At 72.0% G+C, this 115,343-nt stretch carries 90 protein-coding genes and 2 pseudogenes (2 of these 92 running past the window's edge); 45 read left to right on the forward strand and 47 right to left on the reverse strand.

All coding sequences use genetic code 11. From position 1 onward, the window contains the following. The 3 genes in view from O7623_RS12670 to O7623_RS12680 are tightly spaced (at most 12 nt apart) and all read right to left on the reverse strand, a layout consistent with a single transcriptional unit that may run on beyond the window. Positions 1-704, reverse strand: partial view of an aldehyde dehydrogenase family protein gene (locus tag O7623_RS12670; RefSeq protein ID WP_282228817.1) — the 5' portion only. It extends 751 nt beyond the left edge of the window; only the first 704 of its 1,455 coding nucleotides appear in the window; the start codon lies at positions 702-704; its stop codon lies off the left edge, out of view. A 12-nt stretch (positions 705-716) separates the two neighbouring features. Next, the gene (locus tag O7623_RS12675) at positions 717-2,255 is read right to left on the reverse strand and encodes a glutamine synthetase family protein (protein WP_282228818.1); all 1,539 of its coding nucleotides are present in this window, start codon (positions 2,253-2,255) and stop codon (positions 717-719) included. Continuing rightward, positions 2,248-3,627 carry an aromatic ring-hydroxylating dioxygenase subunit alpha gene (locus O7623_RS12680; RefSeq protein ID WP_282228819.1) on the reverse strand — a complete coding sequence of 460 codons (1,380 nt, stop codon included), beginning with the start codon at positions 3,625-3,627 and terminating at the stop codon, positions 2,248-2,250. The genes O7623_RS12675 and O7623_RS12680 overlap by 8 nt, the downstream gene beginning before the upstream one ends. Positions 3,628-4,125: 498 nt before the next feature. On the opposite strand from O7623_RS12680, the gene O7623_RS12685 reads away from it, so the two are divergent. From O7623_RS12685 to O7623_RS12705, 5 genes are read left to right on the forward strand one after another with little or no spacing between them, the layout of a single operon-like run. Beyond that, positions 4,126-5,283, forward strand: a complete 1,158-nt coding sequence (locus tag O7623_RS12685; protein ID WP_282228820.1) for a hypothetical protein — start codon at positions 4,126-4,128, stop codon at positions 5,281-5,283. Continuing rightward, entirely contained in the window at positions 5,273-6,064 is a 792-nt protein-coding gene (locus O7623_RS12690) for an ACP S-malonyltransferase (protein ID WP_282228821.1), read from the forward strand. The genes O7623_RS12685 and O7623_RS12690 overlap by 11 nt, the downstream gene beginning before the upstream one ends. A gap of 13 nt (positions 6,065-6,077) precedes the next feature. Continuing rightward, positions 6,078-9,674 carry a type I polyketide synthase gene (locus O7623_RS12695; protein ID WP_282228822.1) on the forward strand — a complete coding sequence of 1,199 codons (3,597 nt, stop codon included), beginning with the start codon at positions 6,078-6,080 and terminating at the stop codon, positions 9,672-9,674. A gap of 25 nt (positions 9,675-9,699) precedes the next feature. Beyond that, positions 9,700-11,070 (forward strand): MATE family efflux transporter, encoded by a 1,371-nt coding sequence (locus O7623_RS12700; protein WP_282228823.1) that lies wholly within the window; start codon positions 9,700-9,702, stop codon positions 11,068-11,070. Continuing rightward, on the forward strand, positions 11,067-12,491 hold the full coding sequence (locus O7623_RS12705; RefSeq protein ID WP_282228824.1) for a condensation domain-containing protein: 1,425 nt from the start codon (positions 11,067-11,069) through the stop codon (positions 12,489-12,491). The genes O7623_RS12700 and O7623_RS12705 overlap by 4 nt, the downstream gene beginning before the upstream one ends. Before the next feature lie 14 nt (positions 12,492-12,505). On the opposite strand, the gene O7623_RS12710 is transcribed toward O7623_RS12705, so the two are convergent. The 4 genes from O7623_RS12710 to O7623_RS12725 all read right to left on the reverse strand — a co-directional run bounded on the left by O7623_RS12710 (position 12,506) and on the right by O7623_RS12725 (position 15,326). Then, entirely contained in the window at positions 12,506-13,198 is a 693-nt protein-coding gene (locus O7623_RS12710) for a DUF6226 family protein (RefSeq protein ID WP_282228825.1), read from the reverse strand. A 2-nt stretch (positions 13,199-13,200) separates the two neighbouring features. After that, the gene (locus O7623_RS12715; RefSeq protein ID WP_282228826.1) at positions 13,201-13,992 is read right to left on the reverse strand and encodes a hypothetical protein; all 792 of its coding nucleotides are present in this window, start codon (positions 13,990-13,992) and stop codon (positions 13,201-13,203) included. Positions 13,993-14,352: 360 nt separating this feature from the next. Beyond that, the gene (locus tag O7623_RS12720) at positions 14,353-14,544 is read right to left on the reverse strand and encodes a DUF397 domain-containing protein (RefSeq protein WP_282228827.1); all 192 of its coding nucleotides are present in this window, start codon (positions 14,542-14,544) and stop codon (positions 14,353-14,355) included. Then, positions 14,535-15,326 carry a helix-turn-helix transcriptional regulator gene (locus O7623_RS12725; protein WP_282228828.1) on the reverse strand — a complete coding sequence of 264 codons (792 nt, stop codon included), beginning with the start codon at positions 15,324-15,326 and terminating at the stop codon, positions 14,535-14,537. Before O7623_RS12725 ends, O7623_RS12720 begins: the two co-directional genes overlap by 10 nt. 191 nt (positions 15,327-15,517) lie before the next feature. Here O7623_RS12725 and O7623_RS12730 point away from each other — a divergent pair, with 191 nt between their 5' ends. Continuing rightward, positions 15,518-15,961 (forward strand): hypothetical protein, encoded by a 444-nt coding sequence (locus O7623_RS12730; protein WP_282228829.1) that lies wholly within the window; start codon positions 15,518-15,520, stop codon positions 15,959-15,961. Continuing rightward, on the forward strand, positions 15,961-16,245 hold the full coding sequence (locus tag O7623_RS12735) for a hypothetical protein (RefSeq protein ID WP_282228830.1): 285 nt from the start codon (positions 15,961-15,963) through the stop codon (positions 16,243-16,245). Before O7623_RS12730 ends, O7623_RS12735 begins: the two co-directional genes overlap by 1 nt. A 327-nt stretch (positions 16,246-16,572) precedes the next feature. On the opposite strand, the gene O7623_RS12740 is transcribed toward O7623_RS12735, so the two are convergent. Continuing rightward, positions 16,573-17,160, reverse strand: coding sequence for an XRE family transcriptional regulator (locus O7623_RS12740; RefSeq protein WP_282228831.1), 588 nt, complete (start codon positions 17,158-17,160; stop codon positions 16,573-16,575). 80 nt (positions 17,161-17,240) lie between these two features. On the opposite strand from O7623_RS12740, the gene O7623_RS12745 reads away from it, so the two are divergent. The 9 genes from O7623_RS12745 (at position 17,241) to atzF (ending at position 26,988) form a co-directional block, all read left to right on the forward strand. Beyond that, positions 17,241-18,335 carry an alpha/beta hydrolase gene (locus O7623_RS12745; RefSeq protein WP_282228832.1) on the forward strand — a complete coding sequence of 365 codons (1,095 nt, stop codon included), beginning with the start codon at positions 17,241-17,243 and terminating at the stop codon, positions 18,333-18,335. Next, positions 18,332-18,985 carry a class I SAM-dependent methyltransferase gene (locus O7623_RS12750; RefSeq protein ID WP_282228833.1) on the forward strand — a complete coding sequence of 218 codons (654 nt, stop codon included), beginning with the start codon at positions 18,332-18,334 and terminating at the stop codon, positions 18,983-18,985. The genes O7623_RS12745 and O7623_RS12750 overlap by 4 nt, the downstream gene beginning before the upstream one ends. Further along, a complete protein-coding gene (locus O7623_RS12755; protein WP_282228834.1) occupies positions 18,985-19,503 on the forward strand; it encodes a DinB family protein in 519 nt (172 codons plus the stop codon). The genes O7623_RS12750 and O7623_RS12755 overlap by 1 nt, the downstream gene beginning before the upstream one ends. Before the next feature lie 102 nt (positions 19,504-19,605). Continuing rightward, complete coding sequence (locus O7623_RS12760) at positions 19,606-20,328, forward strand: GntR family transcriptional regulator (RefSeq protein WP_282228835.1); 723 nt, start codon at positions 19,606-19,608, stop codon at positions 20,326-20,328. Next, positions 20,325-21,911, forward strand: coding sequence for an ABC transporter ATP-binding protein (locus tag O7623_RS12765; protein ID WP_282228836.1), 1,587 nt, complete (start codon positions 20,325-20,327; stop codon positions 21,909-21,911). The genes O7623_RS12760 and O7623_RS12765 overlap by 4 nt, the downstream gene beginning before the upstream one ends. Then, positions 21,908-22,966, forward strand: a complete 1,059-nt coding sequence (locus O7623_RS12770; RefSeq protein ID WP_282228837.1) for a hypothetical protein — start codon at positions 21,908-21,910, stop codon at positions 22,964-22,966. Before O7623_RS12765 ends, O7623_RS12770 begins: the two co-directional genes overlap by 4 nt. After that, the gene (locus O7623_RS12775; RefSeq protein WP_282228838.1) at positions 22,963-23,874 is read left to right on the forward strand and encodes an ABC transporter permease; all 912 of its coding nucleotides are present in this window, start codon (positions 22,963-22,965) and stop codon (positions 23,872-23,874) included. The genes O7623_RS12770 and O7623_RS12775 overlap by 4 nt, the downstream gene beginning before the upstream one ends. A 19-nt stretch (positions 23,875-23,893) precedes the next feature. Next, positions 23,894-25,066 carry a BMP family ABC transporter substrate-binding protein gene (locus O7623_RS12780; RefSeq protein ID WP_282228839.1) on the forward strand — a complete coding sequence of 391 codons (1,173 nt, stop codon included), beginning with the start codon at positions 23,894-23,896 and terminating at the stop codon, positions 25,064-25,066. A gap of 92 nt (positions 25,067-25,158) precedes the next feature. Continuing rightward, complete coding sequence (gene atzF, locus O7623_RS12785; protein ID WP_282228840.1) at positions 25,159-26,988, forward strand: allophanate hydrolase; 1,830 nt, start codon at positions 25,159-25,161, stop codon at positions 26,986-26,988. Here the strand turns inward: atzF and O7623_RS12790 are convergent. The 5 genes from O7623_RS12790 to O7623_RS12810 form a co-directional block, all read right to left on the reverse strand. Continuing rightward, positions 26,960-27,718, reverse strand: a complete 759-nt coding sequence (locus O7623_RS12790) for an arginase family protein (protein ID WP_282228841.1) — start codon at positions 27,716-27,718, stop codon at positions 26,960-26,962. The genes atzF and O7623_RS12790 overlap by 29 nt on opposite strands. Positions 27,719-27,767: 49 nt before the next feature. Next, positions 27,768-29,780 (reverse strand): hypothetical protein, encoded by a 2,013-nt coding sequence (locus O7623_RS12795; RefSeq protein WP_282228842.1) that lies wholly within the window; start codon positions 29,778-29,780, stop codon positions 27,768-27,770. Between the two features lie 121 nt (positions 29,781-29,901). Next, positions 29,902-30,795, reverse strand: coding sequence for a carbohydrate ABC transporter permease (locus O7623_RS12800; RefSeq protein ID WP_282228843.1), 894 nt, complete (start codon positions 30,793-30,795; stop codon positions 29,902-29,904). Next, positions 30,792-31,784, reverse strand: a complete 993-nt coding sequence (locus O7623_RS12805; RefSeq protein ID WP_282228844.1) for a sugar ABC transporter permease — start codon at positions 31,782-31,784, stop codon at positions 30,792-30,794. Before O7623_RS12805 ends, O7623_RS12800 begins: the two co-directional genes overlap by 4 nt. Positions 31,785-31,788: 4 nt before the next feature. Next, positions 31,789-33,075, reverse strand: coding sequence for an extracellular solute-binding protein (locus O7623_RS12810; RefSeq protein WP_282228845.1), 1,287 nt, complete (start codon positions 33,073-33,075; stop codon positions 31,789-31,791). 272 nt (positions 33,076-33,347) lie between these two features. Here O7623_RS12810 and O7623_RS12815 point away from each other — a divergent pair, with 272 nt between their 5' ends. Then, positions 33,348-34,973 carry a glycoside hydrolase family 43 protein gene (locus O7623_RS12815; protein ID WP_282228846.1) on the forward strand — a complete coding sequence of 542 codons (1,626 nt, stop codon included), beginning with the start codon at positions 33,348-33,350 and terminating at the stop codon, positions 34,971-34,973. Between the two features lie 42 nt (positions 34,974-35,015). On the opposite strand, the gene fabG is transcribed toward O7623_RS12815, so the two are convergent. The 5 genes from fabG to O7623_RS12840 form a co-directional block, all read right to left on the reverse strand. After that, on the reverse strand, positions 35,016-35,774 hold the full coding sequence (gene fabG, locus O7623_RS12820) for a 3-oxoacyl-ACP reductase FabG (protein WP_282228847.1): 759 nt from the start codon (positions 35,772-35,774) through the stop codon (positions 35,016-35,018). A gap of 116 nt (positions 35,775-35,890) precedes the next feature. Further along, a complete protein-coding gene (locus O7623_RS12825) occupies positions 35,891-37,165 on the reverse strand; it encodes an MFS transporter (RefSeq protein WP_282228848.1) in 1,275 nt (424 codons plus the stop codon). Positions 37,166-37,232: 67 nt separating this feature from the next. Further along, positions 37,233-37,508 carry a MoaD/ThiS family protein gene (locus O7623_RS12830; protein ID WP_282228849.1) on the reverse strand — a complete coding sequence of 92 codons (276 nt, stop codon included), beginning with the start codon at positions 37,506-37,508 and terminating at the stop codon, positions 37,233-37,235. After that, positions 37,509-38,609: an exo-alpha-sialidase gene (locus O7623_RS12835; RefSeq protein ID WP_282228850.1), complete on the reverse strand. Its 1,101-nt coding sequence runs from the start codon at positions 38,607-38,609 to the stop codon at positions 37,509-37,511. Positions 38,610-38,728: 119 nt separating this feature from the next. Further along, positions 38,729-39,259, reverse strand: a complete 531-nt coding sequence (locus O7623_RS12840; RefSeq protein WP_282228851.1) for a hypothetical protein — start codon at positions 39,257-39,259, stop codon at positions 38,729-38,731. Positions 39,260-39,521: 262 nt separating this feature from the next. Here O7623_RS12840 and metH point away from each other — a divergent pair, with 262 nt between their 5' ends. Continuing rightward, entirely contained in the window at positions 39,522-43,178 is a 3,657-nt protein-coding gene (gene metH, locus O7623_RS12845; protein ID WP_282228852.1) for a methionine synthase, read from the forward strand. Between the two features lie 111 nt (positions 43,179-43,289). Here the strand turns inward: metH and O7623_RS12850 are convergent, their stop codons facing one another. From O7623_RS12850 to O7623_RS12860, 3 genes are read right to left on the reverse strand one after another with little or no spacing between them, the layout of a single operon-like run. Beyond that, positions 43,290-44,183, reverse strand: coding sequence for a hypothetical protein (locus tag O7623_RS12850; RefSeq protein WP_282228853.1), 894 nt, complete (start codon positions 44,181-44,183; stop codon positions 43,290-43,292). A 17-nt stretch (positions 44,184-44,200) separates the two neighbouring features. Beyond that, a complete protein-coding gene (locus tag O7623_RS12855) occupies positions 44,201-45,118 on the reverse strand; it encodes a phosphatase PAP2 family protein (RefSeq protein ID WP_282228854.1) in 918 nt (305 codons plus the stop codon). Between the two features lie 37 nt (positions 45,119-45,155). Continuing rightward, positions 45,156-45,794 (reverse strand): hypothetical protein, encoded by a 639-nt coding sequence (locus O7623_RS12860; RefSeq protein WP_282228855.1) that lies wholly within the window; start codon positions 45,792-45,794, stop codon positions 45,156-45,158. A gap of 113 nt (positions 45,795-45,907) precedes the next feature. Between O7623_RS12860 and O7623_RS12865 the strand changes: the two genes are divergently transcribed. Both O7623_RS12865 and O7623_RS12870 read left to right on the forward strand, forming a co-directional pair. Further along, complete coding sequence (locus O7623_RS12865; RefSeq protein WP_282228856.1) at positions 45,908-47,134, forward strand: GNAT family N-acetyltransferase; 1,227 nt, start codon at positions 45,908-45,910, stop codon at positions 47,132-47,134. Positions 47,135-47,271: 137 nt separating this feature from the next. Then, positions 47,272-47,661, forward strand: coding sequence for a hypothetical protein (locus O7623_RS12870; RefSeq protein ID WP_348775159.1), 390 nt, complete (start codon positions 47,272-47,274; stop codon positions 47,659-47,661). Between the two features lie 110 nt (positions 47,662-47,771). Here O7623_RS12870 and O7623_RS12875 read toward each other — a convergent pair whose 3' ends face one another. The 4 genes from O7623_RS12875 to O7623_RS12890 all read right to left on the reverse strand — a co-directional run bounded on the left by O7623_RS12875 (position 47,772) and on the right by O7623_RS12890 (position 50,602). Beyond that, positions 47,772-48,239 (reverse strand): ribose-5-phosphate isomerase, encoded by a 468-nt coding sequence (locus tag O7623_RS12875; protein ID WP_282228858.1) that lies wholly within the window; start codon positions 48,237-48,239, stop codon positions 47,772-47,774. Between the two features lie 43 nt (positions 48,240-48,282). Continuing rightward, entirely contained in the window at positions 48,283-49,482 is a 1,200-nt protein-coding gene (locus tag O7623_RS12880) for a DUF1015 family protein (protein ID WP_282228859.1), read from the reverse strand. Between the two features lie 121 nt (positions 49,483-49,603). After that, complete coding sequence (locus O7623_RS12885) at positions 49,604-49,846, reverse strand: hypothetical protein (RefSeq protein WP_282228860.1); 243 nt, start codon at positions 49,844-49,846, stop codon at positions 49,604-49,606. A gap of 129 nt (positions 49,847-49,975) precedes the next feature. Then, the gene (locus tag O7623_RS12890) at positions 49,976-50,602 is read right to left on the reverse strand and encodes a DsbA family protein (RefSeq protein ID WP_282228861.1); all 627 of its coding nucleotides are present in this window, start codon (positions 50,600-50,602) and stop codon (positions 49,976-49,978) included. A gap of 217 nt (positions 50,603-50,819) precedes the next feature. Between O7623_RS12890 and pepN the strand changes: the two genes are divergently transcribed. Beyond that, positions 50,820-53,372 (forward strand): aminopeptidase N, encoded by a 2,553-nt coding sequence (pepN, locus tag O7623_RS12895; protein WP_282229394.1) that lies wholly within the window; start codon positions 50,820-50,822, stop codon positions 53,370-53,372. 305 nt (positions 53,373-53,677) lie between these two features. After that, positions 53,678-54,712 (forward strand): NAD(P)-dependent alcohol dehydrogenase, encoded by a 1,035-nt coding sequence (locus O7623_RS12900; protein ID WP_282228862.1) that lies wholly within the window; start codon positions 53,678-53,680, stop codon positions 54,710-54,712. A 54-nt stretch (positions 54,713-54,766) separates the two neighbouring features. Here O7623_RS12900 and O7623_RS12905 read toward each other — a convergent pair whose 3' ends face one another. Genes O7623_RS12905 through O7623_RS12915 form a run of 3 tightly spaced genes read right to left on the reverse strand, consistent with a single transcriptional unit; the run spans position 54,767 to position 57,040 of the window. Then, a complete protein-coding gene (locus O7623_RS12905; RefSeq protein WP_282229395.1) occupies positions 54,767-55,126 on the reverse strand; it encodes a DUF5130 family protein in 360 nt (119 codons plus the stop codon). A gap of 46 nt (positions 55,127-55,172) precedes the next feature. After that, on the reverse strand, positions 55,173-55,463 hold the full coding sequence (locus O7623_RS12910; RefSeq protein ID WP_282228863.1) for a hypothetical protein: 291 nt from the start codon (positions 55,461-55,463) through the stop codon (positions 55,173-55,175). Between the two features lie 32 nt (positions 55,464-55,495). After that, positions 55,496-57,040 carry an amidase gene (locus tag O7623_RS12915; RefSeq protein ID WP_282228864.1) on the reverse strand — a complete coding sequence of 515 codons (1,545 nt, stop codon included), beginning with the start codon at positions 57,038-57,040 and terminating at the stop codon, positions 55,496-55,498. Between the two features lie 193 nt (positions 57,041-57,233). On the opposite strand from O7623_RS12915, the gene O7623_RS12920 reads away from it, so the two are divergent. After that, a complete protein-coding gene (locus O7623_RS12920; protein WP_348775160.1) occupies positions 57,234-57,716 on the forward strand; it encodes a hypothetical protein in 483 nt (160 codons plus the stop codon). Between the two features lie 15 nt (positions 57,717-57,731). Continuing rightward, complete coding sequence (locus O7623_RS12925) at positions 57,732-58,739, forward strand: class F sortase (protein ID WP_282228866.1); 1,008 nt, start codon at positions 57,732-57,734, stop codon at positions 58,737-58,739. 72 nt (positions 58,740-58,811) lie between these two features. On the opposite strand, the gene O7623_RS12930 is transcribed toward O7623_RS12925, so the two are convergent. Next, a complete protein-coding gene (locus O7623_RS12930) occupies positions 58,812-59,348 on the reverse strand; it encodes an HNH endonuclease (RefSeq protein WP_282228867.1) in 537 nt (178 codons plus the stop codon). Positions 59,349-59,609: 261 nt separating this feature from the next. On the opposite strand from O7623_RS12930, the gene O7623_RS12935 reads away from it, so the two are divergent. From O7623_RS12935 to O7623_RS12945, 3 genes are all read left to right on the forward strand, one after another. Then, positions 59,610-60,677, forward strand: coding sequence for a mechanosensitive ion channel family protein (locus tag O7623_RS12935; protein WP_282228868.1), 1,068 nt, complete (start codon positions 59,610-59,612; stop codon positions 60,675-60,677). Positions 60,678-60,929: 252 nt separating this feature from the next. After that, a complete protein-coding gene (locus O7623_RS12940; protein ID WP_282228869.1) occupies positions 60,930-62,396 on the forward strand; it encodes an MFS transporter in 1,467 nt (488 codons plus the stop codon). Positions 62,397-62,441: 45 nt separating this feature from the next. Then, positions 62,442-62,912 carry a globin gene (locus tag O7623_RS12945; RefSeq protein WP_282228870.1) on the forward strand — a complete coding sequence of 157 codons (471 nt, stop codon included), beginning with the start codon at positions 62,442-62,444 and terminating at the stop codon, positions 62,910-62,912. A 71-nt stretch (positions 62,913-62,983) separates the two neighbouring features. Here O7623_RS12945 and O7623_RS12950 read toward each other — a convergent pair whose 3' ends face one another. The 4 genes from O7623_RS12950 to ettA all read right to left on the reverse strand — a co-directional run bounded on the left by O7623_RS12950 (position 62,984) and on the right by ettA (position 66,727). Next, positions 62,984-63,622 carry a YbjN domain-containing protein gene (locus O7623_RS12950; protein ID WP_282228871.1) on the reverse strand — a complete coding sequence of 213 codons (639 nt, stop codon included), beginning with the start codon at positions 63,620-63,622 and terminating at the stop codon, positions 62,984-62,986. A gap of 129 nt (positions 63,623-63,751) precedes the next feature. Continuing rightward, complete coding sequence (locus O7623_RS12955) at positions 63,752-64,546, reverse strand: hypothetical protein (protein WP_282228872.1); 795 nt, start codon at positions 64,544-64,546, stop codon at positions 63,752-63,754. Then, complete coding sequence (locus O7623_RS12960) at positions 64,546-64,992, reverse strand: thioesterase family protein (protein ID WP_282229396.1); 447 nt, start codon at positions 64,990-64,992, stop codon at positions 64,546-64,548. The genes O7623_RS12955 and O7623_RS12960 overlap by 1 nt, the downstream gene beginning before the upstream one ends. A gap of 58 nt (positions 64,993-65,050) precedes the next feature. Further along, entirely contained in the window at positions 65,051-66,727 is a 1,677-nt protein-coding gene (gene ettA, locus O7623_RS12965) for an energy-dependent translational throttle protein EttA (protein WP_282228873.1), read from the reverse strand. Positions 66,728-67,152: 425 nt separating this feature from the next. On the opposite strand from ettA, the gene O7623_RS12970 reads away from it, so the two are divergent. Next, on the forward strand, positions 67,153-68,550 hold the full coding sequence (locus O7623_RS12970) for a trehalose-6-phosphate synthase (protein ID WP_282228874.1): 1,398 nt from the start codon (positions 67,153-67,155) through the stop codon (positions 68,548-68,550). Continuing rightward, positions 68,551-71,160 (forward strand): trehalose-phosphatase, encoded by a 2,610-nt coding sequence (gene otsB, locus O7623_RS12975; RefSeq protein ID WP_282228875.1) that lies wholly within the window; start codon positions 68,551-68,553, stop codon positions 71,158-71,160. A gap of 135 nt (positions 71,161-71,295) precedes the next feature. Here the strand turns inward: otsB and cobA are convergent, their stop codons facing one another. Genes cobA through cobC form a run of 3 tightly spaced genes read right to left on the reverse strand, consistent with a single transcriptional unit; the run spans position 71,296 to position 74,695 of the window. Beyond that, positions 71,296-72,528, reverse strand: a complete 1,233-nt coding sequence (cobA, locus tag O7623_RS12980; protein ID WP_282228876.1) for a uroporphyrinogen-III C-methyltransferase — start codon at positions 72,526-72,528, stop codon at positions 71,296-71,298. After that, positions 72,525-73,574 carry a nicotinate-nucleotide--dimethylbenzimidazole phosphoribosyltransferase gene (gene cobT, locus O7623_RS12985; RefSeq protein ID WP_282228877.1) on the reverse strand — a complete coding sequence of 350 codons (1,050 nt, stop codon included), beginning with the start codon at positions 73,572-73,574 and terminating at the stop codon, positions 72,525-72,527. Before cobT ends, cobA begins: the two co-directional genes overlap by 4 nt. Further along, entirely contained in the window at positions 73,574-74,695 is a 1,122-nt protein-coding gene (gene cobC / locus O7623_RS12990) for an Rv2231c family pyridoxal phosphate-dependent protein CobC (RefSeq protein ID WP_348775142.1), read from the reverse strand. Before cobC ends, cobT begins: the two co-directional genes overlap by 1 nt. Positions 74,696-74,921: 226 nt before the next feature. Between cobC and O7623_RS12995 the strand changes: the two genes are divergently transcribed. Continuing rightward, positions 74,922-76,988, forward strand: coding sequence for a transglycosylase domain-containing protein (locus tag O7623_RS12995; protein ID WP_282229397.1), 2,067 nt, complete (start codon positions 74,922-74,924; stop codon positions 76,986-76,988). Here the strand turns inward: O7623_RS12995 and O7623_RS13000 are convergent. Next, complete coding sequence (locus tag O7623_RS13000; RefSeq protein ID WP_282228879.1) at positions 76,968-78,548, reverse strand: cobyrinate a,c-diamide synthase; 1,581 nt, start codon at positions 78,546-78,548, stop codon at positions 76,968-76,970. The two genes, O7623_RS12995 and O7623_RS13000, sit on opposite strands and share 21 nt — an antisense overlap. Before the next feature lie 112 nt (positions 78,549-78,660). On the opposite strand from O7623_RS13000, the gene O7623_RS13005 reads away from it, so the two are divergent. The 4 genes and pseudogenes from O7623_RS13005 to O7623_RS31360 all read left to right on the forward strand — a co-directional run bounded on the left by O7623_RS13005 (position 78,661) and on the right by O7623_RS31360 (position 82,398). After that, positions 78,661-79,494, forward strand: coding sequence for an SURF1 family protein (locus O7623_RS13005; RefSeq protein ID WP_282228880.1), 834 nt, complete (start codon positions 78,661-78,663; stop codon positions 79,492-79,494). Further along, entirely contained in the window at positions 79,491-80,744 is a 1,254-nt protein-coding gene (locus tag O7623_RS13010) for an amino acid permease (RefSeq protein ID WP_282228881.1), read from the forward strand. The genes O7623_RS13005 and O7623_RS13010 overlap by 4 nt, the downstream gene beginning before the upstream one ends. Before the next feature lie 91 nt (positions 80,745-80,835). Continuing rightward, positions 80,836-81,972: pseudogene (locus O7623_RS13015) on the forward strand (FAD-dependent oxidoreductase); the annotation flags it as partial. Continuing rightward, complete coding sequence (locus O7623_RS31360; protein WP_348775161.1) at positions 81,955-82,398, forward strand: (2Fe-2S)-binding protein; 444 nt, start codon at positions 81,955-81,957, stop codon at positions 82,396-82,398. The pseudogene O7623_RS13015 and the gene O7623_RS31360, both read left to right, overlap by 18 nt. Positions 82,399-82,461: 63 nt before the next feature. Here O7623_RS31360 and araA read toward each other — a convergent pair whose 3' ends face one another. The 7 genes from araA to O7623_RS13050 all read right to left on the reverse strand — a co-directional run bounded on the left by araA (position 82,462) and on the right by O7623_RS13050 (position 91,216). Continuing rightward, a complete protein-coding gene (gene araA, locus O7623_RS13020; RefSeq protein WP_282228883.1) occupies positions 82,462-83,970 on the reverse strand; it encodes an L-arabinose isomerase in 1,509 nt (502 codons plus the stop codon). 40 nt (positions 83,971-84,010) lie between these two features. Continuing rightward, positions 84,011-84,700 (reverse strand): L-ribulose-5-phosphate 4-epimerase, encoded by a 690-nt coding sequence (locus O7623_RS13025; protein ID WP_282228884.1) that lies wholly within the window; start codon positions 84,698-84,700, stop codon positions 84,011-84,013. Continuing rightward, the gene (araB, locus tag O7623_RS13030; RefSeq protein WP_282228885.1) at positions 84,700-86,382 is read right to left on the reverse strand and encodes a ribulokinase; all 1,683 of its coding nucleotides are present in this window, start codon (positions 86,380-86,382) and stop codon (positions 84,700-84,702) included. The genes O7623_RS13025 and araB overlap by 1 nt, the downstream gene beginning before the upstream one ends. Before the next feature lie 61 nt (positions 86,383-86,443). Beyond that, positions 86,444-87,469: a galactofuranose ABC transporter, permease protein YjfF gene (yjfF, locus tag O7623_RS13035; protein ID WP_282228886.1), complete on the reverse strand. Its 1,026-nt coding sequence runs from the start codon at positions 87,467-87,469 to the stop codon at positions 86,444-86,446. Further along, complete coding sequence (locus O7623_RS13040; protein ID WP_282228887.1) at positions 87,466-88,647, reverse strand: ABC transporter permease; 1,182 nt, start codon at positions 88,645-88,647, stop codon at positions 87,466-87,468. The genes yjfF and O7623_RS13040 overlap by 4 nt, the downstream gene beginning before the upstream one ends. Beyond that, the gene (locus O7623_RS13045; protein WP_282228888.1) at positions 88,644-90,170 is read right to left on the reverse strand and encodes a sugar ABC transporter ATP-binding protein; all 1,527 of its coding nucleotides are present in this window, start codon (positions 90,168-90,170) and stop codon (positions 88,644-88,646) included. Before O7623_RS13045 ends, O7623_RS13040 begins: the two co-directional genes overlap by 4 nt. 101 nt (positions 90,171-90,271) lie before the next feature. After that, complete coding sequence (locus O7623_RS13050; protein ID WP_282229398.1) at positions 90,272-91,216, reverse strand: ABC transporter substrate-binding protein; 945 nt, start codon at positions 91,214-91,216, stop codon at positions 90,272-90,274. Between the two features lie 726 nt (positions 91,217-91,942). Between O7623_RS13050 and O7623_RS13055 the strand changes: the two genes are divergently transcribed. From O7623_RS13055 to O7623_RS13075, 5 genes are all read left to right on the forward strand, one after another. After that, positions 91,943-92,926, forward strand: coding sequence for a LacI family DNA-binding transcriptional regulator (locus tag O7623_RS13055; protein WP_282229399.1), 984 nt, complete (start codon positions 91,943-91,945; stop codon positions 92,924-92,926). 375 nt (positions 92,927-93,301) lie between these two features. Further along, on the forward strand, positions 93,302-94,423 hold the full coding sequence (chvE, locus tag O7623_RS13060) for a multiple monosaccharide ABC transporter substrate-binding protein (protein WP_282229400.1): 1,122 nt from the start codon (positions 93,302-93,304) through the stop codon (positions 94,421-94,423). Between the two features lie 7 nt (positions 94,424-94,430). Next, positions 94,431-95,969, forward strand: coding sequence for a multiple monosaccharide ABC transporter ATP-binding protein (mmsA, locus tag O7623_RS13065; protein ID WP_282228889.1), 1,539 nt, complete (start codon positions 94,431-94,433; stop codon positions 95,967-95,969). Then, positions 95,966-97,147: a multiple monosaccharide ABC transporter permease gene (gene mmsB / locus O7623_RS13070; RefSeq protein WP_282228890.1), complete on the forward strand. Its 1,182-nt coding sequence runs from the start codon at positions 95,966-95,968 to the stop codon at positions 97,145-97,147. The genes mmsA and mmsB overlap by 4 nt, the downstream gene beginning before the upstream one ends. Positions 97,148-97,592: 445 nt before the next feature. Beyond that, the gene (locus O7623_RS13075; RefSeq protein ID WP_282228891.1) at positions 97,593-98,588 is read left to right on the forward strand and encodes a hypothetical protein; all 996 of its coding nucleotides are present in this window, start codon (positions 97,593-97,595) and stop codon (positions 98,586-98,588) included. 38 nt (positions 98,589-98,626) lie between these two features. Here the strand turns inward: O7623_RS13075 and O7623_RS13080 are convergent, their stop codons facing one another. Together O7623_RS13080 and O7623_RS13085 are read right to left on the reverse strand one after the other, a co-directional pair. Then, positions 98,627-100,006, reverse strand: a complete 1,380-nt coding sequence (locus O7623_RS13080; RefSeq protein WP_282228892.1) for a condensation domain-containing protein — start codon at positions 100,004-100,006, stop codon at positions 98,627-98,629. A gap of 8 nt (positions 100,007-100,014) precedes the next feature. Continuing rightward, complete coding sequence (locus O7623_RS13085) at positions 100,015-101,403, reverse strand: condensation domain-containing protein (RefSeq protein WP_282228893.1); 1,389 nt, start codon at positions 101,401-101,403, stop codon at positions 100,015-100,017. A 237-nt stretch (positions 101,404-101,640) separates the two neighbouring features. Here O7623_RS13085 and O7623_RS13090 point away from each other — a divergent pair, with 237 nt between their 5' ends. The 5 genes from O7623_RS13090 (at position 101,641) to O7623_RS13110 (ending at position 113,717) form a co-directional block, all read left to right on the forward strand. After that, positions 101,641-107,259, forward strand: coding sequence for a non-ribosomal peptide synthetase/MFS transporter (locus tag O7623_RS13090; RefSeq protein ID WP_282228894.1), 5,619 nt, complete (start codon positions 101,641-101,643; stop codon positions 107,257-107,259). Continuing rightward, entirely contained in the window at positions 107,256-108,827 is a 1,572-nt protein-coding gene (locus O7623_RS13095; RefSeq protein ID WP_282228895.1) for a class I adenylate-forming enzyme family protein, read from the forward strand. The genes O7623_RS13090 and O7623_RS13095 overlap by 4 nt, the downstream gene beginning before the upstream one ends. Before the next feature lie 17 nt (positions 108,828-108,844). Beyond that, entirely contained in the window at positions 108,845-112,138 is a 3,294-nt protein-coding gene (locus tag O7623_RS13100) for a non-ribosomal peptide synthetase (protein ID WP_282228896.1), read from the forward strand. A 72-nt stretch (positions 112,139-112,210) separates the two neighbouring features. Beyond that, a complete protein-coding gene (locus O7623_RS13105) occupies positions 112,211-112,456 on the forward strand; it encodes a phosphopantetheine-binding protein (RefSeq protein ID WP_282228897.1) in 246 nt (81 codons plus the stop codon). A gap of 58 nt (positions 112,457-112,514) precedes the next feature. Beyond that, positions 112,515-113,717 (forward strand): GAF domain-containing SpoIIE family protein phosphatase, encoded by a 1,203-nt coding sequence (locus O7623_RS13110; protein ID WP_282228898.1) that lies wholly within the window; start codon positions 112,515-112,517, stop codon positions 113,715-113,717. A gap of 254 nt (positions 113,718-113,971) precedes the next feature. Here O7623_RS13110 and O7623_RS31365 read toward each other — a convergent pair. Next, positions 113,972-114,478: pseudogene (locus tag O7623_RS31365) on the reverse strand (iron transporter); the annotation flags it as partial. 166 nt (positions 114,479-114,644) lie between these two features. Here O7623_RS31365 and O7623_RS13120 point away from each other — a divergent pair. Next, positions 114,645-115,343: the 5' portion of an ROK family transcriptional regulator gene (locus O7623_RS13120; RefSeq protein ID WP_282228899.1), read on the forward strand. Its footprint extends 483 nt past the window's final position; only the first 699 of its 1,182 coding nucleotides appear in the window; its start codon is at positions 114,645-114,647; the stop codon falls past the right edge of the window.

Genomic DNA, 115,343 nt, shown 5'->3' on the forward strand with positions numbered 1-115,343 from the left:
CCGGTGAACGACACCTTCGCCACGCCGGGGTGGGCCACCAGCGCGGCACCGACCTCGCCGTCGCCGGTCAGCACGTTGAACACCCCGGGCGGTACGCCGGCCTCGGCGGCCAGCGCGGCCAGCCGCAACATGGTCAGCGGGGTCTGCTCGGCCGGCTTGACCACCACCGGGCAGCCGGCGGCCAACGCCGGAGCGATCTTGAAGCTGCCGGTCATGATCGGGAAGTTCCACGGCAGGATCAGCGCCGCCACCCCGACCGGCTCCAGCACCGTGTAGACGTGGTGGGCACCGCCGTCGATCGGCACGACGGTGCCGGTCAGCCGGCTGGTGGCCCCGGCGAAGTGCCGGAAGGCGCGGGCCGCCGCGCCGGTGTCCGCCCGGGACCGCTCGATCGGCTTGCCGTTGTCCCGGGTCTCCAGCACCGCCAGCTCTTCGAGATGCGCCTCGATCAGGTCGGCGAGCCGGTGCAGCACCCGGGTGCGCTCCAGCGGGGCCAGCCCGCTCCACCGCCGGTCGGCGTACGCCCGGGTGGCGGCGGCCACGGCGGCGTCCACGTCGGCGGCGGTGGCCTGGGCGACCCGGCTGATCACCGCGCCGTCCGACGGGTCCCGCACCTCGATCAGGGTGCGCTCCCCCGGCGCGATCCACTCGCCGTCGACGTGGAACGGCTCCAGCTCGGCCAGCGGGGCGACGGGTGACGGCATCGACGGCTCCTTCTAGATCAGGTCGAAGTACTCGCGCTGCTCCCAGTCGGAGACGTACGCGAGGTAACGGGCGAACTCACGGCGCTTGAGCGTCAGGTACCAGGAGACCACCGGGTCACCGAGGGCGGCGGCGAACGCCGGATCGGCCGCCAACGCGGTCAACGCCTCGGCCAGCGAGGCCGGCAGCCGGGGCGCGTCGGCCGCGTACGGATCCTCCACCGCCGGCGGTGGGGCGAGTCGTCGCTCGATCCCGTCCAGACCGCTGATCAGCTGCGAGGCGACATAGAGGTACGGGTTGGCGGCCGGCTCACCGCAGCGGTTCTCCAGCCGTACGCCGGTGTCGGAGCCGGCACCGACGGCCCGCACCATGGCGCCCTTGTTGTCGATCCCCCACACCACCCGGTCCGGGGCGAGCGAGAACGGCAGGTAGCGCTTGTAGCCGTTGACCGTCGGGGTGGCGAACGCGGCGGCCGCCCCGGCGTGCTCCAGCAGCCCGGCCAGGTAGTGCCCGGCGACCGGGGAGAGCGCCTCGCCCGGCGCGGTCGGGTCGAACGCCGCCGCGCCGGAGTCGACCGCCCGCAGCGACTGGTGCAGGTGCCAGCCGGTGGAGGCGGTCTCGGCACCGGCCGGCCGGGACATGAACGTGGCGTGGTAGCCGTGCCGACGACACAGCTGGCGGATCGCCGAGCGGGCCAGCAGCACCTGGTCGGCGGCGTCCGCCGCGTCCCCGGCGGTGAGGGTGATCTCGAACTGGCTCGGCCCGAACTCCAACTCCAGTGACCGCAGCGGCAGGTCGAGCCGGGTCAGCCCGTGGTGCAGCAGCTGGACGAGGTCGTCGGCGCGGTCCAGGCCGTCCTCGTGCAGCAGTTGCGCGCCCCGGCTGACCGGCCGCACCACGCTGGGCCGGCCGGGCGCGCCGGGGCGGCCCACCTGGTCGGCACCCAGTCGACCGGACCCGGGCTGGTCGGGGTCGGCGGCGAAGACGTGAAACTCCAGCTCCACGCCGACGGTCATCGCGTACCCGGCGGCGGCGAGCCGGTCGAGTTGGCCGCGCAACAGGCTGCGGGTACACAGCGGCACCGGCGAGCCGTCCGGCAGCCGCAGGTCGCACAGCACCCAGCCGGTCCGCTCGGCCCACGGCAGCACCCGGAAGGTGGTCGGGTCCGGCACCAGCACGAGGTCACCGGCGCCGGCGAAGCCGGGCACGCCGACCTGCGGGTCGGCGGCGAAGACCGGGAACACCGACGCCCCGGACGGATCCTTGAGCAGCAGCGACGACGGGACGGTCACCCCGGAGCGCAGGGCCGCGCCGGCCGCCGCCCGGGTCAGCGTCTTGCCGCGCAGCACGCCGTGCTGGTCGGCGAAGGAGAACCGGATCAGCTCGATGCCCAGTTCGTCGACGACCCGGCGCAGTTGGCCGGCGGCGGCGTACTGGGCGTCGGTCCAGAGCTGGTGCCGGTCGATGAAGCCGCCCCGGTCGGCGGCGAGCATCGGCAACGCGCGGTGCCCGTCGCCGCCGTCGGCGACGGCGCGTTCGTCGACGCTACGCATCGGCGACCGCCCCGGTGCCGCCGGTCGCACCGGCCGGTCCTGCCGGGCCGGCCACCTCGGCCCGGCCGGCGGCCCACGGTGAGTCGGCCCGGCGCTGCGCCTCCCGCTCGCGCCAGGTCTGTTCCCAGCCGTCGGTCGGGGCGATGGTGTCGACGGCCAGCGGGCCGGTCAACGCGGCGGCCGCGGACTCGTCGGCGGGGCGGGCCGGTAGCGGGTTGCCTGCCTCGAAGGCGTCGATGGCGCGCAGCAGCAGCCGGCGGTTGGCGGTGACCGCCCGGTCGGAGACCCCGAGCCGCTCGACCGTGCGGTCCTGGATCGGGCCCATGCTCTCCACCGCCCACTGGTCGTGGACGTTGATGTCCAGGCCCATTCCGGTGTAGGTCAGGTCACGCTGCTCGGCCGGGTCGAAGCCCCAGTTGTTGGCCCGGTTGCGCAGCGGCCGGTAGTCCGGCAGCGAGACCTCGGCGAGCCGCTGGGCGAGCAGCGTCTCCTTGTCGGTCGGCTCGGCGAAGTCGTAGAAGATCATGTACCAGTAGTGGTGGTGGTCGTCGATCGGCACGTGCCACTGACAGAAGACCTTGTTGTTGCCGAAGGGCACCACGAACGCGTTGGGGAAGACCAGGTTGGTGATGCGTACGTGCCGGATCTCGTCGGTGAGCTGACGCAACGCGTACACCCGCAGGCCGTGCTCGGCCTGCTCGACCTCGATGTCCGGCCGGTAGGCGTCGCCGACCAGCTTGGACAGCTTCTGCCCGGTGCCGGCGACCTCCTCGCTGAACTGCTGGCCGTAGACGTCGCGCGGATCTTCGTTGATGAACCGGTGCAGGAACGAGACGTGGCTGGGGTCGATGCCGCCTTCGACGCCCTGCAGCCAGTTGCACTCCCACAGCCCTTTGAAGGCGAAGGTGTACTCGTCGGGGGCCTGGAAGCAGTCGTAGTGCGGCATCGGCGGCGGGTCGCCCTCGCCGAGGTAGGCGAAGACGATGCCGTTGCGCTCGACGCACGGGTAGCTGGGGATGCGGACCTTGCTGGCGAACGTGCTGTGCGGCGGCTCGGCGGGCTGCTCCAGGCAGCGGCCGTCCGGCCCGTACAGCCAGCCGTGGTAGAGGCAGCGCAGCCCGCCGTCCTCGTGCCGGCCGTACGCCAGGTCGACGCCCCGGTGCGCGCAGAACCGGCCGACCAGCGCCCACCCGCCGTCGGCCTGCTTGAACAGCACCAGGTCCTCGCCGAGCAGCCGGACCGGTTTGACCGGCCGCTGCGGGTCCAGCTCGGAGACCAGGGCCGCCGGCTGCCAGTACGCCCGCATCAGCCGGCCCAGCGGGGTGCCCGGCCCGGAGCGGGTGATCCGCTCGTTCTCCTCGCGGCGCAGCATCGCACCCCTCCCAGCTAGGCATCCGATCCGACATGCATTGGATCCAATCCTGGCACAGATGTGGGCAGTGCGGAAGGTGCAGCATCCCTTCGATCCAGGGCCCACCACGCACCCTCGCGACCTTCCACCAGTCGACCACGACCAGGCGGCCGGCGGCGGTGCGACCACTCGGCAACCGCCTGAGACTCCGGCCGGCCCGCCGGTCGGAGTCCGTTCACAGGCCCGAAACAGGCATCACGCCGGGGAGCCGTCGCGAACCATCCGAGTTCCCGGAAAATGCGACAAAAAGAAGGTCGACCTGACGCCGGACCGACCCAATTCTGATCCATTGAACCGCAGTCGTCGATAAAACTTGAACATCGAGGTAGATCTTTTGGTATTGCCGGCCGTACAGCGCGCTGCTAGCCTGATCCATGGGTCGGGCAGGGGTAGCTCAAAAAGCATGGATCCCCGGCATAGGTCAAGTCAGTCACTGCGGCCCGACAGCAAAGGTTGGCTGTGCGCACGCTACTACTCTTCGATGGCCTGGGAAGCACCCATGAGGGTCTCGTTCCGGAACTGCGCAGGATGTACGCAAGCCCGGAGAATGCGACCTTCTTTCAAAGCTTCCTCGATACCGTGGACAACGTTTCCGATTATCTCGGTACGACGGCATCCGCCGATCGACTAAGTTTCCGTGCCGTGCTGGAACAGCGCCGTCCCGGACAAGGCGAACCGCCGGTGGATTCGGTCGCCGCCGGATTGTGCGTGTACGCCTACCAGACCTGTCACCTGCAACCGACCGCGCGCCACGCCGACGGCGCGGTCGCAGCGCTGGGCCACAGCATCGGCATGCTCGCGGCGGTCATCGCCGGCCTGCGACTGCGCAGGATGGACGACTTCATCGAGACCGTGACCGCCTTTCTACGGTTGATGGCGGTCAGCCTGGCCCGAGCCCAGGAGCTGGTCGCCACGGCGAACCCGGAGAAGAGTGCGGTCGACCGATACCGGGCGATGGTCCACCGGGGCGCGGACCCCGGGCCCATGGCGGCGCTGTCCGGCCTGCCCCGCCACGAGCTGGCCGAGATGGTCGACGAGTTCACTCGAAACGGCGGCTCTCTTTCGATGAGTTTGGCAAACTCTCCGCGCTCCCATGTCCTGAGCGGCCCGCCCACCGAACTCCTTGAATTCTATCTCCAGCACGCGGCGACCTTCGAGCGGGCCGGCGCCATCTGGACGTTCCTCAGCAACACCATCCCATTCCACAGCCGACATCTGGCATCGACCGTGGACCGGGTCGGCCAGGACCGCCGGTTCATCGGCAAGCTTCCCGGCGGGGGGCAACTTCAGCTGGCGGTGTACGCCACCGACGTGCCCCGCAACCTGCAGAGCTCATCCGACTTCGTGGACGAGTTTCTCCAGCAGGTCTTCCTGCATCCGATCGATTGGGAAGCGGTGACGGGCCACGCTGTCGCCGATGCCGCGATCGACCGGATCGTGGACTACGGACCCGGGGCGGCAGCTCGGCGATTCACCAAGGAATGCTTGGGCACAGCCGCCCGAAGTGTGCAGTTCGCACCGATTCGACCATCCGTCGCGTCTCGGGCACCAGGAGGCCACCATGCGATGTCTACTCTTTCCCGGCCAGGGCGTCCAACGCCGAGGAATGGGCGCTGAGCTGTTCGCCCAGTTCCCGGAGACCACCGCCCTGACGGACGCGATTCTCGGTTACTCGATCGAAGAGCTGTGCACGGCTGACCCGGATCGTAGGCTCCGGGACACCCGGTACGCCCAGCCGGCCGTCTTCGTCGTCAACGCGCTCATGGGGATGCGGCAGATCGCAGACGACACCGACGGCTACCGGTTCTTCGCCGGGCACAGCCTCGGCGAGTACAACGCACTCGTCGCCGCAGGGGTGCTCGACTTCCCGACCGCGCTACGAGTCGTCGCCCATCGCGGCGAGTTGATGGCCCGCATCACCGGTGGCGGAATGTCGGCGGTCCAGGGCGTACCGGCGGCGTTCGTCCGACGCACCCTCCAGGAGACCGGTCTCGCCAGGGTGCACATCGCCAACTACAACGCCGACACCCAGACGACGATCGCCGGCGAACGGACCGAGGTGACCGTCGCCGCGAAGGCGATCAGCGCGCTCCCCGGCGCCCGGGTCGTCCCGATCAACGTCAGCGGACCGTTCCACACTCCGCTGATGGCCCCGGTGGAGCCGGCACTGCGTGCCGTCCTGGCCGACTGCGTCTTCGGCACCGCGACCGCAACGGTCGTCTCGAGCGTCACCGGCGAGGTCTTCGACCCGCAGGTCGGCGCCGACCTGCTGGCCCGCCAGGTCGGCTCCCCCGTGCAATGGGTACGGGCGGTCACCACCCTGCGGGCGTTGGGAGTCACCAGGTTCGACGAAGTCAACGGCAGCACCTTGAGTGCGCTGGTGAGCCGGATCCGCTGAAGGGATTGAACGGATGAGCATTGCCATCGTCGGCGCCTCGGTCAACCTGCCCGGAGTGGAGGGTCTGGACGACCTCTGGCGGGTCGTCAGCACCGGTACGAGCCTGACCAGGCCTTTTCCGCAGCACCGTCGGGAGACGTTGAGCGAGTACATCCACTACCTGCGGGCCACCACGGTCGAGCCGGTGGACGACGACAGCCTCGACTTCCACAACGGCTGCTATCTCGACGCGGTCGACGCGTTCGATTACGCGGCGTTCGGGATGACACCACGGCAGGCTGCGCTGACCGACCCGCACCACCGCATGGTTCTTCGCGCGATGTTCCTCGCCCTGGAGGACGCCGGGTACTCGGCCGACCGGCTGCGGGGCAGCCGAACCGGGGTGTTCGTCGGCTTCGCGACGAACCCCGGGTCGACCTACATGGACTACATTTCCCGGGTCGAGCCCTCCCTGAGCCAGCAGGCGATCACCGGCAACATCCCGGCGATGCTCGCCAACCGGCTGTCCCACCTGCTCGACCTGCGTGGCCCGAGCCTTGTCGTGGACACCGCCTGCTCGGCGACCCTGGTCGCGGTGCACCAGGCGAAGAACGCCCTGCTGGTCGGCGACTGCGACATGGCGGTGGTCGGTGGAGCCCGGATCGTCTTCGCCCCGGTCAAGCACCCACACTCGGCGATCGGCATCGAGTCGTCCGACGGCGTCACCCGCACCTTCGACGAAGCCGCCGACGGCACCGGATTCGGGGAAGGCTCGGGGGCGGTCGTCCTCAAACGAACCGAGCAGGCGCTCGCCGACGGCGACGAGATCTACGGGATCATCAAGGGCAGCGCGGTCAACCACGACGGCCACACCGACGGCATCACCAGCCCGAGTGCCCAGGCACAGGCGGAGCTGCTCCTCGCGGCCTGGGCCAACGCCGGCATCGACCCACGGACCATCGGCTATTTCGAGGCGCACGGCACCGCCACCCGGGTCGGTGATCCGATCGAGCACGAGGGGATGAAGCGGGCCTTCGCCCGACACACCACCGACCGCGCCTTCTGCGCCGTCGGCACGGTCAAGGCGAACGTGGGGCACCTGTTCGAAGGCTCCGGAGTGATCGGTCTACTCAAGGCCGTGGCGGTGCTGCGGCACCGGCAACTGCCGCCGCAGGCCAACTTCGTCAACCCCAATCCGCAGCTCGACTTCGCCTCGGGCCCGTTCTTCGTGCCCACGAGCCTGCAACCCTGGGAGTCGTCCGGGCACCCCCGGCGCTGCGGCGTCAGCGCATTCGGCCTCGGCGGCACCAACGCCCACGTCGTCGTGGAGGAGTACGTCGCACCACCGCGCGAGCGCGGCCCGGCCGGACCGTACCTGTTCACGCTCAGCGCGGCCACGATCCACTCGCTCACCGGGCTGCTGCGCAGCTACCTGCGGTTCATCGACGACGGCGGTCTGGTCGGCGTCGACATCGGCGACGTCTGCCACACCACTCAGGTCTCGCGGTCGGCGCACCGGTACCGGATCGCGCTGGCCGTGACCGACGCCGACGACATCCGCCGAGGCATCGCCGAGATCCTCGCCGACCGCCGACCGTCGATCACCGGTGCGCTCGCCGACACCGCGCAGGCGTACCTACGCGGCGAGCCGGTCGATTGGCGGACGCTGTCGGCGGGCCGCACGCACCGCATCGTCCGGCTGCCCCACTACGTCTTCGACGAAACGACCGCCTGGCTGGACTTCCCGCAGGACTGGCGCCAGACGATGTCCCTGGAGCGGGCCACCACGCGGCATCCGGTCACCCACGACGTAGCGCTGCGGCCGGTGCCGGTGCCGCAGCCGGCCCCCACCGGCACCGGCACGGTCCTCGCCCTGGTCGACCCGTCGACCGACGCCGAGGCGCTGCTGGCCGCCGCGTTGTCCGACGACAGCCGGATCATCCGGCTCGGCGAACCGGTCGCCCCGGACGGTCCGACGTTCGCCGCCGACAGCCCCGCCTCGTACGAGCACCTCGTCCGGCTCGCCGACGAACACGGGGTCACCCATCTCGTGTACGCGCTGGCGTTCGAGTCGACGCCGGCGGCCGACATCGAAGAGGTCGAACGCCGGTCCGCAAAGAACCTGCACGGGCTGTTCCACCTGTCGAAGGCGTTGATGGCGGCCGGCGCCAAACTCGACCTCATCGTGCTCACCCGCACCGCCGTCAGCGCGGACGAGGGTGACGTCACGGCGGTCACCGACAACGCGGCGCTGGTCGGCTTCGGCAAGGTCCTCGTCCGCGAATACCCGTACGTCCAGATCAAACACGTCGACGTCGACATGGCCGTACCGGCCGGCGCGGTCCGCGCCGAGATCTTCGGCGACGGGTACGGGCTGTCCGTGCTGCGCGGCGAGCAGCGGTTGCGGGAGGTCTTCGTCGAGGTCGACGACATCGAACTCACCACCGCCGACCCCGGCCCCCGGCCGTACCTGCGGTCCGGCGGCACGTACCTGATCACCGGCGGCACTGGTGCCCTCGGCCTCGCCGTCGCCCGTGACTTCGCCACCGCGCAGCCGGACATCACGGTCGTGCTGCTCAGCCGGTCCGGGCTACCGCCACGCGAGCAGTGGGACGAGCTGCTGGCGGCGGCGGCCGACCGTGCCGTGACGACCCGGATCCAGACGGTACGCGACATCGAGTCACTGGGTGCGAGGGTGCTCGCGATGGCGGTCGACGCCGGGGACAGCAAGGCGCTCGCCGAGGCGGTGGCGCAGCTGCGCGCCGACCACGGCCGGATCGACGGCATCGTGCACGCGGCCGGGCTCCCCGGCGGCAGCACCGTCATGTTCCGCCAGCTCGACGAGTTCGACGCCGTCGTACGCGCCAAACTGCACTCCGCCTTCGTGCTGGAGGAGTCGACCCGGAGCGACCCGCCGGACTTCATCGCCCACTTCTCGTCGGTCGCGTCGGTGTTTCCCGCGCCCGGGCAGGCCGACTACGCGGCGGCCAACTACTACCTCGACAACCTCGCCCGGTCGCGGGCGGGTGGCCGCTGTCACGTGCTCGCGGTGGACTGGGTGGCCTGGAAGGAGATCGGCATGGCCGTGGACTACGGCACCAACGGGGACACCATGTTCAAGGCGCTGCCGACCGCCGTCGGACTGGCCGTGCTCGACGCGGGTCTGCGCTCGCAGCGGTCCCGGCTGTTCGCCGGCGAACTCCACTACGGCGGCGAGCTCATCCACCTGCTGCGCTCGTACGACGTCACGCTCTCCGACGACATCGAGGCGACCGTGCACCAGCAGATGCAGGCGTTGGAGGAGCGGCTCGCCAAGGCCACCGACAAGATCCGTACGACGATCGAGGCGGTGACGGTACAGCTCGACGGCCGGCCCGACGGGACGTACACCGACGTCGAACTGTCCGTGGCGAGGTGCCTGGCGCTCGCGTTCGGCTACGACCGGCTCGACGTACAGGCCGACTTCTTCGACCTGGGCGGCGACTCGCTGATGGCGACGACGGTGGCCAACCACATCGCGGTCTACCACGGGGTGTCGTACGACGTCGCGGACCTGCTCGCGGACCGGACCACCGCCGAGATCGCGTACCACATCGAGGACCTGCAGGACTTCGCGGCGAGTTCGATGTGATCGCGACCCGGGAGCTGAGGACGTCATGACCGACATGACCCGCGGGCCGGCCCTCCGGCAGATCGTCGGTTTCGCCCTGCCGCTGACCGCGGCGAGTCTGTTCATGCAGACCTATCTGCTGGTCGACGGTATCGTCGTCGGCCGCTACGTGGGCGTCGACGGGCTCGCCGCGGTCGGGGCGAGTGGCCCGCTGTTCTACCTGCTGAACGCGATGTTCATCGGGCTCGGTACCGCGTTCACCATCCGGCTGGCGCATCTGCGCGGCGGCCGGCAGGACGAGCAACGACGCGATGTGGTGGTGGCGTTGGCCACGGTGACCGTCGGCTGGACGATCGGATCCATCGTGCTGGTCACCGTGCTGGCCAGGCCGGTCCTGGCGTTGATGGGGATCACCGGGGCACTGGCTGAGCAGTGTGCCCACTTCATCGGGATGCTCTCGATCGGGTTTCCCGGCATCTTCGGTTCGGCGGCGGTCAGCGCCTACCTGCGTGGTCTGGGCAACTCGCGGGCGGCGATGTGGGTGCAGGCCATCGGCAACGTGGTCAACATCGGGTTGGCCTGGCTGTTCGTCGGTGGGCTGGGGCTCGGTGTCGGCGGTGCCGCGCTGGCGACGGCGGTGTCCGCCACCGTCGCGGCGGTGGTCGGCGTCGTCGCCTCGGGCCGGCTCTACCCGCTGCCGGCGGGCCGGCCCACCCCGGACGCCGTACGCCGTGAGCTGGTCGACGCCACCCGCCTCGGCTTTCCGCTGGCGACGCAGCACATCATCCTGGCCCTCGGCATCATGGTGCTGGTCTGGATCATCGAACGGTACGGCGAGGCGGTGATGGCCAGCTTCACCATCGTCTCGCGGATCGAAGCGTTCACCGCGATCCTGTTCCTGTCCTTCTCCGGTGCGATGACCACGTTCGCGGCGCAGAACCTCGGTGCGGGCGACACCGGCCGGGCGCGACGGGCACTGCTGCAGACACTCGGACTCACCGTCGGTCTGACCGTACTGTTCTCCGCCGTGGTCCTGGCCGCGCACCGGCCGATCGTCGCGGTCTTCACCGACGACCCGGCGGCCCGCGAGATCGCCGAACGGTACCTGTTGATCATCTATCCGTTCTTCGCGCTCTACACCGTGATGGTGGTGCTGCACGGCTACCTCAACGGCGCCCGCCGGACCACGGTGCCGCTGATCTGCACGATTCTCGCTTTCGGCCTGGTGCAGTTGCCCTTCGCGTACCTGCTCAGTCGACCGTTCGGGGTCCAGGCGGTGATGTGGGCCGTGGTGGTGAGTTGGACCACCGGGCTGACGTACTCGTTGTTCTGCCTGCGACACGTCCTGCTGCCGCCGCGCCGCACCTCGGCCGGTGACACCATTCCCACCCCCGTCGAGGTGCGAGGATCATCATGATCACTGCTTACACGACCGACGTCGAGTTCCACAGCGGACGCACCCGTAGCGCACCGCTGACCTGGGGTCAGGAAATGATCTGGGACCTGATCCGCGATCGCGACGACACCCGGACGTATGCGGTGCTCACCCGGTGGATGCCGATCCCGCTGCTGTTGAGCGTGGGCGACGTGCTGGAGAGCCTCGGCGAACTGCTCCGCCGCCACGAAGCGCTCCGCACGATGTACCACCCGACGGCCACCGGCGACGGCGTCCAGGAGGTCCTCGGCTCAGGGACGCTGCCGGTCGAGATGTTCGACCGGCCGGCCGACGATCCGACGGATTACACCAGCATCATCACGGACTGCCTGGTACGCGCCTCCGAGGCCGGATTCGACCACGAGAAGGAACTCCCGATCCGGTTCTCGGTCATCCTGCAGGACGGGATTCCGATCCTGCTGGCCTTCGCCGTCTCCCACCTGTCCGCCGACTTCACCAGCGCCGAGCTGCTGGTCGCCGAGCTCGGCGCGATGCTGCAGGCCCGCGCGGACGGTCGAGGGTGGCCACCGCCCCGGCAGGCCCGGCAGCCCGCCGACCTGGCAGCGATGGAGGCACGGCCCGAGGGACAGCTGCGCAACGTCGAGGCGGCCCGGTTCATTCGCCAGCAACTCGCCCGCGCCCACCCGGACATGCTGCCCGCACGGGCCACACCGGCCACTCCCCGGTTCTTTCGCGGGCAGTTGGAGTCGTCCGCCGTCGCCGTGGCCGTCGGTCCGGCCGCCCGCCGCTACCGGACGAGCACCTCAGTGCTGCTGCTGGCGGTCACCAGCGCGCTGATGCGCTGTGTGACCCGCGCACGGGCCTGTCCGATCGACCTGATGCTGAGCAATCGCGCCGATCCGGCGCTCGCCGGCACGGTGTGCAATCTGAGCCAGGGCATCCTGACCGTCATCGACCTGACCCCGGACTCGTTCGCCGGGCTCGTCGCGCGCTGCGCGGAGATCACGGCGGAGGCGAGAAAGTACGGGTGGCACCGCAAGCGGGTCGTCCAGGGCATCCTTGACACCGCCGGAGCCGATCGGGGCTGCCAGTTCAACGACATCTGGTCGCAGCTGCCCGGTCGGCCGAGCCGGCCGTCCGCGACCGTGACCGAGTTGCGGGCGATGACCGGGTCCACCTCGTTCTCCTGGCCGGAGCAGGCACCGGAGAAGGGCAAGGACGTGTTCATGGGCGTCCGGGGCACCGCCGAACGGATGCACCTGTCGCTGTTCGCCGACACCGCGCTGCTGCCGCCCGGCGACATCCGGGCCTTCCTCGACACGTTCGAACGGACCGCCATCGAGCTGGCCTACGCCGACGTCCCGCTGGAGCAGATCGCCGGCTGGTTCGCCGAGGCCAGCGCCCGGTACGCCCACCTCAACGACGGTGCTGACCCCCGGTAGCCGTCGGAAGCGACTCAGTCGAACCAGGGACCGCCCACGAAGGCCTCGGCGTCGGCGGGCAGCCGGACGTCCTGCCCACCGGCCAGCCGCCGACACAGGTCCATCAACCGGGAATGGTCCGGACCCCGGCCCGCGCCGCCCGATTCGCCGCCGTCGGGATGCCACCGCGCGTACCAGCCCGCACCACGCAGCAGCACCAGCGGGCCGGCGACGACCTGACCCACCCACCTGTCGATCGCCTCGAGCAGGTCGTCCGAGCCGTGGTCGCAGGCGTCGCAGCCGCAGTCCGGGAGCATGCCGACCGCCGTCCCGGGCCGCTCGACGTCGACGTGCAGCACCGGAAGTGACCCCTCGGCCCGGTCGAGGGCCCGGTCGAGTGGGGCGTCGCGCTCCAACAGCAGCAGCGGCAGGGTGCCGGAGCGGGCCGGGGTGATCCGCGCCCCACGGTCGAACGTACCGAAGTGTCCCTCGACGTCACGCGACCCCGACCCGAGCACTTCGACGGTCACGCCGGGCCGGTCACCGAGCACGTCGGCCCACACCCGGGCACGGGCGTGCACGATCGCATACCGGCCCGGGTCGGTGACCCGCGAATACTCCGCCTCGGGTGGCGAGTCCATCCCGACGTGCGGATTCGGCCAGGACGGCAGGCCGAGCCGGTCGTACGCGACCGCCACCCGCGCCCGCAGCTCGTCGAGGTTCGTCACGGCTACGACGATAGGTCGCCGGGGCGCGGCACCCACCAGTCCCCGAGAATCCTGTGCAGGACCACTGTCAGCAGGCTGGCCAGGATCGCGGCGAGCAGACCGACCCCGAAGCCGAAGAATCCGGGATGCCGACGGGGCGTACCGCCGTCAAGCAGGCCGAGGGGCGCGGCCGCCGGACCCGTCCAGGGTCGGTCCCGTGCCAGCCAGAACAACACCCCGAGCCCGTACGGGACGAGGTAGACCAGCCAGAACCAGTACCACCGGGTTCCTCGGGCCGGGGCCGGACCGCCGACGATGACGGCGAGAAAGACGACGCCGAGAACGACGCCGGCCCCGAGGCCGATCGAACCGGCCGGCTGGACGCCGCCCACCCGTTGCTCCAGACCGGCGGAGCGCAGATCGCGCGCGAGGGCGGCAGCACCCGGGCCACTGAAACCCTCGTCGTCGACGGCGGTCCCCGCCAGGGCGACCTGGCCGAAGACGTCCGCGTCGGTCCAATGCGTGCGACCATCTGCGGTACGCCAGACGAACAGTGGGCCGAGGTTGCCGGACGAGCGCAGCGGTGCCTGACCGAACCAGGTGCCGGGCCGGCGGTCCCAGTTGTCACCCCACTGATACGCCACGATCCGACCGGCCGCTACGTCGGCCCTCGCCTGCTCATAGCTCTGCTGTCGGGGTGTCGTCCACCAAGCGGTCCCCGCCGCGACCAGCCAGAGCAGGACCAGGGCGAGCCGCAGCAGGTCCCACCAGCGCAGCCTCACCATGACCGGTGTGCCGAGTAGACCGTCGCCCATGGACGCATTGTCCCAGTGCCGCCCTACGGGCGAGGCGGGACGCGTTGCTGGCCGCGCTGCGCCGGCACCTGCCCGACCTCGTCCCCGCCATGGTCCCGCGTGGCGGGCTGCACCTGTGGGTGGCACTGCCCGACGGCACCGACGATGTCGCACTGGCTACCGCAGCAGCGGCCGAGGGCGTGGTCGTCTTCCCCGGCCGTCCCTGGTACACGGCCGAACCACCGGCACCGCACCTGCGGCTGACCTATCCGCCGCCCCACCCGACCAGATGGACGAGGCCGTCCGTCGCCTCGCCACGGCAGCCAGGTAAGCAGCCCCCGCACCACGTCCGGTACGGGGGCCGTCGCCGTGCTGGTCGCGTCAGCGGGCCTTCGCCAGCTCGACGAACGCCGACCACGCCGCCGAACCGAACATCAACGTCCCACCGTCGCGGTCCTTCGTGTCCCGGACCAGGACCCGCCCCGGCAGGTTGTCCGCCACCTCGACGCAGGTAGACCCACCGTTGCCGGATCGACTTGACTTCCGCCAGCTCGGCTCCCGGGTCATGTCCATGTCTTCGCCACTTCCTTGATCATCCTCACCGCCGCCGAGTGCGGCAGCGCCTCGCTCCGCATAGCGTCCCATCGGGCGTGAAGGGCCGCAATGTCGTTCGGTCGATCGGTGATCCCTGCCTCCAGGGCCGCATCAATATGGGCGGCCTCAGTGCCCTCCGTGCTACGGGCCAGGATGTACGCGCCAGCCAGCCCGGCATGCGGTCCGGCTTCGGAGGGGATCACCTGTAGGTGTACATGGGGCATCTCTGATACCTCCAACAAACGCTCGTACTGCTCGCCCATCACCGTGGAGTCCCCTACGGTTCGCCGGAGCGCCTGCTCATCGACTACGAAGAACGCCATGGGAGGCGTCGGTTCACGGCACAACACCGCCTGCCTGTCCATCCGCGACGACAGTCGCTGCTCGATTTCCACCGCCGTCAGCAGTCCACCCCATGATAGAACCGCACGCGCGTACGCCTCGGTCTGCAGCAACCCGGGGATGAGACTCGGCTCGAACCAGCGCAGCACCGCAGCCTCGCGCTCGATCTCGATCCATTCACGGAGCCAAACGGGGGCGGATTCACTGACCACGAAATTCTGATAGAAGTGCACGAAGGTTGTCCCGTAACGTCCATCGACCCTAGCTAGGTAGTCCGGCAGTGCCGCACGGTTGCCGCGCTCAATAGCACTGACATGCTGGGCCGAGTATCCGATGCTGGCACCCCACTGCTCCTGCGTCAGCCCTGCCGACTCCCGGAAGCGCCGAAGACTCATGATCAAATACTCGCTCGGGCTCATCGGTTTCATGTTCTCCAGGCTCTCCTCAGGACCATGGGGCGATTCTTCAGACAGGACGCTCTTCTCTCCGTGACAGCTGCCGCACTGACTCGCCCTATCCGATCTGTCGCCCAATCTTCCGCCAGCAAGGCTTGGCAGTCCAGGGTGGAGTTCGACGAACACTAGACCGTTCTCCATTCGAGGGGGGATCAATGATCAGGAACGACGGAATCGGCGGGACACCTCGCCTTGCCCGCTACACGTCGATCGGCACACCGCGAAACGTCGACCCGACGCCGAACCGTCCGCCGCTACCACGGCGGACGCCCGGCGAGACGGACATCGACCAGGATCCGCGGTTCCGGCTGGCCAGCGCCCGCAGCGTCGCCCCGGCCCCCGCAGCCGCACGGCGTTCCCTCGCCGACTCGGTAGCGGCTGCCCGCGCCACCGAGCAGGCCCGGGAGGACGCGCAGACCCACCTGCCGTCGCGGCACGGAGACTGTCCGAAGTGCGAGGAGACCGCGCCGTGTCGGCCGTTCCGGCGGGCGCTGACCATTCTGGACACCCACGATCCGGGCAGGGCCCGCCGGGTCCGCGCGGTGCTTGCGGTTCTCGCGCTGCCGGCACCGCCCCCGCCGGGCGCCGGAGCCGCGTGATGGCCGCCGACGACCCGCTGCTGTGCGTCGGAGACGTGCTGCACCTGGCCAAGGCCGACTGGGTGTACGGCGACCGGGACCTGACCGTGCGGGTCTCCGACATCCGGTACGGGATCGACAAGCCGGACTGCCTGGTGATCGCGATCCTCGGCACGGTGATGGAGTTCGGCCGGGACGGGCGCATGTTGATGCTCAACGTCTACAAGTCCGCCCTGAGCCGCCCCGGCGTACGTGAGCACCGCCGCGCGGTCAACGGAGTCGACCCGCCGCTGGAGACCCCTTGAGCCCCCGGGGCGCGGACCTGTACCCGGCCGGGTCCGCGCCCCGGGCAGCAGTCAAGCCGGGCAGCGCAAACGACGTACGACAACTGGAGGTGCCACGAATGTGCACCCGCAGCGGGCACGGGCCAAAGCCGTCATACGAAAGCGCGACTACGACGCCTGGCGCGAAACGGAATACCTCTCCCTGGCGCCAATGGCGGCAGGCGCGGACCCTGCCGCCGTGCAGGCAGGTGCAGCCGTGATCCACAGCGTCTCTTCGACCCGACACGCCGAGGCCCGGTCAGCTGGAGCGCTGTGGATCATGGGGGGCAGTCACGAGCGCGTTCGGCGTCAGTAGGTCGGTGTCGGCACCGGCGACAGGTGGGCGCGTTCGCCCTGGGCGCCGAAGAGGGTGAGCGTCTCCGCTGGTTGGGCGTCGGCGCTGCCGAGCCAGTGAGGCGTACGGGTGTCGAACTCGGCGGCCTCGCCGGGGCCGAGTTCGAACTCCTGGTCGCCGAGGACGAACCGGATCCGCCCGTTGAGCACGTAGAACCATTCGTACCCGTCGTGGGTCTGCAGTTTCATCGTGGGTGACCGGCCGGCCGGCGGGTAGATCACCTTGTAGGCCTGGACGCCGCCGGCCCGCCGGGTCAACGGCACGATCGTCAGCCCGGAGCGGCGGATGGGCCGCAGGTGGATCCGTGGGTCGCCGGTGGGTGGGGCCGCGACCAGGTCGTCGAGCGGTACGCCGTGTGCTCGTGCCAGCGGCAGCAGCTGCTCCAGCGTCGGGCGGAGCTTGCCGTTCTCCAAGCGGGACAGCGTGCTCGTGGTCAGACTGGTCTCGGCGGCCAGGCCGGCCAGGGTGACGCCGCGTGCCCGGCGCAGGGCGCGCAGGCGTGGGCCGACTCCGGCGAGGACGTCCGCTGCGGTGACACTCATGGCACCCATGATGCGGATCGGCAACTTTTCTTGCAACCTCGTCCCGGCGATCCGGATGCTGGCGGCGGAGGTAACGACACATGATCACCACGACAGCACCACCGACGACCGCCGTACGGTGGTCACGCCGCCTGGCCGCGCTCGCAGCCGCGCTCGTCCTGACCGCCGGCTGCACCACGGCAGGCGAATCGACGCCGGACGGATCGGCACCGGACACGGCCCCGGGTTCGTCGGCGACCGGCACGGCGGCAGCGGGCGGCGCGGGCCCCGTCGACGCGGCCACCCACGACGACGCCGAGTTCAACCGGCTGTTCCGGCACGAGAGCGCCGACGTCGACGGCGTACGGATGCACTACGTCACCGGCGGGACCGGCGAGCCGCTGGTGCTGCTGCACGGCTGGCCGCAGTCCTGGTACCAGTGGCGCCCGATCATGCCGGCGCTCGCCGAGCGGTTCACGGTGTACGCGCTCGACCTGCCGGGTCTGGGCGACAGCGAGGGCGCGCCGCCGAGCTACGACAAGGCCACCCTGGCCCGGTACGTCCACACGCTGCTCGCCGACGAACTGGGGCTGCGCCGGGTCAACCTGGTCGGGCACGATCTGGGGGCCGGGGTCGGTTTCCAGTACGCCGCCCAGTTCCCCGACGAGGTGGTCAGGTACGCCCACCTGGACTACCCGCTGCCCGGTCCGGCGCTCGACGCCGCGACGTACCGGACGTTGAGCTGGCATCTCGCCTTCCACGACCAGGACACGTTCCCGGAGACGATCGTCGCCGACGACGTCCGCGAGTACCTCGACCTGTTCTTCGGCTACGTCGCCTACGGCGGGACGAGCTTCGGTGGGCCCGGCGCGGAGTCGCCGTACAGCGACGCGCAGATCGACGAGTTCGCCCGCACCTACCGTCGCCCGCAGGTGTTGACCGGCGGGTTCGAGCTGTACCGGACGTTGGAGCAGGACGAACGGGACAACACGGCGGCGGCGCCGGTCGACGTACCGACGATGGTGATGACCGCCGAGGGGCTGCTGGCGTTCACCCGGTCGACGGTGGAGCCCCGGCTGACCGCCGTCACCCACGCGGTCGAGGTGCCGGCCGCCGGTCACTGGCTGCCACAGGAGAACCCGGACTTCGTCACCACCGAACTGCTGGCGTTCTTCACCGAGGGAGCAGACCAGTGACCACTCCGACCGGCCCGCAGCCGGACACCGACCCCGCGTCGTTCTGGGACAAGCTCTACCGGGGTCGGCGGGCTTCGGTCGGGCGGGCCAACCCGCTGCTCGTCGAAACAGTCGAAGCGCTGGACCCGGGCACCGCCCTCGACCTGGGCTGCGGTGGCGGCGGGGACACCATCTGGCTCGCCCAGCGTGGCTGGCGGGTCACCGCTGTGGACATCTCCGGTACGGCGGTGGAGCGCGTCGTGGCGGCCGCCCATGAACGCGGGGTGGGCGACCGGGTCACCGGTGAACGGCACGACCTGGCGTACAGCTTCCCGGCCGGGACGTTCGACCTGGTCAACGCGCAGTACTTCCACACGCCGTTCGCGTTGGACCGTGCCCGGGTGCTGCGTACCGCCGCGCAGGCCCTGCGGCCCGGCGGCCGGCTGCTGATCGTCGACCACGGCTCCACCGCGCCCTGGTCGTGGAACCAGGACCCGGACGCCCGCTTCCCCACGCCGGACGAGGTGGCCGCCGACCTCGATCTGGATCCGCGACGCTGGCGGGTGCTGCGTGCGGACATGCCGCAGCGGCGGGCCAGCGGGCCGGGCGGTCAGACCGCGACGGTCACCGACAACGTGCTGCTCATCCACCGTCACGAAGGGATCGGCTGATGTCGGCATCGGAGCGGCCGACGTCGCCGAGGCCGCGGCGCAGGCGCAAGGACACCGGGCCGGCGTGGACCGCGCCGGGCGAGCGGGCCACCCTGGTGGGTTTCCTCGACTACCTGCGCGACTCGATCGCGGGCAAGGTCGCCGACGTGCCGGAGCCGCAGGTCCGCACCGCCGGGGTGCCCTCCGGCACCAGCCTGCTGGGGCTGATCAAGCACTTGGCGCACGTGGAGCGGTTCTACTTCCTCGGTGAGCCGATCGTCGACCTGCGCCGCACCCTGCGGCCCGACCCGCAGGAGACGGTCGACGGGCTGCTCGCCGGCTACCGGGAGACGATCGCGCGGGCGAACGAGGTCGTCGACGGCTGGACCGACCTGGCGGGTCCCGCGCCCCGGCCGCCGGGGCGGGGCCTGCCGCCGACCCGGCGGTGGGTGCTGGTGCACATGATCGAGGAGACCGCGCGGCACGCCGGTCACGCCGACATCCTGCGGGAGCAGATCGACGGCTCGACCGGCCGGTGACCCACCGGACATGCCCGGGATCGGTCTGTTTTGCCCGCTGTCGCGTCGGGCTGCTTACCGTCAGGAAACACCGGCGAAGCACGACGCCCCTACGGTCCGTTCATGGATCCGGCGTTGGATACAAGACTGGACACACCTCCGCGAGCACAGGCCGGTGAGCACGCCTACACCGAGCTGAAGCGGCGGCTGCTGGTCGGTGACTTCCCGCTGCGGATCCGGCTCGGCGAGGAACGGCTGGCCACCCTGCTGTCGGTGTCGCGTACCCCGGTCCGACAGGCCCTGGCCCGGTTGCACGCCGAGCGTCTCGTCGAACGCCTGCCGGACGGGGGTTACGTACCGGCGGCGTCCAACCTGGTCGAGGTCCGGCAGCTGTACGAGGTACGCCGCGCGTTGGAGCTGGCCGCGCTGCACCGGCCGGCCGAGACCGGTGAGCCGCACGACCCGGCCGTCGTCGAGCCGCTGCGCGACGACTGGCTGGTGCTGCGCCGCGACACCCCGGAGCCGGATCCCGGATTCGTGCTGCTCGACGAGAGCTTCCACGTCCGGCTGGCCGAGGCCACCGGCAACAACGCCCTCGCCGGGATGCTCGGCGTGGTCAACGAACGCATCCGGGTGGTCCGGATGCACGACTTCCTCTCCGCCGAGCGGATCGACCGGACGATCACACAGCACCTCGGCATCCTGGAGGCCGTCCTCGGTGGCGACCTCGACACCGCACACCGGAGGTTCACGATGCATCTGGGGGAATCCGTCGCCGTCGTCGAGCAACGGGCCGCGCAGGCCCTGACCCGGATGATGGCCGTCGAGACAAGGCCGCTGCAATGACCGCCGTGGCCACGCCGGTGGACAGTGCCACCGCGCTGCTGTCGGTCCGCAACCTGACCTGCCGGTTCGGCACGGTCGTCGCCAACGACGGCGTCGACTTCGACGTCGCGCCCGGCGAGGTGCACGCCGTACTCGGCGAGAACGGCGCCGGCAAGAGCACACTGATGAAGCTGATCTACGGCGTGTACCGGCCGGACGCCGGTGAGCTGCGGGTGGACGGCGTACCGGCGGCGATCGACTCGCCGGCGGCGGCCCGCGCGGCCGGGATCGGCATGGTCTTCCAGGACCTGCGGCTGATCCCGGCGTTCACCGTCACCGAGAACATCGCCCTGGCCCTGCCCGGTCGCGGGCTGCGGTTCCACCGGCGGGCACTGTCCGCGCGCATCGCCGAACAGGCCCGGCGGTACGGCCTGCCGGTGCACCCGGACGCGTTGGTGGCGCACCTGTCCATCGGGGAACGCCAGCGGGTGGAGATCCTCAAGGTGCTGATGGCCGGGGCGCGGCTGCTGATCCTGGACGAGCCGACCAGCGTGCTGGCCCCGCAGGAGGTCGACGCGCTGTTCGCCGCGGTGCGGGCGCTGCGGGCCAACGGGCTGTCGATCGTCATCATCACCCACAAGCTGGCCGAGGCGCGGGCGATCGCCGACCGGGTGACCGTGCTGCGCGGCGGCCGGGTGGTGCTGCGCAACGCCGACCCGTCCGCGCACACCGACGCCGAACTGGTCGAGGCGATGGTGGGCCGGTCGGTGCCGGGCCTGGCCAGTCACCGTCAGCCGCCGGGCCCGCAGGTGGCGCCGGTGGTGCGGCTGCGCGGTGTCGACGTCACCGGGGACCGGGGTGCCCCGGCGTTGCGCGCGGTGGACCTGGACCTGCGCCCGGGTGAGCTGGTCGGGGTGGCCGGGGTGGCCGGCAGCGGGCAGCGTGAGCTCTGCGAGGTGATCCTCGGCGAGCGCCGGGTGGCCGCCGGTTCGGTCCACATCGGGGACGTCGCGGTGCACGGCCGGCCCCGGCAGGCCCTCGCCGCCGGGGCGGTCGGGGTGCCGGAGGATCCGCTCACCGACGCGGTGGTGCCCGGGTTGACCGTCACCGAGCACATGGCGTTGGCCGATCTCGGCGCGGTTCGCCGGGGTCTGGGCATCGACTGGCGGGCGGTGGCGGCCGGCGCGGAGCGGCGGGCGGAACGGGCCGGGCTGCGGATGGCGGCCGGTGACCGGGTGGTGGCCGAGCTGTCCGGCGGCAACGTGCAGCGGGTGCTGCTGACCCGGGCGTTGGGGGTGCCGGCGACGGTGGTGGTGGCCGCGTACCCGAGTCGCGGGCTGGACATCGCCACCACCCGGCGGACCCAGGAGCTGCTGCTGGAGCAGCGCGACGCGGGGGCGGCGGTGCTGGTGGTCTCGGAGGACCTGGACGAGCTGCTGGCGATCAGCGACCGGATCGCGGTGCTGCACAACGGGGAGTTGGCCGGGATCGTGACACCGGCGAGCACCGACCGGTACGCGATCGGTCAACTGATGCTGGGCGGCAACCACGCCAGCGGAGGCAGCGGAAACGACGACACCGCTGGTGGGAGTGATCTGAGGTGACCGACACGTTGGTGCGCCCCGCCCCCGAACAGGTAAAAACTGTCGACAATCGAGCGAAATTGTGGCTGAGGGTCGTCGTCGCCGTACTCGCCGCTCCGGTGATCTTCGGTGCCTTCGCCGCCGCCAAGGGCGTGGACCCGATCGCCATGTACGCCGACATGGTGACGTCGCTGGTCGACCCGGCCCAGGCGCAGACCGTACTGGTGCGGGCCTCGGTGCTGGTGCTGGCCGCGCTCGCGGTCGCCGTACCGGCCCGGGCCGGCCTGCTCAACGTCGGCGGCGAAGGTCAGATCGTGATCGGCGCGGTCTGCGCCGCCGGCGTCGGCCTGGTCACCGATCAACGCCTGCCCGGCCCGCTGGTGCTCGCCCTGATGATCGTCGCGGCGATGGTCGGCGGCGCGGCGTGGGCCGGCATCGCCGCCGGCCTGCGGCTCGCCGTCAAGGTCAACGAGGCGATCACCACGCTGCTGATGAACTTCATCGCCATCGACATCATGCTGCTGCTGATCTACGACCCGTGGAAGGACGCCTCCGGCTTCGGCCAACCCGCCAGCCGGCCCCTTGCGGACACCGCCCGGCTGCCGCTGTTCGTGCCCGGCGGCACCCTCAACACCGGCATCGTCGTCGCCGGAATCGCGCTGGTCGCCATCTGGTGGCTGATGGCGCGCACCGGCTGGGGATTCCGGCTGCGGGTCGTCGGCGGCAACCCGGAAGCGGCCCGCCGCGCCGGCCTGCGGGTCGGCACCCTGCTGGTCACCTCGATGCTCGTCGGCGGCGCACTCGCCGGCCTGGCCGGGCTGGTCCACTTCGCCGGTACGGAGTTCAAGTTGCGCCCCGGCATGACCGCCAACTTCGGCTACGTCGGCTTCCTGGCCAGCTGGCTGGCGCTGCACCGGCCGTTGCGGGTCGCGTTGGCCGCATTGCTGCTGGCCGCGATCGCGATGGCCGGCGACAGCCTGCAGATCGACGCCAACCTGCCGGCCGCCTCGGTCAACGTACTGATGGCCATCGTGCTGCTGGTCGTGCTCGGCTTCACCCGAAGGAGCAAGAAGTGATCGTCGACGTCCTCACCGGCGGGGTGCGCGGCGGCACCGCCATCCTCTACGCCGCCCTCGGCGAGACCATCGCCGAACGCGCCGGAGTGATCAACCTCGGCACCGAGGGAAGCATGCTCACCGGCGCGCTCGCCGCGTACGCCGTCACCGCCGAGACCGGCAGCCCGTGGGCCGGAGTGGTGGCCGGCGCCGCCGCCGGCGGCCTGCTCGCCCTGGTCCACGCGGTGATGGTGCTCGGCCGGGCCGCCAACCAGCTCGCCACCGGTCTCGTCGTGCTCTTCCTCGGCCTCGGGCTGACCTCGATGTTCGGGGCCGCGTACGTCGGCCGGGCGATCAGCCCGTTCCAGCCGTACCCGATCCCGCTGCTGGCCGACATCCCGTGGCTGGGGCCGATCTTCTTCCAGCACGACCCGCTCGTGTACGGCTCCTACCTGCTCGCCCCGGCGCTGTGGTGGCTGCTGTACCGCAGCCGGGTCGGCCTGACCATCCGCGGTGCCGGCGAACGCGGCGAGGTGCTCACCGCGTACGGGCACTCGCCGCAGCTGGTGCGGTACCTGGCCGTGGTGACCGGTGGCCTGCTCGCCGGGATCGGCGGCGCGCACCTGTCCACCGCGTACGCCACCGCCTGGTTCGAGAACATGACCGCCGGCCGGGGCTTCATCGCCGTCGCCCTGGTCATCTTCGCCGCCTGGCATCCGCTGCGCGCCGTCGGTGGGGCCTACCTGTTCGGTGCCGCCCTTGCCCTCTCCCCCGCGCTGCAGGCCCGGGGCCTGGGCTTCAACCAGTTCGCCCTGGACGCACTGCCGTACCTGGTGACCATCGCCGCGCTGGTGCTGCTCGGCCGGCGGCGCAGCAACGCCGCCCCGGAAGGACTTTCCCGGGTCTTCGAGTTGACCCCCGCCAAATAGATCACCGGAGGAAACCCAGATGAGCATGCGAAGACTGACCCGTCGCGGCGCGCTGGCCGCCACGGCCGCCAGCACGCTGGCAGCCGTACTGCTGGCCGGCTGCGCCACCAACACCACCACCGCCGCGTCGACCGGCGACAGCGCCGGGGCGCCGGGCACCGGCGGCACCGCAATCGGTTTCATCTTCGTCGGTCCCAAGGACGACTACGGCTACAACCAGGCCGCGTACGCCGGTAGCCAGGCCGTCGCCGCCGCGTACCCGGACCTGGAGGTGCTGACCGCCGAGAACGTCCCGGAGGACGACAACGCCACCCGGGTGATGGAGAGCATGATCCGCAAGGGGGCGAAGATCATCTTCGCCACCTCGTACGGCCACAAGGACCCGGCGCTCAAGGTCGCCGCCGCCAACCCCGACGTCGTGGTGCTGCAGCAGGGCAACCTCGTCGACGGCGACGTGCCGCCGAACTTCGGCACCTACTTCGGCACCGTCTACGAACCGGTCTACCTGGCCGGCATCGTCGCCGGAAAGACCACCAAGACCAACAAACTGGGGTACGTGTACGCGTTCCCGATCTCGCAGACCCTGGACAACATCAACGCGTTCCAGCTCGGTGCCGCCTCGGTCAACCCGGCCGCACAGACCTACGTGGTGAACACCTCCAGCTGGTGCGACCCGGCCAAGCAGGCCGAAGCCACCAACAGCCTGCTCTCCCAGGGCGTCGACGTGATCAGCCAGCACCAGGACTGCACCGCCACCATCATCCGCACCACCGAGGCGGCCGGTGCCTACACCGTCGGCTACCACGCCGACGCCAGCGAGCTCGCGCCGACCGGCTGGCTCACCGGCTCCGAATGGGACTGGGGGCCGCTGTACACGAAAATGGTCAAGACCATCCTGGACGGTGAGTTCACCGGCAGCGAGTACAACGCCAACTTCCGGGTCGGCCTCAAGACCGGCGACAACCCGTTCGTGCAGTCGGCGTACGGGCCGGCGGTCGACGACGCGACCAAGGCCCTCGTCGAGCAGGCAAAGGCCAAGATCAGCGCCGAGGACGGGTCGCCGTTCGCCGGGCCGGTCGTCGACCAGGCCGGCACCGTACGGGTGCCCGCCGGCACCATCCCCGACTACCAGACGATCGAGTCGATCGACTACTTCGTCGACGGCGTCGTCGGCCAGATCCCGTCGTCCTGACCGACCCGCCAGGGGTACGGCCGGTGTGCGCGCCTCGCCGCGCGCCCGGTCCCGCACCGGCCGTACCCCTGGCGCCACCGGAGGTATCACCCGTGACATCGACCGCACCGGACGACGTGACCGCCGCCACCCGCACCGCGCGGTCGGCCGCCGCCACCCCCACCGCGCAGCTGGCCGCCGTTACCCGCACCGCCCACCTGGCCGCCGACCCCGACCAGCCGATCTGGATCACCCTGCTCGACCCGGCCGAGACCGCCGACGCCGCCGCCCGCGTCGACCCGCAGGCCCCGTTGGCCGGCACCGCCATCGCGGTGAAGGACAACCTCGACCTGGCCGGGCACCCCACCACCGCCGGCTGCCCCGCCCTGGCCGACCGGCCGGCCGCCGCGTCGGCCACCGCGGTACGCCGGCTCACCGACGCCGGTGCCGTGGTCATCGGCAAGACCAACCTGGACCAGTTCGCCACCGGGCTGGTCGGCACCCGCAGCCCGTACGGCGCCTGTCACAGCGCCGCCAGCGCCGCCCACGTCAGCGGCGGCAGCAGCTCCGGCAGCGCCCTCGCCGTCGCCACCGGGCTGGTGCCGCTGGCATTGGGCACCGACACCGCCGGATCCGGCCGGGTACCGGCCGCCTTCAACGGCGTCGTCGGGGTGAAACCGACCCGGGGGCTGGTCTCCACCGCCGGCGTGCTGCCCGCCTGCGCCGGGCTGGACTGCGTCACCACCTTCACCCGGACCGTCGCCGACGCCCGGCCGGCGCTGGCCGCGCTCGCCTGGGCAGACCCCGACGACCCGTGGTCCCGGCCGATGCCCACCCAGCCGCCGACCGGGATCGCCACCCGGATGCGGGTGGTCGCCGTACCGGACCGTCCGTTGGACCTCGACCCGGCACACGAGACCGCCTGGCGGGCCGCGCTGCGGCGGCTGCGGACGGTCGTCGCGCACGTGGTCGAGGTCGACGTCACCGCGTTCCTGGCCGCCGCCCGACTGCTCTACGACGGGCCGTGGCTGGCCGCCCGCTGGGCCGCGCTCGGGCATCTGCTGGAACCCGACGGCCCCCATCTCGACCCGACGGTACGGGCCATCGTCTCGCGGGGCCGCGACATCGCCGGGCCCGACGTCTTCGCCGGACTGGACCGCCTGGCGGCGCTGCGCCGGAGCACCGAGGGCCTCTGGTCCGACGTGGACGCGCTGCTGCTGCCGGTCACCCCCGGCCACCCGACCCTGGCCGAGGTCGCCGCCGACCCGGTCGGGGTCAACGCCCGGCTGGGCCGGTTCACCAACTTCGTCAACCTGCTCGACCTGTGCGCGGTCGCCGTACCGGCCGGGGCCCGCCCCGACGGGCTGCCGTTCGGCGTCCAGTTCATCGCCCCGGCCTTCGCCGACGCGCCGCTGCTCGACCTGGCCGCGCGGTGGTGCGGCGAACCGGTGGCCGCCCCGGCCGACGCACCGACCGGGACGACCACCCTGGCGGTGGCCGGCGCGCACCTGACCGGGCTGCCACTCAACCCGCAACTGGTCGAGCTGGGCGCACGGCTGGCGTACCGGGCCCGGACCGCACCCGGCTACCGGCTCTACCGGCTGACCGGACCGGGCCTGCCCCGCCCCGGACTGGTCCGCACCGGCGACGGCCCACCCGGCGGCATCGCCGTCGAGGTGTGGCGGCTGCCGCACCAGGCGGTCGGTGCGCTGCTGGGCACCGTACCGGCGCCGCTCGGGCTCGGCTCGGTCGAACTCGACGACGGCAGCCGGGTCATCGGTTTCCTCGCCGAGGAACACGGCGTCCGCGACGCCGTCGACGTCACCGCCGCCGGTGGCTGGCGGGCCGCCCTCGCCGGCCGCCCGCCGGTGCCGCCGGCCGACTCGCAGGTGCCGCCGGCCGACTCGCTGTCGGTCAGGCCAGCCGGCGCAGGAGCTCCCTGACCAGCGGGCCGAACCGGGCGGCGGCGCCGTGGCCCGGCTCCCAGGTGCAGGCGACGCCGACGGCGGCGACCCGGCCGGTGTCCAGCAGGGTCGTCACCGCGTCGGCCACCTCGCTCAGCTGTGGTCCGCCCGGTGCCGGGAACCGCAGCCCGGGCAGGTCCACCGGGTCCACGACGTCGGCGTCCAGGTGCAGGTAGATCGGCTGGTCCGGCAGGTGCGCGACGGTGTCGGCGAGATCGGTGACCCCGCAGCGGCGGATCGCCGACCCCCGCAGGTGGTCGACCTCCGGCGGGTCGAGGTCCCGGCCGTCGACGAGGACGACCCGGTCCGGCGCCACCGGGGTCAGGTCGAGCGCCGTCGCGATCAACTCGGGGTGGTGGCCGGTCAGCAGCCGCAGCGGCATCCCACCCAGATAGCCGCTGCTGGTCGTCTCCGGGGTCTGCAGGTCGCCGTGCGCGTCGCACCAGACGACCGCCGGGTCGACCCCGGCGCGTTGCAGGCCGGCGAGCACACCGAGGGAGGTGGTGCAGTCGCCGGACAACACCAGCGGACGGTGGCCGGCGGAGACCGCACCGGCGACGGTCACCGCGACCGCCCCGTACAGCCAGGCCAGCCGTGCCCACGGGGTACCGTCGGGTAGCGCCGGCAGCACGGTGGTCTCCGCTGTCCCCGGCACGTCCAGCTCGGGCAGATACTCGTCGAGATGGTAGGGCACCAGGATGCTCGTCACCCGGCAGAGACTACCGTGGACACCTCTTCTCCACAGGGGACCGGGATGCTCAGGACGCCGGCGCCAGCCCGGTCCCGAGCATCGCCTCGGCGCGTTTCACCAGGTAGTACCAGGCGGTCTCGCTGTGCTCGGTCACCTCACCGATCGACATCTCGGGATTGTCGAACGGCTGGGTCTGCAACTTGAGCAGATAGCCGGTACGCGGGTCGAAGCCCCACCAGATGCTGCCGGCCGCCTGGTAGTCCGGGGTCTGTTCCAGGGCGTTCCAGACCAGGGTGACCGCCGGATAGTCCCGGGCGGTCACCACCGGGCCGTAGTCGGTGTAGGCGGCGGCGGTCCGCTCGGCGCGGCACTGGACGGAACCCAACTGCCGCAGATACTCCTCGACGGCGGCCCGCTGCCCGGCCGGTACGTGTGACACCTGCACCTGAGCGCTGATCAGGTCACTGGCCCCACCCAGATAGAGGTAGCCGGTGCCGTGCGGGGTCGAACTCCAGCCCAGTTGCCACTCCGGGTCACCCGGGCAGCCCCGGAACGGGCCGAACGGGGCGAACTGGCTCTCCTGCGTCACCACGAAGTCGGTCGGGCCGGTGCCGGTGACGAAGTTGCCGTCACCGGGGCGGGGTACCACCTCAGCCAACCGGTCCAGCGGCGGATCGGTGACGGTCAGCCGCACCGACCGTCGGCCGCTGTCGCCGGTGAATGCCTGCCGGGCCAGCTCCACCGTCCCGGAGAGCAGTTCCCGGATCGCCCCGGAGTTGCGCCAGACGGCGAGCACCGCGTCGAAGCGTCGCTTCAGCAGGCCGCTCAGGCTGTTGCTGATCCCGTTGAAGATCCCCTCGACGTAGGTCTCCGCTGGCTTCTCCATGAACTTGAGCACGAAGTCGACGAACGGCTCGGCGCACCGCAGCACGCCCTCGTAGTAGGCGTTCGCGGCCGACAACACCCAGCCGGTGAGGTCGGCACCGTTCGGGTTGCCGACGATCCGACCCAGCTTGATGCTCTCGGTCAGGATGCACTCTGCGGCCTGCAGGTACTTCTCGGACTGCCGCCACAGCTGCAGCGCCCTGCTGTCCGGGCTCAGCGGCAGCAGCAGTTGCAGCAGCAGGCCGGAGGCGTCCAGCAGAACGTGTCCGTAGTCCAGCCGAGCGCTGAGGGTGACCGTACCGGATTCGGGCAGCTTCGCCGGGTCGAGCCGGAAGGTGACCCGGGTGCCGGAGCTGAGCACCACGGCGGTATCGCCCATCAGCGTCCGGACGTCCTCGACGAGCGCCGTGTAGATGTTGTCCCGGCCGGTCGGCCCGGTGTCGGAGTCGGGCGCCGACTCGACCGTCAACGCCGGCGGGAACTCCAGCAGCAGCGGGTAGCCGACGGTGTTGCCGACGCTGAACTGGTACGTGCCGTCCCGGTCCGGGTGGAACCTGGCGCAGGTGTCCATGCCCGGGATGAATGCGCCCAGGTCGACCCGGACCGGCAGGGCCTGGTAGCGGCACTCCAGCGGCGGCGGTACGGACAGGATTCCGGCGACGCCACGTGCGTACCGGTTGGCGTTGATCTCCCGTTGCAGCACCAGCGCCGCCTGCGCGGCGGTCTCCTCCTGGTCCCAGGCGGCGACGACCCAGTAGGAGAAGTGCCGGGTCTGGGTGCTGATGGTGCCGGCGTCGGCGTCGATGTCGCCACCGAGCGGCAGCCACTGCTCCCAGTCGGCGACGTAGGTGGCAATGAACATGTCGTCGACCGGTGCGTCCGGCGGGTAGTCGAACGTGATGGTGGCGGCGCCGGTGAGCTCGCCGCCGTCGAGTTCGACCCGCGCGACGTCGCCGAGCGGGGTGATCATGCCCTGCGACGGGAACGCCGGCGGGTCGTCGGCCACCCCGACCCGCAGGCTGGCGCCCCGGCCGGCGACGGCCGAGCCGTCCACCCGTACGGAGATCCCGGCGTCCGGGTCACTCGCGGTCAGCGGCGGACCGTCACGGTCGAGCACCACGAGGGTGACGGTGACGGCCAGGGCGAGGACGACGACCACGACGGCCGAGACGGTCACGAGGCTGCGGCGGCTCATGATCACGCAGTCTCGCCAGCTGCCGACGGCCGGACAACCACCCCCGGGGCCGGCATGTCCGGCCGACCGGCCGGCTCGGCGGGACTATCGTCAACCCGCCACGATCGTCCGGGTCACCAGGTCAGCCCTTGGTCGCGCCGATGGTCAGACCGCCGATCAGCTGGCGCTCGGCGACCGCGTAGAAGGCCAGCGCCGGCACCATCGCCAGCACCACGTACGCCAGCACCTTGGCGCTGTCGTCGGCGTACTGACCCTGGAACTCCTGCACGCCGACCGGGATGGTCCACCAGTTCGGGTCGTTGAACACCACCAGCGGGAGCATGAAGTTGTTCCAGCTGGCGACGATGGCCAGCACCGAGACGGTGGCGATCGCCGGCCGGGCCATCGGCAGCAGGACCCGCCAGAAGAAGCCGAACGGCGTACAGCCGTCCAGGATCGCCGCCTCCTCCAGCTCGGCCGGGATGGCCCGGAAGAACGACCGCAGGATGATGATCGTCACCGGCAGGCCGAAGGCCGCCTGCGGCAGGATCACCCCGAGCGGGTTGTCCAGCAGCCCCATCGTGCGCAGCAGGATGAACAGCGGCAGAATCGCCACCGCGAACGGGAACATCAGCCCGATGGTGAAGAACAGGAACACCAGTTCCCGGCCACGGAAGGCGTAGCGGGCGAAGATGAACGACGCCAGCGCCGCGACCGCGACGACGAGTACGGCGGTACTGACCGCGATCAGGGTGCTGTTGAACAGCTGCCGCCAGAAGGAGTCCGAGCCGAGGATCTCCAGGTAGTTGGCCGGAATCCACGGCGCCGGCAGGCCGAACGGGTTGGTGGACAGCTGGGAGTTGTCCTTGAACCCGCCGAGCACAGCGAAGACGATCGGGACGATGATCAGCAGCCCGACGAGGGCCGAGACGGCATGCAGCGACAGGTCCCGCAGGGTCCGGCGGCGGCGGCCGGCCACGGCGGCGCTGGTGGCCCGACCCGCCGGGGCGGCCGGAGGACGTGCCGATCTGCTCATCTGCGGCCCCGCATGGTGGTGATGGCTCCTTCGAGGTCGCGGCGCAGGACGAAGCGCTGGTAGAGCACCGCGAAGAGCAGACTGATCAGGAACATGGCGATGCTGATCGCGCTGGCGTAGCCGACCTCGAAGCGACGGAAGCCGTACTGGAACATGGTCACCGCCATCGTCTCCGAGGCGTTCAGCGGACCACCGCCGGTCAGCACCCAGACCAGGTCGAACAGCTGGATGGTGCCGATCACCGCCAGGAACAGCGATATCCGGATCGTCGGGGCGAGCAGCGGCAGCGTGATGTGGCGGAAGGTCTGCCAGCCGCCGGCACCGTCGGTCGCCGCGGCCTCGTGCAGTTCGGCCGGGATGTTCTGCCGCCCGGCCAGCAGCAGGATCATGTGGAAGCCGAAGTACTTCCAGGTCATCACCAGGAAGACCGAATAGAGCACGGTGGACGGGTCGGAGAGCCAGGTCGAGCTCAGCGCCTCCAGGCCCACCAGACCGAGCAGGTGGTTGGCCAGCCCTCGGTTCGGGGAGAAGACCATGGTGAACAGGACCGCCGTGATGACCTCGGACAACACGTACGGTGCGAAGAACAGTGTCCGGTACACCGCCCGGCCGCGCAGCCTCTGGTTGAGCAGCAGCGCCAGCCCGAGGGCCAGTGGCAGCTGGACGGTCACCGACAGCACCAGCAGCAGCGACCCTCGCCGCAGGTCGCCGAGGAAGACCGGGTCGGCCAGCAGCCGGATGAAGTTGTCCAGACCGATGAAGTCCGTCGGCACGCCGCCGAATCCGTTCCACCGGAAGAAGCTGGTGTAGCCGGCCACCAGGATCGGGACGACCACCAGCAGGGCGAACAACACCAGCGCGGGCAGCAGGAACGCGACGATGGTGATCCGGTCGCTGATCCGACGGCGACGCAGGGCGCGGTCGACGCCCGGGGGTGGCGGCCGGCCCGGGGCGCGCGACGGGCCGGCTACGGTGGACACGATCGACATCGCCTCAGCGCTGCGCCACGGTGGTGACCGCCTCGGCCACCTGTGTCGGGGACATCTGCCCGGCGATCAGCTCGGCGACCCGGTCGTTGACCTCCTGGCCGACCGCCGGGGCGTAGGCCTGGTCCAGGTAGAGCTGGAAGCCGGTCGCCGCAGCGAGGGTCTCGGCGACCAGCGCGAGGTTCGGGTCGGTGATGGCGTCCTCGGCACCGATGGTCACCGGCAGGAACGCACCCGTGGCGACCGCCCGACGCTGGTTGTCGACCTGGCTGATGAACTCCAGGAACCGCAGCGCGTCGTCGGGTGCGTCCCGGCCGACGGCGAAACCGCCACCACCGCCGAACGCGTCCGACGCCGAACCCGCGCCGCCGTCGACCGCCGGGAACGGGAAGAAGCCCAGATCCTCGCCGATGCCGCCCTCGACACCGGACGCCTCCTCCTGGACCGCCGGCGCCCACTGCCCCATCAGCTCCATCGCCGCCTGGCCGTTGCCCATCGCGGCGGCCTGGCCGTCGGGATCACCGTACGACGCGCCCAGGAAGCCCTGTTGGAACGGCTCGAGGGCGACCAGTTCGGCCAGCCGTTCGCCGGCGCCGATGAACGCCGGGGTGGTGAAGTCGTTGTCCTGCGCCGCCTGGTCGAGCGCGTCGAGGCCGCCGATGCGCATCGCCAGGTAGGCCCAGTAGTAGTGGCCCGGCCACTTCTCGCCCCCGGCCAGCGCGATCGGAGTGATCCCGGCGGACTTGAGCGCGCGCACGACGTCCAGGTACTCGGCCCAGGTCTGCGGCGGCGCGTCCACTCCGGCGTCGGCGAACAGCGCCTTGTTGTACCAGAAGCCGACCATGCCGATGTCGAACGGAACGCCGTACAGTCGGCCGTCGACCTCGTACGGCAGGGTCGACGCCGGGGCGAGAATGTCCCGCCAGGGTGCGACGGCGTCGGTGATGTCCTTGCACAGTCCTGCTTCGACCTGCTGGCGCAGCACCCCGCCGCCCCAGGTGTGGTACAGGTCCGGTGGGTTGCCGGCCTGGGTGACGGTGGTCAGGCGGGCCTTGAACGCCTCGTTCTCCAACGGCGTGACGGTGATCGTGACGCCGGTGTTCTGCGCCTGGAACTCCTCGGCCATCGCCGCCCAGACCGGCAGCATCGGGTCGGTGTTCTGGATGTGCCACCAGTCGAAGCCGGGACCGCCGTCACCGTCGTCGCCGCCGCAGGCACCGAGCGCGAGCACGCCGGCGCCGAGGCCGGCCAGGCCCAGCAACGACCGGCGGGACAGGTGGATCGGACTCGCCATGCGCCGTCCCCTCACATGGGCGGGCGCGTCGCGGAGGACACGCACCGCCGTCGGATACCAAATACGATCGATCGTGGTCACCGAGAATTTTCGCCGCTAGATCGACATCTAGCAATGGCTGCGGTCACGCTACGACGGCATCACGCCAGGGTCAAGACCGAAATCCCGCTGCCATGAGCAGGAATCAATGCCTCCCGCAACGCCGATCCTGGTGGCATACTTTCCGGAAAACTATCGAAATGGCGCCGCAGCTCGAGCCCGGAGGACCACTCATGCCGACCGACACGACCGAAGTAGCCACCTCGGCCCGGGTCATCACCAATCCCGTGCTGCGCGGGTTCTACCCTGACCCGTCGGTGCTGCGCGTCGGCGACGACTACTACCTCGCCACCTCGACGTTCGAGTGGTACCCCGGCGTTACCCTGCACCACTCGCGGGACCTCGTGCACTGGCGCCCGATCGGCGGGGTGCTCACCGAACGCCGACTACTGGACCTGACCGGAGCGGGCGACTCCTGCGGTGTCTGGGCGCCCGACCTGACGTACGCACACGGGCTGTTCCACCTCGTCTACAGTGATGTGTCCAGCTTCGCCAGCGGCTACTGGGACCCGCAGAACTACCTGATCACCGCGCCGTCGATCGACGGACCCTGGTCCGACCCGGTGCGGCTGCACGCCCACGGGTTCGACGCCTCGCTGTTCCACGACGACGACGGCAGCACCTGGCTGCTGGCGATGACCGCCGACTGGCGGCCCGGCCGGGACCGCTTCGGCGGCATCGAGATCCAGCGCTACGACCGGGAAACCCAGCGACTAGTCGGCGCGCCGACCACCATCTTCACCGGTACGTCGGCCGGGCTCACCGAGGGACCGCACGTCTACCGGCACGACGGCTGGTACTACCTGGTCACCGCCGAAGGCGGCACCAGCTGGGAGCATCGGGTCACCGTCGCCCGGTCCCGGTCGTTGCACGGGCCCTACGAAGCCGACCCGCAGGGTGCGATGCTCACCTCGGTCGGGCGTCCCGAGCTGCCTCTGCAGAAGGCCGGGCACGGCAGTCTGGTGCGCACGCCGGGCGGCGAGTGGTACCTCGCCTACCTGGTCGCCCGGCCGTACACCCCGCTCGGTCGCTGCGTCCTCGGCCGGGAGACCGCCATCGCGCGGGTCGACTGGTCCGCCGACGGCTGGCCACGGGTCGCCGGGCAGCTCCCGGCCGAGCAGGTCCCCGCCCCCGACCTGCCGGCACACCCCTGGCCCGCCGAGCCGGAGACCGACCACTTCGACAGCCCGCAGCTCGGTCCACGCTGGGCCACGTTGCGCCGGCCGGCTACGCCGGACTGGCTCGACCTGACCAGCCGCCCGTCGCACCTGCGCGTCGTCGGTGGCCAGTCACCGGTCGGTCGACAGCGCCCCAGCCTGGTGGCCCGCCGGGTGGGCGCGTCGCGCTGCGTGTTCGACACCGTCGTCGAGTTCCGCGCGGACACCCCGCGCCAGCTGGCCGGGGTCACCGGCTACTACAACACCGAGAACTGGCACTACGCGTACATCACCCGTACCGACGACGGACGCCAGGAGTTGCAGCTGCTCAGCTGTGACAGCGGGCGCCGCCGGGCCTACCCGCAGGTCAGCGTCGACGTCACCGACGTCGACCGGCTCGGCCTGCGGGTGGTGTTCGACGGCCCGGTGCTGCGGTTCGGCTACCACCGCGGCGACCAGTGGCGGGAGATTCCGGTGGAGCTCGACGCGACGATCCTGTCCGACGAGTACGCCGCCCGGATGACCGACGGCGAGCCGGAGGCGTGGGGGTTCACCGGCGCGTTCGTCGGCCTCTGGGTGCAGGACATCGGCAACGACGGCGGCTACGCCGACTTCGACCACGCCAGCTACCGGGAGCAGTGAGCCCGGCCGCACGGCCGGGCACCGCCCGACACAGCCGCCGCCTCAGCGGGCCCCACCGTTGACGTACAGTGTCTGTCCGCTGACGTAGGACGCGTCGTCACTGGCGAGGAAGGCGATGACCGCCGCGATCTCCGCTGGCTGACCGACCCGGCGCAACGGTGTCTGCTCGGCCACCTGTCGGCGGTGCTCCTCGGGGTCCACGCCGATGCGGTCGGCGACCGCCGCGGTCATCGCCGTGGCCACGTAGCCGGGGGCGACGGCGTTCACGTTGATGTTGTACGGCCCCAGCTCGATCGCCAGGGTCGCGGTGAGACCCTGCACCCCGGCCTTCGCCGCCGCGTAGTTGACCTGGCCACGGTTGCCCAGCGCGGACCGGCTGCTCAGGTTGACGATCTTGCCGTACCGGGCCGGGACCATGTGCCGCTGCGCCGCCCGGCAGCAGTGGAACATGCTCGACAGGTTGGTCCGCAGCACGGCGTCCCAGTCGTCGACCGGCATCTTGAACAGCATGTTGTCCCGGGTGATCCCGGCGTTGTTGACCAGGATGTCGATCCGACCATGGTCGGCCGCCAAGCGGTCGATCATGGCGTCGACGGCCACCGGGTCGGTCACGTCGCAGCCGACAGCGACCGCCGCACCACCAGCGGCGACGATCTCGTCGACCACCGGCTGGGCCCGCTGTGCGCTCAGGTCGACCAGCACCACGGTGGCACCCTCGTCGGCCAACCGCGTGGCGGTGGCGGCCCCGATCCCCTGGGCGGCTCCGGTGACCACGGCGACCCGGCCGGTGAACCTGTCCATCGAGCGACTCCTTCGGCGCACGTCGGTACCGGCGGGAGAACGCGCCGGCGCAGACCGTCGTAGTCGGCGCCGACCGATGTGCCGGCGCAGACCATTGTGCCGGTGCCGGCGGGCGCTCAGGGAGTGGGATCCCGGGCGTCGTAACGGGCGAACCCCGGCTGGTAGCGGGCCAGCGCCACCAGCACCAGCAGACAGGCCGTGCCACCGGCGATCGCGGCCAGCGCCTCCCCGGTCAGTTGCGCGGTCGTGCCCAGCACCAGCTGGCCCAGTTGCGGGCCACCGGCGACCACCACGATGAAGACCCCCTGCAGCCGGCCGCGCAGGGCGTCCGGCGTCGCCGCCTGCAGGATCGTCATCCGGAACACGGAACTGACCGCATCGGCCGCGCCCGCCAGCACCAGCACCGCCACCGCGAGCCAAAGTGACGAACCCGCGCCGCCGCCGGGTACCGGGCCGGGCGACGCGGCGACGACCAGTCCGAACGCGACGATCGTCGCACCCCAGGCCGCCACCGACAGCAGCACCGCCAGACCCTGCCGACGGACCGCGCCCAGCGGACCGGAGAACAGGTTGGCCGTGACGGTACCGGCAGCGATGGCGGCGCTGAGCAGACCGACGGTGGTCGCCCCGCCGCCCAGCGCGGTCGCCCCGATCGCCGGGAACAGCACCCGTGGCATGGCGAACACCATCGCGGCCAGGTCGACCAGAAACGTCATCCGTACGTTGGGTCGGGTGCCGAGGAATCGCAGGCCCTCCCAGACCGACGCCAACCCGGCCCGGCGGACCTCACCCTCCGGCGGCACCGGCGGCAACGCCACCAGGGTCGCCAACGCCACCGCCACCAACGCCACTTCGACGGCGTACGTCGCCGAGTAGCCCCACCAGCCGACCAGGGCCCCGGCGACCAGCGGACCGACCGTGTACGACAGGCCCATCGACAGGCCGGTGAGGGCGTTCGCCGCCGGCAGCAGGCCGACCGGCAGCAGCCGGGGCACGATCGCCGTACGGGCCGGATTGTTGACCGCGAACAGCGCGTTCTGTACCGCCACCAGGCCGTAGAGCAGTCCGACGCTGCCGACGTCGAACCATGCCTGGGCGGTGAAGCCCACTCCGACCAGCAGCAGGCCGGTCGAGGTGGTCACCACCACCCGACGCCGGTCGTAGGCGTCGACGATCGCACCGCCGTACAGGCCGAACGCCACCAGCGGCACCAGCGCGAACAGCCCCACCAGGCCGACGTTGAAGGTCGAACCGGTGATGTCGTAGATCTGCAGGCTCACCGCGACAGTGGTCAGGCCGGTGCCGATCGCCGACAGCGAGGTGCCGAGCCACATCCGGCGGTACGGGACACTGGACCGCAGCGGACTGAGGTCGATCAGAAGGCGAGGCACGCCCGGCATCATGCCGGTCCAGCTCACGACGGTCGCGGCCGCCTCGGCGGATCGCCGGCGGACCGGGTCAGCCGCCGGCGACCGACGGGATCACCTGCACCTGGGCGCCGTCCGGGACCGGGGTGTCCAGACCGCCACTGTGCCGGTGGTCGGCGCCGTCGACGTAGACGTTGACGTACCGGCGGATCTGGCCCTGCTCGTCGCGGATCCGGCGGGCCAGGCGCGGCCAGCGCTCGGTCACCTCGTCGAGGACCGCGCGCAGGGTGCCGCAGGCCGCTACGGCCAGCCGCGCCTGGCCGTCGCTGTCGGCCCGCAGCGCCCCCGGCAGCAGCAGGGTAACCACTCAGACCACCGCCGCGCGGACGCAGAGCACGTCGGGCAGGGCGGTGGCGACGGCCCGCCACGAGTCGCCCTCGTCCCGGCTGGCGAAGACGTCGCCGCTGCGGGAGCCGAAGTAGACCCCGGCGGTCGGCGCGTCGTCAGTGGTCAACGCGTCCCGCAGCACCACCGGGTAGTAGGGATGCTCCGGCAGGCCCGCCGTCAACGGTTGCCAACTCGCGCCGGCGTCGGCGGACCGGAACACCCGACAGCGGTGGTCGACCGGGAACCGCTGCGCGTCGGCGGTCAACGGGAAGGTGTAGATCACCCCGGACCGGTGCGGGTGTGCGGCGATCGGGAAGCCGAAGTCGCTGGGCAGCCCGTCGGCGATCGACGACCAGGTGGCCCCGGCGTCGTCCGAGCGGTAGACGCCGTGGTGGTTCTGCGCGTACAGCCGGTCCGGGTCGACGGCGTCGCGGGCCACCTTGTGCACGCACTGACCGAACTCGGGCCACTCGTCGGGCAGGAAGTAGGCCCGGATGCCGGTGTTGCCCGGTGCCCAGCTCGCCCCAGCGTCGCCGGTGCGGTAGACACCGCCGGTCGACATGGCGACCAGCACGGTGGCCGGGTCGCGGGGGTCGGGCAGGACCGTGTGGATCGCCTGACCACCGAACCCGGCACCCCACTGGGACCGGTGCGGGTGGTCCCACAGCTGTCGGACCAGCTCGAAGGTGACCCCGCCGTCGGTCGACCGGAACAGCGCCGACGGCTGGCTGCCGGCGTACACCACGTCGGGCTCGGCCGGTGACGCCGGCACCAGCTGCCAGACCCGGTCCAGGGCGGTCGCGGTGTCGGCGGGGAACGCCACCGGCGGCTGCGGAGGCTCCGACCAGGTGCGCCCCAGGTCGTCGCTGACGCTCACGCTCGGCCCGAAATGGGAGTTGGTGACCGAGGCGAGCAGCCGGGGCACCGCCCGACGGGTGTCGACCGCGACGGCGTACACGGCGGTCATCGGCAGGTGCGGGCCGGTCACCTGCCAACTACGCCGGTCGTCGTCGCTGGTGGCGAGGAACAGGCCCTTCGCCGTGCCGACGGCGAGCAGCACTCGCGTACCTGGTGTCCCCATTGATCACCCTCCGGTCGCTGACGCCGACGGCCGTCGTCGGCCCGACCGGAGTATGCCGAACCCGACCGACAGTTTCCGGCCGGCCGATCCGAGCTGGTCAGGCCGGATCGGCCGGGGGCTCAGGCCGGCTCGGCAGGGGTGGCGAAGCCGTACCGCTCGGCGTGGTCGGGATCGGCCGGGTCGATCTGGCGCAGCCCCTCGTCGGCCAACCGCTTGTTGATCTCGTCGAGGTGGTCGCGAACCAGCCGGGCCTCCTCCTCGGTGGTCCGACCACGGTGCGGCTTGCCCGCGTGCTCCAGGGTCGCGTAGTCGATCCGCTCGGCCGACTTGCGGGTGGTCCTGGCCGGCTTGACCCGCTCGGCGGTACGCAGCAACTGGGCCATGGGCACGTCGGTGGCGAGCGAGTCGAACTCGCTGGCGGTCAGCGTCACCCGGCGTGGCTCGCCGTCGCCCTGCCCGTCGTGGATCTCCACCACGGCGACGTCGAGCGCCGCGTCGTCGATGCTGTCCACCTCGTCGGGCCGCGCCTCCAGCCGCACCGGGCCGGCGACCAGGTCCGGGTGCTCCAGCACGACCACCCGTACCACCTCGTCGCCCGGCTCCAGAACTGCACCGCTGAAATCGGAGACGTACACCGTCTTCCTGCCCATGTCGTTACATCTCCCGTCGGTCCGGTGGCCGCCCTGACGCGGTGGGCGGCCCAGCCGGTGAACGAAGCTACCCGACAGGTGTGCGAAGGGCACGGCAGCCGTGCTGCGGGTGTGTCCGGGCCCGCAGGGGTAGACTCGACGCGAGGTCGAGAGGCGCTGCGACGGGCGTGGAGCGCCCGCCACGCTCGGCCGCGATCACGACCCGCCAGCGGGGGCGTGACCAGTGAACAAGGGCGCCTCCGGACTGTACGGAGGTAGCCAGGTGGTCCAGTTGTCACACGTCAGCGACAGTGAGCGGGCGCTCCGGGAGTTGCTCAGCCAGCGGATCGCGGTGCTCGACGGGGCGTGGGGCACCATGCTGCAGGGTGCCCGGCTCACCCCGGAGGACTACCGCGGGGACCGGTTCACCGATCATCCGCGCGACGTCACCGGTGACCCGGACCTGCTGAACCTGACCCGGCCGGACGTGATCCTCGACGTGCACCGGCAGTACCTGGCCGCCGGGGCGGACATCACCACCACCAACACGTTCACCGCGACGAGCATCGCCCAGGCCGACTACGGCCTGGAGGCGTACGTGCCGGAGATGAACCTGCGCGGCGCGCAGCTGGCCCGCCAGGCCGCCGACGAGTTCGGCGGCCGGTTCGTGGCCGGCTCGGTCGGCCCGCTCAACGTCACCCTGTCGCTGTCGCCCCGGGTGGAGGATCCGGCCTACCGGGCGGTCACCTTCGACCAGGTGAAGGCGACGTACGCCGAGCAGATGGTGGCGCTCGCCGAGGGCGGCGTCGACCTGCTGCTGATCGAGACGATCTTCGACACGCTCAATGCCAAGGCGGCGATCGCGGCGGCCCGCGAGGCCGTCCCGCAGCTGCCGCTGTGGATCTCCGTCACCATCGTCGACCTTTCCGGACGGACCCTGTCCGGGCAGACCGTCGAGGCGTTCTGGCGCTCGGTCGAGCACGCCCGGCCGTTGGTCGTCGGGGTGAACTGCTCGCTCGGTGCGGAGGAGATGCGCCCGCACGTCGCCGAGCTGACCCGGCTGGCCGGCACCTTCACCGCCTGCCACCCCAACGCGGGGCTGCCGAACGCCTTCGGCGGATACGACCAGACGCCGACCGAGACCGGCGCGCTGCTGGCGGACTTCGCCGGCGCCGGCATGGTCAACCTCGTCGGCGGCTGCTGCGGCACCACTCCGGAGCACATCGCGCAGATCGCCAAGGCCGTCGCCGGGGCACCGCCCCGGGTCGTGCCGCAGCCGGAGCGGACCAGCCGGTTCAGCGGTCTGGAGCCGTTCGAGATCGGACCGGACACCGGGTTCGTGATGATCGGCGAGCGGACCAACGTGACCGGGTCGGCGAAGTTCCGCCGGCTGATCGAGGCCGGCGACTTCCAGGCCGCCGTGGACGTGGCGCTCGACCAGGTCCGGGGCGGGGCGAACCTGCTCGACGTGAACATGGACGCCGACCTGCTCGACAGTGAGCAGGCGATGGTCACCTTCCTCAACCTGATCGCCACCGAGCCGGAGGTGGCCCGGATCCCGATCATGATCGACAGCTCGCGGTGGAGCGTGCTGGAGGCCGGCCTCAAGTGCGTACAGGGCAAGGCCGTGGTCAACTCGATCAGCCTCAAGGAGGGCGAGGAGGTCTTCCTCGACCAGGCCCGCAAGATCCGCGGGTACGGGGCCGGCGTGGTGGTGATGGCCTTCGACGAGCAGGGCCAGGCCGACACCACGCAGCGCAAGGTCGACATCTGCGCCCGCGCGTACGACCTGCTGACCGGAGAGGCCGGTTTCGACCCGACCGACATCATCTTCGACCCGAACGTGCTGGCCGTCGCCACCGGGATCAGCGAACACAACGGGTACGCCAAGGCGTTCATCGACGCGCTGCCGCTGATCAAGCAGCGCTGCCCGGGTGCCCGCACCAGCGGCGGCATCTCCAACCTGTCGTTCTCGTTCCGGGGCAACGACGTGGTCCGCGAGGCGATGCACTCGGCGTTCCTGCTGCACGCGGTGCGGGCGGGGCTGGACATGGGCATCGTCAACGCCGGCCAGCTCGCCGTCTACCAGGACATCCCGGCCGACCTGCTGGAGCTGGTCGAGGACGTACTGTTCGACCGGCGACCCGACGCCACCGACCGGCTGGTCTCCTTCGCCGGCACGGTATCCGGCTCCGGCACGAAACGCGCCGTGGACTTGTCCTGGCGCGACGCGCCGGTCGCCGCCCGGCTGTCGCACGCTCTGGTCCACGGCATCGTCGACTTCATCGAGTCCGACACCGAGGAGGCCCGCCAACAGGCGGCCCGGCCGCTCGACGTGATCGAGGGGCCGTTGATGGACGGTATGAAGGTCGTCGGCGACCTGTTCGGCTCCGGCAAGATGTTCCTGCCGCAGGTGGTCAAGAGCGCCCGGGTGATGAAGCGGTCGGTCGCCTACCTGGAGCCGTACCTGGAGGCGGAGAAGGAGCAGGCCCGCCAGGACGCCACCGCCGCCGGCACCGAGTTCGACCCCAGCGGTGAGCGCGGGCCGGGCACGGTGGTGCTGGCCACCGTCAAGGGCGACGTGCACGACATCGGCAAGAACATCGTCGGGGTGGTGCTGGGCTGCAACAACTATCGGGTGATCGACCTCGGGGTGATGGTGCCGGCCGCGAAGATCCTGGACACCGCGATCGCCGAGAACGCCGATGCGATCGGGCTGTCCGGGCTGATCACCCCGTCGCTGGACGAGATGGTCACCGTCGCCGGTGAGATGCAGCGCCGAGGGCTGAAGCTGCCGCTGCTGATCGGCGGGGCCACCACGTCCCGTCAGCACACGGCGGTCCGCATCGCGCCGGCCTACGAGGGCGTCACCGTGCACGTCCTCGACGCTTCCCGGGTCGTCGGGGTGGTCTCCGACCTGCTCAGCGCCGACCGGGCGGAGCAGTTCGACACGGACAACCGGGCCGAGCAGGAGCGGCTGCGCGAGCAGCACACCAACCGGCGCCAGCCGCTGCTCACGCTGGCCCAGGCAAGGGCCAACCGGGAGACGGTCTCCTTCACCGACCTGCCGGTGCCGGCGTTCACCGGGGTGCGCTACGTCGAGCCCACCCTCGACGAGCTCCGGCCGATGATCGACTGGCAGTTCCTCTTCCTGGCCTGGGAGCTCAAGGGCAAGTACCCGGCGATCCTGGAGCAGCCGGTGGCCCGGGAGTTGTTCGACGACGCCAACACGATGCTCGATCAGATCATCGCCGACGGCTCGTTGCGGGCGCACGGCGCGTACGGGTTCTGGCCGGCCCACTCCGACGGTGACGACCTGGTGCTCGCCGCCGACTCCGGCCAGTCGGTACGGCTGCCGATGCTGCGCCAGCAGACCACCAAGCCGGCCGGCAGGCCCAACCGGTGCCTCGCCGACTACGTGGCGCCGGCCGGTGACCATCTCGGCGGCTTCGCGGTCGCCGTACACGGCGCGGAGGAGCTGGCCGCCGGTTACGAGGCCGCCCAGGACGACTACCGGGCGATCATGGTGAAGGCGCTGGCCGACCGGTTGGCCGAGGCGTTCGCCGAACACCTGCACCTGCGGGCCCGGCGGGACTGGTACGAGCCGGACGCCGACCCGGACGTGGCGGATCTGCACGCCGAACGGTTCCGGGGCATCCGCCCGGCGCTCGGTTACCCGGCCAGCCCCGACCACAGCGAGAAGTGGCAGCTGTTCGACCTGTTGGACGCCGGTCGGGCCGGGATCGCGTTGACCGAGTCGGGGGCGATGACCCCGGCGGCGGCCGTCAGCGGGCTGCTGTTCGCCCACCCGGCGTCGCGCTACTTCACGGTAGGACGCATCGGCCGGGACCAGGCCGAGGACTACGCCACCCGGCGGGGTGTGCCGCTGGCCGAGGTGGAGCGCTGGTTGCGACCGAATCTCGGGTACGAGACCGACTGAGCCTGCACCGGCCGCACTCTCGACGGCCGGCACCGGACGCAGAGCCGGTCGGGGTGTCCGCGACCCGTCGTCGCGGACACCCCGACCGGGATCGCCGGTGGCTGGGGAGGGTCAGCGCGACGCGGCGATGTCGGCGCAGTCCGACTCGTCGGGCAGCAGCGGCCGCAGGGTGACGGTCCACCGCTTGCCGTCGGAGGTCCACGGGGTGGCGGTGGTGGCATCCTCCGCCAGCGTCCGCAGCTTCTCCAGCTCGGCGCCGGTGACCGTCACGCAGCCGAGCTCCAGGTTCGGCGACAGCGCCGTACCGGGCAGTTGCGGGCCGGGCCAGGCCACCTCCGGCTGGCTGGCGTCGACCGATTCGTCGACCGCCACCCACGGCTCGGCGACGGCGGCGATCGCCTCCGCGACGTACGGCGCGGAATCCTCCGCCGAGCCGCCGATCGTGCCCGGCAGGTCGGTCAGCGAGTCGGCGAACGCCCGCAGCTTCTCCCGGGCCGAGACCTGCTCGTCGGTCAGCCCCGACTGGCCGGCGTCGGCGGCCTCGGCCAGCGCGTAGACCTCCAACTGCTCGACGCCGTCGGCGGTCTGCACGGTGAACCGGGTGGACGCGGCGTCGGCCACCGGCGGAGTGCCGAGGTCCGACACGGTCCCGACGCCAGCGGCCAGCGCCTGCTTGACCAGGTCGTCGACCTGCTCGGCGCTGATCGTCTGGACCTGCAGGTTGGGCATCGCCGGCCCGGGATAGACCAGGATCGTGGGACCCTGGGTGATCACCCGGCCGTCCGCGTACACACTGATCATCGGCAGCCGGGTCGCCAGCATCGCCGGGGTGGTGAACCCGCCGGTGTAGTCCACCCGCAGCACCAGCGCGTCGCCGGACAGCGCCGAGCCGCCAGCGGCGGCGTCCTCGGCGGCGTCGGCCCCGCCCGTCTGGGCGCATGCGGTGGTCAGCAGCAACAGGGAGGCGGCGGTCGCCGCCACCCGTACGCCTCGATAAATCGTCATGATGGCTGAGACGTGGCTCAATCCCGAACGGTTCCCACCGTCGCGCCGGCCGCCGCGGCAGCCGGTGCGGCCACCACGTGACGGGCGGTGGCCAGGACCATCGCCAGCACCAACGCGGCGGTGCCGGCGATCCCCGCAGCGCTGCCGGCGTACGCCACGAACAGCCGGCGCCGGCTCACCACCTCCAGCGGCGTCGCGGTCACCGGTTCGGTCGACACCAACGCCAGCCCGGCCACGACCAGCAGCGCCAGCCCGGCCGTGACGAGCAGGGTCAACGCGGCCGGGTGCCGGCCGGTGGCGCGCGGCTCGGTACCGGCCGGCCCGGCCAGCGCGAGCACCAGCATCCCGGCCGCCGCCCAGGCCCCCACCACCAGGATCGCCGCCACCGCGTCGCTGGGCCGGTGCCAGCCGGCGGACAACGTCGCCACCCCGGCGGCCGCCGCGTACGTCGCACCGGCCAACGCACCGACGCCCCGTAACGCCGCCGGTAGCACCAGCACCAACGCCACCGCCACCGAGACGGCGACCGTGGTGTGCCCGCTGGGCAGGCTGTTGGCGGCGTACGCGTCGATCGGGTCGACGCCCAGGTCCGGCCGGCCGACCCGGTACTTGAACAGCTGGGTGGTCAGGTTCGACCCGGCGATCACCGCCATCGCCACCACGGCGAGCAGCACCCGGCCGCGCAGCAGGGCGATGAAGCCGATGACCCCGGTCGCCAACGCCAGCGACGCCACCGACACCACGCCGAGGACCGTGCTCGCCGGCCCGTACGCCTCGTCCTGGCCGATCGAGTTGCCGGTCAACGCGATCGTGTCGAGCGACTGCCCCCGCCAGGTCCGGACGAAGGCCCACCAGACGAGCGCGAACGCCACGGTCTGCCCGACGGCCAGCAGAAGGCACCAGGCCGCCAGGAGGGTCGCGCCGCGACTGCGCATGTCGTCACGGTAGCGCCGGGCGGGCGGCACCGCCGGATCAGAACCAACCGGCCAGCCAGTTCCAGGCGCTGACCACCCATTCGGTCTGCCGCAGGTACGCGAATCCGACGACGATCAGGTACGCCCCGGTCACCATGTGCGAGGCACGGGCGCCCCGGCGTACCCGGCCGAACTGGCGCTCCAGCACCACCCGGCCGACCACCCGGCAGAGCGCGAACAGACCGACGCCGACCAGCAGGGTCAGCACGAAGGTGAGCACCGGGCTGCCCAGGTTGCCGCGCGCCGAGATCGCCCAGACCCCCCAGCAGACGAAGGCGAACAGCCCGCCGAGCACGCTCCACTCGCCGCCCCGGCGCAACTGGGCCAGGTGGTGACTCATCGGCGGGCGCGGCTGGCGCACCGGGCCGTCCGCCCAGCCGGGTCCGCCGGCCTCCGGCGGCCAGCCGGTGCCGGTCGGTTCGTGCGGCGCGGTGAACTCGGCGGTGCGGGGCGCGGCCCGGCCGACCTGCGCGACCCCGCGTTGGAACACCCCGGCACCGTCGGCGCCGGGGCCGCCCGCGGCGTCGGCACCGCCCGGCGCACCGGCCGGTAGGGTCGCGGTCTCCCCGTCGACCGCCGTCCGCTGCGGCGGCACCTCGACGGTCCGCTCGGCCCATGGCGTGTGCTGATCCGGCATGTTTCCTCCCCACGGGTGCGGGCGGACCCCCGTACCGCTAGATGCTCCTTTTCGAGAGTAGCGAGCCGACAAATAGGTCGCCGACCCCGCCACCGATCAGCTAGACAGGTGCAGTGACCGACAATTCGCCGCCGGTGCGGGCCGCCGTACCAGCGGATTTCGATCCTGTCCTGGAGCTGCTGCTGGCGGCGTTCCACCAGAATCCGGACCCCGACGTCGTCGACGTGGAGCGCGGCGTCTTCGAGCCCGACCGGTGCCTGGTCGTCACCGACGACGACCGGATCGTCGGCCACGTTGGCGCGTACACCCGGCAGTTGACCGTTCCCGGCAACGTGGTGGCGGCCGCGCACGTGACGATGGTGGTGGTGGCACCGACCCACCGACGGCGTGGGCTGCTCACCCGGCTGATGCACCGTCAGCTGCGCGAGGTCCGCGACGGCGGCGAGGCCGTGGCGGTGCTCTGGGCCAGCGAGGGTCGTATCTATCCCCGGTACGGCTACGGCATGGCGGCGCAGCGCCTCGAACTCGACATCGACCTGCGGGAGACCCGGGTCGTCGGTTCGGGCCCGACCACCGGCCTGCGCACCGGTGACCCAGGCGGGCTGGCATCGGCGCTGGCGGCGGTCTACGACCGGGTCCGGGTCGGTCGGCCCGGCTGGTCGAGCCGCGACGACCGCTGGTGGCGGTACGTGCTGGCCGACACGCCCGCCCGACAGTCCGGGCAGACGGCGCTGCGCGCGGTGGTCCACGACGGGCCGGGTGGGCCGGACGGCTACGCCTTGTGGCGCACGACGAGCGACTGGTCCGGCCGGGGCCCGCAGGCCCGGGTCCAGGTCGTCGAGGCGGTGGCCGACGACCCGACCGCGTACGCCGAGCTGTGGCGGTTCCTGACCGGCATCGACCTGAGCCGCAGTGTCTCGCTGCGGTACGCGGCGACCGACGAACCGCTGCTGCATCTGGTCGACGAGCCCCGGCAGCTCGGCGCGACCCTGGCCGACAGCCTCTGGGTCCGGCTGGTCGACGTCGGCGCGGCACTGGCCGCCCGCCGGTACGCCGCCGGGGTGGACGTGGTCGTCGAGGTCACCGACGGGCTGCTGCCGGACAACGCCGGCCGCTGGCGGCTCACCGGCGACCGGGAGCGGGCCCGCTGCGTACCGAGCACCGAGCCGGCCGATCTGGCATGCGACGTGCGTGATCTCGGCGCGGCGTACCTGGGTGGGGTGTCGCTGCGGGCGCTGGCCGCCGCCGGCCGGGTCCGCGAGCTGCGCCACGGCGCGGTGGCCGAGGCGGCGACCGCGTTCGGTTGGGACCGCGCCCCGGCCGGCATCGAAGTGTTCTGAGCCGCCGGCGGGCGCGGTACGGTCGGCGCATGGCGGACAACGAACGGCGACGGCGACGGCACCGGCACGGCACGCCGACGGAGCCGGGCGCACCGACATCGGACCGGCCCGCACCGACGTCAGGGCGGCCCGCACCGGTGGCGGACCGGCCCACGCCGGCGGCCGCGACGGGCCCCGATCCGGTCCCGGCCCGCCCGCCGGCACCGGGACCCCGGCCGCCCTCCCCCGTACCGCGTGGTCCGGAGCCGGCCGGGCACCGGCCGGAGCCCGGCGGGCACCGGCAGCGCCGGCAGACCATCGGGCGCTCCGGCAGCGGTGGCGGCAGCGGCTACGGCTCCGACGACCGGGACACCGACCGGGGCCTGCGCGGCCTCGTCGGCTCCGGCACGTCGCAGGTCAACCCGGCCACCGCGCTGCGGGCCCGGGACGCCTCACGGCCCGGCGAGGACGACCTCGCCGCCGCCGAGGCGACCCTGACGATCGTCCGCCGGCACTGGGTGCCCCGGGAAGATCTGCCCCGCCGCTGACGACGCGATCCGACGGTCCGGGACACCAGACGCGACCCGAGGGTCCGGGACACCAGCGGTGTCCCGGTGGCGGGCCGCCGATGGCCACCGCTGGCTTGCCGGCGACGCCGTCACGGCAGCGGTGGCAACTCCCGGTCGACCTCGTACGCGGCGACCTGGGAGATCCGGCGGGCGTGCCGGTCGTTGCCGGAGAACCCGGTCGCCAGGAACGCCTCCACCAGGGTGGTCGCCTCGTCGAGGGTGTGCTGACGGGCACCGATCGCGACGATGTTGGCGTCGTTGTGGGTACGCGCCAGCTGCGCGGTCTCCAGGTTCCAGGCCAGGGCCGCCCGGACCCCGGCGACCTTGTTGGCGGCGATCTGCTCGCCGTTGCCGGAACCGCCGATCACCACCCCGAGGCTGCCCGGGTCGGCGACCACCCGGGCGCCTGCGTGCAGGCAGAACGCCGGGTAGTCGTCGTCCGGGTCGAACTCGTGGGGTCCGACGTCGGTCACTTCGTACCCCTGCTTGGCCAGGTGGTTGGCCAGGTGCACCTTCAGCTCGTAGCCGGCGTGGTCGGCTGCCAGGTAGACGCGCATACCCGCAGTCTGTCAGCGCCGGCCGGGCACCGGCACACCCGGGTCAGCCGATTTCGGCCACCACCAGGCCGCCCCGGGCCTTCGGGGTGAACCAGGTGCTCTTGCGGGGCAGCTTCTGCCGGGCCAGGTTCACCGCGACGAAGTCGTCGACGGTCACCGGGGCGATCAGGACAGCCAGTTCGGCGCGGCCCGCGTCCACCTCACCGGTCAGCCAGCCGGCCGGATAGTCACCGCCGACGTAGGTGATCCGCTTGTCACCGGGGTCGAGGCCGAGGACGCCCCGCAGCAGCACCCGCTCGACCAGGGCGTGGTCCAGGTTGTCGACCCGGTCACCGGCGCCGGCCGGCAGGGTCACCGCGTAGCCGCGACCGGCCAGGTAGAGCTGCACGGTGCCGCCGACGGACGGCACCGTCGGCGCACCGTCGACCGCCGTCACCGTGGCGCCGGCGGCCCGCAGCCCGGCCAGCAACTCGTCCGGGGTCGACGGCAACTCGCTGACCAGCCGGTTGTACGGCTGGATGGCGACCGAGGCCGGCGTGGTGACGACCGCCAGGAAGCGGGTCAGCCCGCCGGTCTGGGCGGCGAGACTCCGGTGGTTGCCGTCGGCCACGACGAGTTCCCCGCCACCGGCCAGGGCACAGAGCCGGTCCTGCAGCGGGCCCGGCCCGACCGGCCAGATCGCGTGGGTACGGCCGGCCTGGTCCAGGTCGGTCGCGGCCGGCGCGCCGGCGGCGTCGCAGGCCGCGGCCAGCGCGGTGTGCAGCTCGTCGCCGACGCCGGTCTGCAGCAGCAGCACCGGGGAGAGCAGGTGCCCGACGGCCTCGGCGAGCGCGACCCGTTCGCGGACCTTGGCGATGAACACGTCCTCGTTGCGGATCACCAGGCCCGGTTCGTCGGCGCTGGTCGAGATCTGGTCGGTGTCGACCATCACGAACAGGCCGTACGCGGCCGCGTCGCTGGCCGGCTCGGTGATCCGGTAGAGAACCGCCACCTGGTCGGCCGGGGTATAGCTGCCGTCGGCGCGGGCCCGGGCGAACCGCTGCGCGGCGACCGGCAGGCAGTCGAGGAAGGACTGGCCCAGGCTCTCCGGGGCCCGGTGCGGCATCTCCACCGCCAACGCGCTACGGGGATTCGTCTCGATGATCGCGGTGATCTCGGCGTCGGAGGCGAACTCGTCGTAATTCTGGGCGCCGGTGTCGCCGGTGGTGATCCAGGCGCGGGGAATCGGGTGTGCGACCGTCATGGCGCGGACGCTACCGGCGGTGCCTGCTGTGACGCCCGATACATCCGCCCTGTCCACCCGATGGACAGCGGCCCGGTTCCACCGGGCCGCTGTCCATCGCAGGCGCGGCGGGTGCGGCGGATCATCCCACCGGGGTGGCGCGTCGGTGCCGGCCACCGCCGGACCGGGCGGCCGGCACCACCACCGTCGGGTACGACGACCCGACCGCCATCGGGTACGACGGCGTCACGGCCGCCATCGGGTACGACGGCGCCTGCCCGTACGGGTCGTCCTCGGTCGCCGCGCCCCAGACCCGGGCCGCGATCGCCTCGCGCAGCACGGGCAGATCCCAGTAGTCGGAGTCGATGTCGATGTCGACCAGCATGTTGACCTCCGATGCGTCGGGTGGACCCGGCTACCTGCCGGGCCGGCGGGGTGAACATCCTGGGAAACGACCCGCGTCGCCGACGCGTCACGTGGCGCGTGCAGCGACACGCCGGGGATTTGCCGCCCGTCAGTCGAACGTGGGATCCACGTCCCGAGACCGCTTCAGCTCGTAGAATCCCGGGGTCGCGGCGACCAGCAGGACTCCGTCCCAGAGTCGCCCGGCTGCCTCGCCACGCGGCGTCGGGGTGACCACCGGGCCGAAGAAGGCGACCTGGCCGGTGCCGTCCGGGCCGGGGGCGTGGATCACCGGAGTGCCGACGTCCATGCCGACCGGGGCCATCCCGGCGGCGTGACTGGTCCGCAGCGGCACGTCCCAGGTCGCGTCGGTGGCCGCGGCGGCGAACTCCGGATCCAGGCCGGCGTCGTCGAGCGCTCCGGCGTACAGCTGCTCGTCGATGCTCTCCCGCCGCAGGTGGATCCGCTCGCCCAGCGCGGTGTAGATCGCCCGTACCGCCGCCTGGTCGTGCTTCTCCTGGACCGCGACGGCGACCCGGACCGGTCCCCAGGCCTGGTCCAGCAGTCTGCGGTACTCCTCCGGCAGATCACGCCCCTCGTTGAGCACGGCCAGGCTCATCACCCGGAACCGCACGTCCACCGGCCGGACCTGCTCCACCTCCAGCAACCACCGTGACGTGATCCAGGCCCACGGGCACATCGGGTCGAAGTACATGTCCACGGTCTGACGGTCGGACATCAGACTCCCTCTCTTTTCTCCGGCGGCGTTGGGCCGCCCCGGTCCGGTTTACCTCGCTGGACACCGGTCAACCCACCCCGCGTCCATGATGTGGGCCGGCCTCGCCACCGGCCCATGACGTGAAAGACTTGGCCGAACGGGGCCATTCCCAGCAGGTCCCCGTGCCGTCGACGAAGACGGCAGGACGATTTCGGACGGAGGCACCACGGTGGCTGGAGTGCGCAACCTGACCCAGGTCGAGGCGGCTGAACGTGCCCGCCTGCTCGATGTGACCGGGTATGACATCCACCTGGACCTGTCCGCCGCCGGCAATGCCACGGACAACCGGGTGTTCCGCTCGACGACGACGGTCACGTTCCGCTGCACCGAGCCGGGCGCGAGCACCTTCATCGAAGTGGCGGCCGACCGGCTGCACACCGCGACGCTCAACGGACGCCCGCTCGACGCAGCCGGCTGGTCGGCCGAGACCGGGCTGACCCTGCCGGACCTGGCTGCCGAGAACACGCTGGTCGTCGAGGCCGACTTCGGCTACTCGGCCAGCGGCCAGGGCCTGCACCGCAGCGTCGACCCGGTCGACGGAGAGACGTACCTCTACAGCCAGTTCGAGACCGCCGACGCCCAGCGGGTGTACGCCTGTTTCGACCAGCCCGACCTCAAGAGCGTCTACACCTGGCACGCGGTCGTGCCGGCGCACTGGCGGGTCATCTCGAACATGCCGGTCGCCAGCGAGGAGCCCGCCGGCACCGACGCCAAGACCGTCCACTTCGTCGAGTCGGCGCGGATGAGCACGTACATCACCGCGCTGTGCGCCGGTCCGTACCACGAGGTACGACGCAGCCACGACGGCGTCGACCTGGGCTACTTCTGCCGGGCCAGCATGGCCGACCACCTCGACGTAGACGACCTGCACCTGATCACCGCGCAGGGCTTCGACTTCTTCCAGACCCAGTTCGGGGTCCGGTACCCGCTGCCCAAGTACGACCAGATCTGGGTGCCGGACTTCAACGCCGGCGCGATGGAGAACTTCGGTGCGGTCACCCACGCCGAGGCGCACTACCTCTTCCGCTCCCAGGTCACCGACTTCGAGTACGAGCAGCGGGCCAACACCGTGCTGCACGAGCTGGCCCACATGTGGTTCGGCAACCTGGTCACCATGCGCTGGTGGAACGATCTGTGGCTCAACGAGTCGTTCGCCGAGTGGGCCAGCCACTGGTGCAACTCGGAGGCGACCCGGTTCACCGACGCCTGGACCACGTTCCTGTCGGTCCGCAAGAACTGGGGCTACCGGCAGGACCAGCTCTCCTCCACCCACCCGGTCTACTGCGAGATGCCGGACCTGGAGGCGGTCGAGGTCAACTTCGACGGCATCACGTACGCCAAAGGCGCCAGCGTGCTCAAGCAGCTCGTCGCGTACGTGGGTCTGGAATCGTTCCTGGCCGGCCTGCGCAGCTACTTCCAGCGGCACGCCTGGGGCAACGCCACCTTCGACGACCTGCTCACCGAGCTGGAGACCGCCTCCGGTCGGGAGCTGCGCAAGTTCGCCGCCCAGTGGCTGGAGACCGCCCAGGTCAACACGTTGCGGCCGGAGCTGGCGGTCGGTGCCGACGGCACCTACCAGCAGGTGACGGTGCTGCAGGAGGCCCCCACCGGGTACCCGACGCTGCGTACCCACCGGATCGGGGTCGGCCTCTACGACCTGGTCGACGGGCGGCTGGTGCGCCGGCACCGGGCCGAGGTCGACATCAGCGGCGAGCGGACCGCGCTGCCCGAGCTGGTCGGGCAGCGTGCCGCCGACGTGCTGCTGCTCAACGACGACGACCTGAGTTACACGAAGCTGCGACTCGACCCGGACTCGATGTCCAACGTGGTGCAGCACATCAGCGCGTTCGATTCGTCGCTGGCGCGGGCGCTGTGCTGGGCGGCGGCCTGGGACATGGTGCGCGACGGCGAACTCGCCGCCCGCGACTACGTCGCCCTCGTCCTCGCCGGGCTGCCCACCGAGACCGACATCAACCTGGTGACCGCGACCCTGCGGCAGGCGACCAGCACGCTGACGTTCTACGCCGAGCCGGGCTGGGCGCCGCAGGGTTGGGCCGACCTGGCCCGTACCGCCCGGACGGCGTTGCGGGCCGCCGAGCCGGGCAGCGGTTTCCAGCTGGCCTGGGCGCGGAGTTTCGCCACCGCGGCCCGCTCCGACGACGACCTGGCGGTGCTGCGTGGCTGGCTCGACGGCGCTGACGTGGTACCGGGGCTGACCATCGACACCGAGTTGCGCTGGACGGTGCTGCAGTCGTTGGCCGCCAACGGTGCCGCCACCGGCGAACAGATCGACGCCGAGCTGGCCCGGGACCGTACCGCCAGCGGCGAGCGGGAGGCCGCACTGGCCCGCGCCCTGTTGCCGGACGCCGCCAACAAGGCTGCCGTCTGGGCCCAGCTGACCGGACCCGACAGCCTGCCGAACTGGCAGCACCGGGCGTTGCTGCAGGGCTTCCAGCACCCGACGCAGGTGGAGCTGACCGCGCCGTACCGGCAGAAGTACTTCGAGGTGGCCGGCCGGATCTGGGCGACCCGCGACAGCGAGCCGGCGCAGGAGTTCGTCATGCTCGCCTACCCGGCGTACCTGGTCTCGCAGGAGACGGTCGACGCGACCGACGAATGGCTGGCCGGCGAGGGACACCCGGCACCGCTGCGCCGGCTGGTCGCCGAGGGCCGCGACGGCGTGGTCCGGGCGTTGACCGCGCGGGCCACCGACACGGCCGCCGCCGGCTGAGCGACTCAGCCGCCGCCGGCTGACCGGCTCGGCGTACCGGCCGCCATCGAGGTGAGGCTGAGACACCCTTCGACGCAGTTGTCAGGTTTCTCAGCCTCACCCAATCTTCGAGGTGAACCTCTTCGGCCGACCGGGTGCTCGACCGGATGACGACCTCCGACCTGCGCAGGCACTACCCGGCCAGGACCCGTGGCCGGACGAGGGCGGCACCCGCTTCGGCACGCGGGACGGGAGGGCTCAGCCGCAGCGGGTGATCCGGGACGGTTCGCCGGACGGGGCCGCCGGGCAGGGCCGACGCTGAGGGCATGCGTGCCATCCAACTCACCGCGCCCGGCACTCTCGAACTGGTCGAGGTGCCCACCCCGACGCCCGGTCCGGGCGAGGTGCTGCTGGCCATGGCGGCCGTCGGTGCCTGCCACTCGGACCTGCACATCCTCGACGCGCCCGCCGGGGTCTTCCCCACCCCGATGACCCTCGGCCACGAGATCGCCGGCCGGGTCGCCCAGCTCGGCCCAGGGGTGAGCGGATGGTCCGACGGGGAGGCCGTGGCGGTGTACGGAATCCTCGGCTGCGGGCGCTGCCGGGCCTGCCTGCGCGGACGGGAGAACCAGTGCCGCACCGTACCGGTCGGCGGCATCGGCCTCAGCCGCGACGGCGGGCTCGCCGACCACGTGGTGGTGCCGGCGGACCGGTTGCTGCCGCTGGGCGGGCTGGACCCGGTGCAGGCGGCACCACTGACCGACGCCGGACTCACCCCGTACCACGCGATCTCGCTGAGCCGGGACGCGCTGCGGCCCGGCACCTGCTGTGTGGTGATCGGCATCGGTGGTCTCGGTCACATGGCCGTGCAGATCCTGGCGGCGACCACCGCCACGACGATCATCGCGGTGGACACCAGCGACGCCGCGCTGCGGCTGGCCAAACGGATGGGCGCGCACCACACCGTGCAGGCCGGGCCGGCGGCGGTCGAGCAGATCCGCGAACTGACCGGTCCAGCGCCGGACGGCGCCGAGGTGGTCCTCGACTTCGTCTGCGTCGACGCCACCCTGGCGACGGCCCGTCAGGTGGTCTCCACCGGCGGGCAGCTCACACTGGTCGGCCTCGGCGGCGGTACGTTACCGATGACGCCGACCGCAGAGGGACCGCCACCGGTGCCGCTGGAGACCGGCGCGGTCATCCCGTTCTGGGGCACCCGGGCCGAGCTGGCCGAGGTGATCGCACTCGCCCGGCAGGGCCTGCTCCGCGCCGAGGTGCAGACGTTCCCGCTGAGCGAGACGGTGCAGGCGTACCAGCAGTTGCGCGACGGTCAGATCCACGGTCGGGCCGTGCTGGTCCCCTGACCAGCACGGGCGAAGTCCACCGCCGGTGCCGAGCGGCGGCCCGGCCGGTCCCGGTCAGACCTTGCCGGCGCGGGACGCCAACTGGTCGATGCCGCTGACCAGGCCTCCGGCCAGGTCACCGCCGCCGAACGAGGCCACCATGGACAGCGCGGCGAGCTTGGCGTCGCGGTCCGGGATCCGCCGGCGCGCCTGCGCCCCGGTCACGATCTCCAGCAGCCGCTGGTTCGGCGACACGGCGATGAGCACCGAAGAGTCCGGGTCGGTGAGCTGCCGGTGCAGGGTCACCGCGTACTCCCGGGACGGCTCGACGAGATCGCCGACGTAGATGCTGAACGCCAGACCGGTCGCCGAGTCCGCCAGCCGCAATGCCTCGTCGAGGCGGAGCAGCTGCCGGGTGTTGAACGGCCCCGGCATGGTCGCGGCCCGACGGGTGGCGTCACTCGACTGCTCGTGCACCTGCTCACCAACGGTCACTTGCGCCTCCCGTCGCACCCGGCCGGGACTGCCCGGAACCGGCCTCAGCGGACTCGATCGCCGCCGGCTCCGTACCGGCGGGCAGCTCCGCCGCCTGGACCCCTGCGGACCTGTCGCCGGCGGCGACGAACCAGACCGGGCTGAACTCGAACGGTCGGCCCGGGCGGTAGCGGCGGTCCGCCCCGCCGCGCCCGCCGACCAGCGCCAGAGCGGCCACCACGAGCACGACGGCCGCCGGGATGACGACGAAGTACAGCACCGTGTGGGTTACAGACAATCTCAACGCCCCCCGGCATCGGTTCAAGGGACTCAGCGGATGTCAGAAGTCCTGGACGTGGCCGCGCCGCCAGCCCGTTGCGGCTCAGACGCCTTCACGGTAGCGGAGCCGTCGGCCCACCAGATCTCCGGGTGCCGCCCGGTTCGGCCGGCCCGCTGCTCAAGTTGGGCGGCGGCGGCCAGCACCGTGGCGTCCGCACCGGCCTGCCCGGTCAGCAGGACGCCGACCGGCTGACCGGCAGCACTGTCCGCCACCGGAACGGACACCGACGGTTGCCCGGTGACGTTGAACACCGCACAGTACGGCGAGAAGCGCCGCTGCCGGTCGAAATCCTCTGCCGGGTCACCCGTTTCGGTGAACCAGCCGACCGGTGCCTGTGGCCGGCTCAGCGTCGGGCACAGCAGCAGGTCCAGCCCGGCGACTGCGTGCATCGCCCGGCGTACCTGGACCTGCAGCTCGCTCAGCGTGGTGACCAGCGTCGCCGCGCTGATCGCCTGACCCCGTTCGCGTAGCAGCCGGGTCAGTGGCAGCAGCTGGGCCTGCCGCTGCGGCGGCACCGGGGACAGCGCCAGGACGTACCAGATGGTCTCGAACAGCGGCCACAGTTGCGGCCCGAGCGGTGCCGGGACCTCGACCACGTCGTGGCCGGCGTCGGCGAGCAGCGCCGCCGCCGTGTCCACCGCCGCCAGACAGTCGGGGTGCACCGGTTCGTCGGCGAGCATCGGGGTGGTGAACCGGCCGATCCGCAGCCGGCCGGGATCGGCGGCCCGGGCCGCCGCAAGGTAGCCACCTGCGGCCAGATGGTCACCCGCCGCCAGCGGGGTACCCGGCGGCGCGGCGGGTGGCAGGTACGGCTCGCCGGGCACCGGCACCGCCATGGCGTCGAGCAGCGCGGCGGCGTCGGTCACGGTCCGGGCGATCGGCCCGTGGCTGGGCAGTCCGAACCCGCCGGCGCCGAGCGGCCCGCCGGAGACCAGCCCCCGGGTGGGTTTGTAGCCGACCAGGCCGCAGAGCGCGGCCGGGATCCGGTTGGAGCCGCCGCCGTCGGAGCCCTGCGCGAACGGCACCAGCCCAGCGGCGACCGCGGCTGCGGCGCCTCCGCTGGAGCCGCCGGCGGTGCAGGTCAGATCCCACGGGTTACGCGCGGGCGGGGCCACCTCGCCTTCGGTGTAGAGCGCGCAGCCCAGCTCGGCGGCGGTGGTCTTGCCGAGGCTGACGGTGCCGGCGGCACGCAGCAGCCGCACCACGTCGGCGTCGACGCTCGGTACGTGGTCGACGAACGCGGCCGAGCCGAAGGTGGTCCGCACCCCGGCGGTCAGCGTGAGGTCCTTGATCGCCACCGGTACGCCGTACAGGGGGCCGGGGTGCCGCCGCTCGCGGCTGGCGAACGGCACCTCGTCGAGCACCCTGGCCTGCTCGCGGGCGGCGTCCGGGGTGACCGTGACGAAGGCGCCGACGGTGTCGGAGTGCGCGGCGATCCGGGTCAGGTAGTGCTCGACGAGGTCGATGCTGCGCAGTTCGCCCCGGCGGACCGCGGCCGCCTGCTCCACCCCACTCAGCTCATGGATCTGCGGCATGGGTCGATCCTGGCAGGCCGCCGGCACACCGGCTCCACCCGGGTGGTGCGGCGTGACCCACCCGGGTGGTGCGGCGTGATTCACCCGGTCGGTGCGGCGTGCCGGTGGCCGTGGCGGGAAGTCCGACCGGTGAGCTCGGGAGGGGATCATGCGGAAATCGAGGCAACCGGTCCGGACGCTCGCCGGCCTGGCCATGGCCGTGCTGATCGGCATCGCGACGGTCCTGGCGGCGGCGACACCGGCCTACGCCGGCAGCACGTACGTGGAGGCCGAGCCGAGCACGGTGCAGGCCGGTGAACGGTTGACGATCCGGGCCAGCTGCGGCGACGACAACAACAGCCAGGCGACCGTCGAGTCGGACGCATTCGGCCGGGTGATCGTCACGCCCGACCAGGGCCTGCTCACCGGTCAGGTGACGGTACCCGGCAGCAAACGGCCGGGGCGCTACCCGGTCGACCTGCAGTGCCAGAACGGCAACACGGCGACCACCACGCTCACCGTGACCGGCACCGCCCATCCGACCCGGGGGCCGGACGCCGGCGGGGGCGGGACCGCCTCGGCCGGCACCGGAGCCGGCGGCTCGGCCCTGCTCGCCGGGGGGATCGCCGCAGTCGGGCTGGGGGTGGGCATCGGGCTGCTCGCCATGCGCCGCCGCCGCGCCGACTCCGGCGCCTGACCTGCCGACGGCCAGATGGCCGCCCGTCGCACACCGTCGCAGGACCGGCTGTACGGCGCTCTGGTGTCGGTACTGGCCCAGATCGGCACAGCCGGGACCACCGCGCACACGGTCACGCCACGGGTGAGCACCTACGGCCGGCCCAGGCCGGCCCTGGACGCCGACTGCCCGGCGCCACTGCCGGCCGTCCCGGGTACCGCCCGGGGCATCGCCCGGGCCCCGGTGCGCGGGGTGGCCGCCGTACCCGCCTCGCAGCCCACCGGGCTGCCGGGCCGCTCCCGGGCGGCCGACCGGTCCGCACCGGCCCGGCGGCGCGGCTCCGGCGGGCACCGGGGCTGGCCGTGGGGCCGCCGGCGTGATCGGTCCGGTGTCGGACAGGTCGCGGGTGCCGCCGGGCGGGCCCGAGCGGGTACGCCCCGGTTCAGCCCGGTGGCCCTGGCGCTGATCGTCGTCGGCGTGTTCGTCGCCGGGTTCGGCTTCGAACGGGTCACCGGCACCCCGCTGGCGCGGTGGCTGCCGGGCGCGGACCGCCACGTCAGCCCGGAACACCCGCCGATGGCGGCCAGTGACCCGGTCAGCCTGACCATTCCGTCGCTGCGGCTGCAGGCGGCGGTGCACGACGTCGGGTTGGCCGACGACGGCACGATCGCCGTACCGGAGCTGAACCGGCACAACGAGGCCGGCTGGTACGTGGCGAGCCCGACCCCGGGCGAGAACGGCCCGGCGGTGATCGTCGGGCACGTGGACACCACCACCGGGCCGTCGGTGTTCTACCAGGCGAGCACGCTGCAGCCGGGTGCGAAGATCCAGATCCGGCGGATGGACGGCTCGGTGGCGGTCTTCGAGGTCAACTCGGTGGAACGGTTCGACAAGTCGTCGCTTCCGGCCGAACGGGTGTACGCCGACTACAGCCGCCCCGGCCTGCGCCTGATCACCTGCGGCGGCCAGTGGGTGGGCGGCTCCACCGGATACGCGGACAACGTGGTCGTCTTCGCCTCCCTGGTCGATGCCGAGGGCGGTTGAACCGGCCCGGCGGGCCGACACTTTCGCCTCCGTCGGCCCGGTTCAGGCGGCACTCGTTTCCGTCGGCCCGGTTCAGGCGGCGGCTTCGGCCTCGGGCAGGTCCAGCCAGTCGGCCCAGCGTGGATCGGGTGCCCGGTGTCCGAGCACCCGCCAGGCCGTACCCTTCGGCGCCGCCGGCGCGGTCTGCAGCCGCCAGCCCAGCTCCGCTGGCGTCCGGTCACCCTTGGTGTGGTTGCAGCGGGCACAGGCGGCGACGACGTTCTCCCAGACGTGCCGACCGCCGCGACTGCGCGGAAAGACGTGGTCGATGGTCTCGGCCGGGCCCCGGCAGTAGCCGCAGCGCCCGCCGTCGCGGGCGAAGATGGCCCGCCGGGAGAGGCCGACATGCGTGCGGTACGGCACCCGGACGTAGCGGGTCAGGCGCACCACGGAGGGCACCGGCAGACGCTGCCGGGCGCTGTGCAGCATGCCCTCGCCATCGGCGACGCAGACCGCCTTCGCGGAGAGCACGAGAATGGCGGCCCGACGCACCGATACGACACACAGCGGCTCGTACGTGGCATTGAGCACCAACGAACCGGAGCCCACCGTGGGTCGTATGTCAGGCATCCCGCTCACCCTCTCGGTTGTGTTCCCACCCGCTCCTGGCACCTGACGTGAATCGACACGATCCGACCATCGGACCGTGACCTGCGTCGGCGTGGCGCCGACACCTGTGCGCCAATAGTCCCCGATAGATGACCCGAATGCACGTACTATTCGGCCGCTACCCCGTGGGCGGTCGGCGGATGGTGCGCCGATGACCCGTTGCGTCCGGTTCCGCCGCTCGGGTGGGCCGCCCGCCGACCGGCCGGCGACGTACGGTACGAAATGACCGTGCAGCTGCTACCACCCGCTGACGTCGCCGGGCCACTGGCCTGGTCGGCGCAGGAGTCACCCGCTCCGACCGTGAGCCCGGAGTGCCCGCAGGACGATCCGGTCTGCAACCAGGTGTTCGACTGGACCGGCCTGCCCTGGCTGGCCGAGGGCAGTTTCTGGCTGCTGGTCAAGCCGATCCGGATCCTGTTGATCGTGATCGCCGCCGTGGTGCTGCGGTACCTGCTGCACCGGGCCATCCAGCGGTTGGTGACGAGCACCTCGACCGTGTCCGGCCCGGCGATCCTGCGGCCGCTGCGCGAGCGGGTACCACCGGTCGGGCCGGTGGCGATGCCGGAGCGACGGCGCCAGCGGGCCGAGGCGATCGGGTCGGTGCTGCGCAGCATGGTCAGCGCGGTGGTGTTCTCCCTCGCTGTCCTGCTGATCCTCGGCGAGCTGAGCTTCAACCTCGCCCCGCTACTGGCCAGCGCCGGCATCGCCGGCATCGCGTTGGGCTTCGGGGCGCAGGCGCTGGTGAAGGATCTGCTCTCCGGCCTGTTCATGCTGTTGGAGGATCAGTACGGCGTGGGTGACACGGTCGACCTCGGCGAGGCGACCGGCGTGGTGGAGGCGGTCGGCCTGCGGATCACCACGGTTCGCGACGCCCGTGGTGTCCTCTGGTACATCCGCAACGGGGAGATCATCCGGGTCGGCAACAAGAGCCAGGGCTGGGCGATGGTCGTGGTCGACATGCCGATCGGCTTCGCCGACCCGGAGCAGGCCACCGCGGTACTGCGTACCGCCGCTCTGGGGGTGGCCGCCGACGGCGAGTTCGCCGACCATTTCGTGGAGCCGCCCGACGTACTCGGCGTGGAACAGATCACGATCGACGGCGCGGTGATCCGTACGGTCGCCAAGACCACGGCGGAGGGTCAGTTCACTGTGGGTAGGCAGTTGCGCCGCCAGCTGGCCGCCGCGTTGCAGACCTCCGGGATCTCGGCGCAGATCGCCGCCGGGCGGATGTTCGTCGCCCGGGGGTCGGCCGGTGAGCAGGAGGGCGGAATCGCGGGCACGGCGACCTGAGTCCGCCCGACGGCGCGGCCGGCGGGGTAGCCGCCATCAGCCGATGAGCAGGGCGGAGGCGCCGGATGGCGGTCTGGTTGTCATCCGTACGTTTAGTCAGAGTGACGACAAACCAGCCGTTCACACTAGCCAGATGTCACCCGATCGGGCATGATCCGGGACGAGTGTCATCGGAGTGTCACCGCCACTTCGCTCAGCCGTACGTCCGGGACGTTCCCCGGCGCACCTGCCACGAGCGGGCCGCCGAGAACGATGGAGGCGCCGTCCGTGTCCGACGAGACACACCACGCCGGGAAACCGGCCACCTTCCGCGATGTCTTCGCGGTCGGGGAGTTTCGTTTCCTGTTCGCCTCGGTGACGCTGTCCTGGGCCGGCGACTACATCGCGAAGGCCGCCGTCACGGTGCTGGTCTACCGGCAGACCCAGTCGGTCGCGCTGTCGGCGGCCGCCTTCGCGGTCAGTTTCCTGCCCTGGCTGATCGGTGGGCCGTTGCTGACCACGGTCGCCGAGCGGTACCCGTACCACCGGGTGATGATCACCACCGACCTCATCCGGATGGTGCTCATCGCGCTGGTGGCGATCCCCGGACTGCCGGTGTGGGCGATGCTGGGGCTGCTCTTCTGCGCCACCCTGGCGAGCCCACCGAACCAGGCGGCCCGCTCCGCGCTGATCCCGACGATCCTCACCGGTGACCGGCTCATCGTCGGGCTGTCGGTCAACGCCAGCACCAGCCAGCTCGTCCAGGTCGGCGGGTACGTCGCCGGCGCGGCCGTCGCCGCTGTCAACCCCCGTGCCGCGCTGCTGCTCAACGCCGCGACGTTCGCGTTGTCGGCGCTGGTGGTCCGGCTGGGGATCCGGGCGCGACCAGCGACGACCAGCGTCGACGACCGGCAGCATCTGCTGCGTGAGACGGCGGAAGGGTTCCGGCTGGTGTGGGGCACCGACGTCCTGCGCGCCATCGCGGTACTGGTGTGGACGGTCCCGTTGTTCGCGATCGTCCCCGAAGGGCTGGCGGCGGCATGGGCGGCCGAGTGGGCGGCCCAACCGGGCGTCGACGACGCCGACCGTGGTCTCGCCCAGGCCATGATCATGGCGGCCAGTCCGACCGGTTACATCCTCGGTGGCCTGCTCATCGGCCGGTTCGTCCGCCCGGACCGACGCAGCCAACTGATCCGTCCGTTCGCGGTGCTCGCCCCACTCGTGCTGGCCCCGGTGATGTTCGACCCCAGTCCCGTCGTGGTGGCGGCGCTGGCCGCCGTCTGCGGCTTCGCGGTGGCCGGGCTGCTGCCGGTGACCAACGGGCTGTTCGTCCGGGCTCTGCCCCAGGGCTACCGCGCCCGTGCGTTCGGAGTGGTGGCGACCGGAATGCAGGTCAGCCAGGGGACGGCGGTGCTGCTCACCGGGGTGCTCGCCGACCGCTTCGACATCCCCACGGTGGTCGGGTTGTGGAGCCTGGCCGGGGCGATGGTGGTCTCGCTGGCGCTGCTGCGGTGGCCTGACGCGGAGCGCTTCGACGCCGCTGCCGCCGCGGTCGCGGTCACCGAGGCGACGACGCCGCCGACCGCCGGCGCGACGGGGTCGGCGGGCAGCGGGCCGACGGGGTCGACGGTCGGGCGGCTGGTGCCACAGAGTCGACCCGACCCACGCGCCGGTAGCGCCGGTCAGGACCGGGCCGGCGGCGCTGGCGACCAGCCGCCGAGCCAGGTCGGCAGCGCCTGACGGACCCGGGCCGGCCGCCCGCGCCCCGGCTGGCAGGATGGATGCGTGACAGCGTCCGATCCCGCCACCGGTGCCTCCGGCACGACGCCCGCCGCCGGCGACCCGGCGGCGACCTTCTTCGCCGCCGTCGGCGGCGAGCCGACCTTCCGTCGCCTTGTCGACGAGTTCTACGCCGGCGTCGCCGACGATCCCCTGCTGCGGCCGATGTACCCGGAGGCGGACCTGGGGCCGGCTGCGGAGCGGCTGACGCTGTTCCTGATGCAGTACTGGGGCGGTCCGGGGACCTACTCGCAGCAGCGTGGCCATCCGAGGCTGCGGATGCGCCATGCGCCGTACCGGATCGGAGCCGCGGAACGGGACGCGTGGCTGCGGCACATGCGCCGGGCGGTCGACCGGCTGCAACTGCACCCTGAGCTCGCCGGTCTGCTCTGGGACTATCTTGAGCGGGCGGCGTACTTCATGGTGAACGAGATGGAGCCGACCCAGCCGCCTGGGCGTGATCTCTCCGCCGGCTGACCGGGCGATCTCGCTGCGGCTACCGACGGGCGGGGCGGGTTGCGCCGGACCCGCCACCCGCGCGACGGCCGCTAGAGCAGCGCCCCCTCGTCGTGCAGCCAGTCCACGAAGGTGGTCGCCACCGCGGCACCGCAGTCGAGCACCTCGACCAGTAACGCGTCGTGCGCGCCGGCGGCCAACGGGACCTGCAACTCGGCGTAGATCGGCAGCTGACCCCGGTCGGTGGGGTCGCCGACGTAGGCCTTGCAGAAGCGTCGGGTGTGGTTCCACTCGTTGACCACCCGGTAGGCGCGGTCGGCCCAGTCCGGTGGCACCGTCGAGTGCGGACGGGCCCGTACCACCAGGATCTCGTCGTCCGGTCCCTCGAGGGTGAACAGCACCGCGTGCCGTTCCCACATCGCCAACAGGCTGCCGTCACCGTCGGCGAGATACCGGATGTCGAGCAGGTCGAGCGCGTCCCCGACGCGGCGCAAGGTCACTGGCGCGACCTGCGACGACATCTCCTTGCCTGATGCCGCTGCGGGCACCGGAACCGGGCAGGGCAGCCCGGCTGGTCTGGTCGGCCCGAGTTCAGCCGCAGGCCGGACGGTCTGTTCCGGCACTCGTGGCGCGGGCGGCCCCAGCCGCACACCGCTGTCCACTCCCGACCTGCTTCGGGTACTTGTCTCTTCGGCATTCGCGTGACCGGAGCGCCACGACCACCACGGCATTATGCGCACCTCACTCCCCAGCGGATCCGAGCGCCTACATTGCGTCGGATCCGAGGCACGACGGTACCCGGATAGCCGGGCCGAGGCACCCCCCCACCGGCCCCCCCGAACCAGAGGGATGATGAGGCATCAGCCGTTCGGATGATTGGCTATCGGCGCTAGCGTCAAAATGTTAACTCTTTGTGTCCAAGCGACGCCGTACGGCGCATCAAGTCCTACCCAGTTGCCTACTGTCCGGACCCGTACCACTGACGTACCACCGCCAGTCGGCCCGCCCGACACCGGCCCCGGCCCCGGTTCCCGGCGCCCGACCAGGTGCCAAGATCCAACTGGCTGGCGATGGCGGGCCGGCCCGACCGTTGCCCCGAGGAAACCCATCCGGACCACCGCCTGCACCAGCGACTGACGGACCTCGACCCGCAGGGTGGGCGCGTCGTCGCCGGTCACCACGATGGCGACGTGGTCGAGCAGGGCGTCGCGCAGCGCCCGCGCGCCGACCGCCCGACCACCGACGCCCTCCCGCTGGGCGGCCCGCAGGGTGCCAGCTGCGGCGGCGGCCACCCGACGGACCTCGTCGGCCGGGACGGTCTCCACCGTCCGGACCGTTCCGGACGGCACCGGCCACCGCCAGGCGTCGTCGCGACGCGGCGGCAGGACGTCGTCGGCACCGGAGAGCCGGGTCAGCAGGTCCCCGGCGGCGACGGTCACGTCGCCGGGCCCTGGCCCGGCGACCGTCCGTTGGACCAGCACCGACCAGGGCAGCCGGGCCCAGAGCTCGGTCCGGCCCGGTCCGACCGACCGCAGCCGCACGACGGCGGCGGGATCCAGCCGGGTCAGCCGGGCGAGGAAGGCACCGGCGTCGGCGAGCCCGGTGATCCCGTGACCGCCTGACGACCCCGGGCCCGCCGGAGACGCACCGGCCATCAGTCGGCGGGCCGCACGTACGGCAGCAGGAAGGCCCGCTCCGCGTCGGTCAGCCGACGCGGTCGCCCCTGGCCGAGGTCGAACGGCACCAGGACCGACCGGGCCCGGCTGACCACCTGGTCACCGTCGAACATCTCGTACGCCACGGTGAACCGCGACGGCCGGACCTGCTCGATCCAGAGCTCGATCCGTACGCTGGGTGCCTGCTCGGCGGTGGCCCGACCCAACCGGTAGTCGACCGGGCGCAGGTAGTCGACCTCGTGTCGGTGGATGAGCACCCCGTCGGCGAACGAGTCGACGCCCCAGGCCCGCCCACCGGAGAACATCAACGCGACCCGCGCCTCCTCGTAGAGGGTCAGGAACCGGGCGTTGTTCAGGTGCCCGTACGCGTCAAGGTCCGACCAGCGCAGCGCGGCGTGGAACGTGTAGCGCTGCCCGCCGGGCACGGCGGGCGGCACACCGGTCGGTGCACTGCCCGCCGGTACGCTGCCCGCCGAGGCCAGGTCAGTCACGGGTGAGCTTGCGGTAGGTCACCCGGTGCGGCCGGGCCGCCTCGGCGCCCAGCCGGTCGATCTTGTTCTTCTCGTACGACTCGAAGTTGCCCTCGAACCAGAACCACTTCGCCGGGTCGGTGTCGTCACCTTCCCAGGCGAGGATGTGCGTGGCGACCCGGTCCAGGAACATCCGGTCGTGCGAGATGACCACCGCACAGCCGGGGAACTCCAGCAGGGCGTTCTCGAGACTGGACAGGGTCTCCACGTCCAGGTCGTTGGTCGGCTCGTCGAGCAGGATGACGTTGCCGCCGATCTTCAGAGTGAGCGCGAGGTTGAGCCGGTTGCGTTCACCACCGGAGAGCACCCTCGTCGGCTTCTGCTGGTCCGGGCCCTTGAACCCGAACGCGGCGACGTAGGCCCGCGACGGCATCTCGACCTTGCCGACCATGAGGTGGTCCAGCCCGTCGGAGACGACCTCCCAGACCGTCTTGCTACCGTCCAGACCGGAACGGTTCTGGTCGACATAGGACAACTGTACGGTCTCACCGACGCGCACCTGGCCGCTGTCCGGCTGTTCCAGCCCGACGATGGTCTTGAACAGGGTGGTCTTACCGACCCCGTTCGGCCCGATGATGCCGACGATGCCGTTGCGCGGCAGCGAGAAGCTCAGGTTGTCGATCAGGACCCGCTCGCCGAAGCCCTTCTTCAGGTTCACCGCCTCGATGACGGTGTTGCCCAGTCGCGGGCCCGGCGGGATCTGGATCTCCTCGAAGTCCAGCTTGCGGGTCTTCTCCGCCTCGCTGGCCATCTCCTCGTAGCGGTCGAGCCGGGCCTTCGACTTGGTCTGACGGGCCTTGGCGTTGGAGCGGACCCACTCCAGCTCCTCGGTGAGCCGCTTCTTCATCTTGGCGTCGCGGCGGCCCTCGACCGCCAGCCGGGCGGCCTTCTTCTCCAGGTACGTGGAGTAGTTGCCCTCGTAGCCGACGGCCCGGCCCCGGTCGAGTTCGAGAATCCAGCCGGCCACGTTGTCCAGGAAGTAGCGGTCGTGGGTGATCGCGATCACGGTGCCCGCGTACTTGGCCAGGTGCTGCTCCAGCCAGCTGACGCTCTCGGCGTCCAGATGGTTGGTGGGCTCGTCGAGCAACAGCAGGTCCGGAGCCTCCAGCAGCAGCTTGCACAGCGCGACCCGGCGCCGCTCACCACCGGACAGCTGCGTCACGTCGGCGTCCGGCGGCGGGCAGCGCAGCGCGTCCATGGCCAGTTCGAGCTTCGAGTCGACGTCCCAGGCGTCGGCGTGGTCCAGCTCCTCCTGCAGCCGGCCCATCTCGTCCATCAGCTCGTCGGAGTAGTCGGTCGCCATCTGCTCGGCGATCTTGTTGAACCGCTCCAGCTTCGCCTTTGTCTCGGCGACGGCCTCCTCGATGTTGCCGAGCACCGTCTTCGCGTCGTTGAGCGGCGGCTCCTGGGACAGCAAACCGACGGTGTAGCCGGGCATCAGCCGCGCCTCACCGTTGCTGGGTCGGTCCAGGCCAGCCATGATCTTGAGCAGGCTGGACTTACCGGCGCCGTTCGGGCCCACCACGCCGATCTTGGCGCCGGGCAGGAAGCTGAGCGTCACGTTGTCCAGCACGACCTTGTCGCCGTGCGCCTTGCGCGCCCTCTCGAGGACGTAGATGTACTGGGCCACGGTGCGGCCTACCTCCAGAACTCTCGTGGAACCCGCCGGACGCGGGCGTCTCGCGGCTCTCGCCGACCCACCCCCGCTGCGGGCAGGCTGGTGCTGCGTGCCGGCCCGCCCGCAAGCGGACGGACTGATGCTCGTGCAGGCCCGCCCGCAAGCGGGACGGACCGGTGCTACGTCGGTACGCCGTCGTCAATCCTGACAGGTCCGGCCCCCCGACCGCATGTCACCCCACGGTGCGACCGCCGGTGAACCCGTCGCACCAGGCGGGGTGTCGCAGACCACACCACCCCCACTGGTTTCGGCGGCCGGCCCGGCTGGGCACCAGGGGCGGGGAACAACTGGGATGCCAAGAGGGGGACGGGGGTCCAACCGCCTGACCCGCACAGTACGCTCATGGCGGTCCCGTAATCACCGGAGGTGTACGGAACGTGACGGTTCGGAGCTCGTTCGTAGTGGTCGCCAACCGCCTACCGGTGGACGAGGTGACCACGCCCGAAGGACGCCAGTGGCGTCGCAGCCCCGGCGGGCTGGTGACCGCCCTGCATCCGGTGCTCGCCCAGCATCATGGCACCTGGGTGGGCTGGGCCGGCGGCGCGGGAGCCGCGCCGGATCCCTTCGATTTGGAGGGTATCCGGCTGCACCCGGTGCCGTTGAGCGCCGAGGAGTTGGAACGCTACTACGAAGGCCAGTCCAACGCCACCATCTGGCCGCTGTACCACGACGCGGTGGAGACACCCGCGTTCAAACGCCGCTGGCGGGAGGCGTACCGGGTGGTCAACGCCCGGTTCGCCGAGGCGGCCGCCGAGGTCGCCGACGAAGGTGCCACCGTCTGGGTGCAGGACTATCAGTTGCAGCTGGTGCCGGCGATGCTCCGAGAGATCCGGCCCGACCTACGCATCGGGTTCTTCCTGCACATCCCGTTTCCGCCGATCGAGCTGTTCATGCAGATGCCGCAGCGGGCCGAGATCCTGCGTGGCCTGCTCGGCGCCGACCTGGTCGGCTTCCAGCAGCGGCTGGCCGCGCAGAACTTCGTCCGGCTGGCCCGGCACCTGCTGGGGCTGCGCTACGAGGGCCAGATGATCCAGGTCGACGGACGCAAGGTGAAGGCCGGCGCGTTCCCCATCTCGATCGACGTACCCGAGATGGAGCGGATGGCCCACGACCCGTCGGTACAGGCGCGGGCCAAGCAGATCCGGGCCGAGCTGGGGGATCCGAAGACCGTCATCCTCGGGGTGGACCGGCTGGACTACACCAAGGGCATCGAACTGAGGCTGAAGGCCTTCCGCGAACTTCTTGCTGACGGAAAGCTGACAGTTCCGGACGCGGTTATGGTGCAGGTCGCCACGCCCAGTCGCGAGCGGGTCGAGCACTACCAGGCACTTCGGGTCAAGGTGGAGCGCGAAGTTGGTCGGATTAATGGTGAATTCGGCCGGGTGGGTGTGCCCGCCGTGCACTACCTGCACCAGTCGTACAGTCGCAGTGAACTCGCCGCGCTCTACCGCGCGGCCGATGTGATGATGGTGACACCACTGCGAGACGGAATGAACCTGGTGGCCAAGGAGTACGTCGCGGCTCGCGCCGACACCGGCGGGGCACTCGTGCTCAGCGAGTTCGCCGGTGCCGCGACGGAGCTGCGGCAAGCGTTCCTGTGCAACCCGCACGACCCGGACGGCGTCAAGGACGCGTTGCTGCGGGCGGTGCACGTCGACAGTTCCGAGGCCCGGCGGCGGATGCGGATCATGCAACGCCACCTGCGGACCCATGACGTCGGCCACTGGGCCCGCTCCTTCCTCACAGAACTCGGTGTGCCCGAGACGGAGGAATGAATGAAAACGTCCGTCCTTGACGGGGACGTACGCGCGGCCGCGGACCGGATCGATCCCGAGCTGCGCGCGGCGATCGGGCGGATCGCCCGGATGCCGATACTCCTGGTTGCCTGCGACTACGACGGCACACTCGCGCCGATCGTCGAGGACCCGGCCAAGGCCGTGCCGCTGCCGGAGTCGGTCGCGGCGGTACGCGCGTTGGCCGCCCTGCCGCAGACCACCGTCGCGGTGGTCTCCAGCCGGGCGCTGCGTGACCTGGCCGCACTGTCGCGGCTGCCCAGCGAGGTCCACCTGGTCGGCAGCCACGGTTCCGAATTCGACATCGGCTTCGTCGAACGGCTCGCCCCCGAGCAGTTGCAGGTGCACTCCCAGCTCAAGCGGGAGCTGCGGCAGCTGATCAAGGACCGGCCGGGAATCCGGCTGGAGGTCAAACCGGCCAGCGTCGCGGTGCACACCCGGGGCGCAGACCCGCAGGTCGCCGCCGAGGTGGTCGACGCGGTCCGGGCCGGGCCGGCCAGCTGGCCCGACGTCACCGTGACCCAGGGCAAGGAGGTGGTCGAGCTGTCGGTGGTCGCCACCGACAAGGGCACCGCCCTGGACCAGATCCGGACCCAGACCTCCGCCAGCGCGGTGCTGTTCATCGGCGACTCGATCACCGACGAGAGCGCCTTCGCCAACCTGCACGGCCCGGACGTCGGGGTCAAGATCGGCGACGGCGAGACCCGGGCCGACTTCCGGGTGGCCGAACCGATCGACGCCGCCCGGCTGCTCGGCGTACTGCTGGAGACCCGGCGCAACTGGCTCTACGGCGAGCACGCCGTACCGATCGAGCGGCACTCGATGCTCGCCAACGGGCGCACCATCGCCCTGCTCACCCCGGACGCCCGGGTCACCTGGCTGTGCCACCCCCGGCCGGACTCTTCGGCGATCTTCGCCGACCTGCTCGGCGGGGCACCGGCCGGCCACTTCACCGTCGCCCCGGCCCGGGGCGGACTGCCGCTGGGGCAGCGCTACCGGCCCGGCACGATGACCGTGGAGACCCGCTGGTCAGGATTGACCGTCACGGACTGGCTCGACCTGCCCACCGCCGAGCCGGCCGTCGACGACACCGTCGTCCCCGGCGCCGACTCCACCCTGGTACGGGTGCTCACCGGCACCGGCCAGGCCCAGTTGGAGTTCGCGCCCCGGCCCGAGTTCGGTCAGGTCGCCGTCCAGTTGCAGCCGCTCGGCGACGGGCTGCTGGTGCTCGGCTCCAACGAGCCGGTCGCGCTCTACTCCCCCGGCGTGGAGTGGAAGGTCGTGGACGACGGCGGCCGGGAGACCGCCCGGGCCCTGGTCGACCTGGCCGCGCTCGGCGGGATGCTCACCATGGAGCTGCGGTTCGGCTCGCACAGCCTGGAGCACCACACCGTACCGGTCCAGCAGCGGCAGTCCGCCGCCGAGCAGCCCTGGCGGGACTGGGTCCGTGACCTGAAGCTGCCCAGCACCGGCCGGGAGCTGGTCACCCGCAGCGCGTTGACGCTGCGCGGGTTGTGCCACGAGGCGACCGGGTCGATCCTCGCCGCCGCGACCACCTCCCTTCCGGAGGAGCTCGGTGGGGTCCGCAACTGGGACTACCGCTACTGCTGGCTGCGCGACGCGGCGATGAGCGCCCGCGCGCTGGTCGACCTCGGCTCGCTGACCGAGGCCGAGGCGTTCCTGCGCTGGGTGGACGGCTGCGTGGAACGCACCGGCGGGCACCCGGAGCGGCTGCACCCGCTCTACACGGTCGAGGGTTTCGAGCTGGGTGCCGAGGCCGTCATCGACACCCTGCCCGGCTACGCCGGTTCCCGCCCGGTCCGGGTCGGCAACCTGGCCAACCACCAGCTGCAGCTCGACGTGTTCGGTCCGATCGCCGACCTGCTCGCGGTGGTCGCCGACGCGCGCGGTTCCGTGCGCGACGACGAGTGGCGGGTGCTGGAGGCGATGGTGCAGGCGGTGGAGCGCCGCTGGCACGAGCCCGACCACGGCCTGTGGGAGGCGCGACTCGCCCCCCGGCACCACGTCTTCTCCAAGGTGATGTGCTGGATGACGGTGGACCGGGCGCTGCACATGGTGCGCCGCCACGGCGGTGGCGAACGGCCGGAGTGGGTCGAGCTGCGCGACCGGATCGGCCACAACGTGCTGGAGTACGGCTGGCACGAGAAGGCCGGCGCGTACACGGTCGCCTACGGCGACGAGGAGATGGACGCCTCGTCGCTGTGGATCGGGCTGTCCGGGCTGCTGCCCGACGACGACCCCCGGTTCCTGGCCACCGTCCTCAAGGTCGAGGCCGACCTGCGCAGCGGCCCGGTCGTCTACCGCTACCGCTGGGACGACGGCCTGCCCGGCCGGGAGGGTGGATTCCACATCTGCACCGCCTGGCTGATCGAGGCCTACCTGCGGACCGGGCGGCGCAGCGACGCCGAGGAACTGTTCGAGCAGATGATCGACACCGCCGGTCCGACCGGCCTGCTGCCCGAGCAGTACGACCCGATGGCCGAGCGCGGACTGGGCAACCATCCGCAGGCGTACAGCCATCTGGGTCTGATCCGGTGCGCCCTGCTGCTGGACGACATGCTCAAGCTCTGACCAGTCCAGGTCCGGCGCGTCCGCCGTCGCGGCGCGCCGGACCTGTCCCAGCACCGCACCTGTCCCAGCACCGCACCTGTCCCAGGGCCGGACCTGTTTCCCAGGGCCGAACTAGTCTTCGGCGCAGGACCGGCTTCAGCCGGCGTCCGGGCGCAGCGCGTGCACCACGTCGCCGACCACCACCACCGCCGGCGGCCGCAGCCCGGCGGCCGCGACGTCGCCGGCCACGCCGGCCAACGTGGACGTCAACGCCCGCTCGGCGCCGGTGGTCGCCTCCTGCACCACCGCCACCGGGGTGTCCCCGTCCCGACCGTTGGTCAGCAACGTGTCGGCGATCACCGCCAGGTTCTTCAGCCCCATCAGGACCACCAGGGTGCCGCGCAGCCGGGCCAGTGCCGGCCAGTCCACCAGGGACAGCCGGTGCCCCGGCGGCAGGTGCCCGGAGACCACGGTGAACTCGTGGGCGACGCCGCGATGGGTCACCGGCACGCCGGCCGCGGCGGGCGCGGCGATCGAACTGGTCACCCCCGGCACCACGCAGACCGGCACGCCGGCCTCGACGCAGGCGAGCAGCTCCTCCCCGCCGCGACCGAAGACGTACGGGTCACCGCCCTTGAGTCGCACCACGGTCGCCCCGGTGCGGGCCCGGTCGACCAGGATCCGGTTGATCTCCTCCTGGGCGGCGGCCGGACCGTACGGGATCTTCGCCGCGTCGATCAGCTCGACCCGGGCCGGCAACTCGTCGAGCAGCAGTCCGGGGACCAGCCGGTCGGCGACGACGACATCGGCCTCGGCGAGCAGCCGACGGCCCTTCACGGTGATCAGCTCGGGGTCGCCGGGGCCGGCACCGATCAGCACCACCCGGCCGGTGGCCGGCCCGGCGGTCGCCGGGGCCGGTGCCGGGTCGGCGACCGGGATACTGCCGTCGGCAAGCCGCTGAGCGATGGCGTCGCGGACCCGGACCGCCCGCTGCGGGTCGCCGCCACCGAGCACCGCGACGGTCACCGGGCCGTGCCGGGTGACCGCCGGGGTCCAGGCAGTGGCCTCGGTGCGGTCGTCGGCGCGTACGCAGAACACCCGGCGTGGCTCGGCGGCGGCGCTCACCTCGGCGGCGGCCGCCGCGTCGTCCACGGCGACCTGGGCCAGCCAGACCCCGTCGAGGTCGGCCGGCTCGAACCGGCGCGGCCGCCAGTCCACCCGGCCGGCGGTCACCAGGCCGTGCAGCGTCGGGGTCAGTTCCGGTGACACCACGAGTACGTCGGCTCCGGCGTCCAGCAGCGCCGGGACCCGTCGGGTGGCGACGGTGCCGCCGCCGACCACCAGCACCCGGCGGCCGGCCAGGCGCAGCCCCAGGGGGTACAGGTTCACTTCTCGGAGACTCCCGCCGCGTCGAAGGTGGCCACCTCGTGCAGGACCCGGACCGCGCTGGCCACGATCGGCCAGGCGAGCAGGGCGCCGGTGCCCTCCCCCAGGCGCAGCCCCAGGTCGACCAGTGGCTGCAGGCCGAGGTGCCGCAGCCCTACCGTAGCGCCCGGCTCCACCGAACGATGCCCGGCGACCATCGCACCGGTGGCCGCGGGGGCGAGCGCCGCCGCCGCGAGCGCCGCCGCGACCGCGCTGACCCCGTCGACGATCACCGGGATCCGGCGGGCGGCGGCACCGAGGACGAAGCCGCTGAGCGCGGCGTGCTCCAGCCCGCCGATCGAGGCCAGGACGCCGATCGGGTCGGCCGGGTCGGGCCGGTGCCGGCGCAGCGCCGCCGCGACGACGGCGACCTTGTGCCGGTACGTCTCGTCGTCGACCCCGGTACCCCGGCCGGTGACCTCGGTGGCGTCGGCACCGGTGAACCCGGCGACCAGCGCGGCGGCGGCGGTGGTGTTGGCGATGCCCATGTCGCCGGTGAGCAGCACCCGCGCACCGGCGGCGTGCAGGTCCGCCGCGACGCCCAGGCCGACGTCGATGGCGGCCCGGGCCTCGTCGACGGTCATCGCGGCACCGGCGGACAGGTCCGCCGTACCGGGCCGGATCCGGGCCTGGACCAGGCCGGGCGCCGACTCCAGCGCGGTGGCGACCCCGACGTCGACCACCGTCACGCTCGCCCCGACCTGCCGGGCGAACGCGTTGACGACCGCGCCGCCGGCCAGGAAGTTGGCCACCATCTGGGCGGTGACCTCCTGCGGCCAGCCGGTGACCCGCTGGCGGTGCACACCGTGGTCGGCGGCGAAGATCGCCACCGCGCCCGGTTCGGGCAGCGGCGGTGGACAGGCACCGGCGAGCCCGGCCAGGCGCACCGACAGCTCCTCCAGTACGCCGAGTGAGCCGGCGGGTTTGGTCAGCCGGGCGTGCAGCGCCCGGGCCTGCGCCATCGCGTCGTCGTCGAGTGGTCGGATCGCGGCCAGGGCCGTGTCGAGCATCAGTCCTCCAGGGTCGCGCGCAGCACGCGGACGAACGCGTCGGTGGTGGCAGTGTCCCGTACCGCCACCCGCAGCCAGTCGGGGCCCAGTCCGGGGAAGGTGTCGCCCCGGCGTACCGCCCAGCCCTGCTGGCGCAACCGGCGGCGGACCTGGTCGGCGCCGACGAGATGGAGCAGGACGAAGGCGCTGGCCGGGGTGCCGGCGACGGTGACGCCGGGCAGTTCCCGCAGCCGGCGGAGCAGATGGCCGCGGTCGGCGGCGAGCGCGGCGGCGTACCGGCGTTCGGCCCCGACCGCCCGGCGGCTGGCGCAGATCTCGGCGGCGACCAGGGCCGGGGTGGCGACCGGCCACAGCGGCGCGACCGCCGCCAGCCGGGCCAGCAGCCCGGCCGGGCCGAGCAGGTAGCCGATGCGCAGCCCGGCCAGCGCCCAGGTCTTGGTGAGGCTGCGGACCACCACCAGGCCGGGCAGGTCGCGGCGGTCGGCCAGCGACTGTGGTTCGCCCGGTACGCCGGCCGCGCAGGTGGTGTCGGCGAAGGCCTCGTCGACGACGACGGTCCGGCCGGGCCGGGTGAGGGCGGCGATCGTGTCGGCGGGGTGCAGCACCGACGTCGGGTTGGTCGGGTTGCCGATGAAGACCAGGTCGGCGTCGGCAGGGATCTGCCTCGGGTCGAGGGTGAAGCCGGTGTCGGCGCGTAGCAGCACCCGGTCGACCCGGTGTCCGGCGGCGCGCAGGGCGGCCTCCGGTTCGGTGAACTGCGGGTGCACGACCACCGGACGGCGGGCGTCGCGCAGTGCCTGGGCGAGCAGCACGAAGCCCTGGGCGGCGCCGGCGGTGAGCAGGACCTCGTCGGGCGGGCGGGCGTGCCGGGCGGCGACGGCGGCGCGGGCGGGGCGTTGGTCGGGGTAGCGGGCCAGGTCGTCGAGGCTGGCCCGGACCGGTTCGAGCAGCCAGTGGGGTGCCTCGCCGACGCGGACGTTGACCGCGAGGTCGACCAGGCCGGGGGTGGCGTCGACGTCGCCGTGGTGCCCCAGGTCGTACTCGGGTGGTTGGCCGGACCCGGTCGGCTGGTCGCGCTCGGGTGGCTGGCCGTCCCCCGATGTCCGATCCGACTGCTGCATGACGGGGATCATGCCCGCCCGGAGGGGGTGAAATCGACGAAGGGTGACGCTTGTGACACGATTCGTCTTATGGTTTTAATCCTTTTAGACATGTTTTGCGGCTGTCCGGCCTACGTTTGAGTTCGTGAGCAAGCGCAGCCGAAACCCCGCCCGCCGTGGCCGCCTCGTCCAGTTGCTCCGCGCCGGTCTGATCGCCGGCGTCGTGGTCGCCGCCGCCGCCTACCCGATGGCCGCAGTCGCCGGCCTCACCGTCATCGCCAGCACCAGGGCCATCGAACAGGTCCCGGAGAAGCTGCGCGACATCGATCCGGCCCAGACCTCCTACGTGTACGCGGCGGACGGCCGGACCCTGGTGACGATGTTCTACGAGGAGCACCGCAAGTACGTCCCGCTGACCGAGATGTCGCCCTTCATCCAGCAGGCGATCGTCGCCTCCGAGGACGTCCGGTTCTACCAGCACAACGGCGTCGACCCCAAGGGTGTCGCCCGCGCGTTCGTGGCCAACTCCCAGGCCGGCGGGGTGTCCCAGGGCGGCTCCACGCTGACCATGCAGTACGTCCGGCTCGCCCTGCAGGAGACCGCGGAGACACCGCTGGAACTGCAGGCGGCGACCGCCCAGACCCCGGGCCGCAAGATCCGCGAGATCCGGATCGCGATGGAGCTGGAGAAGCAGCTGTCCAAGCCGGAGATCCTGGAGCGTTACCTCAACGCCGCCTACTTCGGCCACCGGGCGTACGGCATCTACGCGGCCGCGGAGATCTTCTTCTCCAAACACCCCCGGGAACTCAGCGCCAGCGAGGCGGCGCTCATCGCAGGCCTGGTCAAGGCGCCGTCGGAGTACGACCCGGCCACCTCGGACCAGGCCGCCGCGACTGAACGCCGCAACTACGTCATCGACCGGATGGCGGCGCTGGGCTATCTGGCCCCCGCCGCCGCCGCGCGGTCCAAGGCCGAACCCATCCAGCTCAACCTGAGTACGCCACCCAACGAGTGTGTCTCGGTGCCGGCCGAGCACAACGACTGGGGCTTCTTCTGCGACTACCTGAAGTCCTGGTGGATGGGGCAGAAGGCGTTCGGCGACAGCCCGTCGGAGCGGCTGTCCAACCTGCGCACCGGCGGGTACCGGATCGTCACCAGCCTCGACCCGACCACCCAGAAGGCCGCCCAGGACCAGGTGACGTCCCGGGAGTCGATCGGCAGCCCGTTCGCCCACGGGCTGGTCGCCGTCGAGCCCGGCACCGGCCACGTCAAGGCGATGGCGATCAACCGGGTCTACTCGCTCGACCAGACCGACAACGGCGGGCACTCCAACCCCACCCTGCGCAGCAAAGGGGTCAAGGGCAACTATCCGAACACGGTGACCCCGCTGCTCGGCGGCGGCGACCTGCCCGGGTACCAGGCCGGGTCGACGTTCAAGATGTTCACCATGCTGGCCGCGCTGGACGCCGGCATGCCGCTGCGCTCCGGGTTCAACGCCCCGCACCGGATCAACTCCATCTACGACGGCGGCGAAGGCACCAGCAGCTGCGGCGGCCGGTGGTGCCCGAGCAACGCCTCCGGCGCGATGGCCGGCTACCACTACATGTGGTCCGCCTTCGGCAAGTCGGTCAACACCTACTTCGTGTGGCTGCTGCAGCAGGTCGGCGCCGAGAAGGCGGTACAGATGGCCGAACGGCTCGGGCTGCGCTGGCGCACCGACGTCGACAAGCGCAACGCCTCCCCCGAGCACGCCAGCAAATGGGGCGCGTTCACCCTCGGCGTGTCCGACGTGACGCCGCTGGAGATGGCGAACGCCTACGCCACCATCGCCGCCGACGGCAGTCACTGCGAGGACTCCCCGGTGCTGTCGGTGGAGAACCCGGACGGCAGCCCGGTCACCTACCGGACGTTGACCGGGGTCGAGGTCGAGGTGGCCACCCCGCGCTGCCACGCGGCGTTCTCACCGGACGTGGCCCGGGCCGCCACCGACGCCGCCCGATGCCCGGTCGGCGACCGGCCCGCCGCCGGCGGCTGCGGCGGCTGGTCCACCGCCGACGGCGTGGCCAAGGCGGTCGGCCGGCCGGTCGCCGGCAAGACGGGCACCACCGACAGCACCCGGTCGGCCTGGTTCACCGGCTACACCCCGGACCTCGCGGTGGCCAGCTTCATCGCCGATCCGGACAACCCGTTCAACGCCGTCGGCGACTGGCAGTCCCAGAAGCCGGTGGACACGGCGGCCGGCACCCTGAAGAACGCGCTCAAGGACCGACCGGTACGCCAGTTCGCGCCACCGTCAGCCGAGATCATCGGCTGAGTGCACCAGCAGCGGATCGGTGTCCTCCTCGGCCAGCGGCGTCGGACGCGGCATCGGCGGCATCGGGCCCATCGGCGGCATCGGCGGCTCCTCCGGCACCGGACCGTCCCCACCCCGATGGTCCGGTCCGGGGACGCGCCCGTCGCCAGCCGGGCCCCGGGCGTCGGCACCGGCCAACCGGCCATCGGCGGCGGCCAGGACCAGCCGCCGGGCGATGTCCGGCGCCCCGGCCCAGTGCAACGTCAACTGGGAGGCGTGCACCCGACGCCACACGAACCCCTCCGGCACACCGTTGCCCCACGTCCACGCCGGGGTGTGCCCGGCGCGCGGAGCGACCACCACCTGGTGCTGCTTGTAGCCGATCATCCGACCACCCAGCGGAGCGACCGGGGTCGCCGCCCGCGACGTCGCCTCCCGGTAGCCGACGACCATCCGGTCGGAGGTCATCGCGGCCGCGTCGAACACCTCCCCCATCGGCCGGCCGTCGCACTCGCGGACCAGCCACAGCAGGCCACTGCCCTCGGCCAGCACCGGCCGGCCGGCCCGGGCCAGATCCGCCACGGCCGTGGTCAACGCCCGGTTCGCCGACAACTCCGGCAGGTACGCCTCCGGCAACCCGCCGGGCAGGACCAGCGCGGCGGTCGCCTCCGGCAGCAGTTCGTCGCGCAGCGGGTCGAACGGCACCACCGCCCCACCGGCGGCGGTGATCAGCTCCACCGTCTCGGTGTAGCCGTAGACCAGTTCCGGCGTACCGGCGACGGCGATCACCGGTCGCCGTACCGGCGGCGCCACCGGCGGGGCGCCGGCCGCCTCCGCCTCGGCGGCCAGGGCGTCGGCGGCCGACCAGGCCGGCACCGGCAGCGGCGGCGCCGACCGGGCCAGGGCCAGCACCCGGTCGAGGTCCACGGCGGCGTCCACCGCCTCACCGAGACGACGGATCAGCCGTACGGTGTCGATACTGTGATGCGCCACCGGTACCACCCCGGCGGCGCGGGGAATACCGGCGGGCAGCTCACCCCGGTGCAGTGCGCCCAGCACCGGCACCCCGATGTCGTCGAGTGCCTCTCGCAGCACCTGCTCGTGGCGGGCCGAACTGACCCGGTTGAGGATCACCCCACCGAGCCACAGCAGATCGTCGTAGGCCCGGAAGCCGTGCACCAACGCACCGATCGACTGGCCCATCGCCGCCGCGTCGACCACCATCAGCACCGGGGCCCGCAGCGCGGTGGCCACCGTCGCGGTCGACGCGCTGTCCGCCCGGGTGCCCAGGCTGTCGTACAGGCCCATCGCCCCACCGAGCACCGCGACGTCCGCCCCGGCCGCGCCGTGGGCCAGCAGCGGACCGATCCGGCCGGTGCCGACCAGCATCGGGTCCAGGTTGCGGCCGGGTCGGCCGGCGGCGGCACCGAGGTACGCCGCATCGGTGTGGTCCGGTCCGATCTTCGCCCCGGCGGTGCTCAGACCGAGCTCGCGCAACGCGGCGAGCAGCCCGATCGCCACCGAGGTCTTACCGTGTCCGGAGGCGGGGGCACTCACCACCAGGCGGGGCACGGACGGCATCTGCGACTCCTCTGTGCTGATCTGCGGGTCCGGCGGTCGGGCTGAGCGGGCCCCGCCACCCCGGACGGAGTGGAGGGACAGCCGCAAGACGTTACCGGGTAGCCTCCGACATGTGTACCGGTTCCTGCTGACGCCCCGCTGGTTGGGTCACCTCGCGCTGGCGGTGGTGGCCGCCGCGGTGATGGTGCAGCTGGGCAACTGGCAGCTCGACCGCTACCACCAGCGCAGCGAGGTCAACGACCGGATCGACGCCGCCGCCGACCAGACCCCGGTGGCGGTGACGCAGGTCGTCGGCCCCCCGGGGGCAGCGGCCGGACAGGCCGGTGCGCCGCCGCCGCAGTCGGTGACCTGGACCCGGGTCACCGCGACCGGGCGCTACGACAGCGACAACCAGGTCCTGGTCCGCAGCCGGACGGCGAACAGCCGGGTCGGTTTCGAGATCGTCACCCCGCTGGTGCTGGCCGACGGCTCCGCCGTCCTGGTCGACCGGGGCTGGATCCCGCCGGCCGACAGCGGTGCCGGCGCGCAGCCGCAACTGCCGGCCACTCCGGCCGGTGAGGTGACGGTGATCGGGCTGGTCCGCCAGCCGGAGCCGATGTCCGGCGCGGTCACCCGCCGCGACGGCAAGTTGGAAACCCGCCGGATCGCCACCGAAGCCCTCGCCGCCGAGTTGCCCTATCCGGTACGCGGCGGCTACCTGCTGCTGCAGGAGCAGACCCCGGCGCCGGACCCGGCGTTCGTCGCGGTCGCCATCCGGCACGAGAACAGCTGGCAGAACGGCGGGTACGTGGTCCAGTGGTGGGTCTTCGCCGCGATGACCCTGGTCGGGTACGGCTGGCTGGCGCGCCGGGAGGCGCAGAACCGCCGGGCCGCCGTACCGTCGGGCCCCACCGACCGGGCCGCCGCGCCCGACTCGACCGACCGGGCCGCCGTACCGCCGGCATGACCGCCGCCGTACCGCCGCTGGCCCGCCGGCTCGGCACCCGCGACGCCGTCGTCATCGGGCTCGGGGCGATGATCGGCGCCGGGGTCTTCGCGGCGTTCGCCCCGGCGACGGCCGCCGCTGGCGGCTGGCTGCTGGCCGCCCTCGCGATCGCCGCCGTGGTGGCGTACTGCAACGCGATGTCGTCGGCCCGGCTGGCCGCCCGCTACCCGGAGTCCGGCGGCACCTACGTCTACGGCCGGCAGCGGCTCGGCGACCTCTGGGGCCACCTCGCCGGCTGGGGCTTCGTGGTCGGCAAGACCGCCTCCTGCGCGGCGATGGCGCTCACCGTCGGCAGCTACCTGGCGCCGGCGTACGCCCGGCCGGTCGCGGTCGCGGCGGTGGTCGCGCTCACCGTACTGAACCTGTTCGGCGTGCACCGGTCGGCATGGGCGACCCGGGTGATCGTCACCGTCGTGCTGACGGTGCTGGCCGCCGTGGTCGTCGTCGGGCTGCTCGGCGGTGCCCGACCGGTCGTCGGCGCGACGGGCGGCGGGCCGGTCGACGGGTGGGGGGTGCTGCAGGGTGCCGGCCTGCTCTTCTTCGCGTTCGCCGGCTACGCCCGGATCGCCACCCTCGGCGAGGAGGTCCGCGACCCGCAGCGCACCATCCCCCGGGCGATCCCGATCGCGTTGGGCATCACCCTGGCCGTGTACGCGCTGGTCGCGGTCGCCGCGCTGCGGGCGCTGGGCCCGGCCGGGCTGGCCGACACGCCGGCACCGCTGGCCGCCGCCGTGTCCCAGGCCGGTGCCGGCTGGTTGACCCCGGTGGTACGCATCGGCGCGGCCACGGCGGCGCTCGGCGCGCTGCTGGCGTTGATCCTCGGGGTGTCCCGGACCGTGTTCGCGATGTCCCGGGGCCGGCACCTGCCCGCCGGGCTGGACGCCGTGCATCCGCGCCGGCAGGTGCCGCACCGGGCGGAGATCGCGGTCGGGGTCGCGGTGGTGGCCCTGGTCTGCGTCGCCGACCTGCGCGAGGCGATCGGCTTCTCGTCGTTCGGCGTACTGATCTACTACGCGGTGGCCAACGCAGCCGCGTCGACCCTGCACCGCGACGAGGGCGCGTTGCCGAGGGCCGTACCGCTCGTCGGGATCGTCGGCTGCCTGCTGCTGGCCGCCACCCTGCCCGGTGCGGCGGTGCTCACCGGGCTGGCCGTGTTCGCCGTCGGCGTCGTCGTCTGGTGGGCCGGTCGCGGCGTACGCGCCCGAGGCTGAACCCGGCTGCCGGGCCGGCTGGACCGGCCGCCGGACCATCCGATCGGCCACGGGAGCTTTCCGGTCCGCCCGACCGGGTACAGGGCCCGGTATGCAGACACACCATGGCACCGGCCGGCCGTCCACTGGCCGCGACGCCTCGTACTGGATCGAGTCGACGCCGTCGACGACGTACCCCGCCGTGACCGACGACCTGCGGGCGGACGTCGCGGTGGTCGGCGCCGGCATCGCCGGCGTCTGTACGGCGTGGGAGATCGCCCGCACCGGCCGCAGCGTGGTGCTGCTGGAGGCGGACCGGGTGGTCGCCGGCACCACCGGCAACACCACCGCGAAGCTCACCGCGCTGCACACGTTGATCTACCACCGGCTGGCGTCGGCCTTCGGCGACGACACCGCCCGGCAGTACGCGCAGGCCCAGATCGACGCGATCGAGCACGTGTCCCGGGTCAGTGTCGAACTGGGCGTGGACTGTGAGCTGGAGCGGCTGCCGGCGTACACCTATGTCACCGAAGCGGACCAGGTCGGCCGGATCGAGGCCGAGGTGACCGCCGCCCGACAGGCCGGGCTACCGGCGTCGCTGGTCACCGAGACCGGACTGCCGTTTCCGGTGGCCGCCGCGGTCCGGGTGGAGAACCAGGCGCAGTTCCACCCGCGTCGCTATCTGCTGGCGCTCGTCGCCGACCTGGTCCGCGCCGGCGGTCAGGTCTTCGAACGCGCCCGGGTGGTCGACCTGACCGAAGGCGATCCGCACCGGCTGGCACTGGAGTCCGGGCACACGGTGACCGCCGATCACGTGGTGGTCGCCACCCACTACCCGATCTTCGACCGGGCCGGGCTGTTCACCCGGTTGACCCCGCACCGCGAACTCGTCGTGGCGGCGGCGATCCCGGCCGGGCAGGATCCGCACGGCATGTACCTGACGCCGCAGGAGAACACCCGGTCGGTCCGGACTGCGCCCTACGGCGACGGTCAGCGGCTGCTGATCGTCACCGGCGAGAGCTTCACCCCGGGTACGGGTTCCACCGCCGACCGGTGGCGCCGACTCGACCGGTGGGTGGGTGAGCGGTTCGGCGTCGGGTCGCTGACGTACCACTGGGCGGCGCAGGACAACGACACCACCGACGGGTTGCCGTACATCGGTCGGCTGCACCCGCGCGCCCGGCAGGTCTGGGTGGCGACCGGATTCGGCGGCTGGGGCATGAGCAACGGAGTGCTGGCCGGCAAGTTGATCGCCGCCCGGATCGCGGGCGAGGCACCATCGTGGAGCGACCTGTTCGACCCGGTCCGGCTGCACCCGGGTGTCGAGGCCGGCGGGTTGCTGCACAACACCGCCCAGGTCACCCGGCACTTCGTCGGCGACCGGCTGCGCCGCCCGGCGCACGCGGACAGCGTCGACGAACTCCCGCCGGGCAGCGGCGCGGTCGTGCGCCTCGGCGGCGAACGGTGCGCGGTGTACCGGGCACCGGACGGCCGGCTGCAGGCGGTGTCGGCGACCTGTACCCACATGGGCTGCCTGGTGGCGTTCAACGACGCCGAGCAGACCTGGGACTGCCCCTGCCACGGATCCCGGTTCGCCCCGGACGGCAGCGTCCTGCACGGCCCGGCGACCCGTCCGCTGGAGCCGCACGACGTGCCCGACGACGATCGCCGCTGATCCGGGCACCGGCCCGTCCCGCTGCCCGGGGCGCCAGCACCCGGGCAGCGGGACAGGGCAATGTCAGAAGCCCCGGGCCAGCCGGTGGTACGCCTGGCTCCAGCGCAGCTCGGCGGCGAACCGGCGGGTCGTCGTGTCGGCGTCGATGACCGCCAGTTCGGTGCCGGTCATCTCGGCCAGATCGTGCAACTCGTCCACCCCGACGGCCTGGGAGAGGACGGTGTGATGCGGGCCGCCGGCGGTCAGCCACGCCTCCGCCGACGTCGGCAGGTCCGGCTCGGGGCGCCACACCGCCCGGGCCACCGGCAACTTCGGCAACGGCTGTGCCGGCGGCACGACCTCAATTTCGTTGGCCACCAGGCGGAACCGTTCGCCCAGGTCGACCATGCCGAGCACGACGGCCCGGCCGGGTGCGGCGTCGAAGACCAGCCGTACGGGGTCCTCCCGGCCGCCGATGCTCAGCGGATGGATCTCGCACGACGGGGTGTCGGCGGCGATGCTCGGGCAGACCTCCAACATGTGCGCGCCGAGGATCCGCTCCTGACCGGGGGTCAGATCGTAGGTGTAGTCCTCCATGAACGACGTGCCGCCGGCAAGCCCCGTCGACATCGCCTTCAGGGTCCGGACCAGTACGGCGGTCTTCCAGTCGCCCTCGCCGCCGAAGCCGTAGCCGTCGGCCATCAGCCGCTGCACCGCCAGGCCGGGCAGTTGCCGCAGCCCGCCGAGGTCCTCGAAGTTCGTGGTGAAGGCCCGGAAGCCGCCGTCGGTGAGGAAGCCGCGCAGGCCCAGCTCGATGCGGGCGGCGTAGCGCAGCGAGTCGTGCCGGTCGCCGCCGGCCCGCAGCGCCGCGTCGACCCGGTAGCGCTGCTCGTACTCGTCGACGAGGACCTTGACGTCGGTGTCCGGCACCGCGTCGACCGCCTCGACCAGTTCGTTCACCCCGTACGTGTTGACCGAGACGCCGAACCGGACCTGCGCCTCGACCTTGTCACCTTCAGTGACCGCGACGTTGCGCATGTTGTCGCCGAACCGGGCCAGCTTCAGCGACCGCAGTTCGCTGTGGCCGATCGCGGCCCGCGCCCAACCGGCGATCCGGCCGACGACCCGGGGGTCGCTGACGTGGCCGGCGACGGTCTTGCGGGCCACCCCGAGCCGGGTCTGCACGTAGCCGAACTCGCGGTCGCCGTGCGCGGCCTGGTTCAGGTTCATGAAGTCCATGTCGATCTCGGCCCAGGGCAGTTCGACGTTGGCCTGGGTGTGCAGGTGCAGCAGCGGCTTGCGCAGCGCGTCCAGCCCGGCGATCCACATCTTGGCCGGCGAGAAGGTGTGCATCCAGGCGATCACGCCGACCACGTCGGGTTCGGTGTTGGCCGCCAGGCAGACCCGGACGATCTCCTCCGGACTGGTCAGCACCGGGCGCCAGACGATCTCGACCGGCAGCCCGTCGGCGGCACCGAGCCGACCGGCGATCTCCTGGGACTGCTCGGCCACCTGACGCAGCGTGTCGTCGCCGTACAGCCCCTGGCTGCCGGTGAGGAACCACACCTGCGCGGACCGTTTCCCTGCCTCCATCACAGATCCCCCTTTAGTACAACAATCCGCCGGTCGCAGCTCACCGCTGGCCGTACACGTTCTGGTAGCGCTCGTACAGCGCGTCGACCGCGGCCTGCGGCAGCGGCTCGACCGGGCCGAGCTGACGGGCCAGATGGATCGTGCGGGCGACGTCCTCGCACATCACCGCCGCCTTCACCGCCGCCTTGGCGCTCGCGCCGATGGTGAACGGACCGTGCTGGCGCATCAGCACGGCGGGCGAGCGGTGACCGGACAGGGTGGCGACGATGCCCCGGCCGATCGCGTCGGAACCGATCAACGCGAACGGCCCGACCGGAATCTCGCCGCCGAACTCGTCGGCCATCGCGGTCACCGCGCACGGGATCGGTTCGCCGCGCGCGGCCCAGGCGGTGGCGTACGGGCTGTGCGTGTGCACCACCCCGCCGACGGACGGCATGTGCCGGTAGACGTACGCGTGCGCCTCGGTGTCGCTCGACGGCGCGTAGTCGCCCTCGACGAGAGTGCCGTCCAGGTCGGTGACGACCATGTGCGCCGGGGTGAGCTCGTCGTAGCTGACCCCGGACGGCTTGATCACCAGCAGGTCGGCACCGGGCACCCGGGCCGAGACGTTGCCGCTGGTCCAGGTGACCAGACCCCAGCGGGTCAGGTGCTCGTGCAGCCGGCACACCTCGTCGCGCAGCCGGGTGATCTCGGCGGCCACGTCGGCGCTGGGCTGGGCGGTGGTGGTCATCAGACGGAAGCCTCCCGGTCGGAGCGGGCGAGAGCGGCGTTACGGATGTCCCGTAGCCGGTGCATCGCCTTGTCTGCGCCGGTGCCGAAGTGGTCGTGCAGCAGCTGGTACTCGGCGTACAGCAGGTCGTAGCCGGCGGCCCGGTCGGCGTCGGGCCGGTAGACGGCGGTCTCCACCGCGCCCATCGCGCCGGCCGCGGTGACCACGTCCGGGTACGCCCCGGCGGCGACCGCCGCGTGGATCGCCGAACCGAGCGCCGGCGCCTGGTCGGAGCTGGCCACGCTGACCGGCCGGCGCAGCACGTCGGCGTAGATCTGCATGATCAGCTTGTTGCGCTTGAGGCCACCGGCGACGACGAACTCGGTCACCGGCAGCCCGGCCCGTTCGAACGTCTCCACGATGGTCCGGGTGCCGAAGGCGGTCGCCTCGATCAGTGCCCGGTAGATCTCGTCCGGCCGGGTGGCCAGGGTGAGCCCGACGATCAGCCCGGACAGGTGGTGGTCGACCAGGACCGACCGGTTGCCGCTGTGCCAGTCCAGGGCGACCAGCCCGTGCCCGCCGACCGGCTGCTCGGCGGCCTGCCGGGTGAGCAGCTCGTGCACGCTGAGCCCGAGGCGTGCCGCCTCGTCGTGCACCGCCGGCGGTACGGCGTGGTCGACGAACCAGGCGAAGATGTCGCCGACGCCGGACTGGCCGGCCTCGTAGCCGTACGCCCCGGCGGTGATGCCGCCGTCGACGACGCCGCAGATGCCGGGGACCTCGACCAGGTCGGTGCCGTTCATCACGTGGCAGGTGGAGGTGCCCATCACGGCGAGCAGCTGGCCGGGGGCGACCGCGCCGGCGGCCGGCGGGGTGACGTGGGCGTCGACGTTGCCGACGGCGACCGCGATACCGGCCGGCAGCCCGGTCCAGCCGGCGGCCTCGGCGCTCAGCCCGCCGGCCCGCGCACCCAGCGGCAGGATCGGATGCTCCAGCCGGGTCGCCGCGAAGTCGGCGAAGTCGGGGTGCAGCGCCGCCAGGTACGCCGGGTCCGGGTACCGGCCGTCCTGGTGGATGCCCTTGTAGCCGGCCGTGCAGGCGTTGCGGGTCTCGGTGCCGCACAACTGCCAGACGATCCAGTCGGCGGCCTCGATCCACCGCTCGGTACGGGCGTAGACCTGCGGATCCTCCTCCAGCACCTGCAGCGCCTTGGCGAACTGCCACTCGGCGGAGATCCGGCCGCCGTACCGGCCGATCCACGGTTCACCGCGCTCGTGGGCCAGCGCGTTGATCCGGTCGGCCTGCGGCTGCGCCGAGTGGTGCTTCCACAGTTTCGGCCAGGCGTGCGGCCGGTCGGCAAGCTCCGGCAGCTGGCACAGCGGGGTGCCGTCGGTGAGGGTCGGCAGCACGGTGCAGGCGGTGAAGTCGGTGGCGATGCCGATCACCTGCGCCGGGTCGACACCGGCGTCGGCCACGGCGGCCGGTACGGCGTGCCGCAGCACCTCGCGGTAGTCCTCGGGGTCCTGCAGCGCCCAGTCCGGCGGCAGCGGTTTGCCGCTGGTGGGCAGGGCCCGGTCGATGACGGCGTTGCGGTACTCGTGCACCGCCGAGCCGAGCTCCGCGCCGTCGGCGACCCGGACCACGACCGCCCGTCCGGACAGGGTGCCGAAGTCGATGCCGATGGTGTACTGGTCGGTGTTCACCCGTTCTCCCTGTGGTGGAGTCCTGTCTGACCACTATGGCGGATCTGACCGCTGTGGCGAGTCATCTGCGCCGCCGGGTCACCAGGCGTTGCAGGATGATGAAGGCGAACAGCAGAGCGCCGATGACGATTTTCGTCCACCAGGAACTCAGGTCGCCCTGGAAGGCGATGATCGTCTGGATGAGACCGAGCACACCGACGCCGAGTACGGTGCCGAGCAGGTAGCCGGATCCGCCGGTGAGCAGCGTGCCGCCGATCACCACGGCGGCGATGGCGTCGAGTTCCATGCCCTGGGCGTGCAGGCTGTAGCCGGAGAGCATGTAGAAGCTGAGCAGCACCCCGCCGAGCGCGGCGCAGAAGCCGCTGATGGTGTAGACGGCGATCCGGGTCCGGGCGACCGGCAGTCCCATCAGCAACGCCGACTGGGGGTTGCCGCCGACCGCGTACACGTTGCGGCCGAACGGGGTGTAGGACAGCACGTACGCCGCGATCAGGACGACGATGAGCGCGATGACCACGCTGATCGAGATGAACAGACCGTCGCCGAACCGGATCCGGTGCTGCGCCATCGTGGTCCAGAACCCGTCGGTGATCGTGATCGAGTCCCGGGTGATCAGGTGGCACAGGCCGCGGGCGAAGAACATGCCGGCGAGGGTGGCGATGAATGGTTGGATGTCGAAGAAGTGGATGACCAGGCCCATCAGCAGCCCGATCGTGGTGCCGATCAGCAGCACCACCGGGAGCACCACTCCGGCCGGCCAGCCCTCGCGCAGCAGTACGGCGGCGCAGACCGTGGTCAACGCGACCACCGCGCCGACGGACAGGTCGATCCCGCCGGTGAGGATGACGAAGGTCATGCCGACCGCCACGACCAGCAGGAAGGCGTTGTCGACGAAGATGTTCAGCGCGACCTGTGGCCGGGAGAACCGGGGGTAGTTGAGCGCGCCGAGCCCGTACATGGTGGCCAGCAGGGTGAGCGTGGCCACCACCGGCAGGTGCCGCGACTGCGGCAGGTACCAGCGGTGCCGGGGGGCGCTCACCGTCGCAGCGGCGGCGGCGCGCTGCTGGGGGTCGCTGATGTCGATCATGCCTGTACCTCCGCCGCTGCCTGTCCGGCCGGGGTCGTTGCCGTCGGTGTGGCCGCTCGTGGTGCGTCGTCACCGGTGCCGCCGGACCGGGGGGCGGGTGGGCCACCTGGGCCACCCGGACCGCCGGGACCGCCGGGACCGCCCGGCCTGGTCTGGCCGCCACGGCGACCGAGGCCGGTGACCCGGGCCCGGAACGCCGGCGACTGCGCCAGGCAGAGCACGATCACCACGACCGCCTTGAACAGCAGGTTCGCTTCGCTGGGAATGCCGATGGTGTAGATGGTGATGTCGAGGGACTTGATGATCACCGCGCCGAGGACGCTGCCGGCCAGGGAGAACCGGCCGCCGGTCAGGGCGGTGCCGCCGATCACGACCGCGAGGATCGCGTCGAGTTCGATCAGGTTGCCGGCGTTGTTGCCGTCGGCGCTGGAGACGTTGGAGCTGAAGATCAGCCCGGCGATGCCGGCGCAGAGCCCGGCGAAGACGTACGCCAGGACGATCAGCTGCCGGGACCGTATGCCGGCCAGCCGGCTGGCGGTCGGATTGCCGCCGACCGATTCCACCAGCATGCCGAGCGCGCTGCGGCGGATCAGCAGCGCGGCGGCGGTGACCACGGCGGTCACTATCAGGACCGACACCGGCAGGGTCAGCGCGTAGCCGGCGCCGATCACCTTGTACGGCGCGGAGTTGACGTTGATGATCTGCCCGTCGGTGATCAGCTGCGCCAGCCCTCGACCGGCGACCATCAGGATCAGCGTGGCGATGATGGGTTGGATGCCGATCAGCGACACGAGGGTGCCGTTCCAGAGGCCGAGCAGCAGCGACAGGCCCAGCGCCATGGCGACCGCGAGCAGCACCCCGGAGACGCTGTTCTGGTCGGTCAGGCCGCTGATGTGCAGGCAGGCGATCGCGCCGGAGATGGCCATGACGGAGCCGACCGACAGGTCGATGCCGCCGGTGGCGATGACCACGGTCATCCCGACCGCGACCAGGATCAGCGGGGTGCTGGCCCGCAGGATGTCGATCAACGAGCCGTACAGATGCCCATCGCGCATCGTGATCGAGAAGAAGCTCGGGGTGAAGAACAGGTTGCTGACCAGCAGCACCACCAGAATCAGCACCGGCCAGAACAGTCGCTGCCGGCCGAGTCCGATCAGTCGTCGGCGTGCCTCGCTCATGCCGCCACCTCCCCGGCGATGGTGCGCATGATCCGGTCGGCGTCGACTCCCTCGCCGTTGGCCAACTGGTCGATCATCTGCCGGTCCCGCAGGACGGCGATCTTGTGGCTGAGCCGGAGGACCTCCTCCAGCTCGGCGCTGATGAACAGCACCGCCATGCCGCCGCTGGCCAACTCGACCACCAGGCGTTGGATCTCCGCCTTGGCGCCGACGTCGATGCCCCGGGTCGGCTCGTCGACGATCAGCAACCGGGGCTCGGTGATCAGCCACCGGGCCAGCAGGACCTTCTGCTGGTTGCCGCCGGACAGGTTGCGGATCGGCAGGTCCGGGTCGGCCGGCCGGATCTGCAGCGCGGCGATGTACTTGGCCACCAGCTCGTCCTGGCGGCGGCGGGGAATCGGCCGCGCCCAGCCGCGGGCCGCCTGGAGGGCGAGGATCAGGTTCTCCCGGACCGACAGCTCCTCGATGACGCCCTCGGCGCGCCGGTTCTCCGAGCAGAAGGCGATCCCGTTGGCCATCCCGGCCCGGGGGCCCCGCATCGTCGTCGGCCGGCCGTCGATGGCGATCCGGCCCCGGTCGGCGCGGTCGGCACCGAACAGCAGCCGGGCCGCTTCGGTCCGGCCGGATCCGAGCAGGCCGGCGAAGCCGACCACCTCTCCGGCGTGGATGGTGAGGTCGAACGGGGCGATCGCCCCGGTGCGGCCGAGCCCGGCGGCGTCGAGTACGGGTTCGCCGCCCTCGATGACCGACAGGTCGGGCTTGGACTGACCGTCGAGCTGCTCCAGGACGCTGAGCTCCTTGCCGATCATCTTGCCGACCAGTTCCAGCTGGCTCAGCTCGGCGACCGGCCACTCCCCGATCAGGCGGCCGTTGCGCAGCACCGTCATCCGGTCGGCGATCTCGTAGACCTGGTCGAGGAAGTGCGACACGAACAGGATCGCCACCCCCTCGTCCTTGAGCTGGCGGATCACCGCGAACAGCTCGGCGACCTCGGAGGCGTCCAGACTGGAGGTCGGCTCGTCGAGGATGAGCACCTTGGCGGAGATGTCGACCGCGCGGGCGATGGCGACCATCTGCTGTACGGCGAGCGAGTAGCTGGCCAACGGTGCGCTGACGTCGATGTCGAGGTGCAGCCGGCGCAGCAGTTCGGTCGAGTGCCGGCGCATCGTCGCCCACCGGATCGCGCCGAAGCGACGGGGTTCCCGGCCGATGAAGATGTTCTCGGCCACCGAGAGGTTGGGGCAGAGGTTCACTTCCTGGTAAACGGTGCTGACCCCGGCCTGCTGGGCCTGCAGCGGCCCGGTGAACCGCACCTGGCCGCCGGCGAGCCTGATCTCACCCCGGTCGATCCCGTAGACCCCGGTGAGCACCTTGATCAAGGTCGACTTGCCGGCACCGTTCTCGCCCATCAGGGCGTGCACCTCGCCGGGGAACATCCGGAAGTCGACGTCGTCGAGTGCGACGACGCCGGGGAAGGTCTTGCCGATTCCCGTCATCTCCAGGATCGGCACCACGTCGGTCATCCGTACCTCTCACTGCTGTCGCTGCCGCCGGGCTCGGGCGTCGGGGAGACCGCCACCGGCGGCCCTGCCCGGGTGTTCCGGTCAGGGCCGCCGGTCGTGGCTCAGTACTCCCGGGTGGGCAGGGCTTCCTTCGCCTGCTCCTGGGTGAAGGTGGTCTCCTCGGTGACCACCCGCTTCGGAACGGTCTCGCCGGCGTGCACCTGCTTGACCAGCTCCATCAGCTGTGGCCCGAGCAGCGGGCTGCACTCCGCGATGAAGTTGATCTTGCCGTCGGCCAGGGCCTGCATGCCGTCGCGGACCGCGTCGATCGTGATGATCGTGATGTCCTGACCCGGCACCAGACCCGCCGCCTCGATCGCCTCGATGGCGCCCAGGCCCATGTCGTCGTTGTGCGCGAAGAGCACGTCGATGTCCTTGTGCGCCTGCAGGAAGGCCTCCATGACCTCCTTGCCCTTGGCGCGGGTGAACTCGCCGGTCTGCGACGCGATGATCTCGAACTTCGGGTCGGCGGCGATCGCCTCACCGAAGCCCTGCTTGCGGTCGTTGGCCGGCGCCGAGCCGGTGGTGCCCTCCAGCTCGACGATCTTGACCGGGCCCGGGTTGTCGGCGAACTCCTGGACCAGCCACTCACCGGAGAGGCGGCCCTCCTTGACGAAGTCCGAGCCGATGAAGGTCTCGTAGAGCGTCTCGTCGGCGGAGTCGACGGCCCGGTCGGTCAGGATCACCGGGATGTCGGCGTCCTTGGCCTCCTTGAGCACCGTGTCCCAGCCGGACTCGACGACCGGAGAGAACGCGATCACGTCGACCTGCTGGGCGATGAAGTTGCGGATCGCCTTGATCTGGTTTTCCTGCTTCTGCTGCGCGTCAGCGAACTGCAGGGTGATCCCGGCCTCCTTGGCGGAGTCCTGGACCGACTTGGTGTTCGCCGTACGCCAGCCGCTCTCGGCGCCGACCTGGGAGAAGCCGAGGACGATCGCGTCGTCCCCGCCACCTGCGGCACCGTCGCCGCCGGAGTCACCGCACGCGGCGGCGGTCGCCACCATCATCGCCGCGATCGCGACGGCGGAAAAACGTCTGAGCACTGCCTACCTCCCGCTGAGGCTGATGCCGTCCGCCAGGGGGACGGACGGCCGGCGGTCGAAACGGCCCACGGGGCCGGTGGACCGATTGTTAGCGTTAACGTTGTCGCGAGTCGAAGCCCTCGTGGTACGTCGTGGCCTTCGACCCATTTGAGCCCCCTCCAGGTGGCCAGACTGGAGCGGAGCCGTGCGGCAGCTGGGGGCCAACCGCCGCGTTTCAGGAGTGTTACCGTTCTCATCGAGCGCGTCAAGGGGGTGAATCGGGGCCGTTACCGGTCCGTTGCGAGGGAACGCCCGTGAATCCCCCGGCGAGCGCCGATCCCGCAGATGAGCGATAACATAGACAGCTGTCGTCCACCAGAGTATCCGCTCCGTCGCCCACCGTGTGCCGCCTGCCCGGCGTACGGTCGGTCGCGGCAGTCACCTACACGCCGCCGGGCGTGATGGCGCGCCACCGTAGGTGACCGCTAACCTCGCTGGTGACGGAGCCGCCGCCGGTGGTGACCGTGCCGGTCCGGCGTACCCGGCCCGGCACGCCCGACCGCCGCGCGGACCGGCACCGACGCCGGCCCGCCACGCACACGGGCCGGCACCGACGTCGGACCCGTCAGATCATCGGCACAGCGCCGGCTCGACCCGGCAGGACTTCGAGGGTGGGCAACGGTGAGCAGCAGAGGCGTCCGGGAACCGGCGATGACGGATGTGGCCCGACTGGCGGGGGTCAGCCACCAGACGGTGTCCCGGGTGCTCAACGGCCATCCGAACGTACGGGAACAGACCCGGCTGCGGGTACGGGCCGCCATCGCCGAGCTCGGCTACCGGCCGAACCGCGCCGCACGGGCGCTGGTGACCGGGCGGTCCCAGGTGATCGGCGTGGTGGCCCAGAACTCCACTCTCTACGGTCCGGCGTCACTGCTGGCCGCCTTCGAGCAGGCCGCCGGCGCGGCCGGGTTCGCGGTGAACGTCGGCAGCGTCCGCAGCCTGGACCGGCAGTCCATCGCCGGCGTGGTGGACCGCCACCTGGACCAGCGGGTCGCCGGGCTGGTGGTGATCGCCCCCGTGGTGAGCGCCGGCGAGGCCGTCGAGCAGGTGCCCGACGGCGTACCGCTGGTCACCATCGACGGCGACCCGCAGCGCAACACCGCGCTGGTCACCGTCGACCAGGCCGCCGGTGCCCGGGCCGCCACCCGCTGCCTGCTGGAGGCCGGTCACTCCACCGTCTGGCACGTCTCCGGCCCGGCGGACTGGTTCGACAGCGCCGGACGGATCGCCGGCTGGGAGGAAACCCTGCGGGAGGCGGGCGCGGAGGTGCCACCACTGGTGCCCGCCGACTGGAGTGCCGCGTCCGGCTACCGGGCCGGGCAGATGCTGGCCCGGATGCGCGACGCCACCGCGGTCTTCGCCGCCAACGACCACCTCGCGCTCGGCATCCTGCGCGCCCTGAGCGAGCGGGGCCGCCGGGTCCCCGACGAGGTCAGCATCGTCGGCTTCGACGACGTGCCCGAGGCCGCCTACTTCACTCCCCCGTTGACCACCGTACGGCCGGACTTCGACGCGGTGGCCAAGGCCAGCCTGGCGTTGCTGCTGCGGCAGATCGAGTCCGGCGCCCGCAGCGACGAGCGACTCACCATCGAGCCGACCCTGGTCAGCCGCGACAGCGTGGCTCCGCCCCGCTGACCCGCTGACCCGCCGACTCACCGGCCGCTGACCCGCCGACCGACTCGGGCCGACCGCTCACCGGTGCGGATCGACCGCCGACCGGCACCGGTCGAAGATGTTTCGCACCGATTTCATCAACCTTGCACAGACTCTTGACAGCGATCTTGTTAGCGATAACACTGCTGACTCACACGGCCAACGAGCAGGCAACATATCCCTAATGTGGACGGCTGCGTCAGCCGCGCCGCCGCCCTGTCCCCGACCTCGGTCGGCGTACCTGCGGTCATGCCGTCCGGCCCGATCGCCGGTACCGCACCCGGCACTCCCACCCGTGGCGACCGCCGCGGGCATCCCACCCGAGGGGAGACGTTCGTGTACCCACGCACCATCACCATGAGTCGACGCGCGGTCGCGGTCGGCGCGGCAGCCGTCCTGGCCGCCGCGCTGACCGCCTGCGGATCCAGTGAGAAGACCGTCGGCCAGCAGGGCAACGACGGCGACAACACCGGAGCCCTGGTCGGTGTCACCATGCCGACCCGGGTCTCCGAGCGCTGGATCAGCGACGGCGACAACGTCAAGGCCGCCCTGGAGGAGCTCGGCTACCAGGTCGATCTGCAGTACGCCGAGAACGACATCCCCACCCAGGCCAACCAGATCGAGAACCAGATCACCCGGGGCGCCCGGCTGCTGATCGTCGCCTCGATCGACGGCACCGCGCTCACCACCCAGCTGCAGCAGGCCGCCGAGCAGGGCATCCCGGTCATCGCCTACGACCGACTGATCCGCAACAGCCCCAACGTGGACTACTACGCCACCTTCGACAACTTCAAGGTCGGCGTCCAGCAGGCCACGTCGCTGCTGGTCGGACTCGGCATGCTCAACGCGGACGGATCCGCCGGCGATGCCGCCGGGCCGTTCAACATCGAACTGTTCGCCGGCTCCCCCGACGACAACAACGCCACCTTCTTCTTCGACGGCGCCATGTCGGTGCTGCAGCCGCACATCGACTCCGGCAAGCTGGTGGTCCGCAGCGGCCAGACCGACTTCGACAAGGTCGCCATCCTGCGCTGGGATCCGGCCACCGCGCAGCGCCGGATGGAGGACCTACTCACCCGGACCTACCAGGGCGGCGTCACCGTCGACGGGGTGCTCTCGCCGTACGACGGCCTCTCCATCGGCATCCTGTCCGCGCTCAAGAGCAACGGGTACGGCACCGCCGGCCAGCCCTACCCGGTGGTGACCGGGCAGGACGCCGAGCTGGGCTCGGTCAAGTCGATCCTGGCTGACGAGCAGTACTCGACGATCTTCAAGGACACCCGGGAGCTGGCGAAGAAGACCGTCGAGATGGCGCACGCCATCCTCAGCGGCGGTGAGCCGGAGGTCAACAACACCACCGACTACGACAACGGGGAGAAGGTCGTCCCGTCCTACCTGCTCGAACCGGTGATCGTCGACAAGGGCAACTACGAGGTGCTGATCGAGAGCGGCTACTACTCCGCGGATCAGCTGGGCTGATCCGACGATGACCGCCGACGCCATCCTGCAGATGCGGGGAATCACCAAGACCTTCCCCGGCGTACGCGCTCTGCACGACGTGAACCTGAGCGTACGCCGGGGCGAGATCCATGCCATCTGCGGCGAGAACGGCGCCGGCAAGTCGACCCTGATGAAGGTGCTCTCCGGCGTCTACCCGCACGGGTCGTACGCCGGGGAGGTCACCTTCGACGGCCGGCCGTGCCACTTCGCCGGCATCCGCGACAGCGAACACCGGGGCATCGTCATCATCCATCAGGAGCTGGCGCTGTGCCCGCAGCTGTCCATCGCCGAGAACATCTTCCTCGGCAACGAGCAGACCCGCCGTGGGCTGATCGACTGGAACCACACCAACCATCAGGCGGCCCGGCTGCTGGCCACGGTGGGCCTGGCCGAGAACCCGACCACGATCGTGTCCGAGATCGGCGTCGGCAAGCAGCAGCTCGTGGAGATCGCCAAGGCACTGTCCAAGCAGGTCAAGCTGCTGATCCTGGACGAGCCGACGGCGGCGCTCAACGACGAGGACTCCGCGCACCTGTTGGACCTGCTGCGCGGGCTGCGGGACACCGGGATCACCTGCGTGATCATCTCGCACAAGCTCGACGAGATCCTCGCCGTCGCCGACACGATCAGCATCCTGCGTGACGGTGAACTGATCGAGACCCTCGACGTCAGCCACGACGAGGTCACCGAGGACCGGCTGATCTCCGGCATGGTCGGCCGGTCGATGGAGCACCGGTTCCCGCCCCGGACCCCGACGATCGGCGCCGAGGCGCTGCGGATCGAGGACTGGACGGTGCACTCCCCGGACCGCGACCGGGTGGTGATCGACGGCGCGAACCTGACCCTGCACCGGGGTGAGATCGTCGGCCTTGCCGGGCTGATGGGTGCCGGGCGGACCGAGCTGGCGATGAGCGTCTTCGGGCGGGCGTACGGCCGCGACATCAGCGGCCGGCTGCTCAAGGACGGCCGGCCGGTCGAGCTGCGCTCGGTCCGCGAGGCGATCGACCATGGGCTGGCGTACGCCACCGAGGACCGCAAGCGGTACGGCCTGAACCTGATCGAGGACATCCAGCGCAACGTGTCGGCGGCCGGACTGAGCCGGCTCGCCCGACGCGGCTGGGTCGACGAGGGCGCGGAGCACCGGGTGGCCCAGGAGTTCCGCGCCAGCATGAACATCAAGGCGCCGAGTGTGGCCAGCATCGTCGGCAAGCTCAGCGGCGGCAACCAGCAGAAGGTCGTCCTCTCGAAGTGGATCTTCACCGAGCCGGACGTGCTGATCCTCGACGAGCCGACCCGGGGCATCGACATCGGCGCCAAGTACGAGATCTACTCGATCATCAACCAGATCGCCGACAACGGTACGGCGGTCCTGGTCATCTCCTCGGAGCTGCCGGAGCTGATCGGGCTCTGCGATCGGATCTACACGCTGTCGGCCGGCCGGATCACCGGTGAGGTCGAGCGGGCCGAGGCCACCCAGGAACGACTCATGCAGTACATGGTGCAGGGACAGGAGGCCGGTCGGTGAACGCCGCCCGAATCAACATCCGCGAGAGCGGCATCTACATCGCGTTCGGGCTGATCGTCGCACTGTTCGCGGTGTTGACCGACGGCGCGCTGCTGCAGCCGCAGAACATCTCGAACATCATCGTGCAGAACTCGTACGTACTGATCCTGGCGATCGGGATGATCCTGATCATCATCGCCGGGCACATCGACCTGTCGGTCGGCTCGGTGGTCGGGGTGACCGGGGCGATCGCCGCCGTCCTGATGGTCGAGCACGACGTGCCCTGGCCGCTGGCGCTGCTGATCACCGTCATCGCCGGAGCCGCGATCGGCGCGTGGCAGGGCTTCTGGATCGCGTACTTCGGTATCCCCGCCTTCATCGTCACCCTCGCCGGCATGCTGCTGTTCCGGGCGCTGACCCTGACGGTGCTCGGCAACCAGGGCATCGGGCCGTTCCCGGACCCGGTCCGTACCCTCGCCAACGGCTTCACCGAGGGCTATCTGGGCAACATCGGGCTCGGTCCACTTGGCGGCGCGGACCTGACGAGTCTGTTGATCGGTCTGTTCGCCGTCGGCGGGATCGCGGTCAGCCAGTGGCGGGCCCGGGTCGCCCGGCTCGGCTACGACCAGGCGGTCGAGCCGCTGCCGCTGTTCCTGCTGAAGATTCTCGGTGCGTCGGCGGTGGTGCTGTTCGTCGTCGTGCAGTTGGCCCGGTTCAAGAACCTGCCGTGGGTGCTGGTGCTGCTGGCGGTGCTGGTGCTCGGCTACTCGCTGCTGACCAAGCGGGCCGTCTTCGGGCGGCAGATCTACGCCATCGGCGGCAACCTGCAGGCCGCGGTGCTGTCCGGGGTGAAGGCCCGCTCGGTGGTCTTCTGGATCTTCGTCAACATGGGTGTGCTCGCCTCGGTCGCCGGGATCATCTTCGCCGGCCGGCTCAACCTGGCCGGGCCGACCGCCGGTAACACCTTCGAACTGGACGCGATCGCCGCCGCCTTCATCGGCGGCGCGGCCGTCCAGGGCGGTGTCGGCAAGGTCGTCGGCGCGGTCACCGGTGGCCTGATCATGGGCGTGATCAACAACGGCATGTCGCTGATCGGCGCACCCAGCGAGAACGTCATGCTGGTCAAGGGCGCGGTGCTGCTCGCCGCGGTCGCCTTCGACGTGTGGACCAAGCGCCGGGCCGGAGCCAGCGCCCGCTGACCCGCCCGGCGACCCCCGTCGCCCGCCCCGGCTGCCCGGCGTCCCGCCGCCCCGCTGCCCGGCGCGCCGAACCGGCCGGAAAGCGCTGGAAACGGTCGGCGGTGCGGCGCAGCTCACCATCGCCCAGCGCCGCCGCACCCGCGGAGATCACCGTCGCTACCCTGCTGGGGCTCAGTGGCTCTGCCAGCGCCGGCCAACCCGGTGACGGTGGCCCGATCCGGCCACCTGCGGAGGTCACCTCGCGTTCCGTAGGCAACCACGCCTACCGCGACCTGCCCCGCCCCCACACGACGGGGGCGGGGCAGGACACTTTCGCGGGCGCAACGGCCAGAGTGCGCCGCACAACTGCGCATTGTGGAAGAAGGCAGTTCCCGTCGACGCGGTCATCATGAGTGCATAGCCGACTACCTCAAGTAGCGGACATCAGCAACTCTCAGGGAGCGCCATGTCGACACCGCACCCGCCGACCTCCACCACCACAACCACCGGGGCGTCTTCCGCGCCTTCCACCCGCGCGACGTCACTGTTCGTCAACGGCCACTTTCCCCGCCGCCGGGGCCTGATCGCGGCGCTCGCCGTCCTCGGTGGCTTCCTGCTGACGGTCGTCTGGTCGGCGGAGTTCGTCGATCGGACCATCGGCGACAACGTGGCAAACACCCTTCTCGGCCACGACGCCAAGGAGACCGCGATCGCCGGCGTCGCGGCCGGCATCATCTTCGCCTTCGTGTCCGGCCTGGCCGGTACCTTCACCGCCTGCAACGTCGCGGTCTTCGGCACCATGGCACCGCTGTTGGGCAAGGGTGGCAGCCGATGGGACGCACTACGGCAGACGCTGCGCCCACTCGGCTGGCTCGCCGTCGGCATGGTCGGGGTGTCCGCCGCGTACGGCGCTGTCGTCGGGCTGGTCGGCACCAGCATGCCGCAGTTCTCCACCGCCGCGAACACCCCCGGCACGCTGTCGCCCCGGTCGATCCAGTCCATGGTGGTCTACGGCATCATCGGCCTGGTCATGGTCTACCTCGGACTGGCGGCTCTGGGCATCGTGCCCGACCCGCTGGCCGGCGTCGCCGCCCGATTCCCGAACGCTGCGATGGTGCTGATGGGTGCCCTGGTCGGCGGGTTCCTGATCGGCCGGCCGTTCGCCCTGTTCCGGCAGTTGTTCCGGGACGCCGCCGAAAGCGGCAACCCGCTGTACGGAGCCGGGGCGTTCGTGCTCCAGTCGCTCGGCAACATCGTGGTGATGGCGGTCCTGCTGCTGGCGATGACGTTCCTGCTCGGCGGGCGCCTGCAGCGTTGGTTCGCCGCCGACCCGCGACGGATCACGGTGGTCACCGCGGTGGCCCTGATCGCCGCCGGGGCGTTCATGTTCCTCTACTGGGACGTCCGGCTGCTGGCCCGCCGCGAGATCCTCCCCTGGTATCCGACGGCGCCCTGGGCCTGACCCGTAGGCGGTGCCGCAGGCGGGTGCCGCTGGCGGCGTCAGCCGCCGGCGGCCCGCACCAGGCTCGCCTCGACGGAGACCAGCAGGTCCTCGACGTCGCCGGGCGGCAGGTACGCGGTGTCCGCCGTGACCACCAGCGCGACCCCGCCCGGGTCGTCCATCACCTGCCACCGGCACCGCCAGGCGAACCGGTCCGGTGCCGGCAGCCAGGTCAGCACGCTGCGGTCGGTCGCGGCCCACAGTGCCGCCCGGTCGGCGACCGGTGCCGGCCCGCTCTCCCGGGGCAGCCGCAGGTCGTTGACGTAGCAGTGTGGTGCCAACGCGGAGGCGAGGTGGTGCCCCCGTGCGGCGAACGCCGCCGCCAGCGTCGCCGGGTCGTAGTAGGCGTGCCGGTACGCCGCCAGTGCCGCCTGCCAGGTCGGGCCGAGCAGGTCGGTGAGGCGGCGCCGGCCGGTCAGGTCGAGGTGACACAGCCCGATCTGGTTGAGGCTGGCGACGGCGGTGCGGTGGTGCACCCGGAACCGGTTGCTGGACATGGTGGCCAGCCCACAGCCGTCGGTGCCGGCCCGGTCGGCGACCGCCAACGCGATCGCGGCCAGCAGCACCGTCGCGGTGCTCACCCCGTACCGGGCGGCGACCACCCGGGCGGCCAGGTCCACCGCGCCGGAGACCAATCGGGCGACCCGGTGCCGGGGCCCGGCACCGACCGGATCATGCGGTCCGCCGCTGACCGGCTGGCGCGGCCCTGGGCCGGCCCCGGCCGGGAACATCTCGGCGGGCAGGCGCTCGAACTGCGCGAGCCAGTGCCGCGCCGCCCGCTGCGACCGGGGGCCGCCGTGGCACGCCTCGTCGGCGGCGACGTCCGCCGGTTGCCAGCCGGCCGGTCCGGGTACGGCGCCGCGCAGCACCGCCAGCCGCAGGTCCCGCAGCAGGATCTCCGCGGCGTGGAAGTCGACCACGGCGTGACTGAAGGCGAGCGCCACCTGACGTACCCGGTCACCGCAGCGGACCAGGCCGACCCGCAGGGCGAACTCGCCACGGTGGTCCACCGGGTCGGCGGCCAGTTCCGCGGCGAGCTCCGTCGCGGCCCGCGCACCGTCGGGGTCGGCCCGCGACGGCGGTACGGTGAGCAGGCGTACCGGCAGCGTGCCGGTGGCCGCGACCACCTGGCGCAGGTCGTCGCCGGCCGGCTGGAAGCCGGTCCGTAGCGCCGCGTGACGCTCGACGAGCAGCCCGACGGCCCGGCTCAGCCGCTCGACGTCGGCGTCGGCCCGGTCCGGCACCCGCAGGGTGCGGGGCAGGTGGGGCACCGCCGGGGCGGCGTCGAAGGCCGCCCGGTCCGGCCAGGTCGCACGCTGGCTCCAGGTCAGCGGTGCCACGGCGGCGGCGGACGACGCGGCGACCCGGATGGAGGGCACCGGTCGGCTCAGCCGCGCCCGCCGGGCTGCCAGGGCCAGCCGACGTCACGGTGGGCGGCCTCGATCAGCAGTCGCTCCAGGTCGCGAAGGTAGGGCTCGACCGTCTCCGGTGGCAGGAACCGGCTGTCCGCGCTCAGGGTGAGCCCGACGGCGTCCGGGGCGTCCACGACGTGGACCAGCCGGTGCCAGGAGGCGACGTCGAGCCCGTCGGTCCAGCTGAAGGTGCTGCGCTCGGCGGCGGCCCGCAACTGGGACCCGGACCGCTCGGCGACATCGTCGACCGCGTTGCCGGCCGGCAGCCGTACGTCGTTGAAATAGTAGTGCGGAAGAAATGCCGTGGTGTAGTCGTACCCCATCGTCTCGAAATTCTTTCGCATGGCAGCGGTGTCGTAGTAGGCGTGCGAATAGCCGTCTAGCGCGACCCGGTAGATCCGTGGTAGCAGCTCGAAGAAACTCGGTCGGTCGGCGATGTCCAGGACGCAGAAGCCGATCTGTCCAAGATTGGCCACGGCGTCGACGTACTCGGGTCGGAATCGGTTGTGCGCCATGTTGAACAGACCGCAGATCTGCCGCCCGGTCGCGCCGGCGGCGAGCGCCGTGGACGCGGCGAGCAGCACCGTGGAGACGCTGGTGCGGTGCCGTGCGGCGATCATCCGGGCGGCGGTGGCGACGGCCGACGAGACCAGGGTGCCCCGGCGCAGCCGCGGGGTGAGCTCGGGTGCCACCTGCTCGAACGGGGTGCCGGCGAGGCGCTCGTACTGTCGGGCCCAGTACGCCACCGCCCGGTCCGACCGGGGCTGGTCGGGGCCGTGCTGACGGCGCGCCACGTCCAGCGACTGCAGCCCAGCGGGGGTACGCAGGTCGCCCCTGAGCAGGATCAACCGCAGGTCGCGCAGGACCACGTCGACCGCGTACGCATCCACCGTGGAGTGACTGAAGATCAGCACCAGCTGGCGTACCCGATCGTCGACCTGCACCACGGCGAACCGCACCGGCCACTCCCGAGCGTGGTCGAACGCGACGTCACCGAGGCGGCGCATCAATCCGGCGGCGACCTCGCTGCCGTCGCCGTCACCGGCCACGACCAGGATCGGCACCTGCCCGGCGGCGGCGACCTCCTGGCGGTTGGCGCCCTCCGGCGTCGGACAGACCCGGGTCCGCAGCCCGGCGTGCCGACCGACCAGGGCACCGATCGCCCGCGCCACGCTGGCCAGGTCGTCGGGTGCCCGACGGGGCACCGCGAGCACCCGGCGCAGGTTGAGGAACAGATGCTGGGTCTTCGACAAGGTGGCGGCCCGCCACATCACCTGCTGGGCCCAGGTCATCGGGCCGCTGTCGGTGCGGCCGGCGTGGAACTCGGCGTGGACCAGATCGTCCATGGCCCACTCGGTGGGCACGACAGCATCCGCGAATCGCATTCCTGACGGTACGACGGCACGACGTGCAGCGAATCGATCGTTCGTCTGCACCACCGTGCACCAAAAGTTGATTCCCATGTCTCGATGATGCGAGTCAGGCTGATGGTTCACGCCGAGAGATTGAGAGCGGCCTGGGTGACGAATCTCGACCTACCAGCGCAGGACATCCCGATTCAATCACACGTGATTCAGCACCGAAAAGGGCAAAGTCCGACTTTGTCGTTCGGCCAGGAGCGGATCTGGTTCACCGAGCAGCTGACCCCGGGCACCGCCGGCTACGTGGTGCACAGCACCGTACGGGTGCGCGGGTCGCTCGACGCCGGGCTGCTGCGCGCCGCGCTGGACACCGTCGCCGCCCGCCACGACAGCCTGCGCATGCGGTTCACCGAGAGCCCCGACGGCGAGCCGCAGGTCGAGGTGGTGCCGGAGGTCGCGGTGCCGTTCACGGTGACCGACGCCGTCGACGAGGCACACGCCCGGCGGCTGGTCGACGACGCCGTGCGGTCGCCGTTCGACCTGGCGTCCGCCCCGCTGCTGCGGGCGCTGCTGGTCCGCCTCGGCGAGGCCGACCAGGTGCTGCACGTCGGGATGCACCACATCGTCAGCGACGGCTGGTCGCTGAACCTGCTGCTCGCCGAGGTCGCCACCCTCTACGGAGCGCTCACCGACGGCCGGCCGGTGCCGCCACCGCCGGCCATCGACTACGTCGACTACGCCCGCTGGCAGCGCGACGGCGCCGACGGTCCGGCCGCCGAGCGGGAACTGGCGTACTGGACGACGACGCTGGCCGGGGTGCCGGCGCTGGACCTGCCGGGCGACCGGCCCCGGCCGGCGGTGCAGTCGTACGCCGGTGACGTGCACCGGTTCACCGTCGACGCCGAACTGACCGCCGGGCTGCGCCGGCTCGGCCGCACCCACCGCAGCACCCTCTACATGATCCTGCTCGCCGGCTGGCAGTCCGTGCTGTTCCGCTACAGCGGGCAGCGGGACTTCGCCGTCGGCTCCCCGGTCGCCGGCCGGGTGGTCCCGGAGGTGGAGAACCTGGTCGGGCTCTTCGTCAACACGGTCGCGATCCGCGCCGATCTGTCGCGCACCGACGCTGCGAGCGACAGCGGCACCGGTCAGCGGCGCGGTGCCGACAGCGGGCAGCACGGCGCCGACGCCGAGGAGCCGAGCTTCGCCGAGGTGCTGCGGCGCACCCGCAGCCGGGTGCTCGGGGCGCTCAGCCACCAGCAGGTGCCGTTCGAACGGCTGGTCAAGGAGTTGAACGTCAGCCGCGACGTCAGCCGGGCACCGGTGTTCCAGGTGCTGTTCACGTTGCAGAACTACGGGCGGGCGCAGAGCCGGTGGCCGGCGGGGATCGAGACCGCGGCGTTCGGCAGCGACGCCGCCGCCGCCCGGTTCGACCTGTCGCTGTACGTCAGCGAGACCGACGACGGGCTGCTGCGGGCCATGCTGGTCTACGACACCGACCTGTTCGACGCCGCGACAGTGGCCCGGCTCGCCGGGCACTACCAGGCGCTGCTGCGGGCCGCCGTGGCCGCACCCGAACGACCGGTGGTGGACCTGCCGCTGCTCGACGCCGGGCAGCGGCGGGAGCTGGACGGGTACGCGACCGGGCCGCTGCCGCCGGCCGACCGGCCCCGCCCGGTGACCGCCGGGGCGGCCACCCTGGCCGACCTGGTCACCCGGCACGCGGTGGCTGCCGGCCAGGCGACGGCGGTGGTCTGCGGCGACGACCGGATCAGCTACGCCGACCTGGACCGGCAGGCCAACCAGCTGGCCCACCACCTGCGCGAACACGGGGTACGCCCCGGCCGGGTGGTCGGCGTCTGCCTGGAGCAGTCGGTGCAGCTGGCCGTCGCCCTGCTCGGGGTGCTGCGCGCCGGTGGCGCGTACCTGCCGCTGGATCCGGAGCAGCCGCCCGCCCGGCTGGCGTTGATGCTCGCCGACGCCGCGCCGGCCGCCGTACTGACCAGCACCGCCGTACGCGCCGCGCTGGGTGGCGACACGGCACCACCGCCGGTGGCGGCCGCGACCTGCCTGGACCGCATCGGCCCGGAGCTGGCGCGTCGACCGACGCACCCGCCGGACGGCGGTGCCGGCGGCGACGACCTGGCGTACGTCATCTACACCTCCGGCTCCACCGGGGTGCCCAAGGGGGTCGCGGTCGCCCACCGGCCGGTGCTGAACTACCTCGACGGCGTCGCCGAACGGTTCGCCGTGGTGCCGGCCGCCCGGTACGCGCTGCTGCAGTCGCTGTCGTTCGACTTCAGCGTGACGGTCTTCTACCTGGCGCTGGCGACCGGCGGCTGCGTGCACCTGGTGCCCCGCCGGTGCACCGGTGACGAACTCGCCGAGGTGCTGCGGGCCGAGGCCATCGACTACCTGAAGATGACCCCGTCGCATCTGCGGGCGTTGGCCGCCGAGGCGGGCACCGCCCGGCTGCTGCCCCGGCGGGCCCTGATCCTCGGCGGTGAGGCGGCCGACCTGGCCTGGGCCGCCGAGCTGGCCGGGCACGGGGTGCCGGTGTTCAACCACTACGGCCCCACCGAGGCGACGGTCGGCGTCACCACGTACCGGGTGCAGGCCGACGAGCGGGGGCCTGGCAGCGTCCCCATCGGACGGCCGCTGCCGTACGCCCGGGTGTCCGTGCTCGACGCCCGGATGCAGCCGGTGCCGGTCGGGGTGCCCGGCGAGATCTACCTCGGCGGCGACCGGCTCGCCGAGGGCTACCTGCACCGGCCGGAACTGACCGCGCAACGGTTCGTCGCCGACCCGTTCGGCGCCCCCGGCGACCGGCTGTACCGCACCGGCGACCTCGGCAAATGGCGCGCCGACGGCAACCTGGTCTTCCTCGGCCGCACCGACCACCAGGTCAAGATCCGCGGCTACCGGGTGGAGCTGGGTGAGGTCGAGACGGCCCTGCGGGAACTGCCCGGGGTCCGGCAGGCCGTCGCGCTGTTGCGCGACGACCGGCTCGTCGGCTACCTGGAACGGGCGGACCCGCGGGCAGCGCCGGGAGCCGACCCGCAGGCAGCGCTGCCGGCCGCGCCGGAGCCCGCCGAGCTGCGTCGGCTGCTCGCCGACCGGCTCCCGGACCACATGATCCCCGCCCGGTTCTGCTGGCTGGACCGGCTCCCGCTGCAGGACCACGGCAAGGTCGACCGGGCGGCGCTGCCGGAGGAGTCCGACGGCCCACCCACCGGCGCGTACGTCGCGCCGCACGGCCCGGTGCAGACGATGATCGCCGAGATCTGGCAGGCCGTCCTGCAGGTGCCCCGGGTCGGTGCCACCGACGACTTCTTCGACCTGGGCGGACACTCCCTGCTGGCCACCCAGGTGATCGCCCGGCTGCGCCGGCAACTGCCGCAGGTCTCCCACGACGTCGAACGGCCGTCGGTCACCGTGATGGACCTGTTCCGGCACCGGACCGTACGTGACCTCGCGGCGCTGCTCACCGACGGCGCCGAGCGGGCCGGCGGCCTGCTGCACGAGCTGACCGCCCCGGTGACCACCGGCCAGCCGGTCGCGACCCTGGTCTGCGTCCCGTACGGCGGTGGCAGCGCCGTCGTCTACCAGCCGCTGGCCGACGCCCTGCCGCCCGGCTACCGGCTGCTGTCGGTCGCGATGCCCGGTCACGACATCGGCCTGGCCGACGAGCCGGCACCGATCGAGGAGATCGCCGACGGGGTGGTCACCGAGATCCTCGACCGGGTCGACGGGCCGGTGATCCTGTACGGGCACTGTGGGCCGGGCGGCGCGGTCACCACCGAGGTGGCCCGCCGGCTGGAGGCGGCCGGTCGGGACCTGACGGCGGTCTACCTCGGCGCGGTCTTCCCGTTCGGCCGCCCGACCGGCGGCCTCCTCGGGCCGCTGCTACGGATGCGCCTGGTGGACCGGATTCGCAGTGACCGGATCTACCGGACCTGGTTGCAGGCGCAGGGCACCGCGGTCGGGTCCCTCGACCCGGACGAGATGGCGTTCCTGATCCGGGCGATGCGGCACGACGCGCAGGTCTCCGAGGAGTACTTCACCGCGCTGCTGCGTGACCGGGTCGCCCCGCTACGGGCCCCGGTGATCTCGGTCGTCGGCGAGCAGGACCGCAGCACCGACTTCCATCAGGAACGGTTCCAGGAGTGGCACTTTCTGACCGACCGCACCGCGCTGGCGGTGATCGACGAGGCGGGGCACTACTTCCTCAAGTACCGGGCGACGGAGTTGGCGGCGATCGTCACCGGTAGCCACCAGCGCCTCTCCGAGGCCGCAGCCGACGGACCACCGGCGGCCGACGCGGTGCCAGCGGCCGACGCGGCGCCGGCGGACAGCTCATCGGCCGACGACTCCCCGGATCCGGGGTGGCGGCTGGTGGCGGTCTCCGACCGGGGGCCGGCGGCCGCCACCGGTACGGCCGCCACCGCTCCCGCTACCGGCGATGCCGCCGTCGTCTCGCGTACCGCCGCCGGGCCGACCACCGACCGGCGGGCCGGGCCGCCGCCCAGCCTGCGCCGGTTCGGCCTGGTCGCGGCCGGCCAGATCGTCACCACCACCGGTACGGCGCTGACCAACTTCGCCGTACCACTGTGGATCTATCTGGAGACCGGCTCGCTGGCCCGGTTCGCGCTCTTCTCGATCGTCAGCCTGCTGCCCGGTCTGCTGCTCGCGCCGCTGGCCGGTGCGGTGATCGACCGGACGAGCCGCCGGCGGGTGCTGCTGGCCGCGAGCGTCGCCGCCGGTGGGGCCAAGGCGGTGATGGCCGGGCTGCTGCTCACCGACCGGGTCGAGATCTGGCACTTCTACCTGCTGGTCGGCTGGCTGTCGGTGGTGCTGGCGTTCCAGCGGCTGGCGTTCGTGTCGGCGGTACCGCAACTGGTGCCCAAGCGGTTCCTCGGCCACGCCAACGGGGTGACCCAGACCGCGCTCGGGCTGACCCAGTTCATGGTGCCGCTGCTCGCGGTCGGCGCGCTCGAGGCGGTCGGCCTGGCCGGCATCATGGTCATCGACGTGACCGCGTACCTGTTCGCCATCGCGGTGCTGATCGCCATCCGGTTCCCCCGCACGTTGGCGCTGCAGCGGCGGGAGAGCCTCGGGCAGGAGATCCTCGGCGGGTTGCGGTACTCGCTGCGCCGCCGCGAGTTCCGCGGCATGCTCGCCTTCTTCGCCGCGCTGAACCTCTTCCTGTTCCCGGTGCTGTTCCTGCTCTCGCCGCTGGTGCTCGGCTTCGCCGACCTCGCCGAAGTGGCGCGGATCGCGCTCACCGGCGGCGTCGGCGCGGCCCTCGGCGGCCTGGTGATGCTGGTCTGGGGCGGGCCGCGCCGGTACCGGATGCGGGCCGTGCTGATCGGCACCCTCGGCATCGCGGTGGCCTGCGTGGTGACCGGGCTACGCCCGAGCCTGCTGGTCATCGGCGCCGGAGCGTTCGGCATGTACTGCGCGCTGGGCCTGGTCAACGGCATCTACAACACCATCGTCCAGATCAAGGTGCCGGCCCGGTTCCACGGCCGGGTGTTCGCCCTCAACCAGATGGTCGCCTGGTCGACGATGCCGCTCGGCTGGGGGGTGATCGCGCCGCTGGCGACCGCCGTACTGGAGCCGCTGCTGATGCCCGACGGCGCGTTGGCGGCGTCGGTGGGCGCGGTGATCGGCGTCGGTCCGGGCCGGGGCATCGCCCTGCTGTACGTCGTGTTCGGACTGTGCATCGGGCTGACCGCCGTCGTGTCGCTACGGACCCGGGTGTTGTCCCGCTTCGACGACGAGGTCCCCGACGCGCCACCGGACGACCTGGTCGGCATCGAGGTCCGGCAGGCCCGGCTGGCGGCCCGGAGCGCCCGGTGACCACGCCCGTGCGGACCGTACCGGAGCTGCTCGACTGGCGATGCTCCGTGCACCCCGACCGGGTCGCGGTCGAGGTGCCCGGCGTCGACCAGCTGACCTTCGCGGACTGGCGAAGCGACGCCGGTCGGATCGCCCGGGCGCTGCGCGCCGCCGGGGTCGGTGCCGGCGACCGGGTCGGGCTGGTCTTCGGCGCCCGCGACTGGACCGGGTACGCGGTGGCGTACTGCGGCGTGCTGCGCGCCGGGGCGGTGGCGGTGCCGCTGTCCGACCGGCTCGCGCCGGGCCAGTTGGCGTACGCGCTAAGGCACTGCGACGCCCGTTGGGTGATCCACGGGCCACGCCCCGGCGGCGGATCCGGACCCGGGTCCCGCTCCGGATCCGCCGCCACGCCGGTGGTGCCGGCCGGGGTCGACGTCTGGTCCGTCGCCGAGCTGCTCACCACCGACGGTACGGAACCGCCCGGTGCCGGCGGGGGTACGGAACCGCCCGGTGCCGCCGACGAGGGCGGCGTGGGTCTGCCGCGCCCCGGTGACCTGGCGCAGATCCTCTACACCTCCGGCACCACCGGCCGGCCCAAAGGGGTCGGCGCCAGCCACGCGAACCTGGTCGCCGGGGCGCCGACCCACCCCCGCAGGCTGGCGCTGGCGCACTCGCAGCGGTTCCTGCACGCGTTCCCGATCGGCACCAACGCCGGGCAGACGATGCTGTTCAACGCGCTGACCGCGAAGGCGGCGGCGCTGACCCTGCCCCGGTTCACCCCGCTGCGGTTCGCCCGGCTGATCCCCACCGCCGGCACCCTGTTCCTGGTGCCGTCGATGGCGATCGAACTGCTGGAGTCCGGCGTACTGGACGACTGCGACACCTCCGCAGTTGCGCTGGTCGGCTCGACCGCGGCGGCGCTGGCCCCGGCGGTGGCCGCCCGGCTCGCCGCGGCGTTCCCGGCCGCGACGATCGTCAACTACTACTCGTCGACCGAGGCGGCACCCGCGCAGACAGTGATGATCTACGACCCGGCGCGGCACGGCGCGGTCGGCCGGCCGGTCGACGGCGCGCTACGGATCGTCGACGAGCAGGGCCACCCGCTGCCGCCCGGCACCGTCGGCGAGGTCTGGCTGCGGTGCGCCCATCCACGCGCCTACTTTCGCGACGACGAGGCCAACCGGGCCACCTTCCGGGCCGGCTGGGTACGGATGGGCGACCTCGGCCGGCTCGACGACGACGGCTACCTCTACCTGACCGACCGCCACCAGGACGTGATCAAGTCGGGTGCGTTCAAGATCTCCACTCTGGAGGTGGAGGCGGCGCTGCACGAGCATCCCGCCGTCGGGCAGGCGGCGGTCGTCGCCGTACCGCACCCGGTGCTCGGGTCGGCGGTCGCCGCCGTGCTGGTGGCCCGCCCCGGCAGCGATCCCGCCGCGCTGCGGCTACCGGCGGTACGGCAGTTCCTCGCCGGCCGGCTCGCCGACCACCAACTGCCGGCCCGACTGGTGGTGACCGACACGTTGCCCCGCAACGAGGCCGGCAAGGTCCTCAAACGACAACTGACCGATCTGTTCGATCTGACGTGACCACCAGGAGGAGTTCCGTGGGCATCGCCGACGCCACGTACGCACAGCACGCTGTCTGGTTCACCGAACAGGCCGGGGTGGCCGGTACGGCGTACCACATGGCTCTGGGGGTGTGGTTCGGCGACGGCCTGGACCGGGCCGCGTTGGCCGCCGCCTGCGACGCCGTGGTCAGCCGGCATCCGATGCTCGGCTGCCGCGTCGACGAGGTCGACGGCGTACCGCGACTCGCGCCGGCCGCCCGGCGGCCGCAACTGACCGACGGCGACCCTGCGGTCGACGCCAGCGACCCGGCGTGCGTCGCCGCCGAGATCGCCCGGGCCCACGACCTGCGGACCGGTCCGCTGGCCCGGTTCGGCCTGCTCGCCGGCACCGACGGGCGGCACCTGCTGCTGGTCACCGCCCACCACCTGGTGTTCGACGGGATGTCCAAGGACGTGCTGGTCCGCGACCTGGCGGCGGCCTACAACGCGGCGCGGGCCGGCCGACCGATCCGGCTGCCGGCCCCGGATGAGCCGGGCAGCCGGGCGGCAGCGGAGCGTGACCGGGTCGCGGCCGGGATCCCGGCCGCCCGGGCCCACTGGGCCGCCCACTGGTCCGGGCCCGGCGGGGTCGTCCTGCCCGGGCTCACCCGGGTGCCGGTCGCCGCCGAACCTGGCGCCAGCGTGCCGGTCACCCTCGACGCGGACCTGGTCGACGGCCTGGACCGGGTCCGCCGCACGCTCGGCGTGACCCGGTTCGAACTGTTGCTCGCCGTCGTGCTGGCCGTGTTCGACCGGTACGGCAACCGGCAGGTGCCGGTCGGCGTCGGACTGTCCACCCGCACGCCGGGCACCGCCGACGAGATCGGGCTGTTCGTCAACGAACTGCCGGTGTGCGTCGCCGTCGCCGACGGCAGCTTCGGCGACCACGCGGTGGCCGTCCGGCGACAGGTCCGCGCGTTGAACGCGATCCGGTCGGTGCCGTTGGCACAGGTGGTCACCGGTCTGCGCCCGGCGCCGTCGGTCACCCCGGTGTCGGTCGGCTACCGACGGCGCGGCGCGGCGCCGGTGTTCGACGGCGTACCGAGCAGCGTCGAATGGTCACTGTTTTGCGGCGCGGCCCGCAACGCGCTGCACCTGCAGATCGTCGACGGATCCGGATCCGGATCCGACGGCGGTTCCGACGGCGGCGGTGGCGGCGGTGGCGGTGGCGATGCCGCTGTCGATCTGGTCGAGCTGAGTCTGCAGTACAGCCCGGCCGCGATCCCCGCCGACGCGGTCGCCCGGATCGGCACGCACCTGCGCACCATGCTCGCCGCCGTGGTCGACGACCCGTACCAGCCGGTCGACGGCCTTCCGTTGCTGCCCGCCGACGAACTCGACCAGGTGACCCGGGTGTTCGCCGGCGGCGACCGGGGCCGCCCCGAAGCCGCCACCGTGCCGGAGCTCTTCGCCGCGCAGGTGCGCCGGGATCCGACGGCGGTCGCGGTGATCGACGGCGATCGGCAGCTCAGCTACGCCGAGCTGGACGCCGCCAGCGCCCGCCTCGCCGCGATCTTCCGCCGGTTCGGTGTGGGTGCGGGGTCGCTGGTCGTGGTGGCGGTGGACCGGTCCTGGCAGGCGATCGCCGCGCAGCTCGCCGCCATGCGCTGCCGCGCCGGGTACGTGCCGGTCGACCCCGGACATCCGCCCGTACGGCAGACGATGATCGTCGGCGACGCCGAACCGACGCTGCTGGTCACCACGGCCGCCGTGGCCGCCCGACTGCCGGCCGGTGTCCCGGTGCTCGCCCTCGACCGGACCGGGCCTGCCGACGGTAGCGACTCGGGCGACCTCGCCGGAATGCCCGACCTCGCCGACCTGTGCGTCCTGCCCGGCCCGGCCGAGCCGACGCAGCGGCCCGGGGCCGACGACGTGGCGTACGTGCTCTACACCTCCGGCTCGACCGGGCGCCCCAAGGGCGTGGTGGTGCCGCACGGTGCCCTGGCGCACCTGGTGCAGGCGATGCGCGACCGGTTCGGTGGCGGTCCCGGTCACCGTTGGCTGCAGTTGACGTCGCTGTCGTTCGACATCAGCGCGGTGGAGATCTACCTGCCGCTGACCACCGGCGGGACGGTGGTGGTGGCGACCGGGGTGAGCGCGTTGGACGGTGCCGGCGTGCTGCGGCTGGTCCGCCAGGCCGGCGTCACCCACCTGCAGGCGACACCGTCCGGGTGGCAGGTGCTGCTGGCGGCCGGCCTGGCCGATCCGCTGGTCGCGGTCGCTGGCGGCGAGGAGCTGCCGGTGCCGTTGGCCCGCCAGCTGCGCACGCGGGTGGACCGGCTGGTCAACGGGTACGGGCCGACCGAGGCGACGATCTACGCGACGATGGCGGAGATCCCGCCGGATCCGGTGGTGGTGACGATCGGGCGGCCGCTGCCGCACACCACCGCGTACCTGCTCGACGAGCGTGGCCGGCCGGTGCCGGTCGGCGTACCGGGCGAACTGGTGCTCGGCGGGGCCGGCGTCGCCGCCGGCTACCTCCGCCGGCCGGAGCTGACCGCCGAGCGGTTCGTGGCCGACCCGTTCGCCGCCGGGGACGCCGCCGCCCGCCGCTACCGCACCGGGGACATCTGCCGGTGGCTGCCGGACGGGCAGCTCGAGTTCCTCGGCCGGGTCGACGATCAGGTGAAGATCCGCGGCCACCGGATCGAACTCGGCGAGATCACCGCCCGGTTGTTGGAGCATCCGTCGATCGCCCAGGCGGCGGTGCTGCTGCACACCGCGACGGCACCGGACGACAGCGGCGTCGCGCCGGACGACACCCGACAGCTGGTCGCGTACCTGGTCCCGGCCGGGCCGGCGCCGACCGTGGCGCAGCTGCGCCAGCATCTCACCCGGACGCTGCCGGCGGTGATGGTGCCGGGTGCCTGGGTGCTGCTGGACCAGCTGCCGACCGGCCCGAACGGCAAACTCGACCGGGCCGCTCTGCCGGCCCCGACCCGCGACGTCGCCGGCCGGGCATCGACGGGCCCCGAGGCTGCGGAGCCGGCTGCGGCGGCGCAGGGGCCGGTGGACCTCGCGGCGGCGGACCTCGCCACGACGGACCTCGCGGCGGCGGACCCGATCGTGGCCGAGATCCGGACCATCTGGCAGGACGTGCTGCAGATCCCTGAGATCGGTCTGCACGAGGACCTGTTCGACCTGGGCGGACACTCGCTCACGGTCACCCGGATCAGCAGCCGTATCCACCGGCGGCTCGGCGTCGAGGTGCCGTTGGAGACCTTCTTCGACGCCCCGACGATCGCCGAGATCGCCGACGTCGTCCGGGACGCGGCCACCATCCGGGCCTGACACCCCAGGCGGCCCGACACCTCCGGTGCCTGATCGGAGAGTCAGGCATCAACGACCATGAAGGGAACAACGATGGACGACGTACGGCTGCGTCGCCGGGTCGCGGACCTGGTCAGCGACGCCACCGGCGGCGACGTGGCGGCCGAGCAGGTCCTCGGCGGCGGATCGCTGGTCGCTCTGGGGCTCGACTCGCTCGGACTGCTGCGGCTGGTCGACGCGATCGAGTCCGAATTCGGCGTCGAGGTCGAATTCGACGGCGCCGACCGACCGGTGGACACAGTGGATGATCTGGTGGAGGCGGTACGGGCCGCCGGGTGACACGCGTATCGCCGCTCTTCGTTGTGGCCCCGCCCGGCTGCTGGACTAGGCTGCGGACGTGCAGGCCGAGGGCGGAAACGCGGGTGAGCGCCTCAAACGTATCGAGGCGGTGACCGACCCTGCCCTGTCCGGGCTCAGCTTCGACGCCCTCCTCGTCGAGTCACTGGCCAGAACCGGCCAGTTACTCGACGTCGACACCGCAGCGGTCTGCCTGCTCGACGCCCACTCGCAGCAGCTCGTCACCGTCGCCGCCTGGGGCATCGAGGCGTTCCACGGTCACCCGGTGCGGCTGCCGCTGCGTCGCGGGTACGCCGGGCAGGTCATGTCGTCCGGATCGGCGGTACGGCTGGCCGATCCGGACGACGACAAACTGGCGCACCCCGGGTTGCGCGCCCAGGGCATCCGATCGCTGCTTGCGGTTCCGGTCACCATCGACGGCAGCGTCACCGGCGTACTGCACGTGGCGAGCCGGGAGCAGCGGACCTACCAGGCCGACGACGAACAGATGTTACGTCTCGTCGCCGACCGGATCGCCCTGGCCAGCCACGCCCGGGAACGCCAGGTCGACCGCACCACCACCGTCGCGCTGCAGCACGACCTGCTCCCCACCGACCTGCCGACGGTGCCGGGGCTGCAGTTCGCCGCCCGCTACGTCGCCGGGCACGACGTCGGGGTCGGCGGCGACTGGTACGACGTACTGCCGCTGCCGGACGGCTGGGTCGGGGTTGCGATCGGCGACGTCACCGGGCGAGGGGTGCACGCCGCCACCGTGATGGGCCGGCTACGCAGCGCGCTGCGCGCGTACGCCCTGGAGACCACCGACCCGGCCGACGTCCTCGCCCGGCTGGACCGCAAGGTGCAGCACTTCGAGCCGGGGATGATGGCCACCGTCTGCTACGCCACCATCGACCCCACCGCCACAGTGGTGTCGATGTCCACGGCAGGGCATCCGCCACCGGTGGCGGTCGACGGCGACGGGGCACGTTGCCTGCAGGTCCCCGCCGATCTGCCGTTGGGCACCCGGATCGACCGGCCACGGCGGGTCAGCACCGTCGAGCTCTCCCCCGGCTCCCTGCTGTTCTTCTTCACCGACGGGTTGGTCGAGCGCTGTGGGCCGACCATCGACAGCGGGCTGCGGCAGGTATGCGAGGCGATCACCGCGTCGAGCGCCGAGACGGCCTGCGTATCGGTGATGAGTGCCCTGGTCGACGGCCGGCCGCTGGTCGACGACATCGCGATGCTCGCGTTACGCCGCGACTGACCGCCGCCGGAGCGGGACCGACCGCCGCAGGCGGCAGGCGGCAGGCGTCACGGCCGGCCCACCGACGGCACACCGGCGGCGTCGTGCGGGGCGCGGGCGCGGGGATCGTCCGTGGTACGGGCGGCCGCAGCCGCGTCGGCCCAGTCGCCCGACCGCCCACCCGCGACCCCCATCGTGGGCGCATCGGCCCCTCGTGGCTGCGCGTCCGGGCTGGTCTTGCGCCCGTTGGCCAGCGTCACCTGGTCGAAGCGCACCTCGACCGGTTCGGCGTACCGCTTGCCGTTGACCGGATCGTGCCGCATGAACCCGGCGGCGCCGATCCGCACCGTGACATCGTACGGGCCCGGACCGGGCACGCTGGCGTTACCGCCGTAGTGGTACAGGAACGGATGCCACAGGAACGGCAACCCGGACGACACGACGCGCCGGCCGTCCTGCTCGATGTCGATCTCGACCGACAGGCCCGGGACGAACCTGCCGTCCGCCGCGTCGGCCACCGCCACCTCCAGGTGCACGTTGGCCTCGTCCGCCGCCTCCCGCCACACCAGTTGGCCGCCGACGAGTTCGTACATCCCCTCGGCCCGCTCGTTGACGAACGACACCAGGTAGTCGCCGGCCCGCCGGCTCAACGCCCCGTCCTCGGCGGCCATCGCGCGTAACGCGTTCGTGTACGCGTGACCCTGCTGCCGGGCGACGGCCAGTTGCGCCTCCGTCGCCTCGTTGCTGGCCCGCATCGGTGGTTTCGCGGCTGATGTCGTCATGATCGTCCTCCGATGCGCTCCGCCGGTGTCCCGACCGGGGCTTACCCCGCCCTGGCCGCACTATTACCCCCTCGGGAGAGTTCACCGGCGGCTGGTCCGCGACTTGGCCGGGGTGAACGGTCTGCGCCATGCTGGAACCCGGACGAGGTCGGAGGTCGAGTTCAGGGTGGCTCAGGATGAAATCCGTCGGCCCAACGTCGGCGAACTGCTCCGCCACGTACACCTGACCGGGCCGGCCTCCCGGGCGGCGTTGGCGACCCGACTGGGTCTCAACCGCAGCACCATCCTGGCGCTGACCGCCGAACTCACCGCAGCCGGCCTGGTCCGCGAGGAGCTACCGGACCGGAAAGGTCGCGCCGGCCGACCCTCCCTGGTGGTTCGGCCCGAGTCGCAGCGGTTCCACGTCCTCGCCTTCGACGTGGCCGTCGACCGGCTGGTCGCCGCCAGAGTAGGGCTCGGCGGGGTGATCCTCGACCGGCGGGAGGCGGTACGGCCACGAGCCGGCGTCGACCTCGACCGGGTCGTCGAGGTACTGGGCCGGTTCGGTCGGCAGTTGCAGGCCGCCGCGCCGCCCGACTCGGTGTGTGTCGGAGTCGGCGCCTCGTACTGCGGCATGATCTCCCGGGGTGACGGCCTGGTCCGGTACGGGCCCGACCTGGGCTGGGTCGACCAGGCGTTCGGCGCCGAGCTGGGCGAGCGCCTCGGCCTCGGCCTGCCGGTGCTGGTCGGCAACGAAGCTCACCTCGGCGCCCTGGCCGAACAGCAGCGCGGCGCCGGTGCCGGCTTCCGCAACCTGATCTACCTGCACGGTGATGTCGGCGTCGGTGGCGGGATCATCGTCGGCGGCAAGTTGCTCGACGGCGAC

The organism is Solwaraspora sp. WMMD791, assembly GCF_029581195.1.
Taxonomy (GTDB): domain Bacteria; phylum Actinomycetota; class Actinomycetes; order Mycobacteriales; family Micromonosporaceae; genus Micromonospora_E.

Excerpts from the sequence above, each read along its gene's own strand:
- O7623_RS12675 (WP_282228818.1), bottom strand. The coding sequence starts at position 2,255 with ATGCGTAGCGTCGACGAACGCGCCGTCGCCGACGGCGGCGACGGGCAC.
- O7623_RS12680 (WP_282228819.1), bottom strand. The coding sequence starts at position 3,627 with ATGCTGCGCCGCGAGGAGAACGAGCGGATCACCCGCTCCGGGCCGGGC.
- O7623_RS12690 (WP_282228821.1), top strand. The coding sequence starts at position 5,273 with ATGGGCGCTGAGCTGTTCGCCCAGTTCCCGGAGACCACCGCCCTGACG.
- O7623_RS12695 (WP_282228822.1), top strand. The coding sequence starts at position 6,078 with ATGAGCATTGCCATCGTCGGCGCCTCGGTCAACCTGCCCGGAGTGGAG.
- O7623_RS12700 (WP_282228823.1), top strand. The coding sequence starts at position 9,700 with ATGACCGACATGACCCGCGGGCCGGCCCTCCGGCAGATCGTCGGTTTC.
- O7623_RS12705 (WP_282228824.1), top strand. The coding sequence starts at position 11,067 with ATGATCACTGCTTACACGACCGACGTCGAGTTCCACAGCGGACGCACC.
- O7623_RS12715 (WP_282228826.1), bottom strand. The coding sequence starts at position 13,992 with ATGGGCGACGGTCTACTCGGCACACCGGTCATGGTGAGGCTGCGCTGG.
- O7623_RS12720 (WP_282228827.1), bottom strand. The coding sequence starts at position 14,544 with ATGGACATGACCCGGGAGCCGAGCTGGCGGAAGTCAAGTCGATCCGGC.
- O7623_RS12725 (WP_282228828.1), bottom strand. The coding sequence starts at position 15,326 with ATGAGCCCGAGCGAGTATTTGATCATGAGTCTTCGGCGCTTCCGGGAG.
- O7623_RS12730 (WP_282228829.1), top strand. The coding sequence starts at position 15,518 with ATGATCAGGAACGACGGAATCGGCGGGACACCTCGCCTTGCCCGCTAC.
- O7623_RS12735 (WP_282228830.1), top strand. The coding sequence starts at position 15,961 with ATGGCCGCCGACGACCCGCTGCTGTGCGTCGGAGACGTGCTGCACCTG.
- O7623_RS12740 (WP_282228831.1), bottom strand. The coding sequence starts at position 17,160 with ATGAGTGTCACCGCAGCGGACGTCCTCGCCGGAGTCGGCCCACGCCTG.
- O7623_RS12745 (WP_282228832.1), top strand. The coding sequence starts at position 17,241 with ATGATCACCACGACAGCACCACCGACGACCGCCGTACGGTGGTCACGC.
- O7623_RS12755 (WP_282228834.1), top strand. The coding sequence starts at position 18,985 with ATGTCGGCATCGGAGCGGCCGACGTCGCCGAGGCCGCGGCGCAGGCGC.
- O7623_RS12760 (WP_282228835.1), top strand. The coding sequence starts at position 19,606 with ATGGATCCGGCGTTGGATACAAGACTGGACACACCTCCGCGAGCACAG.
- O7623_RS12765 (WP_282228836.1), top strand. The coding sequence starts at position 20,325 with ATGACCGCCGTGGCCACGCCGGTGGACAGTGCCACCGCGCTGCTGTCG.
- O7623_RS12780 (WP_282228839.1), top strand. The coding sequence starts at position 23,894 with ATGAGCATGCGAAGACTGACCCGTCGCGGCGCGCTGGCCGCCACGGCC.
- O7623_RS12795 (WP_282228842.1), bottom strand. The coding sequence starts at position 29,780 with ATGAGCCGCCGCAGCCTCGTGACCGTCTCGGCCGTCGTGGTCGTCGTC.
- O7623_RS12800 (WP_282228843.1), bottom strand. The coding sequence starts at position 30,795 with ATGAGCAGATCGGCACGTCCTCCGGCCGCCCCGGCGGGTCGGGCCACC.
- O7623_RS12805 (WP_282228844.1), bottom strand. The coding sequence starts at position 31,784 with ATGTCGATCGTGTCCACCGTAGCCGGCCCGTCGCGCGCCCCGGGCCGG.
- O7623_RS12810 (WP_282228845.1), bottom strand. The coding sequence starts at position 33,075 with ATGGCGAGTCCGATCCACCTGTCCCGCCGGTCGTTGCTGGGCCTGGCC.
- O7623_RS12815 (WP_282228846.1), top strand. The coding sequence starts at position 33,348 with ATGCCGACCGACACGACCGAAGTAGCCACCTCGGCCCGGGTCATCACC.
- fabG (WP_282228847.1), bottom strand. The coding sequence starts at position 35,774 with ATGGACAGGTTCACCGGCCGGGTCGCCGTGGTCACCGGAGCCGCCCAG.
- O7623_RS12835 (WP_282228850.1), bottom strand. The coding sequence starts at position 38,609 with ATGGGGACACCAGGTACGCGAGTGCTGCTCGCCGTCGGCACGGCGAAG.
- O7623_RS12840 (WP_282228851.1), bottom strand. The coding sequence starts at position 39,259 with ATGGGCAGGAAGACGGTGTACGTCTCCGATTTCAGCGGTGCAGTTCTG.
- O7623_RS12850 (WP_282228853.1), bottom strand. The coding sequence starts at position 44,183 with ATGACGATTTATCGAGGCGTACGGGTGGCGGCGACCGCCGCCTCCCTG.
- O7623_RS12855 (WP_282228854.1), bottom strand. The coding sequence starts at position 45,118 with ATGCGCAGTCGCGGCGCGACCCTCCTGGCGGCCTGGTGCCTTCTGCTG.
- O7623_RS12860 (WP_282228855.1), bottom strand. The coding sequence starts at position 45,794 with ATGCCGGATCAGCACACGCCATGGGCCGAGCGGACCGTCGAGGTGCCG.
- O7623_RS12875 (WP_282228858.1), bottom strand. The coding sequence starts at position 48,239 with ATGCGCGTCTACCTGGCAGCCGACCACGCCGGCTACGAGCTGAAGGTG.
- O7623_RS12880 (WP_282228859.1), bottom strand. The coding sequence starts at position 49,482 with ATGACGGTCGCACACCCGATTCCCCGCGCCTGGATCACCACCGGCGAC.
- O7623_RS12885 (WP_282228860.1), bottom strand. The coding sequence starts at position 49,846 with ATGCTGGTCGACATCGACATCGACTCCGACTACTGGGATCTGCCCGTG.
- O7623_RS12890 (WP_282228861.1), bottom strand. The coding sequence starts at position 50,602 with ATGTCCGACCGTCAGACCGTGGACATGTACTTCGACCCGATGTGCCCG.
- O7623_RS12900 (WP_282228862.1), top strand. The coding sequence starts at position 53,678 with ATGCGTGCCATCCAACTCACCGCGCCCGGCACTCTCGAACTGGTCGAG.
- O7623_RS12905 (WP_282229395.1), bottom strand. The coding sequence starts at position 55,126 with ATGCCGGGGCCGTTCAACACCCGGCAGCTGCTCCGCCTCGACGAGGCA.
- O7623_RS12915 (WP_282228864.1), bottom strand. The coding sequence starts at position 57,040 with ATGCCGCAGATCCATGAGCTGAGTGGGGTGGAGCAGGCGGCCGCGGTC.
- O7623_RS12920 (WP_348775160.1), top strand. The coding sequence starts at position 57,234 with ATGGCCGTGCTGATCGGCATCGCGACGGTCCTGGCGGCGGCGACACCG.
- O7623_RS12925 (WP_282228866.1), top strand. The coding sequence starts at position 57,732 with ATGGCCGCCCGTCGCACACCGTCGCAGGACCGGCTGTACGGCGCTCTG.
- O7623_RS12930 (WP_282228867.1), bottom strand. The coding sequence starts at position 59,348 with ATGCCTGACATACGACCCACGGTGGGCTCCGGTTCGTTGGTGCTCAAT.
- O7623_RS12935 (WP_282228868.1), top strand. The coding sequence starts at position 59,610 with ATGACCGTGCAGCTGCTACCACCCGCTGACGTCGCCGGGCCACTGGCC.
- O7623_RS12940 (WP_282228869.1), top strand. The coding sequence starts at position 60,930 with ATGGAGGCGCCGTCCGTGTCCGACGAGACACACCACGCCGGGAAACCG.
- O7623_RS12950 (WP_282228871.1), bottom strand. The coding sequence starts at position 63,622 with ATGCCGTGGTGGTCGTGGCGCTCCGGTCACGCGAATGCCGAAGAGACA.
- O7623_RS12955 (WP_282228872.1), bottom strand. The coding sequence starts at position 64,546 with ATGGCCGGTGCGTCTCCGGCGGGCCCGGGGTCGTCAGGCGGTCACGGG.
- otsB (WP_282228875.1), top strand. The coding sequence starts at position 68,551 with ATGAAAACGTCCGTCCTTGACGGGGACGTACGCGCGGCCGCGGACCGG.
- cobT (WP_282228877.1), bottom strand. The coding sequence starts at position 73,574 with ATGCTCGACACGGCCCTGGCCGCGATCCGACCACTCGACGACGACGCG.
- cobC (WP_348775142.1), bottom strand. The coding sequence starts at position 74,695 with ATGCAGCAGTCGGATCGGACATCGGGGGACGGCCAGCCACCCGAGCGC.
- O7623_RS12995 (WP_282229397.1), top strand. The coding sequence starts at position 74,922 with ATGGCCGCAGTCGCCGGCCTCACCGTCATCGCCAGCACCAGGGCCATC.
- O7623_RS13000 (WP_282228879.1), bottom strand. The coding sequence starts at position 78,548 with ATGCCGTCCGTGCCCCGCCTGGTGGTGAGTGCCCCCGCCTCCGGACAC.
- O7623_RS13010 (WP_282228881.1), top strand. The coding sequence starts at position 79,491 with ATGACCGCCGCCGTACCGCCGCTGGCCCGCCGGCTCGGCACCCGCGAC.
- araA (WP_282228883.1), bottom strand. The coding sequence starts at position 83,970 with ATGGAGGCAGGGAAACGGTCCGCGCAGGTGTGGTTCCTCACCGGCAGC.
- O7623_RS13025 (WP_282228884.1), bottom strand. The coding sequence starts at position 84,700 with ATGACCACCACCGCCCAGCCCAGCGCCGACGTGGCCGCCGAGATCACC.
- yjfF (WP_282228886.1), bottom strand. The coding sequence starts at position 87,469 with ATGATCGACATCAGCGACCCCCAGCAGCGCGCCGCCGCCGCTGCGACG.
- O7623_RS13040 (WP_282228887.1), bottom strand. The coding sequence starts at position 88,647 with ATGAGCGAGGCACGCCGACGACTGATCGGACTCGGCCGGCAGCGACTG.
- O7623_RS13045 (WP_282228888.1), bottom strand. The coding sequence starts at position 90,170 with ATGACCGACGTGGTGCCGATCCTGGAGATGACGGGAATCGGCAAGACC.
- O7623_RS13050 (WP_282229398.1), bottom strand. The coding sequence starts at position 91,216 with ATGATGGTGGCGACCGCCGCCGCGTGCGGTGACTCCGGCGGCGACGGT.
- O7623_RS13055 (WP_282229399.1), top strand. The coding sequence starts at position 91,943 with ATGACGGATGTGGCCCGACTGGCGGGGGTCAGCCACCAGACGGTGTCC.
- chvE (WP_282229400.1), top strand. The coding sequence starts at position 93,302 with ATGAGTCGACGCGCGGTCGCGGTCGGCGCGGCAGCCGTCCTGGCCGCC.
- mmsA (WP_282228889.1), top strand. The coding sequence starts at position 94,431 with ATGACCGCCGACGCCATCCTGCAGATGCGGGGAATCACCAAGACCTTC.
- O7623_RS13075 (WP_282228891.1), top strand. The coding sequence starts at position 97,593 with ATGTCGACACCGCACCCGCCGACCTCCACCACCACAACCACCGGGGCG.
- O7623_RS13105 (WP_282228897.1), top strand. The coding sequence starts at position 112,211 with ATGGACGACGTACGGCTGCGTCGCCGGGTCGCGGACCTGGTCAGCGAC.